This window comes from Pseudomonas sp. BIGb0164, assembly GCF_024810135.1.
In the GTDB taxonomy this organism is placed as follows: Bacteria; Pseudomonadota; Gammaproteobacteria; order Pseudomonadales; family Pseudomonadaceae; genus Aquipseudomonas.
On the sequence record NZ_JANUEA010000002.1, the window covers coordinates 401,175 to 516,517 of the forward strand.

Annotated in this window: 105 protein-coding genes and 1 pseudogene (2 of these 106 cut by a window edge); 47 read left to right on the forward strand and 59 right to left on the reverse strand. The window is 61.8% G+C overall.

All coding sequences use genetic code 11. From position 1 onward, the window contains the following. The 4 genes from M2394_RS05760 to M2394_RS05775 all read right to left on the reverse strand — a co-directional run. Positions 1-358, reverse strand: the 5' portion of a protein-coding gene (locus M2394_RS05760; RefSeq protein ID WP_259171872.1) for a fimbrial protein. It extends 125 nt beyond the left edge of the window; only the first 358 of its 483 coding nucleotides appear in the window; it begins with the start codon at positions 356-358; its stop codon lies off the left edge, out of view. A 29-nt stretch (positions 359-387) separates the two neighbouring features. Further along, positions 388-1,128: a molecular chaperone gene (locus M2394_RS05765; RefSeq protein ID WP_259171873.1), complete on the reverse strand. Its 741-nt coding sequence runs from the start codon at positions 1,126-1,128 to the stop codon at positions 388-390. 72 nt (positions 1,129-1,200) lie between these two features. Next, complete coding sequence (locus M2394_RS05770) at positions 1,201-3,723, reverse strand: CS1-pili formation C-terminal domain-containing protein (protein WP_259171874.1); 2,523 nt, start codon at positions 3,721-3,723, stop codon at positions 1,201-1,203. A 111-nt stretch (positions 3,724-3,834) separates the two neighbouring features. Further along, the gene (locus M2394_RS05775) at positions 3,835-4,332 is read right to left on the reverse strand and encodes a CS1 type fimbrial major subunit (protein WP_178921992.1); all 498 of its coding nucleotides are present in this window, start codon (positions 4,330-4,332) and stop codon (positions 3,835-3,837) included. A 477-nt stretch (positions 4,333-4,809) separates the two neighbouring features. Here M2394_RS05775 and M2394_RS05780 point away from each other — a divergent pair, with 477 nt between their 5' ends. Both M2394_RS05780 and M2394_RS05785 read left to right on the forward strand, forming a co-directional pair. Beyond that, complete coding sequence (locus tag M2394_RS05780; protein ID WP_178921990.1) at positions 4,810-5,331, forward strand: PadR family transcriptional regulator; 522 nt, start codon at positions 4,810-4,812, stop codon at positions 5,329-5,331. Then, a complete protein-coding gene (locus M2394_RS05785; RefSeq protein ID WP_259171875.1) occupies positions 5,328-6,077 on the forward strand; it encodes a siderophore-interacting protein in 750 nt (249 codons plus the stop codon). Before M2394_RS05780 ends, M2394_RS05785 begins: the two co-directional genes overlap by 4 nt. A 75-nt stretch (positions 6,078-6,152) precedes the next feature. On the opposite strand, the gene M2394_RS05790 is transcribed toward M2394_RS05785, so the two are convergent. Next, a complete protein-coding gene (locus tag M2394_RS05790) occupies positions 6,153-6,776 on the reverse strand; it encodes a Pr6Pr family membrane protein (protein WP_259171876.1) in 624 nt (207 codons plus the stop codon). Between the two features lie 4 nt (positions 6,777-6,780). After that, complete coding sequence (locus M2394_RS05795) at positions 6,781-7,014, reverse strand: VF530 family DNA-binding protein (protein ID WP_003188882.1); 234 nt, start codon at positions 7,012-7,014, stop codon at positions 6,781-6,783. Positions 7,015-7,237: 223 nt separating this feature from the next. Between M2394_RS05795 and M2394_RS05800 the strand changes: the two genes are divergently transcribed. Both M2394_RS05800 and M2394_RS05805 read left to right on the forward strand, forming a co-directional pair. Next, on the forward strand, positions 7,238-9,256 hold the full coding sequence (locus M2394_RS05800) for a TonB-dependent receptor (RefSeq protein ID WP_259171877.1): 2,019 nt from the start codon (positions 7,238-7,240) through the stop codon (positions 9,254-9,256). Between the two features lie 376 nt (positions 9,257-9,632). Next, positions 9,633-12,050: a glucose/quinate/shikimate family membrane-bound PQQ-dependent dehydrogenase gene (locus M2394_RS05805; protein WP_259171878.1), complete on the forward strand. Its 2,418-nt coding sequence runs from the start codon at positions 9,633-9,635 to the stop codon at positions 12,048-12,050. A gap of 209 nt (positions 12,051-12,259) precedes the next feature. Here the strand turns inward: M2394_RS05805 and M2394_RS05810 are convergent, their stop codons facing one another. The 10 genes from M2394_RS05810 to M2394_RS05855 form a co-directional block, all read right to left on the reverse strand. Beyond that, complete coding sequence (locus tag M2394_RS05810; RefSeq protein ID WP_178921980.1) at positions 12,260-13,483, reverse strand: hypothetical protein; 1,224 nt, start codon at positions 13,481-13,483, stop codon at positions 12,260-12,262. 408 nt (positions 13,484-13,891) lie between these two features. Then, positions 13,892-16,228, reverse strand: coding sequence for a bifunctional diguanylate cyclase/phosphodiesterase (locus tag M2394_RS05815; RefSeq protein WP_178921978.1), 2,337 nt, complete (start codon positions 16,226-16,228; stop codon positions 13,892-13,894). A 1,074-nt stretch (positions 16,229-17,302) separates the two neighbouring features. Next, positions 17,303-18,478 carry a PotD/PotF family extracellular solute-binding protein gene (locus tag M2394_RS05820; protein ID WP_178922963.1) on the reverse strand — a complete coding sequence of 392 codons (1,176 nt, stop codon included), beginning with the start codon at positions 18,476-18,478 and terminating at the stop codon, positions 17,303-17,305. Then, positions 18,475-19,449, reverse strand: a complete 975-nt coding sequence (locus tag M2394_RS05825) for a GTP-binding protein (protein ID WP_178922961.1) — start codon at positions 19,447-19,449, stop codon at positions 18,475-18,477. Before M2394_RS05825 ends, M2394_RS05820 begins: the two co-directional genes overlap by 4 nt. Before the next feature lie 117 nt (positions 19,450-19,566). Next, positions 19,567-19,860 carry a hypothetical protein gene (locus M2394_RS05830; RefSeq protein ID WP_178922959.1) on the reverse strand — a complete coding sequence of 98 codons (294 nt, stop codon included), beginning with the start codon at positions 19,858-19,860 and terminating at the stop codon, positions 19,567-19,569. A 13-nt stretch (positions 19,861-19,873) separates the two neighbouring features. Continuing rightward, entirely contained in the window at positions 19,874-20,623 is a 750-nt protein-coding gene (locus M2394_RS05835; RefSeq protein ID WP_259171879.1) for an SDR family NAD(P)-dependent oxidoreductase, read from the reverse strand. Between the two features lie 142 nt (positions 20,624-20,765). Continuing rightward, positions 20,766-21,527 carry an SDR family NAD(P)-dependent oxidoreductase gene (locus M2394_RS05840; protein WP_178922955.1) on the reverse strand — a complete coding sequence of 254 codons (762 nt, stop codon included), beginning with the start codon at positions 21,525-21,527 and terminating at the stop codon, positions 20,766-20,768. Between the two features lie 10 nt (positions 21,528-21,537). Continuing rightward, the gene (locus M2394_RS05845; RefSeq protein ID WP_178922953.1) at positions 21,538-22,878 is read right to left on the reverse strand and encodes an MFS transporter; all 1,341 of its coding nucleotides are present in this window, start codon (positions 22,876-22,878) and stop codon (positions 21,538-21,540) included. A gap of 31 nt (positions 22,879-22,909) precedes the next feature. Beyond that, positions 22,910-23,788: a polysaccharide deacetylase gene (locus M2394_RS05850; protein WP_010212857.1), complete on the reverse strand. Its 879-nt coding sequence runs from the start codon at positions 23,786-23,788 to the stop codon at positions 22,910-22,912. A gap of 11 nt (positions 23,789-23,799) precedes the next feature. Continuing rightward, positions 23,800-25,131, reverse strand: a complete 1,332-nt coding sequence (locus M2394_RS05855; protein WP_259171880.1) for an amidase — start codon at positions 25,129-25,131, stop codon at positions 23,800-23,802. 337 nt (positions 25,132-25,468) lie between these two features. Between M2394_RS05855 and M2394_RS05860 the strand changes: the two genes are divergently transcribed. The 6 genes from M2394_RS05860 to cmoB all read left to right on the forward strand — a co-directional run bounded on the left by M2394_RS05860 (position 25,469) and on the right by cmoB (position 31,972). Continuing rightward, a complete protein-coding gene (locus tag M2394_RS05860; protein WP_259171881.1) occupies positions 25,469-26,458 on the forward strand; it encodes a GntR family transcriptional regulator in 990 nt (329 codons plus the stop codon). Between the two features lie 112 nt (positions 26,459-26,570). Further along, the gene (lon, locus tag M2394_RS05865) at positions 26,571-28,991 is read left to right on the forward strand and encodes an endopeptidase La (RefSeq protein WP_259171882.1); all 2,421 of its coding nucleotides are present in this window, start codon (positions 26,571-26,573) and stop codon (positions 28,989-28,991) included. Between the two features lie 201 nt (positions 28,992-29,192). After that, entirely contained in the window at positions 29,193-29,582 is a 390-nt protein-coding gene (locus M2394_RS05870; RefSeq protein WP_178922945.1) for a protease inhibitor I42 family protein, read from the forward strand. A gap of 1 nt (position 29,583) precedes the next feature. Beyond that, positions 29,584-30,240 carry a lysoplasmalogenase gene (locus tag M2394_RS05875; RefSeq protein ID WP_178922943.1) on the forward strand — a complete coding sequence of 219 codons (657 nt, stop codon included), beginning with the start codon at positions 29,584-29,586 and terminating at the stop codon, positions 30,238-30,240. Between the two features lie 35 nt (positions 30,241-30,275). Then, entirely contained in the window at positions 30,276-31,019 is a 744-nt protein-coding gene (gene cmoA, locus M2394_RS05880) for a carboxy-S-adenosyl-L-methionine synthase CmoA (RefSeq protein WP_178922941.1), read from the forward strand. Beyond that, positions 31,016-31,972, forward strand: a complete 957-nt coding sequence (gene cmoB / locus M2394_RS05885; protein ID WP_178922939.1) for a tRNA 5-methoxyuridine(34)/uridine 5-oxyacetic acid(34) synthase CmoB — start codon at positions 31,016-31,018, stop codon at positions 31,970-31,972. Before cmoA ends, cmoB begins: the two co-directional genes overlap by 4 nt. Before the next feature lie 131 nt (positions 31,973-32,103). On the opposite strand, the gene tadA is transcribed toward cmoB, so the two are convergent. The 10 genes from tadA to lptF all read right to left on the reverse strand — a co-directional run bounded on the left by tadA (position 32,104) and on the right by lptF (position 42,650). Further along, complete coding sequence (gene tadA / locus M2394_RS05890; protein WP_178922937.1) at positions 32,104-32,604, reverse strand: tRNA adenosine(34) deaminase TadA; 501 nt, start codon at positions 32,602-32,604, stop codon at positions 32,104-32,106. Further along, positions 32,604-33,986, reverse strand: a complete 1,383-nt coding sequence (locus M2394_RS05895) for a multicopper oxidase family protein (RefSeq protein ID WP_178922934.1) — start codon at positions 33,984-33,986, stop codon at positions 32,604-32,606. The genes tadA and M2394_RS05895 overlap by 1 nt, the downstream gene beginning before the upstream one ends. A gap of 276 nt (positions 33,987-34,262) precedes the next feature. Continuing rightward, on the reverse strand, positions 34,263-35,006 hold the full coding sequence (gene pdxJ / locus M2394_RS05900) for a pyridoxine 5'-phosphate synthase (protein ID WP_178922932.1): 744 nt from the start codon (positions 35,004-35,006) through the stop codon (positions 34,263-34,265). A 51-nt stretch (positions 35,007-35,057) separates the two neighbouring features. Beyond that, a complete protein-coding gene (gene recO / locus M2394_RS05905) occupies positions 35,058-35,747 on the reverse strand; it encodes a DNA repair protein RecO (protein WP_176994929.1) in 690 nt (229 codons plus the stop codon). Positions 35,748-35,911: 164 nt separating this feature from the next. Continuing rightward, positions 35,912-36,814 (reverse strand): GTPase Era, encoded by a 903-nt coding sequence (era, locus tag M2394_RS05910; RefSeq protein ID WP_259171883.1) that lies wholly within the window; start codon positions 36,812-36,814, stop codon positions 35,912-35,914. Continuing rightward, entirely contained in the window at positions 36,807-37,496 is a 690-nt protein-coding gene (gene rnc, locus M2394_RS05915; RefSeq protein WP_033902449.1) for a ribonuclease III, read from the reverse strand. Before rnc ends, era begins: the two co-directional genes overlap by 8 nt. A 152-nt stretch (positions 37,497-37,648) precedes the next feature. Beyond that, positions 37,649-38,503, reverse strand: a complete 855-nt coding sequence (gene lepB / locus M2394_RS05920) for a signal peptidase I (RefSeq protein WP_176994930.1) — start codon at positions 38,501-38,503, stop codon at positions 37,649-37,651. A 5-nt stretch (positions 38,504-38,508) separates the two neighbouring features. Then, positions 38,509-40,308, reverse strand: a complete 1,800-nt coding sequence (lepA, locus tag M2394_RS05925) for a translation elongation factor 4 (protein ID WP_178922930.1) — start codon at positions 40,306-40,308, stop codon at positions 38,509-38,511. A gap of 151 nt (positions 40,309-40,459) precedes the next feature. After that, the gene (gene lptG, locus M2394_RS05930; RefSeq protein WP_259171884.1) at positions 40,460-41,539 is read right to left on the reverse strand and encodes an LPS export ABC transporter permease LptG; all 1,080 of its coding nucleotides are present in this window, start codon (positions 41,537-41,539) and stop codon (positions 40,460-40,462) included. Then, complete coding sequence (gene lptF, locus M2394_RS05935; RefSeq protein ID WP_178922926.1) at positions 41,532-42,650, reverse strand: LPS export ABC transporter permease LptF; 1,119 nt, start codon at positions 42,648-42,650, stop codon at positions 41,532-41,534. Before lptF ends, lptG begins: the two co-directional genes overlap by 8 nt. Before the next feature lie 282 nt (positions 42,651-42,932). On the opposite strand from lptF, the gene M2394_RS05940 reads away from it, so the two are divergent. From M2394_RS05940 to rlmF, 5 genes are all read left to right on the forward strand, one after another. After that, positions 42,933-44,423 (forward strand): leucyl aminopeptidase, encoded by a 1,491-nt coding sequence (locus M2394_RS05940; RefSeq protein ID WP_178922924.1) that lies wholly within the window; start codon positions 42,933-42,935, stop codon positions 44,421-44,423. A 166-nt stretch (positions 44,424-44,589) separates the two neighbouring features. Further along, a complete protein-coding gene (locus tag M2394_RS05945; RefSeq protein ID WP_060754987.1) occupies positions 44,590-45,018 on the forward strand; it encodes a DNA polymerase III subunit chi in 429 nt (142 codons plus the stop codon). Positions 45,019-45,025: 7 nt separating this feature from the next. After that, positions 45,026-45,415, forward strand: coding sequence for a DNA polymerase III subunit chi (locus tag M2394_RS05950; RefSeq protein ID WP_176994936.1), 390 nt, complete (start codon positions 45,026-45,028; stop codon positions 45,413-45,415). 209 nt (positions 45,416-45,624) lie between these two features. Continuing rightward, the gene (locus tag M2394_RS05955) at positions 45,625-48,471 is read left to right on the forward strand and encodes a valine--tRNA ligase (RefSeq protein ID WP_259171885.1); all 2,847 of its coding nucleotides are present in this window, start codon (positions 45,625-45,627) and stop codon (positions 48,469-48,471) included. A gap of 236 nt (positions 48,472-48,707) precedes the next feature. Continuing rightward, positions 48,708-49,724, forward strand: coding sequence for a 23S rRNA (adenine(1618)-N(6))-methyltransferase RlmF (gene rlmF, locus M2394_RS05960; RefSeq protein ID WP_259171886.1), 1,017 nt, complete (start codon positions 48,708-48,710; stop codon positions 49,722-49,724). A 66-nt stretch (positions 49,725-49,790) separates the two neighbouring features. On the opposite strand, the gene M2394_RS05965 is transcribed toward rlmF, so the two are convergent. Next, positions 49,791-50,072 carry an HU family DNA-binding protein gene (locus M2394_RS05965; protein ID WP_003188840.1) on the reverse strand — a complete coding sequence of 94 codons (282 nt, stop codon included), beginning with the start codon at positions 50,070-50,072 and terminating at the stop codon, positions 49,791-49,793. Positions 50,073-50,468: 396 nt separating this feature from the next. On the opposite strand from M2394_RS05965, the gene yejK reads away from it, so the two are divergent. Further along, positions 50,469-51,473, forward strand: a complete 1,005-nt coding sequence (gene yejK, locus M2394_RS05970; protein WP_259171887.1) for a nucleoid-associated protein YejK — start codon at positions 50,469-50,471, stop codon at positions 51,471-51,473. Then, positions 51,473-51,823 (forward strand): glutaredoxin family protein, encoded by a 351-nt coding sequence (locus M2394_RS05975; RefSeq protein ID WP_259171888.1) that lies wholly within the window; start codon positions 51,473-51,475, stop codon positions 51,821-51,823. The genes yejK and M2394_RS05975 overlap by 1 nt, the downstream gene beginning before the upstream one ends. Before the next feature lie 148 nt (positions 51,824-51,971). Here the strand turns inward: M2394_RS05975 and M2394_RS05980 are convergent, their stop codons facing one another. From M2394_RS05980 to M2394_RS06000, 5 genes are read right to left on the reverse strand one after another with little or no spacing between them, the layout of a single operon-like run. After that, on the reverse strand, positions 51,972-52,949 hold the full coding sequence (locus M2394_RS05980; protein ID WP_259171889.1) for a FecR family protein: 978 nt from the start codon (positions 52,947-52,949) through the stop codon (positions 51,972-51,974). Continuing rightward, positions 52,946-53,524 carry an RNA polymerase sigma factor gene (locus M2394_RS05985; protein ID WP_372339931.1) on the reverse strand — a complete coding sequence of 193 codons (579 nt, stop codon included), beginning with the start codon at positions 53,522-53,524 and terminating at the stop codon, positions 52,946-52,948. The genes M2394_RS05980 and M2394_RS05985 overlap by 4 nt, the downstream gene beginning before the upstream one ends. Positions 53,525-53,531: 7 nt before the next feature. Then, a complete protein-coding gene (locus M2394_RS05990) occupies positions 53,532-53,858 on the reverse strand; it encodes a DUF3325 domain-containing protein (RefSeq protein WP_259171890.1) in 327 nt (108 codons plus the stop codon). After that, positions 53,859-55,433, reverse strand: coding sequence for a PepSY domain-containing protein (locus M2394_RS05995; protein WP_178922912.1), 1,575 nt, complete (start codon positions 55,431-55,433; stop codon positions 53,859-53,861). Then, on the reverse strand, positions 55,430-55,732 hold the full coding sequence (locus M2394_RS06000) for a DUF3649 domain-containing protein (protein WP_178922910.1): 303 nt from the start codon (positions 55,730-55,732) through the stop codon (positions 55,430-55,432). Before M2394_RS06000 ends, M2394_RS05995 begins: the two co-directional genes overlap by 4 nt. Before the next feature lie 170 nt (positions 55,733-55,902). Between M2394_RS06000 and M2394_RS06005 the strand changes: the two genes are divergently transcribed. The 3 genes from M2394_RS06005 to fecA all read left to right on the forward strand — a co-directional run bounded on the left by M2394_RS06005 (position 55,903) and on the right by fecA (position 59,757). Beyond that, the gene (locus M2394_RS06005; RefSeq protein ID WP_259171891.1) at positions 55,903-56,391 is read left to right on the forward strand and encodes a sigma-70 family RNA polymerase sigma factor; all 489 of its coding nucleotides are present in this window, start codon (positions 55,903-55,905) and stop codon (positions 56,389-56,391) included. Continuing rightward, entirely contained in the window at positions 56,388-57,329 is a 942-nt protein-coding gene (locus M2394_RS06010; RefSeq protein ID WP_178922906.1) for a FecR domain-containing protein, read from the forward strand. The genes M2394_RS06005 and M2394_RS06010 overlap by 4 nt, the downstream gene beginning before the upstream one ends. Before the next feature lie 91 nt (positions 57,330-57,420). After that, positions 57,421-59,757 carry a TonB-dependent Fe(3+) dicitrate receptor FecA gene (fecA, locus tag M2394_RS06015; RefSeq protein WP_259171892.1) on the forward strand — a complete coding sequence of 779 codons (2,337 nt, stop codon included), beginning with the start codon at positions 57,421-57,423 and terminating at the stop codon, positions 59,755-59,757. 39 nt (positions 59,758-59,796) lie between these two features. Here the strand turns inward: fecA and M2394_RS06020 are convergent, their stop codons facing one another. After that, positions 59,797-60,669 (reverse strand): LysR family transcriptional regulator, encoded by an 873-nt coding sequence (locus M2394_RS06020; protein WP_178922904.1) that lies wholly within the window; start codon positions 60,667-60,669, stop codon positions 59,797-59,799. Positions 60,670-60,774: 105 nt separating this feature from the next. Between M2394_RS06020 and M2394_RS06025 the strand changes: the two genes are divergently transcribed. Then, on the forward strand, positions 60,775-62,295 hold the full coding sequence (locus M2394_RS06025) for an MFS transporter (protein WP_259171893.1): 1,521 nt from the start codon (positions 60,775-60,777) through the stop codon (positions 62,293-62,295). Positions 62,296-62,552: 257 nt separating this feature from the next. Here M2394_RS06025 and M2394_RS06030 read toward each other — a convergent pair whose 3' ends face one another. Both M2394_RS06030 and M2394_RS06035 read right to left on the reverse strand, forming a co-directional pair. Further along, on the reverse strand, positions 62,553-62,963 hold the full coding sequence (locus M2394_RS06030; protein WP_178922902.1) for an HPF/RaiA family ribosome-associated protein: 411 nt from the start codon (positions 62,961-62,963) through the stop codon (positions 62,553-62,555). 212 nt (positions 62,964-63,175) lie between these two features. Further along, positions 63,176-64,123 carry a LysR substrate-binding domain-containing protein gene (locus M2394_RS06035; RefSeq protein WP_176994952.1) on the reverse strand — a complete coding sequence of 316 codons (948 nt, stop codon included), beginning with the start codon at positions 64,121-64,123 and terminating at the stop codon, positions 63,176-63,178. Between the two features lie 137 nt (positions 64,124-64,260). Between M2394_RS06035 and M2394_RS06040 the strand changes: the two genes are divergently transcribed. From M2394_RS06040 to M2394_RS06050, 3 genes are all read left to right on the forward strand, one after another. Continuing rightward, positions 64,261-65,637, forward strand: a complete 1,377-nt coding sequence (locus M2394_RS06040) for an L-serine ammonia-lyase (protein ID WP_259171894.1) — start codon at positions 64,261-64,263, stop codon at positions 65,635-65,637. A gap of 60 nt (positions 65,638-65,697) precedes the next feature. Beyond that, positions 65,698-66,999 carry a serine/threonine transporter gene (locus M2394_RS06045; RefSeq protein WP_178922899.1) on the forward strand — a complete coding sequence of 434 codons (1,302 nt, stop codon included), beginning with the start codon at positions 65,698-65,700 and terminating at the stop codon, positions 66,997-66,999. A gap of 266 nt (positions 67,000-67,265) precedes the next feature. Then, the gene (locus M2394_RS06050; protein WP_176994955.1) at positions 67,266-67,580 is read left to right on the forward strand and encodes a DUF3509 domain-containing protein; all 315 of its coding nucleotides are present in this window, start codon (positions 67,266-67,268) and stop codon (positions 67,578-67,580) included. Here the strand turns inward: M2394_RS06050 and M2394_RS06055 are convergent. After that, positions 67,577-68,065: a phosphate-starvation-inducible protein PsiE gene (locus M2394_RS06055; protein ID WP_017254513.1), complete on the reverse strand. Its 489-nt coding sequence runs from the start codon at positions 68,063-68,065 to the stop codon at positions 67,577-67,579. The two genes, M2394_RS06050 and M2394_RS06055, sit on opposite strands and share 4 nt — an antisense overlap. 248 nt (positions 68,066-68,313) lie before the next feature. Here M2394_RS06055 and M2394_RS06060 point away from each other — a divergent pair, with 248 nt between their 5' ends. Further along, the gene (locus M2394_RS06060; RefSeq protein ID WP_012722374.1) at positions 68,314-68,574 is read left to right on the forward strand and encodes a YebG family protein; all 261 of its coding nucleotides are present in this window, start codon (positions 68,314-68,316) and stop codon (positions 68,572-68,574) included. A gap of 55 nt (positions 68,575-68,629) precedes the next feature. Here M2394_RS06060 and M2394_RS06065 read toward each other — a convergent pair whose 3' ends face one another. Then, positions 68,630-69,649, reverse strand: a complete 1,020-nt coding sequence (locus tag M2394_RS06065; protein WP_178922897.1) for a Glu/Leu/Phe/Val dehydrogenase — start codon at positions 69,647-69,649, stop codon at positions 68,630-68,632. Between the two features lie 188 nt (positions 69,650-69,837). Between M2394_RS06065 and M2394_RS06070 the strand changes: the two genes are divergently transcribed. Further along, on the forward strand, positions 69,838-70,641 hold the full coding sequence (locus tag M2394_RS06070) for a SirB1 family protein (protein WP_178922895.1): 804 nt from the start codon (positions 69,838-69,840) through the stop codon (positions 70,639-70,641). 205 nt (positions 70,642-70,846) lie between these two features. On the opposite strand, the gene M2394_RS06075 is transcribed toward M2394_RS06070, so the two are convergent. The 4 genes from M2394_RS06075 to hmgA form a co-directional block, all read right to left on the reverse strand. After that, positions 70,847-72,217 (reverse strand): aromatic acid/H+ symport family MFS transporter, encoded by a 1,371-nt coding sequence (locus M2394_RS06075; RefSeq protein WP_259171895.1) that lies wholly within the window; start codon positions 72,215-72,217, stop codon positions 70,847-70,849. Positions 72,218-72,334: 117 nt separating this feature from the next. Then, positions 72,335-72,970 carry a maleylacetoacetate isomerase gene (gene maiA / locus M2394_RS06080; protein WP_259171896.1) on the reverse strand — a complete coding sequence of 212 codons (636 nt, stop codon included), beginning with the start codon at positions 72,968-72,970 and terminating at the stop codon, positions 72,335-72,337. A 12-nt stretch (positions 72,971-72,982) separates the two neighbouring features. After that, positions 72,983-74,269 carry a fumarylacetoacetase gene (gene fahA / locus M2394_RS06085; protein ID WP_259171897.1) on the reverse strand — a complete coding sequence of 429 codons (1,287 nt, stop codon included), beginning with the start codon at positions 74,267-74,269 and terminating at the stop codon, positions 72,983-72,985. 3 nt (positions 74,270-74,272) lie between these two features. After that, positions 74,273-75,556 (reverse strand): homogentisate 1,2-dioxygenase, encoded by a 1,284-nt coding sequence (gene hmgA, locus M2394_RS06090; protein ID WP_178922886.1) that lies wholly within the window; start codon positions 75,554-75,556, stop codon positions 74,273-74,275. A gap of 120 nt (positions 75,557-75,676) precedes the next feature. Between hmgA and M2394_RS06095 the strand changes: the two genes are divergently transcribed. Further along, on the forward strand, positions 75,677-76,456 hold the full coding sequence (locus M2394_RS06095) for an IclR family transcriptional regulator (RefSeq protein WP_259171898.1): 780 nt from the start codon (positions 75,677-75,679) through the stop codon (positions 76,454-76,456). Between the two features lies 1 nt (position 76,457). On the opposite strand, the gene dacB is transcribed toward M2394_RS06095, so the two are convergent. The 7 genes from dacB to M2394_RS06130 form a co-directional block, all read right to left on the reverse strand. Next, positions 76,458-77,915: a D-alanyl-D-alanine carboxypeptidase/D-alanyl-D-alanine-endopeptidase gene (gene dacB, locus M2394_RS06100; protein WP_178922882.1), complete on the reverse strand. Its 1,458-nt coding sequence runs from the start codon at positions 77,913-77,915 to the stop codon at positions 76,458-76,460. A 131-nt stretch (positions 77,916-78,046) separates the two neighbouring features. Further along, the gene (locus tag M2394_RS06105; protein ID WP_259171899.1) at positions 78,047-80,467 is read right to left on the reverse strand and encodes a TonB-dependent receptor; all 2,421 of its coding nucleotides are present in this window, start codon (positions 80,465-80,467) and stop codon (positions 78,047-78,049) included. Positions 80,468-80,576: 109 nt separating this feature from the next. Then, the gene (locus tag M2394_RS06110; RefSeq protein ID WP_178922878.1) at positions 80,577-81,512 is read right to left on the reverse strand and encodes a glutathione S-transferase family protein; all 936 of its coding nucleotides are present in this window, start codon (positions 81,510-81,512) and stop codon (positions 80,577-80,579) included. A 75-nt stretch (positions 81,513-81,587) separates the two neighbouring features. Beyond that, the gene (locus tag M2394_RS06115; protein ID WP_178922876.1) at positions 81,588-81,863 is read right to left on the reverse strand and encodes a GIY-YIG nuclease family protein; all 276 of its coding nucleotides are present in this window, start codon (positions 81,861-81,863) and stop codon (positions 81,588-81,590) included. A 37-nt stretch (positions 81,864-81,900) separates the two neighbouring features. After that, a complete protein-coding gene (locus M2394_RS06120; RefSeq protein ID WP_178922874.1) occupies positions 81,901-82,371 on the reverse strand; it encodes a nuclear transport factor 2 family protein in 471 nt (156 codons plus the stop codon). 302 nt (positions 82,372-82,673) lie between these two features. Further along, positions 82,674-83,309 carry a response regulator transcription factor gene (locus M2394_RS06125; RefSeq protein ID WP_178922872.1) on the reverse strand — a complete coding sequence of 212 codons (636 nt, stop codon included), beginning with the start codon at positions 83,307-83,309 and terminating at the stop codon, positions 82,674-82,676. A 181-nt stretch (positions 83,310-83,490) separates the two neighbouring features. Then, a complete protein-coding gene (locus M2394_RS06130) occupies positions 83,491-84,285 on the reverse strand; it encodes a response regulator (protein ID WP_259171900.1) in 795 nt (264 codons plus the stop codon). Between the two features lie 369 nt (positions 84,286-84,654). Here M2394_RS06130 and M2394_RS06135 point away from each other — a divergent pair, with 369 nt between their 5' ends. From M2394_RS06135 to M2394_RS06180, 10 genes are all read left to right on the forward strand, one after another. Continuing rightward, positions 84,655-85,284: a DUF1120 domain-containing protein gene (locus M2394_RS06135; RefSeq protein WP_178922868.1), complete on the forward strand. Its 630-nt coding sequence runs from the start codon at positions 84,655-84,657 to the stop codon at positions 85,282-85,284. Continuing rightward, positions 85,281-85,922: a DUF1120 domain-containing protein gene (locus tag M2394_RS06140; protein ID WP_259171901.1), complete on the forward strand. Its 642-nt coding sequence runs from the start codon at positions 85,281-85,283 to the stop codon at positions 85,920-85,922. Before M2394_RS06135 ends, M2394_RS06140 begins: the two co-directional genes overlap by 4 nt. A 39-nt stretch (positions 85,923-85,961) precedes the next feature. Further along, complete coding sequence (locus M2394_RS06145) at positions 85,962-86,576, forward strand: DUF1120 domain-containing protein (protein ID WP_259171902.1); 615 nt, start codon at positions 85,962-85,964, stop codon at positions 86,574-86,576. A gap of 37 nt (positions 86,577-86,613) precedes the next feature. After that, positions 86,614-87,234: a DUF1120 domain-containing protein gene (locus M2394_RS06150; RefSeq protein WP_259171903.1), complete on the forward strand. Its 621-nt coding sequence runs from the start codon at positions 86,614-86,616 to the stop codon at positions 87,232-87,234. 80 nt (positions 87,235-87,314) lie between these two features. Further along, a complete protein-coding gene (locus M2394_RS06155; protein WP_178922859.1) occupies positions 87,315-87,941 on the forward strand; it encodes a DUF1120 domain-containing protein in 627 nt (208 codons plus the stop codon). Positions 87,942-87,982: 41 nt separating this feature from the next. Then, complete coding sequence (locus M2394_RS06160; protein WP_259171904.1) at positions 87,983-88,693, forward strand: fimbria/pilus chaperone family protein; 711 nt, start codon at positions 87,983-87,985, stop codon at positions 88,691-88,693. Positions 88,694-88,831: 138 nt separating this feature from the next. Then, positions 88,832-91,267: a fimbria/pilus outer membrane usher protein gene (locus M2394_RS06165; protein ID WP_259171905.1), complete on the forward strand. Its 2,436-nt coding sequence runs from the start codon at positions 88,832-88,834 to the stop codon at positions 91,265-91,267. An 11-nt stretch (positions 91,268-91,278) separates the two neighbouring features. Next, positions 91,279-92,406: a DUF1120 domain-containing protein gene (locus tag M2394_RS06170; RefSeq protein WP_259171906.1), complete on the forward strand. Its 1,128-nt coding sequence runs from the start codon at positions 91,279-91,281 to the stop codon at positions 92,404-92,406. Between the two features lie 10 nt (positions 92,407-92,416). Beyond that, positions 92,417-93,052: a DUF1120 domain-containing protein gene (locus tag M2394_RS06175; RefSeq protein WP_178922851.1), complete on the forward strand. Its 636-nt coding sequence runs from the start codon at positions 92,417-92,419 to the stop codon at positions 93,050-93,052. A 36-nt stretch (positions 93,053-93,088) separates the two neighbouring features. Next, the gene (locus tag M2394_RS06180) at positions 93,089-93,709 is read left to right on the forward strand and encodes a DUF1120 domain-containing protein (protein ID WP_259171908.1); all 621 of its coding nucleotides are present in this window, start codon (positions 93,089-93,091) and stop codon (positions 93,707-93,709) included. Here the strand turns inward: M2394_RS06180 and M2394_RS06185 are convergent. Together M2394_RS06185 and M2394_RS06190 are read right to left on the reverse strand one after the other, a co-directional pair. Continuing rightward, positions 93,706-94,959, reverse strand: a complete 1,254-nt coding sequence (locus M2394_RS06185; protein ID WP_178922847.1) for a CynX/NimT family MFS transporter — start codon at positions 94,957-94,959, stop codon at positions 93,706-93,708. The genes M2394_RS06180 and M2394_RS06185 overlap by 4 nt on opposite strands. Next, positions 94,949-95,608, reverse strand: coding sequence for a FadR/GntR family transcriptional regulator (locus M2394_RS06190; RefSeq protein WP_178922845.1), 660 nt, complete (start codon positions 95,606-95,608; stop codon positions 94,949-94,951). The genes M2394_RS06185 and M2394_RS06190 overlap by 11 nt, the downstream gene beginning before the upstream one ends. 101 nt (positions 95,609-95,709) lie before the next feature. On the opposite strand from M2394_RS06190, the pseudogene M2394_RS06195 reads away from it, so the two are divergent. After that, positions 95,710-95,910, forward strand: a pseudogene (locus M2394_RS06195) (type II toxin-antitoxin system MqsR family toxin); the annotation flags it as partial. Continuing rightward, the gene (locus M2394_RS06200; RefSeq protein WP_259171910.1) at positions 95,907-96,392 is read left to right on the forward strand and encodes a type II toxin-antitoxin system MqsA family antitoxin; all 486 of its coding nucleotides are present in this window, start codon (positions 95,907-95,909) and stop codon (positions 96,390-96,392) included. The pseudogene M2394_RS06195 and the gene M2394_RS06200, both read left to right, overlap by 4 nt. A 60-nt stretch (positions 96,393-96,452) precedes the next feature. Here M2394_RS06200 and M2394_RS06205 read toward each other — a convergent pair whose 3' ends face one another. From M2394_RS06205 to M2394_RS06220, 4 genes are all read right to left on the reverse strand, one after another. After that, positions 96,453-97,217 (reverse strand): amino acid ABC transporter ATP-binding protein, encoded by a 765-nt coding sequence (locus M2394_RS06205; protein ID WP_003221897.1) that lies wholly within the window; start codon positions 97,215-97,217, stop codon positions 96,453-96,455. A 10-nt stretch (positions 97,218-97,227) separates the two neighbouring features. Next, positions 97,228-98,325 (reverse strand): amino acid ABC transporter permease, encoded by a 1,098-nt coding sequence (locus M2394_RS06210; protein WP_178922838.1) that lies wholly within the window; start codon positions 98,323-98,325, stop codon positions 97,228-97,230. Between the two features lie 10 nt (positions 98,326-98,335). After that, positions 98,336-99,517, reverse strand: a complete 1,182-nt coding sequence (locus tag M2394_RS06215) for an amino acid ABC transporter permease (RefSeq protein WP_178922835.1) — start codon at positions 99,515-99,517, stop codon at positions 98,336-98,338. Positions 99,518-99,589: 72 nt separating this feature from the next. Next, positions 99,590-100,621 (reverse strand): amino acid ABC transporter substrate-binding protein, encoded by a 1,032-nt coding sequence (locus M2394_RS06220; RefSeq protein ID WP_178922834.1) that lies wholly within the window; start codon positions 100,619-100,621, stop codon positions 99,590-99,592. 346 nt (positions 100,622-100,967) lie between these two features. Here M2394_RS06220 and M2394_RS06225 point away from each other — a divergent pair, with 346 nt between their 5' ends. From M2394_RS06225 to M2394_RS06235, 3 genes are all read left to right on the forward strand, one after another. Then, on the forward strand, positions 100,968-101,624 hold the full coding sequence (locus M2394_RS06225; RefSeq protein WP_259171911.1) for an alpha/beta hydrolase: 657 nt from the start codon (positions 100,968-100,970) through the stop codon (positions 101,622-101,624). A gap of 96 nt (positions 101,625-101,720) precedes the next feature. Continuing rightward, positions 101,721-103,184 carry an ATP-dependent RNA helicase RhlB gene (rhlB, locus tag M2394_RS06230; RefSeq protein WP_259172024.1) on the forward strand — a complete coding sequence of 488 codons (1,464 nt, stop codon included), beginning with the start codon at positions 101,721-101,723 and terminating at the stop codon, positions 103,182-103,184. A 185-nt stretch (positions 103,185-103,369) separates the two neighbouring features. Then, positions 103,370-104,509 carry an FAD-binding oxidoreductase gene (locus tag M2394_RS06235; protein WP_259171912.1) on the forward strand — a complete coding sequence of 380 codons (1,140 nt, stop codon included), beginning with the start codon at positions 103,370-103,372 and terminating at the stop codon, positions 104,507-104,509. Positions 104,510-104,555: 46 nt separating this feature from the next. On the opposite strand, the gene moaE is transcribed toward M2394_RS06235, so the two are convergent. The 5 genes from moaE to M2394_RS06260 form a co-directional block, all read right to left on the reverse strand. Then, positions 104,556-105,005 carry a molybdopterin synthase catalytic subunit MoaE gene (gene moaE, locus M2394_RS06240; protein ID WP_259171913.1) on the reverse strand — a complete coding sequence of 150 codons (450 nt, stop codon included), beginning with the start codon at positions 105,003-105,005 and terminating at the stop codon, positions 104,556-104,558. Between the two features lie 2 nt (positions 105,006-105,007). Further along, positions 105,008-105,250: a molybdopterin converting factor subunit 1 gene (gene moaD, locus M2394_RS06245; protein ID WP_178922823.1), complete on the reverse strand. Its 243-nt coding sequence runs from the start codon at positions 105,248-105,250 to the stop codon at positions 105,008-105,010. Further along, the gene (gene moaC, locus M2394_RS06250; protein ID WP_178922821.1) at positions 105,247-105,720 is read right to left on the reverse strand and encodes a cyclic pyranopterin monophosphate synthase MoaC; all 474 of its coding nucleotides are present in this window, start codon (positions 105,718-105,720) and stop codon (positions 105,247-105,249) included. The genes moaD and moaC overlap by 4 nt, the downstream gene beginning before the upstream one ends. 142 nt (positions 105,721-105,862) lie before the next feature. Beyond that, complete coding sequence (locus M2394_RS06255) at positions 105,863-107,257, reverse strand: PhoH family protein (RefSeq protein ID WP_178922819.1); 1,395 nt, start codon at positions 107,255-107,257, stop codon at positions 105,863-105,865. Positions 107,258-107,605: 348 nt separating this feature from the next. After that, positions 107,606-108,730 (reverse strand): polysaccharide deacetylase family protein, encoded by a 1,125-nt coding sequence (locus M2394_RS06260; protein WP_178922818.1) that lies wholly within the window; start codon positions 108,728-108,730, stop codon positions 107,606-107,608. Between the two features lie 138 nt (positions 108,731-108,868). On the opposite strand from M2394_RS06260, the gene yaaA reads away from it, so the two are divergent. The 5 genes from yaaA to algK all read left to right on the forward strand — a co-directional run. Then, entirely contained in the window at positions 108,869-109,648 is a 780-nt protein-coding gene (gene yaaA, locus M2394_RS06265; RefSeq protein ID WP_259171914.1) for a peroxide stress protein YaaA, read from the forward strand. A gap of 874 nt (positions 109,649-110,522) precedes the next feature. Beyond that, complete coding sequence (locus tag M2394_RS06270; RefSeq protein WP_259171915.1) at positions 110,523-111,839, forward strand: nucleotide sugar dehydrogenase; 1,317 nt, start codon at positions 110,523-110,525, stop codon at positions 111,837-111,839. Between the two features lie 83 nt (positions 111,840-111,922). Then, the gene (gene alg8, locus M2394_RS06275) at positions 111,923-113,404 is read left to right on the forward strand and encodes a mannuronan synthase (RefSeq protein ID WP_162276396.1); all 1,482 of its coding nucleotides are present in this window, start codon (positions 111,923-111,925) and stop codon (positions 113,402-113,404) included. A gap of 36 nt (positions 113,405-113,440) precedes the next feature. After that, entirely contained in the window at positions 113,441-114,607 is a 1,167-nt protein-coding gene (locus M2394_RS06280; RefSeq protein ID WP_178922815.1) for an alginate biosynthesis protein Alg44, read from the forward strand. A 90-nt stretch (positions 114,608-114,697) separates the two neighbouring features. Beyond that, a protein-coding gene (algK, locus tag M2394_RS06285) for an alginate biosynthesis TPR repeat lipoprotein AlgK (RefSeq protein ID WP_405046553.1) crosses the window boundary here: on the forward strand, positions 114,698-115,343 show its 5' end (the start). The gene runs 779 nt beyond the window's last position; 646 of the gene's 1,425 nt are visible here — the first part of the coding sequence; it begins with the start codon at positions 114,698-114,700; its stop codon lies off the right edge, out of view.

Consider the following 115,343-nt stretch of genomic DNA (forward strand, 5'->3'; position numbering starts at 1 on the left):
TTGTCACCACTTCAGATTGGGCAAGGCCCAGTTCGACGTCATTGAAGGTCACACGCAAGTCCACTCGGTCAGTGCCGTTGAACAGGTACGCCTCCTGATCCAGTCGTGCCCCGATGGCACCCCCGACGTTTTTCACATCGAACGCCGCACGCAAGGTGGCCAGCTGCGAGCTGACCGGGTTGTAGGCCAGCACCTGCTCACGCTGCACCAGTTGCGGGTCCACTGGTAGCACGTAGAAGTCAGCGGTGGGGATGGTCACGGACACCTCGAAGGTCTCGCGCTCGACGGCCGCTTCCACCTCGGCAATCGAGAGCCCCAACAGGATGATCACCATCACCAGCACGATAAACTTGTACATAGGTTCACCTTTCGCGATAGGCCAGAGACTCACCCCTTGACCTCGACTTTCCTGGTTTCGCCGCCTTCGATCAGGCTGAAGCGGTATTCACGCCCCGGCTGCTTGTCGAACCCGTAGGAATGGCCGGCGCGGATGTGATGACGCAGCGTTGGTCGGCATTCCTGCGGCGAAGCGGCGGCGCAGTCCTTGAACTCGTCGATCACCACCACGCTGTTGCCGTTGTTGTTGAGGGTATAGCGCGTGCCGTCGTCCTTGATCGCGGTATCGAATCGGGTGTCTTTGGGCCGCACGAAAAATACCGTGCCGTAGCCGGCCAGCACGCGCACGCCGGCTGCCAGGCTGTCCTTGTAGTCGGCGCGTTCTTCGTCGGTAACGGCAAAGTCGTCCTCGGCCTGGGGCACCACCGGCACAAAACGCACGCGGAAGTAACGCTCCTTGTCACGGTTGCCCATGAACAGCAAACGCGTGCCCTGGGTGCCGTTGGCCGGCACGATCAGGCGCGCGGGGCTGGCCATCAAACCGTCGCGGGCGGCGGCACCCGCCTGGTTTTGCAGGGGCACCTCACGGTAGGTGCCATCTTCGTCGTAGATCATTTCGAGGATATTGACCTTGACGAAGGCCGTGGACGTGCCGCCGTTGAACACCCGTTTCATGTAGGTACTTTTGTCACCGACGAGGTAGTCATACACCACCCCCACATTAATCTGCGGGCCAGCCAGGGCTCCGAGGGGAAACAGCAACAGCGCGTACAGCATCAATAGACGTTTCATTGACTCAACCTCTGGTTCATGACGAGAAGACGACGGCCTCGCGTCGCTTCGCGGTTTTGCAAAAACGACAGTTCAACCCGCCGTCGCCAAAATGCTGGTGTTTTCTGCCAAGGTGTCCGGCGTACAACGCAGGTCACCGATCAACAGCACATCGCTTTCCCGTCGCGCCGTGTCCGGGTCAAGACGGAATCGACAGAGCAACTGGTTGGCATGGCGCACCTCCAGGGTCGGCGCGCCGGCGTTCATTTCCATCGAGAAAAAACCATCCACTTCACTCACCGCGCGGCTGGCGTGATTGACCACATGGTGGCCTTTGAGCGGTGCACCGGTTTCATCGATCAGGCGCCCGAGCACCGTCACGGTTTTCATCACGCTGATCTTGCGGTACGCCACCCCGCCCTTGTTCAGGTGGTAGTTGCTGCGCGCCGGCTGGATGCTGGCGGCCGGTGGGTGGTTACCGTCGAAGTCGAAGGCCAGGGTGCTGCTCTTGTAGGCGGTGATCGGCACGAAGTTGCGCCCCGGTCGCAGGCGTGAACTGCCGCCAGTGAGGTCGTCGGCACGCAGGCTGATGTCGTCGAGGTCGGTGTCCACATCGACGATCATCCCCGCCCCGCCGCCCTGGGGTTGGCTGCTGAGGACCGCGGCGCTGCCACCGACGGCCACGGTACTGGCCAGGTTCAACCCACCGGACAGGCGACCGTTGAACGAGGACCGTTGCACGTAAGTGTCGCCGTAGAGCGCGTCACTCTGGAAGCTCGCACGGCCCGACAGGCCCACGCCGTAGGTGTCGGCAATCGCGGTGCCCGAAACGCTTTGCAGCAGGTGGTCGTCGAGGGTCTTGGTGTAGGTGAGCGAGCCGTTGTGATCGCGGCTGCCGTCGCGTGCGGTACGGGTGCCGATGCTGGCGGCCCACTGCTCGCGCGGTGAGCCAAGGGCCACGCTGACGCTGAGGTCGATGCCACGGTTGCGGTTGTCGCCGGTGCTGGCAGTGGCGGGCCGATCGAACAACGACAGGCGCCAGTTGGCGTCGCTGCCCAACAAGGTGCCGCGCTCGGTCCACCCCACATCCAGGCCGAAACCTTGAAGGTTGCCCTGGCTGTAGGCCAGCCGCGAGTTGATCGAGCTCTTGTTGCTCAAGCGATGGTTGAACGATAGCGAAGTGTTGCTGGCCTGGCCGATGAACACGTTGCGCTGGCGGATGCGTGTACCGTCGGGCAGCAGCTCGTAGGTGCGCGTGGTGTCGAGCCAACTGCGGTTATGGCTGAACACCACACTGCCAACGCCATAGCTGTACAGGGTTTGCAGGTCCACGCCGGTGCCGTGGTCCTGGGTCTGGTAAAGGTTGGCATAGAGGCTGAGGCTGTTGCCCAGGGTCCAGTCGATGGAGGTGCCGTACTGCATTTGTTCGCGCACCTTGCGGGTCGAGACGCCAAGGATCACCCGGGGGTGCGCCAGGTAGTTGAGGCCGGCGCCATAGGTCATGAAGCCGCTGGACTGCTCGTCCCAGTTGCTCAGCAGCTTGGTCTCTTGCCCGATGAAGGTGTTGTAGCGCCAGCGCTCGTCGGCATTGCGCCAGTTGTTGGGTTTGTAGATGAGCTCCTGGGTGGTGGAGGTGGTGAGGCCGTCTTCGATCAGGCGCACTTCCACTTCGTAGATGCCACCGGGCAGGGGCCGGGTGTCAAGGGTTTGCAGGCCGGCGGCGACCGGTTGGGTATTGATCAGCAGGCCGGCACGGTAGATCTCCACCGAGGCCTGGCGGCTGGCAGTGACGTACACCGGGTACACGCTGGGCTTGGGATTGTTGATCAGCAGGCTGTCGGAGCTGCCGTACATGAGCCCCACCGCCGTGTCGGGGTTGGCGCCAAAGGTACGGATCTGCCGGGTAAGACCGTTGGCACCCGGAGTGAAATAACCCAGGCGTACGAAGTTGCCCTCCAGTTCGCGCTGGGTGTAGAGCTCGTGCATGGCGTGGTACAGCGTGGTGTCGGTGCCGCCCACGCGGGACAACTGCAGGTTCATCGCCTGGGTCCAGTTGCCAAGGCTGGAGCTGGCCTCAAGGCCGAAACGCCCGCCAACTTCCTCGTTCTGGCCACCGGTGAGGTTGAGTTGGTTATTGACGATCAGACCGAGGCTGCCGGACTCAGGCTGGTCATAAAACTGTTTGACGTGCGCGTTGCGCTCGACGTTTTCGGTGAGGATGGAAACCTGGGAATTTTCCAAGTTGTAGTGAATGGCCAACAGTTGCTGCGGACAACTTTGCTGGCAACTGCCCAATGGCATGCCAGATTGCAGAAGTTGCTCCCAGGTGGCACGCGTGCTGGCCGATACCGGGCTGTCGCCGATATCGTTGAACTCCAGCAGGGTAATGCGATCATCGCGACTCAATACAATCATGGCTTCGCCAAGAAACTGTTGGTCCAGTTCAACTCGTACGGCCAGTGGCACATCAAAAAAGTGCTGTTCAAAATCATCCGGCAGGCCTTGGGACTGGGACAACAGGTTGCCCGGCGAAGTATGGGGCGCCACCGGTGCGGCCAGGGCACTGGCGCACAGCAACAGCGCAAGCGCGCCCGCAATTGGCGTCATCGAAAACATGGACGGAATACTCGTCAGTACGGACTGAACCAGGCCGGCGTTCAGGGAGGAAAATGCCGGCCTGTCCTTTCAAGCCCCTTGGTCATGGCGACCAAGGGGATGACACCAGCGTTACGGGGTAACGCGCGGCACAGCGTCGAAGATCACTGTGTAGCTGGCGGTGTAGAGGCCGTTCTGAGTGTCGGCCGGGCGGGCCGGGGTGATCACCAGGTCGGCCTGGGTGCCTGGAGTGGATTGAGGGTCATCGACCACTTCCTGCGGGGTGGCAGTGAGGGTGACGCCATTGAAGGTGTTGGTCAGGGCAATGCTGTCCGAACCGTTATAGAGCGCAGCGGAAGTCGGGCCGCCTTCGATGTAGGCATGCACCGAACCGTCGGTGTTTTTCACATCGAAGGTTGCCCGCAGCGAACTGAGTTCACCGCTGACAGGGTTGTAGCTCATGGTTTCGTCTTTACCGAAGTTCGGGTCCCGAGGCTGTGTATGGAACTGCTTGGTCGGAATGTTGGCCCTGATGTTGATCGACGAACGCGCATCATCGGCAGCCATTGCCAGGGGGGAGCTCAGGGCGACCGCAACAAACGGGACCGCAGTGGCAAGTTTCTTGAACATGGTTGATACCTGTCATCTAAAAGGGGTTCTTAGAAGCGTTGAAAAACACCGTGTTTTTCCAACTATTTGCATTGCAAACCGGAGGCTTGTTCAACGCCAGGCAAGTATCGAGTTCAAAAAAATGAAAGTAAGCCAGTTGCTTCCATTTATGGCGTAGCCATAGATCATTACAACACTGAGGAAAAAGATAGCACTTTGCCAAAACTTAAAAAGTAGCCGTAAGACACACCCTACATGTTAATTAATGAGAATGTTTTAGTGCCGAATATATCCGTAAGAATAGGATTACACCCATTAAAAAACAATATTGTTTGCACGGCCAAAACAACTTGATAACTCACTTGAGTCGTTACTCTAGAACACAGGTTGCTGACCTTGTGGCGTCGTTCGCGGAGGTTGACCGCCTGTCGGAAGCGCTTGCATGCCTTTTAAGATATATCTTACGTTATATCTAGACACACACAGAGGCGCCTACCCATGCGAGACCATCCTCACCAGCGCGACGGCTTTGACCCGCGCGCCGGCCGCGGTCGCGGCCCCCGGGTATTTGCACCCGGCGATCTGAAACTGCTGCTGCCGGCGCTGATCGCCGAGCAGCCCTGCCACGGCTATGACCTGATCCGCCGCATCGAAAGCCTGTTCGACGGCGCCTACACCCCCAGCCCCGGCGTGATCTACCCCACGCTGACCTTCCTGGAAGAAAGCGACTTGATCCAGGGCGACGCCGAAGGCGGAAAAAAACGCTACACAATCACCGATGCCGGTCGTCTCTTCTTAAGCGAGCAACAGGTGGCCCTGGACGGCGTGCGCATGCGCATCGATGTGAGCAAACGCTCGTTGCGCGGCCATGACCGGCCGCCGGAAATCCACGAGGCGGTGCACAACCTGCGTCATGCCCTGCACTCGCACCACGGGCGCTGGAGCCCGGAAGAAATCGTTCGTGTCGCGGCGCTGCTCAATCGCACCGCTCAAGCCATTGCCGACGGGAAAGACCAATGAATACGCAAGTCATCCACCGCGTGACCCACGAAATCAAACGCCGCCGCCTCGAAGTCCTGCGGGTGGTCGACATCACCCCACGCATGCGCCGCATCACCCTGGGCGGGCCGGAACTGGCGGGGTTTGTCAGCCTGGGCAGCGACGATCACATCAAGCTGCTGTTCCCGCAGAACGCCGAGGAACAGGCCGCCCTGGAAAGCCCGACCTTCACCATCAAGGGCGACGGCCCACAACCGCCGATGCGCGACTACACGCCCCGGCGTTTCGACCTGAGCATCGGCGAGCTGGACATCGACTTCGTGCTGCACGGCGATGGCCCTGCGTCCACCTGGGCTGACCAGGTGCAGGTCGGCCAGCACCTGTACATCGGCGGGCCACGGGGTTCGATGATCGTGCCGGATATCTTCGACAGCTACCTGCTGATCGGCGATGAAACCGCCCTGCCCGCCATCGCCCGGCGCCTCGAAGAATTGCCCGCTGGGCGCACTGTATTGGCGGTGATTGAGATCGCCAATGCGGCGGAAAAACAGGCGCTGCGCAGCGCTGCCGATGTGGACGTGATCTGGGTGATTCGCGGTCAGGACGACCTGCTGGACACCGTGCAGAAGCTGACGCTGCCGGGGGGGTCGCTGTACAGCTTCGTGGCCACCGAAACCAAGGTTTCGCGCCAGGTCCGGCGTGTGTTGCTGGACACCCACAAGGTCAATGAGGACTACCTCAAGGCCGTGGGCTACTGGCAGGCCTGACCTCTGACCTGTAGGAGCCGGCTTGCCGGCGATGGCGGTATATCTGACACACCGCGATCGCCGGCAAGCCGGCTCCTACAGTGCAGGTTTTAGAGCTCGATCCAGCCCTACCACCGCCACCGCAATCACCACAAACCCCGCCAAAATCTGCCCGGCATTCACGAACACCTGTGGATAACCCAAGGTGTCCACGTCAATGAACGGGTACTGATACTGCCCGAGCAAATGCCCCCGCAGCAGCACATACGCGAAGTACACCAACGGGTAGAGCACCCAGGCGCCGATGTGCCTGAGCAGCAAGGTGCCCTTGGGCACGCAGCGCCACCAGTAGAGTAAAAACAGCACCGGCATCACGTCGTGGAGCAATTCGTCAGCGATGAACTGGAAGCCTTCGGGCTGCCACAAATGCCGCAGCAACAGGTTGTAGGCCAGGCTCACCACCACGATGCTCACGGCGATGCCACTGCTGGTTTTGGGGGCGAGAAAAAAGCGCTTCGCCGCTGAATCGCGATCCACCAGCGCATAGCTCAACACCACTACCACCAAGGTGTTGGTCAGTACCGTGAAGAAACTGAAAAAGTTGATCAGCCCGCCCAGCAGGCTGGCGCCGCTGGTCCAGCGCGAATAGAAGATCAGGTATTGCTGGATCGCCAACCCCACCCAACCGGCCAGCGCTGCAGCCGCCACGAACCGCTTCATGGGGTCAGTCCAGCGGGCGTTTGGTGCGCATCAGCTTGACGTACAACCCTTCGACCTTCTCCCGCGCCCAAGGGGTCTTGCGCAGGAAGGTCAGGCTCGACTTGATGCTCGGATCGCTCTTGAAGCAGCGAATATCAATGCGCTCGGCCAGCCCCGACCATTCGTAGTGTTCCACCAGGGTGGTGAGCACGTGCTGCAGGGTCACGCCGTGAAGAGGGTCGTTGCTTGTCGCGGTCATGCCGGGCCTTTTGCAATAAGAGGAAATACAGCCGCGCACCTTAGCCGACGGGGCGTACAGGGGGAAGCACCCCATTGAATATAGACCCTTGGGAAAAGTTCCCCTTTTCAGCGAAAAAAGAGATGTTATATTGTAACGATACTTATCAGATTGTTATGAAAAGTAACGCGCTCGAAACCGTTTTAAGCCTTCTCTTTTTGCCGTTTTGCCAAGGAATGTCCCGATGTCCCTCTCCTCCCTGTGGCGCTTGTCCCCGCTTGCCGCCGCCCTGTTGATCAGCTCTCACACCCAGGCCCTGGAACTGCAACCCCAAGTCATCACTGGCAACCCGCTGGGCAGCGAGCAACTCGCCTCGCCGACCACCGTGCTGGAAGGCGATGACCTGACCCTGCAACAAAAAGGCAGCCTCGGCGAAACCCTCAACAAGCAGCCTGGCGTGTCCTCTTCGTACTTCGGCCCGGGCGCCAGCCGCCCGATCATCCGTGGCCAGGACGGCGACCGCATCCGCCTGCTGCGTAACGGCGTGGGTGCGCTGGACGCTTCGTCGTTGTCCTACGACCACGCCGTGCCGCTGGACCCGGTCAACGTCGACCGCATCGAAATCGTGCGCGGCCCGGCGGCCTTGTTGTACGGCGGCAGTGCCATCGGCGGCGTGGTCAACACCTTCGACAACCGCATCCCCACCGAAGCCATCGAAGGCATCCACGGTGCCGGTGAGTTGCGTTACGGCGGCGCCGACACCATCCGCAGCAGCGCCGGCAAACTGGAAGCCGGCAACGGCACCTTCGCCTTGCACCTGGACGCCAACGCGCGGGAATTCAACGACCTGAAAATCCCCGGCTACGCCCGCAGCCGCCATGCGCCCGAGAGCGAAGACGGCCCCGGCAAAAACGGTCGCCTGGGCAACAGCGACGGTCGCCAGGACGGCGGCGCGGTGGGCGGTTCCTACACCTGGGACGACGGTTATGCCGGGCTGTCCTACAGCAACTACGACAGCAACTACGGCTCCCCCGCCGAGCAGGATGTGCGCATCCGCATGAAGCAGGATCACTACGCCTTTGCCTCGGAGATCCGCAACCTGCAAGGCCCGTTCACCGCAGTGAAACTCGACGCCGGCTACACCGACTACGAGCACCGTGAAATCGAAGGCGGCGAAACCGGCACGATCTTCAAGAACAAAGGCTATGAAGCCCGCGTGGAAGCCCGCCACCAACCTATCGGCCCGTTTGATGGCGTGGTCGGCGCCCAGGTGACCCGCAACGAGTTCTCGGCGCTGGGCGAAGAGGCCTTCGTGCCGCAGACCGACACCAATGCTGGTGCGCTGTTTATCCTTGAAGAAATGCAAGCCACCGAGCGCCTGAAGCTCAGCCTGGGCGGGCGCCTGGAACACACCACGGTCGACCCGGATGCCAAGGGCAACGCGCGCTTTGCCGGTGCCGACAAATCGAATGACTTCACCGCCGGCAGCCTGTCGTCGGGCGCGGTCTACACCCTCACGCCGGTCTGGTCCCTGGCCGCGACCCTGGGTTACACCGAGCGCGCGCCAACGTTCTACGAGCTGTACGCCAACGGCGCCCACGTTGCCACCGGCACCTACGAGTTGGGCGATGCCAACCTGTCGAAAGAGAAAGCCGTGTCCAGCGACCTGGCCCTGCGTTTTGACAATGGCACCCACAAGGGCAGCTTTGGCGTGTTCTACAGCCGCTTCTCCAACTACATCGGCTTGCTGGGCACCGGCCGCACGCTGAACGATGAAGGCGAAGAAGACGCCGCAGGCATTCCTGAATACAAATACTCAGGCGTGCGTGCCCGTTTCGCCGGCTTCGAAGCCCAGGATCACTGGAAGCTAGGTGAAAGCGCCTACGGCAAATTTGCCCTGGAGCTGTCGGGCGATTACACCCGCGCCACCAACCTGGACACCGGCGAAGCCTTGCCCCGCATCGCCCCCCTGCGCTTGAACAGCGGGTTGCTGTGGGAGCTGGACCGCTGGCAGGCGCGTATCGACGTGGAACATGCCGCAGGCCAAGGCCGTGTGCCGGATAACGAGAGTGGCACCGACGGCTACACCACGCTGGGGGCGAGCGCGGGGTATCGCTTCAACGTGGGGGGCAGCCAGTGGCTGGCGTTTGTGAACGGTGAAAACCTGACGAACCAGACCGTGCGGTATGCCAGTTCGATCCTGCGCGATATCGCGCCGGCGCCGGGCAGAAGCGTGCAATTTGGCATTCGAACAACCTTCTAACCAAACTGCGGTCCCCCTGTGGGAGCGGGCTTGCTCGCTCCCACATTGGTTTTGCAGCGACGTTCTGTCACTGTTACCAAATCTGAAATGATGCATCTTGCGATTAGCCCTTTCTCTGCGCGCCCTCTCCCTTTATCCTTGCCCGCAACAAACTGAAACGTTTCATCTCCCGGTCGACCCCATCTTGCCGATTATTCCTACTCGTAAAGACAGCGCTGTCTTACACCCCGCTGCGCCTGGGGATAAATCGCCCGCCTGTGGATAACCCCCGCTGTCCCCAGAAAAACCGAATTAACGCTGAACCAAGCCCGCGCCGAATCGTCATCTACAGTGAAGCACGGGGTTACATAATTCCAACGTCACGGAGAAACACACTATGAGCACTGATGGTGCCTCGAGCCCAAGTCGCCTGCTGCCCAGGCTGCTAGGCGTCTTGCTGCTGATCATGGGCCTGGCCTTGCTGGCGGGCGGCGTCAAGCTGAGCATGCTCGGCGGGTCGCTGTACTACCTGCTGGCCGGTCTCGGCATCGCCCTCACCGGCCTTTTGCTGCTGGCCAGCCACCGCGCTGCGCTGGGCGTGTACGCGCTTGTGCTGTTTGCCAGCACCGTGTGGGCACTGTGGGAAGTCGGCCTGGACTGGTGGCAGTTGGTGCCGCGCCTGGCACTGCTGTTCGCCCTAGGCATCGTCATGTTGCTGCCGTGGTTCCGCCGTCCGTTGCTGCGCCCCCAAGCTGCACCACTGGGCACCGGCGCGCTGAGCATCGCCGTGGTATTGGCCGGTGCGACCGCCCTGGCCAGCCAATTCACCAACCCGGGTGAAATGGTCAAGACCGGCCAACTGGACCGCGACGCCGTGCCGGGCATGGCCAGCGCCGCACCGACCCAGGCCGATGGCGACTGGAACGCCTACGGCCGTTCGGCCCATGGTGATCGTTACTCGCCGCTGGCGCAGATCACCCCGCAAAACGTCGGCAAACTGGTGCCAGCCTGGACCTACCGCACCGGCGACATCCCAGGCCCTAACGACCCGGGCGAGACCACGGCGGAAAACACCCCGTTGAAGGTCAACGGCATGCTCTACGTGTGCACCCCGCACAGCCAAGTGATTGCCCTGGACCCGGACACCGGCAAGGAAATCTGGCGTTTCGACCCGAAGATCACCACCCAAGGTGCGCAGAACTTCAAAGGCTGGGCGCACATGACCTGCCGTGGCGTGTCGTATCACGATGATGCAGCGTACGCCTCCGAGCAAAGCCCAACCGGCTCGGCAAGCGCCACGCCTGTCAGCGCCGTGTGCCCGAAACGCATCTTCGTGCCGACGGCCGACACCCGCTTGATCGCCCTGGACGCCGACACCGGCAAGATGTGCGAAGACTTCGGTGACAAAGGCCAGGTCGACCTGCGTGCCAACATTGGCAGCTTCGCCCCGGGCGGTTACTACTCCACCTCGCCACCGGCCGTGACCAAGAACCTGGTGGTGATCGGCGGCCACGTGACCGACAACGTCTCCACCGACGAGCCGAGCGGCGTGATCCGCGCGTTCGACGTGCACACCGGCAAGCTGGTGTGGAACTGGGACAGCGGCAACCCGGACGACACCACTCCGTTGGCCGAGGGCAAGACCTACACCCGCAACTCGCCGAACATGTGGTCCATGTTCGCCGTGGATGAAAAACTCGGCACGCTGTACCTGCCGATGGGCAACCAGATGCCCGACCAATACGGTGGCGACCGTACCCCGGACTCCGAGAAGTACAGCGCCGGCCTGACCGCCCTGGACATCGACACCGGCCATGTGAAATGGACCTTCCAGTTCACCCACCATGACCTGTGGGACATGGACGTGGGCGGCCAGCCAACCCTGATCGACATCAAGACCGCTGACGGCGTCAAGCAAGCGGTCATGGCCTCGACCAAGCAAGGCAGCATCTACGTGCTGGACCGTACCAACGGCCAACCGGTGGTGCCGATCAACGAAATTCCTGTACCGCAAGGCGCAGTGGCCGGCGATCACACCTCCCCGACCCAACCGAAGTCCGACCTGAACTTCATGCCGCCGCCGTTGAAAGAGCGCGACATGTGGGGCGTGACCCCGTTCGACCAACTGATCTGCCGGATCGACTTCAAGTCGATGCGCTATGACGGCCCGTTCACCCCGCCATCGCTGCAAGGCTCGATCGTTTACCCGGGTAACTTTGGTGTGTTCGACTGGGGCGGTATTTCCGTCGACCCGGTTCGCCAGATCGCGTTCGTGAACCCGAGCTACATGGCGTTCAAATCGAAACTGATCCCGGCGGCCGACATCGCCAAACAAGGGCCTCGCGTGAGCGAAACCGAAGGTGTGCAGCCGAACAAAGGCGCGCCGTACGGTGTGATCCTCGAAGCGCTGCTGTCGCCGATGGGCCTGCCGTGCCAGGCACCAGCCTGGGGTTATGTGGCAGCGGTCGACCTGACCACCCACCAGACCATCTGGATGCACAAGAACGGCACCGTGCGCGACAGCTCGCCGGTTCCGATCCCGCTGACCATGGGCGTGCCTAGCCTGGGTGGTACGTTCACCACCGCCGGTGGCGTGGCATTCCTCAGCGGCACCCTGGACCAGTACCTGCGTGCCTACGACGTGAAAAATGGCAAGCAACTGTGGGAAGGCCGCCTGCCTGCCGGCGCGCAAACCACCCCGATGACCTACACCGGCAAGGACGGCAAGCAATACGTGCTGGTCATGGCCGGCGGTCACGGCTCCCTCGGCACCAAGCAGGGTGACTACGTGATGGCGTTCAAACTGCCGGATTAAGCCTCGCTGGCGGTAATAAAAAGGCGGCTACCTGATGAAGGTAGCCGCCTTTTTTCATGCCCGATGCAGATCAAATGTAGGAGCTGGCTTGCCAGCGATGGCGGTGTATCAGGAACAAACGCAATCACTGACCTACCGCTATCGCCGGCAGGCCGGCTCCTACAAGGTGATGTGCAGGTCATGTTGCCTGGGTCAACGCTTCGATCCGGCTAGAAGTAGTAGCCGATGTTCACGTTGGTGCGGAAGTACCACTCATTGCTGCCCGACGAGGTGGTGGAGGTCCAACCGGTGCCGTTCTCCGCGCCGCCATAGGGGTTGGCGTTCTTGCCCCAGGTCAGGTCCAGCCAGGTGATGATCGGCCCCGCCATCAGCTTCACGCCCAGGGTGTCCATCTGCGAGCTGTTCCATTGCGCCTGGTCTTTGTGCAGCACGCTGTAGTCGTTGTAGAACTTGACGCTCTTGACCTTGCCCAACTGCGGCGTGTCCACGGTGTAGCCGATGTTCAGCAACCCGACATCACCCTTGGCCGCCACCAGGTAGGCCGGGCTTGCCGCGTTGGCGCCCATCAACACACTGGCGTCGCTCACGCCCTCAGGGTTCTGCAGGTTGTACTGGTAGCGAATGCCCATCAACTGGGCGCTCCAGGGCCCCTTGCTCAAGGTGGTGTGAGCGGCCGCAGCCCAGTAGGTGCCGTTGCGATCGGTGGTGCCGTTATAGACCTGGGAGCCGGCCAGCGACACGCCGGATTCATTCTTCCAACCATCGCTGCCCCACGACCGCGCCAGGCGCAGGTCGAGCTGGTTGCGCTTTTCATTGTCCTGGCCGTGCAGGCTGGCCAGTGCGTTGTCCTTGAGGTCGCTGTAGGTGCCGACTTCCGGTGTGTAGCGCCGGTCGGCGGGGATCATGCGCGGAAAGAACGCCGCCTGCAGGTTCCAGTCGCCCAACGGGTGGCTGTATTTCAGGCCCGGCGCCGCGCTGTCGGCATAGCCCAGGAAGTACGGGATATGAAACGTCCAGCCGTTTTCCGGGTAGGGGTAAATGCCAAACGGCTTGTAGACGATGCCCAGTTGCAGGTCATCGCCGTCCTGGAATTTGTAGCCCACCAGGGCGTGCTCGATCGAACGCCGGTTGCGGTCCTGGAAGGTGTAGCCGCCGTCCAGGTAAAACTGATCCCACTTGCCCTTGACCTCAAAACGGGCAATGTCGAACAGCAAGCGCGCCGGGTCATTGCTGCTGGTTTTCCAGTCTTCGTAGCGATGGTTGAGCCGAATCGAGCCGCCAAAATCCAGGGACTTGGCCCCGTCGTCACTGGCCCAACTCAGGTGCCCGAACGGTTTGGGCGACGGGGTATCGTCCGCCGCCAGTGACGCAGTGCAAAACACGGTGGCACTCACCAGCAACATCAGGCGCACAGGCCATTCAACTCGTGACATAGCGGTTTTCTCCGGACGATAGAGCGCCTTAAAGGTGGGCAGCAGAGCGCCTACCCTTGGCATGAAAGGGTTATGGATTAGGGGTGCACCGCCTGCGAGCGTCCTGCGTTCTTGCGGCACAACTATATGGCGTACACACTGCTTTAATGAGTGTGATCCGTCATCGGCGTGTTGTGCAAAGGGTGAGCCAAGTAGGATTAACTTTTATTTAATAGAAATAAATATATAAATATCAATTAGTTATTTAAATGATTAAAAATCAACCAAAGTATTTTAGTGCAACCGCAAGTAACACAATGAAGCGCTTACGCTCTATTTGCACCTCAAACAGGCCACTACAACGAAAAACGCCCGAAGCAGCGCATCGGGCGTTTTGAAGTGGCTGTTGGCGGAGGATGAAACAGTTTTCTAGATGGGCACCCGCTCGCGGCGCATCCACATCTCGAACGCCATGGCATTCAATGGCCGGCTGATCAGGTAGCCCTGGGCGGTGTCGCACTTCCACTGCTTGAGCAGCTTCAGGCTGGGTTCGAACTCGACGCCTTCGGCCACCACCTTGAGCCCCAGGTTGTGGCTCATTTCGATGGTGGAACGCACGATCACCCCGTCGCCGGTGGTGCTGTCGAGGTTGCGCACGAACGACTGGTCGATCTTCAACTCTTGCACCGGCAGGCGCTGCAATTGCGCGAGGGAGGAATAGCCGGTACCGAAGTCATCTACCGACAGGCTGATGCCACAGCCACGCAGCTGTTCCAACACACTGAGGGCCTGTTGCGGGTTGTGCATGATGGCGCTTTCGGTGATCTCGAAAATCAGTTGCTGGGCCATGACGCCGTATTGCATCAGCAGTGCAGTGACACGCACCGCCAGGTCATCGTCGGCCAGGTCATCCACCGAAATATTCACCGACAGCTGGATATGCATGCCCCGCTGCCCCCACTCGGCGATCTGCCGGATGGCTTCCTCGATCACCCACTGGGTCAGGCTGCGCATGCTGCCGGTGCGCTCAGCCAGCGGGATGAATTCGGCGGGCGACACCAGGCCCAGCGTGGGGTGTTGCCAGCGCAGCAGGGCTTCGGCCTGGCGCACATGGCCGTGCTTCAAATCGAGCTTGGGCTGGTAGCACAGGTAAAGCTCACCTTCGAGGGCGGCGCGGCGCAGGTCGCGAATCAAGGTGATCTGGCGCTGGTGCGCGAGGTCGCGGTCCTGTTGATAAATCTGCAAATAACCAGGCAAGGTCGCCGCATCATGCCGGGCGATGGCGGCGCGGCTGATCAGCTCTTCCACTTGCTGGCCATCGGCGGGGTAAGCGGCGATGCCGATGCTCACTTCATGGCGCAGCTCATCATTGCCGATGCGCTGGGGCTCGGTGAGCAAGCTGTAGAGGCGGTCAGCACGGGCCACGGCGCGATCGATCTCGGTGTTTTCCAGCAACAGCAAAAACTCGCTGCCGGCGATGCGCGCGGCGGTATCGCTGGCCAGCAGGCTCATGGACAGACAGCGGCTGGCCTCACGCAGCATTTCTTCCACACCCTGGGGGCCGAAGCCTTCGTTGATCACCCGGTAGTTTTCAATACCCAGGTACAGCAGCACCACCGGGCGGCCCGCGCTGATCGCACTGCCCAGGCGCTCCATGGCCAGGGCGCGGTTGGGCAACCCGGTCAACGGGTCATGCAGGGCGTTGTGCGCCAACTGCCGCTCGCGCACGGCGATACCACTTTGCATGGCATTGAAAGCCCGGGCTAGCAGGCCGAACTCATCATGGCTGCGCACCCGCACCGGCGTCCGATAGTCACCGGCGCCAATGCGCTCGGCCGCGTCCACCAAGGCATTGAGCGGGCGCGAGACCCGCCGCGCCAAAAACAATGCCCCCGCCAAGGACACCAACAACACCGCCAGCGCTATGCCCAGGAATTGCCGGTCCAGCGGCGCAAAGGATTCCAGCGCGTGGTCCAGCGGGCTTTGCAGCAGCACCCGCACTTCGTCGCCATCGCCGGTATTGGCCAGCGGCAACACCTGGCTGAGCACGCGCTGCCCGTAGAACAGATTGATCTGCGGCTCCGGGTTCAGGTGCGCATCGCGCAAGGTACTGATGATGGTGGCCTGGTAGGCGTCAGGCTGGGTGCTGAACAGCGGACCGGGACGACCGTCCTGCACACTGAGGAAGGACACTTCCAGGTTGCTCATGGAGCGCAATTCGCTGGCAAACAGCTTGTCCATGGGAAAGCCCATGATCACCCGGGCGATGGGCATCGGGTCGAGCACTTCGTCCTGCACCAGCAAGTACGGGCGGCCGTCCATGGCCACGATCAGCATCTGCAGGCCGCTGCGCCGCGCCTTGCGCAACGCGTCTTCATAGGGGAACGCATCGCCGCGTGTGAGCATCGGCAAGGTGCTGACCACCACTTTGCCGTCGAGGCCCAACACAAACACTTCGCTGGAACGGATACCGGTGCCATGCCGACGCAGCGCCGCGAGTATCGGCACGGTCTTGCCCTCGGCCACGGCTTGCTTGAAAGGCCCATCGACGGTGAGCCAATCGAGCCCGTATTGCAGGCGACGGCCACGCAGGTCCAGCAGGCGCTCGAACACCTGGCTGCCGGTTTTCAATTGGACTTGGGCCTGATTCTCCACGGCGCGGCCGGTGGCGGCCTTGACCGCGAAGTAGGTGGCAGCCACCACCACCAGCAGCAACAGCGCCAGCACCCCGGCAATGCGGGTTTGGAACGTGTGGCGCCACCTCATTGCAGTGCCCTCTGGTAGCGTGCGCTTGTCTCTGCCACTACGTCCCTTTGTCATAGGCCTCCCTGGCGACTGCTGACCTGGCGTCAAAAAAACATCCATTTTTATTGGATATTTGGTTTGAGCAGATTAGCTGGGACTTGGGCTAAGTGCACCCAATAAAACCGGGGAATGTTGTGGCGGTTTTTTGGCGACAATGGGTTGGCTGGGGGCTTGCTTTGGGTACATATCCGTTATTTGAGTAACGGCGGCTTACGGTTCCGCCCTTACGGCGGGTCACTTTTGGAAAGAGCCCAAAAGTAACCAAAAGGCTCTTGCCCCAACACTCGGCACCTCGCTTAGGCTCGGTGTACCCGTAATCCGACAGTGATTTGGGGGGCCGCCGCCACGCGCCATCCATGGCGCGGGGCGGCTAAGCCGGCGTACTGCCGGCTTACCCCCCAAATCCCTGCCGAATTCCGGCCAGCGTGTTTGACGGGGCGCCTAAGATCAAAATCAAGATCAAAAGCACAGCGACCTGACAGCCGGCTTGAGTGGTGTGGAGCAAAGGCAAAGGCAAACGCGGTCCACTGTAGGAGCCGGCTTGTCGAATCGTCGCACCGCGGCGATGGTCGTTAACGATGGCGCAAAAAATCAGGCAGAACGCGGAGCCCCACTGTGGGAGCTGGCTTGCCTGCGATGGCATCGATTGGGTGTGCCTGATATATCGAGGTGTTTGCATCGCAGGCAAGCCAGCTCCCACAGTTGACCCGGGCCGACAGTTAGATACCGGTCGGCTACCAGGCCGCCGCGTCTGCTTTTGATTTTGATCTTAGGCGCCCCGTTAAACACGCTGGCCGAACGCAGGCTTGAATCCGTGGGTAACCCGGCAGGACGCCGGGTTAGCCGCCCCGCGCCATGGATGGCGCGTGGCGGCGGCCCACGGATTTAAGCCTTCGTTCGGGCATGCCGAGCCTAGGCGAGGCACCGAGTGTTGGGGCGAAGGCCTTTTGCTTACTTTTGGGCCTTTCCAAAAGTGAGCCGCTGTAAGAGCGGAACCATAAGTAGCCGTTACCTAAATAACGGATATGTACTCAGTCAAACACAGCGCGCCCGCATAAAATCCCCCCACCGCCGCACCAAGTAGTTGTGCTCATCCATCACCGAATTCCACACCGCAATATGCCCCATGCGCTGCTCATAAGACCCCCCATCACGCACGTCGCCCATGTCGATCAACGGCAAACCATCGCTACCCAGCAGTTCCTCCCGTGCAGGCAATCCGGCATACCAGTAATCCCACTCGGCACTGCTAAGGTGATCACGGCTGCGCGCCGGGTTACCGATGTAATACCCCTGGCGCGCCATCACCGCTCCAGGCCAACCCGACAACCACCAATTGAGGTAGGCATACGCCGCATCCAGCACCGGCCCCTGCGCATGGCGTGACAACGACAACCCGCCGAACCACGCGCGATAACCTTCACGCGGCACCGCCAAGCGGTATTTCACGCCCGCGCGATGCAGGCGCATCAAGGTCGGCGACCACAGGCTCTGGATATCGATGGTCGGGCTGAGCATCAATTGCGCCGCCTCTTCATCATCCGACCAGAACGCCGCAAAGTGCCCTTCCCTCTGCTTGCGCACCAGAATGTCGGCGAGCACGTCGATCTCTTCGATGCTCATGTTGCCGATGTCCTTGAACTGCGCCAGCCCCGCGCCCTGCACCGCCAGCGCGGCGTCCAGGGCACCGATGGCGGCGTCGCTCTGCAGGGCGGTGCGGGCGCTCCAGGCCGGGTCCAGCAACCACCCCCAACTTTCGTTGCCGTGGCAGAACCCGTCGGGCAAGCGCTCGGGGCGGTAGGCAAAACTGTCGGCGTTGTGGGTCAGGGGCAGCATGCTGATGCGCTCGGTCACGGTGCTGCCGAGGCTGCCGTCATGCTGCACGAACAGGCGCTCGCTCGGTACGCTGCCACTGCCCAGGCGATCATCGGCCGACAGGCGCCCGCGCTTGGGCAGGTCGTTGATTTCATGCCACAGCGCGATACGCCGCGTGTCGATCGGCTGGATCGCCCGCGCCGGCCACACGAAGTCGACGTTGTGAAACCACTGGTCGTAGAGGTCGTAGCTGTCGGGCTGCATCACCGCGATGCGCTGGGCCTGCTCTACATCGTGCACCTGATACACCAGGCGAATGCCCAGGTCTTGCTCGGCCCGCACGCGCAGGCATTCGAGCAGGGTCACTGAGGTGCCGAGGACGCGTAAGGTGATCATGCTGCAAACCGCCGCGAGAACACGTCGAAGGAGCGGCGCAACAGCGCCGGGTCCAGGCCGCGCAGGATAAACACCAGGCGCGACTGGCGGTCGCTGCCCGGCCACGCAGGCAGGTGGACCGGGGCATGCAGACAGTGCTGCACGCCATGAATGACGATGGGGGCCGAGCTTGCGTTCACGTTGAGCAGTCCTTTGACGCGAAGGATTCGTTCGCCATGGCATCTTAACAGCATCGACAGCCACACCCCGAAGCCGACCCAGTCCAGTGGCTGATCGAAGCTCAGGCAGCACACTTGGGCAGCGCCGTGAGTCGCGACAGTGGGTTGATGCAGTTGCCAGCGGCCAACCTCGACGGCCGGCTCGGCGCTGCGCAACCCTTCACCGAGCAGCAGTTGATCGCCGCTGTGGATAGCGTGGGTATCGAGGATCGGCGTACCCGCGTTGAGCGCCTGCAAATGCGCACGCAGCGGCGCGCAATCGCCGGCCAAGTCGGTCTTGCTCAGCAACAGGCGGTCGGCGGCCGCAACCTGGGCCAGCCACTCCGGGTGCAGGCGCTCTTGCAAGGTCGCGTGGCTGGCGTCGACCAGGGTAATCACCAGGCCGATGTGGAAACGCCCGCGCAATTGCACGTCGTTGTTCAAGGTGGCAAGGATCGGCGCCGGGTCGGCCAGGCCGGTGGTCTCCAGGATCACCCGCTTGAACGCCGGGATTTCACCGCGCTCACGGCGCTGCAACAGACCGAGCAGTGCGTCTTTCAGCTCGCCACGGATCGAACAGCACACGCAGCCGCTGGGCAGCAGCACGGTGTCGGGCGCCACCTCTTCCACCAGCAGGTGGTCGATACCGACGTCGCCGAATTCGTTGATCAGCAGCGCGGTGTCGCCCAGGCTCTCGCCTTGCAGCAGGCGCTTGAGCAAGGTGGTCTTGCCGCTGCCGAGGAAACCGGTGATGACATTCAGAGCCATGCTCATCAATGTTTTCCTTTGTGGCGAGGGAGCTTGCTCCCGCTGGGCTGCGAAGCGGCCCCAAAAGCTTGGGAGCGCTGCGCACTCCAGCGGGAGCAAGCTCCCTCGCCACAGGGGTTGGGTTTAGTGTTCAAGATGGTTGAGCAACTTAGGGTCGAGCGGGTCCAACGGACGGCCGAGCATGTTTTCGGCGGCCTGCCACAGTGGGTCCAGGCCACTCGCCAGTTCTTGCTTACCGGTAGCGCCCAACAACAGGTAGGACGCGCCCTGGAAGTCTTCGACCTTGAGCCGGAACACCGCCAACACCTGGTTGATCGCCGCGATCCGGCGCAGGCGCTCGCGGCGCCTTGGCACTTCATCGCCCAGGGGGTCGCTCCAGTGCAGGTCTTCGCCAAGCAATCCGCAGAGTCCGCACATGGCTACACCTCGTTCATGGCATGACATCGCCGGAGTTCGGGCCCAGGGTCTGGCCGACGAACAAATTACCGCCCGGTTCGCTGGCGAGCAGCATGGCGGTGGGCGCCACTTCATCAGCCAGACCGAAGCGGCCCAGGGGCAGTTCCTTGGCCTTGGCGCGCTTCCAGTCGTCGCTGATCCCGCCCACCAGCGGCGTTTCAATCGGGCCAGGGGCGATGGCATTGACCAGCACGTTGTCCTTGGCCACTTCCAGGGCGAGGGATTTGGTGAAACCGATCACACCGGCCTTGGCCGCCGCGTAGTGGGTAAGCTCGGCACCGCCCTTGATACCCAGTTGCGACGCCACGTTGATGATGCGCCCCCAACGCTGCGCCAGCATGTGTGGCAAGGCGCGCTGGCTGGCGACGAACACGCTGGTGAGGTCGACGCGCAGCATGTCGTTCCACATCTCGATGGTCAGGTCGACACAGCGCGCCTGGGTGAGCATGCCGGCGTTGTTGACCAGAATGTCGATGCCACCGAAGTGTTCGACGCAACGGTCCACACCCGCCTGGGCGCCTTCGACGGTGCCGACGTCCGCCAGGCACTCGACCACCTCGGCGCCGAGGTTGCGGCAGGTGATCGCCGTTTCGGCGAGGCTCGCGGCGTTGCGGTCGGCCAGCAGCAGGCGCGCGCCTTCGGCGGCGTAGGCACGGGCGATGGCGGCACCGATGCCGCTGCCGGCGCCGGTGATGACGGCGCGGCGGTTAATCAGTTGGTTCATACAAAAAACTCCTCAGACAAAACACCGATCCATTGTGGGAGCTGGCTTGCCTGCGATAGCGGTGGGTCAGCAGCACATGTATTCACTGAACCACCGCCATCGCAGGCAAGCCAGCTCCCACATTTGGATCTATGTACATCCGTTAGTCCGGCCAGCGCACGGTAAGGCCGCCGTCGATGATGATGCTTTGGCCCGTGAGGTAGCTCGACGCTTCACTGGTCAAGAACTGCACCAGCGAGGCCACCTCATCCGCCCGCCCGACACGGCCCAGCGGAATGGCTCGCGCCGCCTTGGCCAAGCCTTCCGGTCCCAGTGAGTTCTTCGCATCCAGCGACTGCGGCGTCTCGATCAACCCGGGGATCACCGCATTGCAACGGATCCCCAGCGGCGCCAGTTCCACCGCCAGCGAACGACACAACCCCGGCACACCGGCTTTGGCCGCCGCGTAGTGGCTGTGCTCCTGCCAGCCATACACGCCACCGGCAATCGACGAGATCGCCACCAGCGCGCCGCCTTCACGCATATGCCGTGTCGCCGCGCGGAAGGTGCGCATCACCCCCGTCAGGTCGACATTGAGCATCTCGTCCCAAAGCGCATCGGTCATCTCCAGCAACGGTGCGCGGCGCAACAGGCCGGCGTTGGCCACCGCGTAATCCAGCCGGCCAAAGTGCTGCACGGCCTGCTCGGCCAGCGCATTCACCGAGGCGCTGTCGCCCACGTCCAGGGGCAGCATGAGGCACTCGCCGCCCGCCCCTTCCACCAAGCCCACGGTGGTGTGCGGGTCGTGAGGATCGGCCGGGTAATACCCGCCGACCACCGCCACGCCCTTTTGCGCATAGGCCACGGCGAGGGCTTGGCCGATGCCGCTGGCGGCGCCGGTAATCAAGGCAACTTTACGGCTCATCATTCACTCCTTACTGAACGGTTTCCGGACGCACATGGCGGGCGGCAAACATCAAGGCGCCGGACAAGAAGCACGGCAGTGCACCGAACCACAGCGCGGCGGTCTGCCAGTCGCTGCCGGCCGACAGCACCTGGGTGGCGCCAAAGCCTGCGACCACTGCGCCGATCGGGCCCATGGCATGGATGATCGCGCCCCCGGTGGCGCGGATGCTGGTGGGGAAACTTTCACTGATGAAGAACAACGCCGCCGAGTACGGGCCGATCAGGAAGAACAGGCCCAGGCTGTACAGCCCGACCACCATCGCCATGTTGCTCGGGCCGAACAGCATGCCGGCGAACGACAGCCCGCCGAGCATCCAGCCCAGGCCGATCACGTTGCGACGGCCGATCTTGTCGCCCATCCAGCCGTGGCTGAGGTAACCGCAGTACCCGACCAGGTTGGACAGCACAAGGATGATCAGCGAGTTCTCGAACGAGATGTGGTGCACGCTGACGATCACCGACGTGCCCAACACGCTGAACACCTGGATCGCTGCCCAGTTGAGCAGCAGCGCTGCGCCGATCACCAACGTGGCGCGACGGGCCGGGCCACGGAACGCCGCCTTGAGGCCGGCCTTGCTGTGTTCGTCGTAGTCGACGCCGTAGGTCACGGCGACGTTTTGCGCTTCTTTCACCGCGCCGCTTTTACGCAGCTCGCTGATGCGCTGGTGGATCTGGAACTGCGGGCTCTCCTTGAGCTTGCGCGCCATGATCGCAATCACGATGGCTGGGATCGCGGCGAAGATGAAGCAGCCTTGCCAACCGATGATCGGCAGCAACAGCGCAGTCAAGCCGGCAGCGATCAACGCGCCCACCGGCCAGCCGCCCTGCACCAGGCTGTAGATGAAGCCACGGCGCTTGGTCAGGCGCGGGTCTTCCGAGGCGCCGTACAGCTCACTCAGATACGTGGCGTTGACGGTTTCCTCGGCATAACCCAGGCCACCCAACGAACGGATCAGAATCAGCGGTGATTTGCCCCACGCGCCGCCGATTGCGGTCAACGCCGAGCACAGCGCAGAACCGGCCACGGTGAAGATGATGCCTTTGCGCCGACCCAGCTTGTCGACGACCGGGCCAATGGCAAAGGCGACCACCGCCGTGCCCACGGCGACCCAGGTTGCAATTTCAGCCTGCTCTACTTCACCCCAGCCAAAGTGCCGGCCGATCTCCGGCAGCAGGGTGCCAAACAGGATGAAGTCATACACCGCAAACACCCAGGCGAAGAACGCGATCCAGGTGGCGAAGCGCACTTCCTGGGACGTCAGTTGCCGGGGTTTCCAGCCGGTCAGGTCAAGCTTGTTGTAGATGGACATGGGTTGCGCCTCAGGGGTGGAAGCATGGGGGTCAGGTACGGGGTTGGCGGCGGATAAAGTCGTCGGCGATTTCGTCGAAGGTGACGAAGCGCACGCCGGCATGGCTCTGGATATGCTCGATCAGACGCTCAAGCATCAGCAGCACTTGCGGGCGGCCGGACACGTCCGGGTGAATGGTCATGGTGAACACCGCGTGTTCGTGTTCGCGGTAGACCCAGTCGAACTGGTCGCGCCACATTTCTTCGAGGTGGCGCGGGTTGACGAAGCCGTGGCTGTTGGGGGCTTTCTTGATGAACATCATCGGCGGCAGGTCGTCGAGGTACCAGTTGGCCGGGATCTCCACCAGGTCGGTTTCTTCGCCGCGCACCAGGGGTTTCATCCAGGTGTCGGGGTGTTGGCTGTAGTCGATCTTGGTCCAGCTGTCGCCCTTGCGCACGTAGTAGGGATGAAAGTCGTTGTGCATCAGGCTGTGGTCGTACTTGATGCCTTTTTTCAGCAGCAGCTCGTTGGTGACCTTGCTGAACTCCCACCATGGCGCGACGTAACCAGTGGGGCGTTTGCCAGTGACCTGGGTGATCAGCTCGATGGATTTATCCAGGACGATTTCTTCCTGCTCGGCCGTCATGGCGATGGGGTTTTCGTGGCTGTAGCCGTGCACGCCGATTTCGTGGCCGGCGTCGGCCACGGCTTTCATCTGCTCGGGGAAGGTTTCCATCGAGTGGCCAGGAATAAACCAGGTGGTGCGCAGGCCGTAGCGCTCGAACAATTTGAGCAGGCGCGGCGCGCCGACTTCACCGGCGAACAGGCCGCGGGAGATGTCGTCCGGCGAGTCTTCGCCGCCGTAGGAACCGAGCCAGCCGGCGACGGCGTCAACGTCGACGCCGAATGCACAGAGAATGTCTTTAGCCATGGTGTGTCTCCTTAAACGTTGAGTACGGATTCGACGGACAACGCGGCGCGCAACAGGCGAGCGTCCTCCCCCGTCGGGGCACTGAGCAGCAGCCCGGTGGGCAGGCCCCCGGCATCGCGGCCGCTGGGCAAGGTCACGCCGGGCATGTCGAGCAAACTGCCCGGCATGGTCAGGCGCAGGGTGGCGAGGTTGGTGGTGACGAAGAGGTCATCGTCGGCTTCCAGCGGTGCCAGCGGCGGCGCCACGTGGGCGACGGTCGGGGTGATGAGCACGGCGCCGTCGAGGTCATCGACCAGTTGTTGCTGCAGGCGCTGGCGTGCGTCCATCAGGTGCAGCAGTTGGCTGGCGGGCAACGCACGCGCGGCTTCGAGGCGACGGCGCACGCGAGGGTCGAGCTGTTCGGCGTCGGCGCTGTCGAGCAAGGCTTCATGCAGGGCGAAGGCTTCGAAGGAGCCGAGCCAACCCTGGCTTTTGATCAGCGCCAGGGTGGCCTGGAACGTGGCCGATGGGCGCACCTCTACCAGGGCGCCGTGGGCTCGCAATCGGTCAACCGCGCGCAGCAGGTTGTTGCGCACGGCCGGCTCGATGTCTTCCAGGGCGCCTTGTTCAAGCACAAAACGCTGGCCCTTGAGGCTGCGCGCGCTGTGGGTGTGGGCACGGCCGTGAAGCAGGTCATCGATGGCCAAGGCATCGCGCACGCTGCGGGTCAGCGGGCCGAGGCTGTCGAGGGTGTGGGCCAGGGGAAACACACCGTCGCGGCTGTAGCGTCGACTGCTGCTGCGGTACCCCACCAGGCCATTGAGCGCGGCGGGAATGCGGATTGAGCCTGCCGTGTCGGTGCCCATGGCGATGGGCACGATCCCGGCGGCCACGGCAACGGCCGACCCGGAGGAAGAGCCACCGGGAATACGCGGTTGGTCGCTCCCGTGGGGATTGTGCGGCGTGCCGAAATGCGGGTTCAGGCCCAGGCCGGAATACGCCAGTTCGCTGAGGTTGGTCTTGCCCACGCTGACCATCCCGGCGCGGCACAACAGGCCCACCGTGGGCGCATCCAGCAAAGCCTGGGGCGCATGGCGACGGTAGGCGGCGCCGGCCGTGGTGATGCTGCCGGCCATGTCGAACAAATCCTTCCAGGCCAGCGGCACACCGTCGAACACACTCAATGGTTGTCCGGCTCGCCAGCGGGCGGCGGCGGCTTCGGCTTCACGGCGGGCGCGCTCGGCGGTCAGGGAAATAAACACGCCTGGGCAGCGACTCGCTTGATCGAGCGCCTGTTCGAGGGCCTGCACCGGGTCGCTGCGACCGCTGGCAAAAGCCTCGGCCATGGAAGTGGCGTCTGACATCAAGATGACCCTCACAAAACGTACATATTAATAAAATGTACATTTTACAAAGGCAGCTTTCGTGCCAGTCTCTGCCAAACAGATTTTGCGCTGCTCAGGTTTTGGGCCTTGAGCTACGGGATAGATGGTTTCAAGCCAGGCAAAAAAATCTTGCCGGGGCATCGCAAAGCGACTTCAATGAAATAATGTATCTTTTATTAATAAGTACATTTTGGTGCAAAAAAGTAACATCCCCATCGGCAAGGCCCCAAATAAGTGCCACTGACGTGGCGCAGAGTGACAGGCACGACTTATGAGAGAATCCCCGGCCACCGTCCTACATGCCTCAGAGAAACCGATGAAAGCAGTGTCCACCTCGGCCTCCCGTTACGCGATGATTCACCAGGTTCTGCGTGATGCGATCGTCAATGGCACTGCCCGCCACGGCCTGGTGTTGCTCGAAGCGCCGCTGGCCGAGCTGTTCGGCACCAGCCGCGTGCCGGTGCGCAGGGCCCTGGATTTGCTGCATGACGAAGGCCTGATCTGCCGCTTCAATGGCCGGGGTTACCTGATCAACCCAGAAGGCTTGGCGATGGAGCCGCTGCGCCTGCCATTGAGCCATGCCCACCTGGGCCTGGATGGCGAGCAGGACTTGGTGGACACTCGGCCGCTGGGCGAGCGCATCGTCGAGGAGATCGGCGCGGCGCTGTCCACCTGCATCGCTTTCGGCCATTACCGCCTGGATGAACAAGCCGCCGCCGACCACTACGGGGTCAGCCGCGCGGTGGTGCGTGAGGCGTTGATGCGCTTGCGCGACCGTGGCCTGGTGGAAAAAGAGCCCTACTCCCAATGGCTGGCCGGGCCGTTGACCGCACGGGAAGTCACCGAAGACTACGAACTGCGCGCCTGCCTGGAACCCGAAGCGTTGCGCCAGAGCGCGCCCAACCTGGACCGCGAGTTGCTCGAAGCCATGTTGCAACGCGTGCGGGATGCCCAGGACAACCCCCACTGCAGCCTGGAAGCCATCGAGCAGATCGAAGAAGACCTGCACCAACGCTGCCTGGCCGGCTTGCAAAACCGCAAGATTGCCGCGCTGATCCGCCAGGGCCAGAGCCCGATGATCATCAGCCGGATTTTCTACCGTTTGCTGGGAATCGGTGCCGACCCGGCCATGTTGGCCGAACATCGCTTGATTCTGGAGTTGCTGCTGCATGGGGCGTTTGATGCGGCAGCGTTGAACCTGCGCGAGCATTTGCAGCGGGCCAGGCAGCGGATGTTGCAGCGGTTGAAGGTGTTGTCGGTATTGCCCGAACAGCCGCTGCCTAGCTACCTGCACAAAATCAGCTGACTCAACGCTCCTACAGTCAATATCATGCAATTTGTTGCTAACTGCTCAACGCCATTGAAACCACCGCTGCGCCGCCCCATCTAACCTCCATACTTCCTTATGCAGGTGCCCCATGAGCGACCAGCAAGCCTTACCTGATTACGACCTGAACGACTACGCCGACCCCGAAAACGCTGAAACCCCTTCGTCGAACACCGGCCTGGCGCTGCCTGGGCAGAACCTGCCCGACAAGGTCTACATCATCCCGATCCACAATCGCCCGTTCTTCCCGGCCCAAGTGCTGCCGGTGATCGTCAATGAAGAACCCTGGGCCGAAACCCTGGAGCTGGTGAGCAAGTCCGACCACCACTCCCTGGCCCTGTTCTTCATGGAGACGCCGCCAGAAGACCCGCGCCATTTCGACACCTCCGCCCTGCCGCTGTACGGCACGCTGGTGAAGGTGCATCACGCCAGCCGCGAGAACGGCAAGCTGCAATTCGTCGCCCAGGGCCTGACCCGGGTGCGCATCAAGACCTGGCTCAAGCACCACCGCCCGCCGTACCTGGTGGAAGTCGAATACCCGCACCAGCCCTCCGAGCCGACCGATGAGGTCAAGGCCTACGGCATGGCGCTGATCAATGCGATCAAGGAACTGCTGCCCCTCAACCCGCTGTACAGCGAAGAGTTGAAGAACTACCTCAACCGCTTCAGCCCCAACGACCCGTCGCCACTCACCGACTTCGCCGCCGCGCTGACCTCGGCCACCGGTAACGAGTTGCAGGAAGTGCTGGACTGCGTGCCCATGCTCAAGCGCATGGAAAAAGTGCTGCCGATGCTGCGCAAGGAAGTCGAGGTTGCGCGCCTGCAAAAGGAAATCTCCGCCGAGGTGAACCGCAAGATCGGCGAGCACCAGCGCGAGTTCTTCCTCAAGGAACAGCTCAAGGTGATCCAGCAGGAACTGGGCCTGACCAAGGACGACCGCAGCGCGGACGTCGAGCAGTTCGAGCAGCGCCTGGTGGGCAAAGTGCTGCCGACCCAGGCGCAAAAGCGCATCAGCGAAGAGATGAACAAGCTGTCGATCCTGGAAACGGGCTCGCCGGAATACGCCGTGACGCGCAACTACCTGGACTGGGCCACCTCGGTGCCGTGGGGCGTGTATGGCGAGGACAAGCTCGACCTGAAACACGCGCGCAAGGTGCTGGATAAACACCACGCGGGCCTGGACGACATCAAGAGCCGCATCCTCGAATTCCTGGCGGTGGGTGCCTACAAAGGTGAGGTCGCCGGTTCCATCGTGCTGCTGGTCGGCCCGCCCGGTGTGGGCAAGACCAGCGTCGGCAAATCCATCGCCGAGTCCCTGGGGCGGCCGTTCTATCGCTTCAGTGTCGGCGGCATGCGCGACGAGGCCGAGATCAAGGGCCATCGCCGCACCTACATCGGCGCCCTGCCGGGCAAGCTGGTGCAGGCGCTGAAAGATGTGGAGGTGATGAACCCGGTGATCATGCTCGACGAGATCGACAAGATGGGCCAGAGCTTCCAGGGCGACCCGGCGTCGGCGCTCCTGGAAACCCTGGACCCGGAGCAGAACGTCGAATTCCTCGACCACTACCTGGACCTGCGCCTGGACCTGTCCAAGGTGCTGTTCGTGTGCACCGCCAACACCCTGGACTCCATTCCCGGGCCGTTGCTGGACCGTATGGAAGTGATTCGCCTGTCGGGCTATATCACCGAAGAAAAAGTCGCCATCGCCAAGCGCCACCTGTGGCCAAAGCAGCTGGAAAAAGCCGGTGTGGCGAAAAACAGCCTGACCATCAGCGACGGCGCCCTGCGTGCATTGATCGACGGCTATGCGCGGGAAGCCGGGGTGCGACAGCTGGAGAAACAGCTGGGCAAGCTGGTGCGCAAGGCGGTGGTCAAACTGCTGGATGAGCCGGACTCGGTGATCAAGATCGGCAACAAGGACCTGGAAAGCTCACTGGGCATGCCGGTGTTCCGCAACGAGCAGGTCTTGTCTGGCACCGGCGTCATCACCGGGCTGGCCTGGACCAGCATGGGCGGCGCCACCCTGCCGATCGAGGCCACGCGCATTCACACGCTCAACCGGGGCTTCAAGCTCACCGGACAATTGGGTGAAGTGATGAAGGAGTCCGCCGAAATTGCCTACAGCTACATCAGCTCGAACCTGAAGTCGTTCGGCGGTGATCCGAAGTTCTTCGACGAAGCCTTTGTGCACCTGCACGTGCCGGAAGGTGCCACGCCTAAAGACGGCCCAAGCGCGGGCGTGACCATGGCCAGTGCGTTGCTGTCGCTGGCACGTAACCAGCCGCCGAAGAAAGGCGTGGCCATGACCGGTGAGCTGACGTTGACCGGGCATGTACTGCCGATTGGCGGGGTACGTGAGAAGGTGATTGCGGCGCGGCGCCAGAAGATTCATGAGCTGATCTTGCCGGAGCCGAACCGTGGCAGTTTTGAAGAGTTGCCGGAGTACTTGAAGGAAGGCATGACGGTGCATTTTGCCAAGCGCTTTGCGGATGTGGCGAAGGTGCTGTTCTGATAACGCTCTAGTGCCTGATCTGGCCTCTTCGCGAGCAAGCCCGCTCCCACAGTTGACCGCGTCCATCTTTGGAATACGGTCGAATGTGGGAGCGGGCTTGCTCGCGAAAGCGCCAGCCCATTCAACACAAATCTCCCTCTTGTCACACCTTGTCTCATCTTCGGTTATGCTCGCCGTTCGTCGTGAATGAACGGAGCCCCCATGACCGCTGCCCGCCTGCTTCTCCCCCTGAGCCTTGCCCTGCTGGCTGCGTGCGCCAGTGCGCCGAAACAGAACGTCACCGTGGAAGACCAGAGCGCCTGCCCGCTCCAGCTCAAAAACGGGCAAAACCTGATCCTCACCCTGCCCAGCAACCCCACCACCGGCTACCGCTGGGCCATCCAGGATTCCGCCGGGGGCGTACTGCGCGCCTTGAGCCCCGAGGTCTACAGCAGCTCGGAGTCCGGCGTCGTCGGCGGTGGCGGCCAGTCCACCTGGCGCTTCCAGGCGTTTGCGACCGGCCAGGGCCGTTTGCGCCTGACCTCCCAACAACCTTGGGAGCCGGAAGCCGAACCTGCCGAATCCTTCGACTGCGCCATCACGGTGAACTGATATGCCTTGGCTGATTCTTGCGTTGATGGGCGCCGGTACTTTTATCTACGGCCTGACCACCCATGCGACCTTGCTGTGCTTGCTGGTCAAACCGCTGCCAGTATTGGCGCTGCTCGGTTGGCTGCACGACGCACCGCCCACTGACTATCGACGCTGGATCAGCCTGGGGCTGATTTTTTCCCTGGTGGGCGATGTGTTACTCGCCTGGCCGGGCGACCTGTTTATCTTTGGCCTGGGCGCCTTTCTGTTCGCCCACTTGGCGTACCTCAAGGCTTATTTCAGTGACTGCCGCCGCCTGGCGCTGCTGCCGTTGGTGTTGGCCCTGGCCGTGGGTGCAGTGCTGTTGAGCATCCTGGTTTCCCACGGCCTGGGCGATTTGCTGATACCGGTGGTGGTTTACGCCACCGTGATCACCGCCATGCTCTGGCGTGCGCTGGCGCGCCTGGGCAGCGGCGTGCCAAAGCGCTCGGCGGCCTTGGCGGCAGCGGGCGCGGCGTCGTTTGTGTTTTCCGACACGCTGATTGGGATCAACCGGTTTGTGGTGGCATTCGAGGCTGCGCCCTATTTGCTGATCACCACCTATTGGCTGGGGCAGTGGGGTATCACTGCATCGGCGTTCCATCAGACAACCCGCGCACACGAGGGCCAAGTTGGCTAAAATGCCGGCCTTTCCCCATCAATGCCGGAACAACCGTGAGCAAAGAACCCGATCGCCTATTCGCCCAGCCCCTGACCCAGGTGCCGGACTTCGCCTTTAACGAGGACGTGGTGCGGGTGTTCCCGGACATGATCAAGCGCTCGGTGCCGGGTTATCCGACCATCGTCGAAAACCTCGGGGTGCTCGCCGCCCAATTCGCCCAACCCAACAGCGTGCTCTACGACCTGGGGTCGTCCCTGGGCGCGGTGACCCAAGCCTTGCGCCGCCATGTGCGCACCGACGGTTGCCGGGTGATCGCAGTGGATAACTCGGCGGCGATGGTCGAGCGTTGCCGCGAATACCTCAATGGCCAGGACTCGATGTTCCAGGAGCTGTTGCCGGTTGAGGTGATCGAGGGCGATATCCTTGCGCTGCAGTTCCAGCCGGCCTCGGTGGTGGCGCTGAACTTCACCCTGCAATTCATCGCGCCCGATGAGCGCCTGGCGTTGCTGTCGCGCATTCGTCAGTCATTGCTGCCGGGCGGTGCGCTCATCCTGTCGGAGAAGCTGCGCTTCAATGACCCCGAAGAGCACGCCTTGCTCACCGACCTGCATATCGCGTTCAAACGCGCCAACGGCTACAGCGAACTGGAAATCGCCCAGAAGCGCAGCGCCATCGAAAACGTCATGAAGCCCGACAGCCTCGAAGAACACCGCGAACGCCTGCTGGCGGCCGGGTTCTCGAAAGTCGTGCCGTGGTTCCAGTGTCTTAACTTTGCCTCGTTGATTGCCTTGCCATGATTGATCTGTCCCCCCTTGCCCGCCATTTGGTCGGCACTCCCCTGGCCGTCTGGGCCCAGGGCCTGCAAGCGCAACTCGATAGCAAGATGGAGAAAGGTCATGGCGACCTGGAACGCTGGCAGAGTGCGCTGGATGCGTTGCCGAAAATCCAGCCCAGTGACGTAGATTTGCTGGGTGGCCTGACCCTCGACACCGACTGCGACGACGACACCCGCGCACAAATGCGCACCGCGCTGATGGGCCTGAGCCCGTGGCGCAAGGGCCCGTTCAACCTGTTCGGCGTGCACGTGGACACCGAATGGCGCTCGGACTGGAAGTGGTCGCGGGTGGCACCGCACTTGAACCTCAAGGGCAAGCGCATCCTCGATGTGGGCTGCGGCAACGGCTACTACATGTGGCGCATGCTCGGCGCCGGTGCCGACAGCGTGATTGGCGTTGATCCGAACTGGTTGTTCTTCTGCCAGTTCCAGGCGGTTCAGCGTTACCTGTCAGAACCCAAGGCCTGGCATTTGCCGTTCCCGTTTGAGGACCTGCCGAGCAATCTGGAAGGCTTCGACACCGTGTTTTCCATGGGCGTGTTCTACCACCGCCGTTCGCCCATCGAACATCTACTCGCGCTGAAAGACACCTTGGTCAAGGGCGGCGAACTGGTGCTGGAAACCCTGGTGGTGGAAGGTGATCAGCAGCAGGTGCTGGTGCCGGAAGACCGTTATGCGCAGATGCGCAACGTGTGGTTCCTGCCGTCGGTGCCGGCGCTGATGCTGTGGCTGCGCCGTGCGGGCTTCAGTGATGTGCGTTGCGTGGATGTGAGCGTGACGACGGTCGAGGAACAGCGCGGGACGGAGTGGATGAAGTATCAGTCACTGAGTGACTTCCTGGACCCGCAAGATCACAGCAAGACGATCGAAGGGCTGCCGGCGCCGATGCGGGCGGTGATCATCGCCAAGAAATAACCCCACGCCATCTGAATAAATGGAGATCAACGGTGGGAGCTGGCTTGCCTGCGATGGCATCACCTGGGTTTGCCTGACCTACCGAGGTGTCTGCATCGCAGGCAAGCCAGCTCCCACAGGGGTATGCGGTGTCAGGTGGCTTGTGGTTTGGCGCGGCGGGCCTTGAAGAATTCGCTGAGTACGGTGCCGCACTCCTCGGCCAGTACGCCACCTTCAAACAGCACCTTATGGTTGAGAAAGCCCTGGGTAAAAAACTGCCCCTGGCTCTGCACGATCCCCGCCTTGGGCTCCAGTGCGCCGTACACCACCCGCGCAATCCGCGAATGCACGATCAGGCCGGCGCACATGCTGCATGGCTCCAGCGTCACATACAGCGTGCTGCCCACCAACCGGTAATTGCTGATGGCTTGCGCGGCGGCGCGGATGGCGACCATCTCGGCATGGGCGCTGGGGTCGTTGCCGCTGATGGGGCAATTGAAGCCCCGGCCGATGATTTCACCGTCCTGCACCAGCACCGCACCCACGGGCACTTCGCCCAGCGCGGCGCCTTGGGCGGCGAGGGCCAAGGCTTCGCGCATGAAGTCCTGGTCGCGGCTGCGGTCGATGATGGCGGCGGGGCGAAACTGGCGCATCACGCCACCTCGATGGCGGCCATCAGGCCGGTTTCCATGTGGTCGATCACGTGGCAGTGGAACATCCACACCCCCGGGTTATCCGCCACCAAGGCCACGCGGGCACGTTCGTTCTTGCCCAGCAGGTAGGTGTCGGTGAAATACGGGATCACCGTGTGGCGGTTTGAGGCGATCACCTTGAAGCTCATGCCGTGCAAGTGGATCGGGTGTTGGTACTGGGTCATGTTCTTCAATTCGAAAATGTAGCTCTTGCCCTTCTCCAGCTTGGCAATCGGGCGGTCGGCGCAGGTCTTGTCGGTGATGTCCCAGGCCTTGCCGTTGATTTGCCACAGGCTGGGCGGCTTGCCGTTGTCGGTATCGACCGACACCGAGCCCACCCATTCGAAATTGAAGTTGAGTTTCTCGGCATTGGCCAGGTCGGGCTCGGCAATCGGGTTGGCGGGCAACGCGGGTGGCCATTCGGTAGGCGCATCGGCATTGGCCACCGACCGGAAGGTGCCCAGGCGCACCGGGCCGTTGCGGATCGACAGTTCCTCGCCGGCCGCCGGCGCCTTGATCGCCAGGCAGATGCGCATGCCGGGGCCCAGCCAGTATTCCTTGCCCAGTGGGCGCGGCTCGATGGGGTTGCCGTCCAGCGCGTAGATCTGCGCTTCGACATCCGGAATGTTGATGCGATAGGTCAGGGTGTTGTCGAGGTTAAGCAGGCGTACGCGGGTGATCTGCCCGGCCGGCAAGTCGATGACCGCCTGGGACACACCATTGATGGTCGACAAGCGCCCGGCCGTGCCGCCGCGTGCTGCCTCACGGGGCACGCTGAACGCGACGAAGGCGCCCTCCTCGTCCACGTGCCAGCTTTTCAGGCTCAGGGTGCGTTCGTGCTTGAAACCGGTGGGTTCGCGTTCTTCGATGATCAGCGGGCCGACCAGGCCACGGCCGAGTTCTTCGCTGCTGTTCACGTGAGGGTGATACCAGTAGCTGCCCGCGTCGGGCACGCGGAACTTGTAGTCGAAGTATTCACCGGGCAATACCGGCAATTGGGAGACGTAGGGCACGCCGTCCATTTCCAGCGGCAGGCGGATGCCGTGCCAGTGGATGGTGGTGGCAACCGGCAGGTGGTTGATGAAACGCACCCGCAGCCATTCGCCCTGGCGCACACGCAACTCGGTGCCAGGCGCCGATGGGCCGAACGCCCAAGCCTGGGTCTTGTGCCCAGGCACCAGCTCCACATCCAGAGGCGCGGCGATCAGTTCGTAATCGTGGCCCGCCTCGGACTCGGCGACTTTCCCCAGCCAGTAGCGGTAGGCGCCACCGGCACCGACGCCCACGACGGCAAGGCCTGCAAGACCACCCAGGATTTGTCGACGGGAAAAGGATCGGGACACAACAACCTCACGTATCTGCCGCAGGCCAGGGCCTGCAAAGGGCAGATACGATACACCGGCATCGGCTAAACAGTAAGGCTTCGCATTGCCGCATGGCTGAATTCAAAGGGTTTTGCCGGGCGACCACAGCTTCGGCCCCCCCAAAGATCAACTGTGGGAGCTGGCTTGCCTGCGATAGCGGTGGGTCAGCAAATGCAGCATTGACTGGTTCACCGCAATCGCGGGCAAGCCCGCTCCCACATTTTTGATCTTCAGTGGTTTTTAGACTGTGTTGAGTCAGGCCTTGGCGGCAGCCAGGATCAGCGCCTTCATCTCGGCCACGGCGCCTTTGAAACCGACGAACAGCGCATGAGCCACCAGCGCATGGCCAATGTTCAGTTCGTTGATGCCGTTGATCGCCGCCACCGCTTCGACGTTGTGGTAATGCAGGCCATGGCCGGCGTTGACGATCAGGCCTTCCTTGAGACCGCAGCTCACACCATCAATGATGCGTTGCAGCTCGTCCGCCACTTCGGTGGGCGTGGTGGCATCGGCGTAACGGCCGGTGTGCAGTTCGATGGCCGGCGCGCCGACACGGCGGGAGGCTTCGATCTGGCGCTCGTCGGCGTCGATGAACAGCGAGACTTCGCTGCCCAGCTTCGACAGGCGCTCAACAGCCGCCTTGATCCGCGCCTCTTGGCCGGCCACGTCGAGGCCGCCTTCGGTGGTCAGTTCCTGGCGGGTTTCGGGCACCAGGCAGATGTGCGCTGGGCGGATGCGTTCGGCGAACTGCATCATCTCTTCGGTCACACCCATCTCGAAGTTCATGCGGGTTTGCAGCACATCCTTGAGCACCAGCACATCGCGCTCCTGGATGTGGCGGCGGTCTTCGCGCAGGTGCACGGTGATGCCGTCGGCGCCCGCTTCTTCGGCGTCCAGCGCGGCCTTGACCGGGTCGGGGTAACGGGTGCCCCGGGCCTGGCGCAGGGTGGCGACGTGGTCGATGTTGACGCCAAGAAGAATGCGATTGCTGGTGGTCACGGAAGCGCTCCTGAAAAGGGAAAGAAACGCCGCACAGCATACACGGGGTTGTCAGGGCTTTCGAAACAACTCGCGACTGACCAGCGGCCGTCCGCCCAAGTGCACGGCCAGGGCCTGGCGCATCAGGCGCTTGGCGGCGGACAAGGCACCGGGGGCGGTCCAGTCGGCTTCGCTCATGGCCAGCAACTCGGTGCCCTGGAACAGGCCGGGTTGTAGCAGGTACACCCGCTCCAAGCCCGCGTCGACTTGCAGGCGATACATGCCGTCGGCGGCGATGGGCTCGCCGTGCAGGTCGTTGGCCAGTTCAAAGCCGTAGCCCAGGTCGTCGAGCAAGCGCCATTCGAAAGCGCGCAGCAGCGGCTCCAAAGGGCGACCTTCGGCCAGGGCCAGCAGGGTGGCAGCGTAGTGATCGAACACGGCCGGGTGCGGGTCTTCGGCTGGCAGCAGGCGAATCAGCAGTTCGTTGAGGTACAAGCCGCTGAACAGCGCCTCGCCATTGAGCCAAGCGGAAGTGCCGACGCTCTCCATGCGGCCGACGTTTTTCAATTCGCCCTTGCCGCGAAACTCCACGTCCAGCGCCACGAAAGGCCGCGCCAATGTGCCCGCCTTGCCCCGTGCGCTGCGCAACACAGCGCGCAGGCGGCCTTGGGGCGTCAGGAAATCCACCAGGGCGCTGGTCTCGCGGTAGGCGCGGCTGTGCAGGACGTAGGCGGGTTGGCTGGGGGGTGGGGATTGGGACATTAGGTTCTCGCTGACAAGCACGGTCTTGAAAACTGCGACTATCCAATGTGGGAGCGGGCTTGCTCGCGAAAGCGGAGTGTCAGTCGATACATTCATCACTGATAAACCGTATTCGCGAGCAAGCCCGCTCCCACATTTTAACTTGCGGCGTTACCGAAGGGCGCTTACAGGTCGCCGTAGCCCAGGGATCGCAGTGCGCGCTCGTCGTCGGACCAGCCGCCTTTCACCTTCACCCACAGGTTGAGCATGATCTTGGAGTCGAACAGCAGCTCCATGTCCTTGCGCGCCTCGGTGCCGATGCGCTTGATGCGCTCGCCCTTGTCGCCAATGATGATTTTCTTCTGGCCATCGCGCTCGACGAGGATCAGCGCATGGATGTGCAAGGTCTTGCCCTGCTGCTTGAACTCTTCGATCTCGACGGTGATCTGGTACGGCAGCTCGGCACCCATCTGGCGCATGATTTTCTCGCGCACCAGTTCGGCGGCGAGGAAACGGCTGCTGCGGTCGGTGATCTGGTCTTCCGGGAAGAAGTGCTCGTTCTCCGGCAGGTGCTCGGCGATCACGCGCTCCAGGGCATCCAGGTTGTGGCCTTGCTGGGCCGAGATCGGGATGATCTGGGCGTTCGGCAGTTGTTCCTGCAGCCAGCTCAGGTGGGGCATCAGCTCGGCTTTGTCTTCGATACGGTCGGTCTTGTTCAGCGCGACGATCAGCGGGCCGGTGACGTACTGCACGCGCTCCAGGACCATCTGGTCTTCATCGGTCCACTTGGTGCGGTCGACCACGAAGATCACCACGTCGACGTCTTTCAACGCCGCCGAAGCGGTCTTGTTCATGTAGCGGTTGAGGGCTTTCTCGCCGCCTTTGTGCATGCCCGGGGTGTCGACGTAGACCGCTTGCACGTTGCCTTCGGTCTTGATGCCCAGCATGTTGTGGCGGGTGGTCTGGGGCTTGCGCGAAGTGATCGCGAGCTTCTGGCCGAGGATGTGGTTGAGCAACGTGGACTTGCCCACGTTCGGGCGGCCGACGATGGCAACATAGCCACAGCGTGTTGCGGTTGAATCAGTCATGGCCATTCTCCACGCCCAGGGCAATCAGTGCTGCTGCGGCCGCTACCTGTTCGGCAATACGACGGCTCACACCCTGACCTCGGCTTTTTTCGTTCAGTAAGGTGATTTCACATTCCACGAAGAACACGCGGCAATGGGGTTCACCCTGGATATCCACCACTTCATAGCGTGGCAGTTCGCAACCACGGGACTGCAGGAATTCCTGCAGGCGGGTCTTGGGGTCTTTGTTGGTGTCGACCAGCGTGAGGCTTTCGATCTCGGAGGTCAGCCAGGCGGTGACCCGCTCCTTGGCCGCTTCCATGCCTGCGTCCAGGTAGATCGCACCGATCAGCGCTTCGAGGGCGTCGGCCAGGATCGACTCGCGACGGAAACCGCCGCTCTTCAATTCGCCGGAGCCCAGGCGCAGGTACTCGCCCAGGCCGAAGCCACGGGCCAGCACAGCCAGGGTTTCGCCCTTCACCAGGCGCGCGCGCAGGCGCGACAGCTGGCCTTCACGGGCTTGGGGGAAACGCTCGAACAGCGCTTCACCGGCGACGAAATTGAGGATGGCATCACCGAGGAATTCCAGGCGCTCGTTATTACGCCCGGCAAAACTGCGGTGTGTGAGGGCAAGGACCATCAATTCCTGGTCCTTGAAGGTGTAGCCGAGCTGGCGCTCGAGACGACTTAGGGAAACGGTCACGGTTTATCCATATCTAGTTGGTGGCACCGGCGGCCATCGACGATTGACGCAGTGTTCAAATTCACATCCTGGTTGGTGCTGCTTGGGGCCGGCTACAAAATTGTCCCAGCCCCAGAAAAGCATTCGGCGCTGTGTTCACAGCGCCGCTTGTATTACTTGATCAGCCCGACCCGCGAGAAGTTCGGCAGGTGGCTGAGCTTGGGTTCCGGCCAGCTCATCCAGACCGCAAAGGCCTTGCCGACGATGTTCTCGTCGGGGACCATGCCCAGCAGGTCCTTGGGAATGTTGGGATCATCCCAGTACCGGCTGTCGTTGGAGTTGTCGCGGTTGTCGCCCATCATGAAGTAGTGCCCGGCTGGCACTTTCCACTCGCCATCCGGCATCGCGCGGTAGCGGCTCATTTCCTTGCGGATTTCGTGCTCCACCGCACCGAGTTTTTCCAGGTACAGCTCAGCGCTGCCCAGGGTGTTCGGCTCGGCGCCGATCAATTTCTCGGCAACCGACTCGCCATTGACGAACAAGCGCTTGTCGCTGGTGTAGCGGATCACGTCACCCGGCAGGCCCACCACACGCTTGATGTAGTTAACGTTCGGGTCGCTTGGGTAGCGGAACACCATCACATCGCCACGCTGCGGATCACCCACCTGGATGACCTTCTTGTCGATCACCGGCAAACGGATCCCGTAGGAGAACTTGTTCACCAGGATGAAGTCGCCCACGTCCAGGGTCGGCTTCATCGACCCCGAAGGGATCTGGAACGGTTCCACCAGGAACGAACGCAACACCAGCACGATGAACAGCACCGGGAAGAACGACTTGCCGTACTCAACCAGCAGCGGCTCTTTGTTCAGCTTCTCGATCACCACGGCATCGGGCTGGCCGACGCTGCCCTGATAGGACGCGATAGCCGCCCGCCGACGCGGGGCGAAGAACACCAGATCGAGCAACGCCAGGAGACCGCAAACGGCAACGGCGATGACCAGCAACAGCGGGAAATTTAGTGACATAGGACCTAACTATCCAACCTGAGCACCGCAAGGAAGGCTTCTTGTGGAACTTCCACGTTGCCTACTTGCTTCATGCGTTTTTTACCGGCCTTTTGCTTCTCAAGCAGCTTGCGCTTACGGCTTACGTCACCGCCGTAGCATTTGGCCAGTACGTTCTTTCTGAGAGCCTTGACGGAGGTCCGTGCAATGATCTGCCCGCCAATGGCGGCCTGGATCGCGACGTCGAACATCTGGCGCGGAATCAGTTCTTTCATCTTCTCGGTCAACTGGCGACCTTTGTAGTGCGCGTTGTCCTTGTGCACGATCAGCGCCAGGGCATCGACCTTGTCGCCATTGATCAGCACGTCCAGTTTCACCAGATTAGCCGATTGGTACCGGTCGAAATGGTAATCCAGCGAAGCATAGCCGCGACTGGTGGACTTGAGGCGGTCGAAGAAGTCCAGGACCACTTCGTTCATCGGCATGTCGTAGGTGACTTGCACCTGGGTACCGAGGAACAGCATGTCGCGTTGTACGCCACGCTTTTCGATGCACAGGGTGATGACGTTGCCCAGGTGCTCCTGCGGCACCAGGATATTGGCCCGCACGATAGGCTCGCGCATGTCGTCGATGGCCGAGAGATCCGGGAGCTTGGACGGGTTGTCGACGTAAATCGTTTCACCAGTTTTCAGCAACAGCTCGAAAATAACCGTTGGCGCGGTGGTGATCAGGTCCAGGTCGTATTCGCGCTCGAGGCGCTCCTGGATGATTTCCATGTGCAGCATGCCCAGGAAACCGCAGCGGAAGCCGAAGCCCAGGGCGTCGGAGCTTTCCGGGGTGTACTGCAACGACGAGTCGTTGAGGGTCAGCTTTTGCAGGGCTTCGCGGAAATCTTCGAAGTCATCGGAACTGACCGGGAACAGGCCGGCGTAGACCTGTGGCTGGATGCGCTTGAAACCTGGCAGCACGTCGACGTCGGGCGTGGAGCTCAAGGTCAGGGTATCACCCACCGGTGCACCGTGAATGTCCTTGATGCCGGCGATGATGAAGCCTACTTCACCGGCTTTCAGATCAACGGTAGCGGTGTGCTTGGGGTTGAACACACCGACGCTGTCCACCAGGTGGATCTTGCCGGTGGATTTGACCAGGATCTTGTCGCCCTTCTTCACACGGCCGTGGCGCACGCGTACCAGGGAGACAACGCCCAGGTAGTTGTCGAACCAGGAGTCGATGATCAACGCTTGCAGCGGATCGTCGTAGTTGCCGGTGGGCGCAGGAATGGTGTGCACCAGGCGTTCGAGCACTTCGTCGACACCCAGGCCGGTCTTGGCGCTGCAGGTGACGGCGTCGGTGGCGTCGATGCCGATGATCTTCTCGATCTCTTCCTTGACGCGCTCGGGCTCGGCCTGTGGCAGGTCGATCTTGTTCAGCACGGGCATGACTTCCAGGCCCTGCTCGATCGCGGTGTAGCAGTTGGCAACCGATTGCGCTTCAACGCCCTGGCCTGCGTCAACCACCAGCAAGGCACCTTCACAGGCCGCCAGGGAACGGCTGACTTCGTAGGTGAAGTCGACGTGGCCCGGGGTATCAATGAAGTTCAGCTGGTAGGTGATGCCGTCTTTGGCTTTGTAGTACAGCGTAACGCTGTGGGCCTTGATGGTGATCCCGCGCTCGCGTTCGAGGTCCATGGAATCCAGTACCTGGGCTTCCATTTCACGCTCGGCAAGGCCGCCGCACATCTGGATGAATCGATCGGCCAGCGTCGACTTGCCATGGTCAATGTGGGCGATGATGGAGAAATTGCGGATATGACTCAAATCACTCACGGATCAACACTCAAAAAGGCTGCAGGCAGATTGCCCGCTGAAAAATAGCCGGGAATTGTACCTGATGCTCTGGCCAGACGTCATCTTTGCTGACCAGAACAAAAATGCCCCGGTCTCTCGACTGGGGCATTTTTTGAACATAAGCGCGGTATCAACCGGCCCGGCGCAACAGCCAGAACCCGGCCAGGGCGCAAATAGTGGTGGGCACCAGCACCGCAAACAGCGGCGAGAAGCCAAACACCAGGCTCGAGGGGCCGAGCAGGTCCTGGGCAATGCGGAAGGTGAAACCTACCAGCACGCCGGTGAACACACGCTGCCCCAGGGTCACGGAGCGCAGCGGGCCGAAGATGAACGAGATGGCCATCAACACCAGCGCAGCGGTTACCACCGGCTGCAAGACTTTTACCCAGAATGCCAGCCAGTAGCGGCCGTTGTTCAGGCCCTGGTCCTTCAGGTAGTGGATGTACCCCCAAAGCCCGGAGATCGGCAGGCTTTCCGGGATCATCACTACCGTATTCAGAAGTTCCGGCTTAAGCGCGATATCCCACGCCTCGCTCGGCACGCTGATGACTTCGGTGCTGGCCTTGATGCCCTGGCCGATATTGCGGAAGTAAGTGGTGGTGACGTCGGTCAGCTGCCACTTTTGATCACTGTACTGCGCACGCTTGGCGAAGCTGGACGACAACATGTGACGCTCTTTGTCGAAGGTGTAGCGCGTCACACCAATCAACAGGCCGCCCGGTTGCACGGCGTTGATGTGGATGAACTCATCACCCTGGCGGTGCCACAGGCCGTGCTTGGAGCTTTGCGCATCGCCCGAACCCTGTGCCAGGGCTCGGTTGGCCTGGGCTGCAGCTTCGGAGGGCGGTGCCACGTACTCGCCGATCAGCACGCTGCAGGCCATCAGCAGCAGCATGGGTTTCATCACCGCCCAGACGATGCGGCCGATGGAAACACCGGCTGCGCGCATGATGGTCAGTTCGCTGCTGCTGGCCAGGCTGCCCAGGCCGATCAGGCAACCGATCAACGCGGCCATCGGCATCATGTCGTAGAGGCGACGCGGGGCGGTGAGCGCCACGAAGCCCAGTACATCCATGACCGTGTAGGTATTGGTGACGTTGCCAACTTCATCAATGAAGGCGAACAACGAAGCCAAGCCGAGGATGATGCCCAATACCGCCAGGATGGCGATCAGTACGCTGCTACCAATGTAGCGATCTAGCTTAGCCACGAGCCAGCTCCTTCAGGCCACGACGGCTCTTCATTTTCAAACGAATAGGCTCCCAGTAGAGCAACCCCAGGCCGATCGCCAGGAAAATCCCGTGCACCCACCACAGGCCCAGGACCGGCGACAGCTTGCCTTTCTCCAGGGAACCACGGGCGGAAATCAGGATGGTGAGGTAGGCCATGTACAGCAGGATCGCCGGCAGCAGCTTAAGGAAACGGCCCTGGCGCGGGTTGACGCGCGACAGCGGCACGGCCATCAGCGTGACAATGAACACCAGCAACGGCAGGGACAGACGCCACTGCAGTTCGGCAATGGAGCGCAGCTCCTGGCTGCCGAACAGCGACGAGGTCGGCAGCGCATCGCGGTCGGTCACTTCGTCACTGACATCGGGCTTGGCGAGCATCACGCCATAGGTGTCGTACTTGATTGCACGATAGTCCGCCAGGCCAGGGCTGCCATCGTAGCGGTAGCCATTTTCGAGGATCAGGTAACGGCTGCCGTCAGGGCGTACTTCCTGGCGGCCGGTGTCGGCCACCAGAATGGAAATGCCACGGTCTTTCTGGTTCTGCCCCAGGTTTTTCTGGGAGATGAACACGCCGCCCAGGTTGGCGCGGTCTTCTGTCATGGTTTCCGTGTAGGTCACTCGCGTGCCGTCATTGAGCGCTTGGAAACGCCCGGGTTCCAGGGTGTCGAACTCGGTCATGGCGTCCTGCTTGTTCAGCAGCAACTGGAACTGCATGGCCCCTTGTGGCGCCAGGCTCATGCTCAGCCAGGCCACCACCAGCGCAACACCGGCGGCCGGCACCATGGTCATGGCCAGCAAACGCTGCTGGCTCATGCCGGTGGCGGAAAGCACGGTCATCTCGCTTTCAAGGTACAACCGGCCATAAGCCAGCAAGATGCCGAGAAACAGGCCAAGGGGCAGGATAAGTTGCAGGAAGCCCGGCAGGCGGAAGCCCATGATCAGGAACAACGAGCCCGGATCCAGGGCGCCCGAGGCAGCCTGGGCAAGGAACTTGACGAAACGACCACTCATGGTGATGACCAGCAATACCGCACTCACGGCACTCAGGGTCAACAGGACTTCGCGGGACAGATAACGGAAGACGATCAAACCAGACACTCCAGGGTTGTCAGGCTAAGGCGGCCAAACAAGCAAGCATACCAGTCAGCCCGTTTACACGGGCCGGCTAAAAAGATGGCGCATTATCCTGTGATTGGCCGCGCCTGTCACTGCGCAACCTCATGCGCGTACACAAAGCTGCTGGCAAGGGTTGTCAGGCTCCGCTGGCGAGGTTCAAACTGCGGCCTTTGTCGCTGGCGGTTTACACAGCTGCCATGCTTTAAAGCCTGCGTACAAACGCCAGGCTCTCAGACCTTTATAAGGGACCCGAAAATGGAATTGGTTGTAAAAAGCGTTAGCCCCGAAACGTTGAAAACCGCCACCCTCGTGGTCGCTGTCGGCGAAGGCCGCAAACTCGGCGTCGCCGCCAAGCAACTGGATGAACTGAGCGGCGGCGCCATCAGCGCGGTCCTCAAGCGCGGCGACCTGGCCGGCAAAGTGGGCCAGAGCCTGCTGCTGCAAAGCCTGCCCAACCTCAAGGCCGACCGCGTGCTGCTGGTGGGCGTGGGCAAAGATGCCGAACTGGGCGACCGCCCTTTCCGCAAGATCGTCAGCGGCATCCTCACCACCCTCAAAGGCCTGGGCGGCACCGATGCGGCCCTGGCGCTGGATGAAGTGGTGGTCAAAGGCCGTGACAGCTATGGCAAGACCCGCCTGCTGGCTGAAAGCCTGGTGGATGGCGGCTATATCTTCGACCAATTCAAGAGCACCAAGGCCGAACCTCGCGCCCTGAAAAAAATCACCCTGCTGACCATCAAGGCTGCCCAGGCTGAAGTCGAGCGCGCCGTGACCCACGCTACCGCCATTGCCAAGGGCATGTCGTTTACCCGGGACCTGGGCAACCTGCCACCGAACATCTGCCACCCCACCTTCCTCGGCGAACAGGCCAAGGCGCTGGGCAAAGAGTTCAAGGGCCTGAAGGTCGAAGTGCTGGACGAGAAGAAGATCAAGGAACTGGGCATGGGCTCGTTCTACGCCGTGGGCCAGGGCAGCGACCAGCCGCCACGCCTGATCGTGATGCAATACAACGGCGGCAAGAAGTCCGAGAAGCCTTACGCCCTGGTCGGCAAAGGCATCACCTTCGACACCGGCGGCATCAGCCTCAAGCCGGGCCTGGGCATGGACGAAATGAAGTACGACATGGGCGGCGCCGCCAGCGTGTTCGGCACCCTGCGTGCCGTGCTGGAGCTCAAGCTGCCGATCAACCTGGTGTGCATCCTGGCCTGCGCTGAGAACATGCCGAGCGGCGGCGCGACCCGTCCGGGCGACATCGTCACCACCCTGAGCGGCCAGACCGTCGAAATCCTCAACACCGACGCCGAAGGCCGTTTGGTGCTCTGCGACGCCCTGACCTACGCCGAGCGCTTCAAGCCGCAGGCCGTGATCGACATCGCCACCCTGACCGGTGCCTGCATCGTGGCCCTGGGTTCCCACACCTCGGGCCTGCTGGGCAACAGCGACGAGCTGATCGAGCAACTGCTCAGCGCCGGTAAAGCAGCCGACGACCGCGCCTGGCAACTGCCGCTGTTCGATGAGTACCAGGAACAGCTGGACAGCCCGTTCGCCGACATCGCCAACATCGGCGGCCCGAAAGCCGGCACCATCACCGCAGCCTGCTTCCTGTCGCGCTTCGCCAAGAACTTCAACTGGGCGCACCTGGACATCGCCGGCACGGCCTGGACCAGCGGCGGCAAGGACAAGGGCGCCACTGGCCGTCCGGTTCCCCTGCTGACCCAGTACCTGCTGGATCGCGCCAAGGCCTAACCGCAACACCCTTGTAGGGCCCGGCTTGTTGTGGCGAGGGAGCTTGCTCCCGTTGGACTGCGAAGCAGTCCCCAGCTATTGGGGACGCTTCGCGCACGTTTTCAAAGACGCCATCGCCGGCAAGCCGGGCTCCTACGAGGGGGTATGCGTAAGCCCAGGAAATGTAATGACCCAAGTCGACTTCTATATATTGCCCAGCGCCGACCCGCTTGCGCGCCTGGACTTTGCCTGCAAACTCACCGAAAAAGCCTGGCGCATGGGCCACCGTATCTACCTGCACTGCAGCGATGCCGCCCAACGCGACGAACTGGACGCCCGCCTGTGGCGTTTCAAAGGCGAAAGTTTCGTGCCCCACGGCCCCGCCGAGTCCGAACCCGACGGCCTGGTTGTCCTCGGTTTAGGGGACAGTTGCGGCGATCACCATGACCTGCTGGTCAACCTGGACCTGAAAGTGCCGCCCTTTGCCAAGGCGTTTGCCCGGGTGGCCGAAGTAGTGGTGGAAGATCCGGCTATTCGTCAGGCCGCGCGGGAGAGTTTCCGTTTCTACCGTGAACAGGGCTATCCTCTCCAAGATCACCGGCTACAACGACTTTGAGTAAACGATGGACACTCCCAACCCTATAAAAAAAGACGACCACCTGCTGGACGACCTGGAGTCGATCCGTCAGTTGCTCGGTGATGATGACTTGCAACCGCCGCTGTTGACCGAATCGGTCGAAGGCGAGGTACAGATTCCGCTGCTGTTCGACATGGTCGGCGGCAAGCCCGTGACGCCCGAGCCAGTTGCTGAGGCTCCCGCTGCCGAACCTGCGCCTGCCGCCGCTGAAAAAGCGCCTGACGCCCTGCTGCTGCACCTGGACAACGAACTGCGCGCCGCCGCGCAACTGATCATGCAGGACGTGATCGACGACTTTGCCCCGCATATCGAGGCGGAGATCAAACGCCGGATGGATGCGCGGATGGAGCGATTGCTCAGCCAATACCAGTCCTGAGATGGACAGATCTCCTGTGGGAGCTGGCTTGCCTGCGATAGCGGTGTATCAGGCACTGATGAGTTGACTGACAGATAGCTATCGCAGGCAAGCCAGCTCCCACATTGGTTTGCATCGACCTTCAGGCCGTCTTCAACTCGCCCTCCACGCCCTGCCCCGTTATACTTGCCGGCTTTCCTGAATAAATGCCAACTAGGGTCCCGCCGCGCATGGATAAGACCTACCAGCCGCACGCCATCGAAACTTCCTGGTACAACACCTGGGAATCCGAGAATTATTTCGCCCCGCAAGGCGCGGGCGATTCCTACACCATCATGATTCCGCCACCGAACGTCACTGGCAGCCTGCACATGGGCCATGGCTTCAACAATGCGATCATGGATGCGTTGATCCGTTTCCGCCGCATGCAGGGCCGCAACACCCTGTGGCAGCCGGGCACCGACCACGCCGGTATCGCCACCCAGATGCTGGTGGAGCGCCAACTCGAAGCCACCGGCCAGAGCCGCCACGACCTGGGTCGCGAGAAATTCCTGGAAAAGATCTGGGAATGGAAAGACCAGTCCGGCGGCAACATCAGCCGTCAGATCCGTCGCCTGGGTTCGTCCGTCGACTGGAGCCGCGAGCGCTTCACCATGGACGACGGCCTGTCGGAAGCTGTTAAAGAAGCCTTCGTGCGCCTGCATGAAGACGGCCTGATCTACCGCGGCAAGCGTCTGGTGAACTGGGACACCAAGTTGCACACGGCAATTTCCGATCTCGAAGTGGAAAACCACGACGAGAAGGGTTTCCTGTGGAACCTCAAGTACCCGCTGGCCGACGGCGCCAAGACCGCTGAAGGCAATGATTACCTGATCGTCGCCACCACCCGTCCGGAAACCATGCTCGGCGACGCCGCCGTCGCGGTTAACCCGAACGACGAGCGCTACCAGGTGCTGATCGGCAAGTTCGTCGAGCTGCCCTTGGTTGGCCGCCGCATCCCGATCATCGCGGACGACTACTGCGACCCTGAATTCGGCACCGGCTGTGTGAAAATCACCCCGGCCCACGATTTCAACGACTACGAAGTCGGCAAGCGCCACAACCTGCCGCTGCTGAACATCTTCGATAAAAACGCCGCCGTATTGCCGGCCTGCCAGGTGTTCAACCTGGACGGCACGCTGAACGAGAGCATCGACGGCAAGATCCCGGCCGAATACGCCGGCCTCGACCGTTTCGAAGCACGCAAGCAGATCGTCGCGGCCTTTGACGCTGCCGGCCTGCTGGTGAGCGTGGACGACCACGGCCTGAAAGTGCCGAAGGGCGACCGTTCCGGTACCGTGATCGAGCCGTGGCTGACCGACCAGTGGTACGTGTCCACCAAGCCGTTGGCAGAACCTGCCATCGCCGCCGTGGAAGACGGCCGCATCCAGTTCGTGCCCAAGCAGTACGAAAACATGTATTTCTCGTGGATGCGTGACATCCAGGACTGGTGCATCAGCCGTCAACTGTGGTGGGGCCACCGCATTCCGGCCTGGTACGACGAGTCGGGCAAGGTCTATGTAGGCCGCGACGAAGCCGAAGTGCGCGCCAAGCACAACCTCGGTGCCGACGTTGCGCTGCAGCAGGACAACGACGTACTGGACACCTGGTTCAGCTCGGGCCTGTGGACGTTCTCCACCCTGGGTTGGCCGCAGCAGACCGAATTCCTCAAGAAATTCCACTCCACCGACGTACTGGTCACCGGCTTCGACATCATTTTCTTCTGGGTTGCCCGGATGATCATGCTGACCATGCACTTGGTGAAGAACGAAGATGGGACCCCGCAGGTTCCGTTCAAGACCGTGTACGTGCACGGCCTGGTGCGGGATGGCCAGGGCCAGAAGATGTCCAAGTCCAAGGGCAACGTACTGGACCCGCTGGACATCATCGACGGCATCGACCTGGAAACCCTGGTGCAAAAACGCACCTCGGGCCTGATGCAGCCGAAACTGGCGAAGAAGATCGAGAAGCAGACCCGCGACGAGTTCGCCGACGGCATCGCCAGCTACGGCACCGACGCCCTGCGCTTCACCTTCTGCTCGCTGGCGTCCACCGGTCGTGACATCAAGTTCGACATGGGCCGCGTCGAAGGCTATCGCAACTTCTGCAACAAGATCTGGAACGCGGCGCGCTATGTGCTGGACAAGGGCGAAGACTGCGGCCAGAACGGCGAAGCCGTCGAACTGAGCCTGGCGGATCGCTGGATCATCTCGCAGCTGCAACGCACCGAAGCCGAAGTGACCCGCCAGCTCGACCAGTTCCGTTTCGACCTGGCCGCACAGGCCCTGTACGAGTTCATCTGGAACCAGTATTGCGACTGGTACCTGGAACTGTCCAAGCCGGTGCTGTGGGACGAGAACGCGCCGATCGAACGCCAACGCGGCACTCGCCGCACCCTGGTGCGCGTATTGGAAGTGGCGCTGCGTTTGGCACACCCGTTCATGCCGTTCATCACCGAAGAAATCTGGCAGCGCCTCGCGCCGCTGGCCGGTATCGAAGGCAAGACCATCATGCTGCAGCCTTGGCCAGTGGCCAACGAAGCACGTATTGATGAGGCGGCCGAAAGCGATATCGAATGGCTCAAGACCCTGATGCTCGGCACGCGCAACATCCGCGCCGAGATGAACATCGGCCCGGGCAAGCCCCTGGCGGTGTTCGTGAAGAACGCCAGTGCTGAAGATCAGCGTCGTCTCACCGAGAACGATGCTCTGCTCAAGAAGTTGGCGAAGCTCGAATCCATCACAGTATTGGCCGCTGATGCCGAAGCGCCGTTGTCTGCTACCGCACTGGTTGGCGACATGGAAGTGCTGGTGCCGATGGCCGGCCTGATCGACAAGGGTGCGGAACTGGCCCGTCTCGACAAGGAAATCGCGCGCCTGCAAGGCGAAGTGCAACGGGTGGGCGGCAAGCTGTCCAACGCGGCATTTGTCGACAAGGCACCGGCAGAAGTGATCGAGAAAGAACGCGCCAAACTGGCCGAGGCTGAACAGGCCCTGGGCAAGCTGGCGGAGCAACATGCGCGGATTTCCAGCCTGTAAGCTGAAACCTGTGTAAAAAAGAGACCTTCGGGTCTCTTTTTTTATGCCTTGCCCCCCCCTCTCCATCTGAACACCCTCGATCAATGTGGGAGCTGGCTTGCCTGCGAAGGCATCGACGCGGTCAGGTTGATTAACCGAGTCGCCTGTATCGCAGGCAAGCCAGCTCCCACAGTTGACCGGGTTGGGTCCAAGATGTGTGACAATGCCCCCCACTTTGAGCCAACACCAGAATCATCATGACCGCCCCCAGCACGCCAAAACTTCCGCGCAAGAAGCCTAAAACCGCTGCCACGGCAAAGCCCGTCGCGCCACGCAAAGAGGCCACCCTGCACCCGCGCAACCGTCACACGGGCCGTTACGACTTCCCGGCGCTGATCAAGACCACGCCTGAACTGGCGAAATTCGTGATCATCAACCCGTACGGCAAGGAAAGCATCGACTTCGCCAGCCCCGATGCAGTGCGCGTGTTCAACCGGGCGCTGCTCAAGTCCTTCTACGGGATCCAGCACTGGGACATCCCGGCCGACTACCTGTGCCCACCGGTGCCGGGGCGTGCAGACTATGTGCATTTCCTCGCCGACCTGTTGGCCAGCAACAACGACGGCAAGATCCCGCGCGGCTCTATCGTCAAGGTCCTGGACATCGGCATGGGCGCCAACTGCGTCTACCCGCTGATTGGCTACATGGAGTACCGCTGGAACTTCCTGGGCTCGGAGGTCGACCCTATCGCGGTGGCCGCCGCCAAGGCCATCGTGCAGTCCAATGACTTGAGCAAGGTCATCCAGCTGCGCCAGCAGACCAACCCCAAGCAGATCCTGCTGGGCTTGCTGGAGACTGGCGAGTCATTTGACCTGACCATGTGCAACCCGCCCTTCCATGCGTCCATGGAAGAGGCTACCAAGGGCAGCGAACGCAAATGGCGTGCCCTGGGCAAGGCCGATCCGAAGCGTAAATTGCCGGTGCTGAACTTTGGCGGCCAATCGGCCGAGCTGTGGTGTGAAGGCGGTGAAGCGCGGTTTGTGACCCAGTTGATCGCCGAAAGCGCCAAGGTCGCCCATCGGGTGCTGTGGTTCAGCACACTGGTCTCGAAAGCCTCCAACCTGCCCGCCATTGAAACCGCGCTGAAAAAGGCCGGTGCACTGGAAAGCCAGGTGGTGGAAATGTCCCAGGGCCAGAAACAAAGCCGTTTCGTCGCCTGGACCTTCCAGACCAAGAACGAACAGTTGATCTGGCGCCAGCGCTGGGTGCGATAAACCAAATCGCAGGCAACAAAAAACCGTGCCCGGATCGCTCCGGAGCACGGTTTTTTTTGCTGCGTCTTACTTGTTAACAGCGTCGGTCAGGCCTTTGGCCACAACCAGCTTGATAACTTTCTTGGCAGCGATTTCGATGGCAGCGCCAGTCGAAGGGTTACGGCCAGTACGGGCAGGACGCTCGGTCACTTTCAGTTTGCCAACGCCTGGCAGAGTGATTTCGCCGCCGTTTTCCAGCTGATCAGCAACAACTTGGCTCAGTTGGTCCAGCAGAGCACGCACGGTGGTTTTCGGTGCGTCTACAGCTTCAGCCAGGTCAGCGATCAGTTGGTCTTTAGTAATAGCCATTGTGGTGTTCCTTCCCTATCAAATTCATATGGATTGCAGAGTGCAGTGTCAGCCGTCGAGCCCGACCGTCATGGCCTGGCACCCCCGGCTATAACCACGGAGATCGGGGTTATAGATGCTTGAAACGGGGATTGGTTCGACCTGACAGATGCTGAATGCACGCTTAACGCCGAGACTTGGCGTAAGACGGGGCAAAACTAGCACAGAGACGGGGAAATATCCGCTTCTACCTACCCATTTGGTCAGCTTTATCGCTCTAAACCGTGAAAAAAAGGAATATGCCCCGTCGGAGAGCGTCCAAAATGTCCTTCGAAGCGTGTCTTGACCAATGGGTGCGGTACACTGGGCGACTTTTCGGGGAGGCCAACCGCTCCCCTTCAACCAGCCGAGAAGCCCATGCCGATCCGTCATTGCATCGTCCACCTGATCGACAAAAAACCCGACGGCACACCTGCAGTTCTGCATGCCCGCGATTCAGAGCTGTCTGAATCTGCCGCCATCGAGAACATGCTTGCCGACCTCAACGAGAGCTACAACGCCAAACAAGGCAAGGCCTGGGGTTTCTTCCATGCCGAGTCCGGCGCGCACCCGTTCAGCGGCTGGTTGAAGGAATACTTTGACGGCGGGCAGGACTTCACCACCTTCAGCCGCACCGCGGTCGAGCACCTGCAAAAGCTGATGGAGGAGTCCAACCTCTCCACCGGCGGCCACGTGCTGTTTGCCCACTACCAGCAAGGCATGACCGACTACCTGGCCATCGCCCTGCTGCACCACAGCGAAGGCGTGGCGGTGACCGACGAGCTGGACGTGACCCCCTCGCGCCACCTGGACCTCGGTCAGCTGCACCTGGCGGCACGGATCAACGTGTCCGAGTGGCAGAACAACAAGCAGTCCAAGCAGTACATCTCGTTCATCAAGGGCAAGAACGGCAAGAAGGTCTCGGAGTACTTCCGTGACTTCATCGGCTGCCAGGAAGGCGTCGACGGCCCGGGCGAGACCCGTACCCTGCTCAAGGCCTTCAGCGACTTCGTTGAAAGCGAAGACCTGCCGGACGAGTCCGCCCGCGAAAAAACCAAGACCCTGGTCGATTACGCCAGCAGTCAGGCCAAGCTCGGCGAGCCCATGGGCCTGGAAGAATTGTCGGGCTTGATCGATGAAGATCGGCCTAAGGCGTTCTACGACCATATCCGTAACAAGGACTACGGCCTGTCGCCGGAAATCCCGGCGGATAAGCGCACCCTCAACCAGTTCCGCCGCTTCACCGGCCGCGCCGAAGGCCTGTCCATCAGTTTTGAAGCGCATTTGCTGGGCGACAAGATCGAGTACGACGAAGTCGCTGGCACCTTGATCATCAAGGGCCTGCCGACTCAGCTGACCGACCAGCTCAAGCGCCGCAACTGATGCTGGGCGGAGTCTTCAAGAAAGTCCTGCTGGTATTGCTCGTGGTGGTGGTGTTCGAAAACTGGGGCAAGATCGAGCGGGTGTTCAACCCCTCACAGGTGGTTTCAGAGCACGTGCGCGCTTCGGCACGCGTGACGCTCTATGCCACCGAGTGGTGTGGCTACTGCAAGCAGATCCGCCGCTTTCTGGACCAGAAAGGCATTCCGTACCAGGCCGTCGATATCGAGAAAGACGCCCAGGCGCGCAAAGCGTATGAGGCGCTGGGCGGCGGCGGGATTCCGTTTGTGAGTGTGAACGGCACGCTGATTCGCGCCTACAACCCTGACGCAATCATGGCAGCACTGAAATAACCCACACCTTATGGGAGCTGGCTTGTGTGAATGCTGGTTTGCCTGGAATCTGGCTTGTGTGGGAGCTGGCTTGCCTGCGATGCAGACACCTCGGTCTGTCAGGCACACCGCGGTGACACTATCGCCGGCAAGCCAGTTCCTACAGCCTCTAACGCAGTACGATCATCCGCCCCAGCACATGGTGCTGTTCAAACCCCAACACTGCCTGCAACGCGTTCAACACCGCCTGCGGGTCTTTGCTGGGGAAGCTGCCACTGACGCGCTTGGCGGCCATGTCGTCGTTCAGCAACAGGATGCGGCCCGGGTAATAACGGCCCAAGTCCTTGACCACGTCCGCCAGCGGCGCCTTGTAGTAGTTGAGCCAGCCGTCGCGCCAGGCCAGGCGTGATTCGCTGTCGACCGCGTGCAGGGGCTCGGCGATACCGTCGGCGTAGGCCACTTGCTGGCCGGCCGTGAGAACTTGCTGCTGGCCCGCCTTGGATGGCGTCACACCCACCCGTCCGGACAATACCGTCACCTCGGCGCCTGCCGGCTGCAGGCGCACTTCGAACTGTGTGCCCAGCACCCGCGCTTCGCCACTGCCTGCCCCCACCACAAACGATTGCCCCGTGTGTGTCACGCTGAAAAAGCCTGCGCCGCGACGCAGCTGGATATGCCGCTCGCCATGGCTGAAATCCACGGCAATGGCACTGTCGGCATCAAGCGTCACTTGGGATTGGTCGGCCAGCGTGACGGTTTTGACTTCACCTGGCGCCGTCACGTAGTCCGCGCCGAAGTCATCGACCCAGCGCGACGGCTGCCAGCCGGCGCCCATGGACACCATCAACAGCAGGCAGGCGGCCATCGCCAAAGCGCCGGACCAGCGCATCGCCCGCGAGCGCTTCGAGGTGTTCATCGCATTGAGGTAACCCTGCAACGCCAATGCCTCTTCGTCCGCCAGCCTGCGCGCCGGCACTTCACTCAACTCCCACAACACCTGCGCCTGGGAGTAGGCCTCGACATGCGCAGGGTCGGCGCGCAGCCAACGGCTGAACGTGGCCTGGTCACCACTGCTGGGCTGGTCATGCAACAGGCTCAGCCAAGCCAGTGCGGCTTGTTCCTGGGCGGGCGTGGGGGTGACGTTCACGGTGCTTTCCCTGGCGTGCGTGGGGGCGATGGTTCGCGAAGGCTGGCTTTGCAGGCTTCGAGGGCACGCATCATATGTTTTTCCACAGCGCTTTGGGACACCCCCATGGCCTTGGCGATTTCGGCGTATTTACGCCCGTGAATGCGGTTGAGCAGGAAGATCTGCCGGGTGCGCTCAGGCAAGCTGCGCAGGGCGGCCTCGACATGGCGCAAGTCATTGCCGGCTTCAAGTGCGGCCTGGGGCTCGGAGCCCTGGTTGTCCTGTTGTTCCGGAAGCCAACCTTCGCTGCTACGCACCCGGGCGCCTTCGCTGCGCAGGTGATCGATGGCGATGTTGCCCGCGCAACGCAACAGGTAGGTGCTGAGTTCTTCGACCTGCACCAGCGGTCGGCGCCAGAAGCGCAGGAACAGGTCCTGCACCAGGTCGGCCGCCGTGGCGCGGCACCCCACGCGTCGGCTGACCAGCGCTTCCATCTGCGAGCGCTGGGACAAGAACACCTGCAAAAAATGCGCACGTCCACCGGCCGCATCCGGGTGCTGGCTGTCTGGGGATTCCGGTGGCGTGCTGATCATCATGGAAGGCTCAGAGTATGGCGAAGGCCGCAACCGGGCTGGCCAGCAAGCCAACACCCGCCAGGATCAAGGCCAGCCTTGGCCGGTACGGCAACAGCAACACCAATAACAGTGCGCTGAGCATCAACACCGCGCACCACTCCACCAGGCCCTGGCTCCAGCCAGTGGCGGCGACGGCCGGCCAGATGGCCACGGCCAACAGCGACCACCCCGCCACACGCAACCCCAAGCGCCGGCCGGGCATGGGTTTGCTGTGCAACAGTTCGCCATGGTGGCGGTCAGTGGCCAGGCATAACGCGGTAAACCCGGCGTAGCACAGCAGGAAGGCGAGCAGCATTCAGTTCACCTCCTGCTCTAGTGTCAACGAGCCCGCGCGCACCGCCTTGGGCTGCGGTGCCGTGCGGTGCTGCATCTTCCAGGCGGCCCAGGTGAGGAACACGCCGCTGGCGAAACACGTCAGGTCGAACCCGGCCATGGCCCAGTCGCCCCTGGCCAGTGACACGCCCAGGTGTTGCGAGGTGGTCAGCGCGTTGAGCAGCGGTATCGACACGAACAACAGCGCACCGAGGCTCAACTGTTCAACCCAACCCTGGCGACCTCGCCGCAACACAGCGTGCAACAGGCTAAGGCCCCAAGCGATGAAAAAGGTCTGCACTTCCCAATCGGAGCGTGCGGAGAGGCCGATCGGCAACAAGCGGTTGGCCCAGAAAAACGCCGCGATGGCGATCATCAGCCCCGACATGCTGGCGATATTCAGGACCTCCACCAGCCGCAGCTCGAATGGCATCACACCACTTTTGACATGCTTGAGCTGGCGCTTGCCGAGCCAGATCACCAGCCCCGTGCCGATCATCGCCGTGCCCGCCAGGCCACAGATAAAGTACAACCAGCGCAGCACCGGGCCGGCGAAATGGCCCATGTGCAGGCCGTAGAAACTGCCGCTGATCGCAGCCGGCAGCGATTGTTCGCCACTGACCCGCAACAGCTCGCCGGTGGTGCCGTTGAACGACACCGTGCTGCCGAAATCATGCACCACGCGATCGGAACCGGCGCGGAACACATTGACCGAGGCGTTCACATCGCCCGGGTTGTTGATCGTCAAGCGGCCCACATGCCCGCCCGCCCACTGTGTCCGCGCCTGTTCGTACATCGGCCCCAAGGGCAGCAAGCGGCCCGGTTGGCCCAGCGCCGGCGCGTTGTTGGTGGCCGGAAATACGTCATTGAAGAACGCACGGGTGTCGTTGCCATAGGAGGCGGCGATGGGCGCCGGCATCACCAGGCTCATGAAAATCACCAGGCTGCTGTAGGTGATCATCAAATGAAAGGGCAGCACCAGCACGCCCACCGCGTTATGCCCGTCGAGCCAGGAGCGCTGGCCCTTGCGGGGGCGGAAGGTGAAGAAGTCCTTGAAAATTTTCTTGTGGGTGATGATGCCGGTGATCAATGCGACCAGCATCACCATCGCCGCAGTGGTCGACAGCCAGCGCCCCCAGGGGTGGGGCATCTGCAGTTGGAAGTGGAAACGGTAGAAGAATTCGCCACCCATGCTTTCCCGGGCCTGGACCGCTTGGCCCGTGACGGGGTCGAGGGTTTTCTGGATGAAGTTGCCGCGCTTGCCGGGGTCGATCTTGTCTTGCCACATCACCGACAGGCCGGGGTCACGGCTGTCTGGCAGGGTGATGAACCAGCGTGCGGCACTCGGTGCCTGTTGTTGCAGGTAGGCTTGGGCGGCGGCAAGGCTGCGCGCATCATCCAGCGGATGGGCCTGCACTTCGGGCTGCATCCAGTGGCTGATTTCATCGTTGAAGTACGACAGGGTGCCCGTCAGGAAAATCGCGAACAGCAACCAACCGAAGATCAAGCCGGCCCAGGTGTGCAGCCAGGCCATTGCCTGTCGAAAACCCTCTTTCATGTGCGTGCCATCCAGAAACCCACGCCAGCCAGGGTCGCGAACAACGCACTCGGCACCATCACCCCCGCCCATGCACGCCACGCCGTACGGCAGGCGAAACACCAGAGCACGGCCAGCAGGTAGAACACAAATGAACTCATCATCCCGGTGATCACCGCGTCGGCGCGGGACGTTGGCATCCAGAGCGCCAGGCAGATGCTGGCCAGGGATGCCATCAGGTAGCCGCCCACCACGGCGGCCAGCACGCGGGACGTTACGGCCAGACGGTAAACAACGGGCAATGAGGTTTTGCTTTTCATGCGGGAAGCGCCAGATTCATCAGCGCGCAATATTAATGATAAATATTCTCATAAGCAAAATAGAACGGATGAATCACCCGCCGCCACGGATTGCCGAACCGTATCGCGCGCCCTACAATGCGAACAATTCTTGTTCTCTAAAGCATGCCGATGCTTGTGGAGTGATTGCGTTGCAGCCGTCCAACACCGTCGAAGTCCTGTACCACGACCATCACCACTGGCTCACCGGCTGGTTGCGGCGCAAGCTCGGCTGCCCGGAAAGCGCGGCCGACCTGGCCCAGGACACCTTCATACGCGTGCTCACCGCACGGGAAACCCCGGCGCTGATCGAACCGCGTGCCTTCCTCACCACCGTCGCCAAACGCGTGCTGTTCAACTTCTACCGCCGCCAGGACCTGGAACGCGCCTACCTCGACGCCCTGACGCAGATGCCCGAGCAGGTCGCCCCTTCGGAAGAAGACCGCGCGATCATCCTGCAAACATTGCTGGAACTGGACCAACTGCTCGATGGCCTGCCCGTGCAGGTCAAACGCGCGTTCCTGCTGGCCCAGCTCGACGGCCTGACCTACGCACAAATCGGCGCGGAACTGGGCATCTCCATTGCCACGGTCAAGCGCCACCTGAATAAAGCGGCCATGCGCTGCTACTTTGCCCTATGAATTTCTCCACCCAAGTCGCCGAGCAAGCCGTGCACTGGCTGATGGAAATGCAGCAAGGCGCGCTCAACCCGCGCCAGCAGGCCGCCTGGCAACAATGGTTGGACGCCCACAGCGAACACCAGCGCGCCTGGGACCACATCCAACGCGTCAACCAACGCCTGCGCGGCATGCCCTCACCCCTGGCGCACGCCGCCTTGAACGCACCGAAGTCCAGCAGCCGACGCCAGGCCCTGAAGTTGCTGCTGATCCTCGGCGCCGGGTCGGCCGCGGCCTGGAGCCTGCGCCAGCAACATATCCTGCCGCCGCTCACCGCCGACTACCGCAGCCCCGTGGGCCAGCGGCGCAAAGTGCAGCTGGCCGATGGCAGTCAATTGCAACTCAACACCGGCAGCGCCGTGGATGTGCATTTCGATGGCCAGCAACGCTTGATCCGCCTGCTGGAAGGCGAAATCCTGCTGACCGCCAAGGCCGGCACTACGCCGCTGCAGGTGCTGTCCGGCCAGGGTTTGCTCAGCAGCCAAGCCGCACGCTGGAACGTGCGCCAGTTCAACGATCACACCCAACTGGCCGTGCTCGACGGCCACGTCGACGTGATGCCCAACCGCTACAGCGGCCTGCCGCTGACGGTCGAGGCGTCGCGTCAGGTCAATTTCACACGCAAGGGCTGGGACACCCCGCGCCCTATCGACGCCAACAGCGGCGCCTGGGCCGACGGCATGCTCGTGGCCGCGCACATGCGCCTGGAGGATTTCCTCGCCGAACTGGGCCGCTATCGCCGTGGCCAACTCAACTGTGACCCGCAGGTGGCCAACTTGCTGCTCTCCGGCAGCTACCCGCTGGACGACAGCGAGCGCATCCTCGACCTGCTGGAAGTCAGCCTGCCCGTCAACGTGCGGCGTTTCACCCGCTACTGGGTGACGGTGCAGGCACGGGTCTGAAATTAGTGTGCAACACCGTGAGCCGTTTTCCACACCTCGCGTGACAGAGAAGGAAAGCCACCTTGATCCTTCCTTCTCAGGACCGCTCTTCATGCCCCAGCAACCGACGCTTCTCACCCGTACCTTGCGCCAACTCCTACTGGGCGCCAGCCTCAGTCTTACGGTGATTCCTCATGTGATGGCGGCGGATGCCAAGCCCTATCACATTGCTCCGGCATCGTTGGAAGCGGCACTCAATCAATTCGGGCGTGAGGCTGGCGTATTGATTTCGTTCGGCTCCGAAGTGACGGCCGGCCTGCAAAGTCGCGGGCTGTCTGGCAACTACAGCGCCGCCGAAGGCCTGCAGAAACTGCTGGAAGGCACAGGCCTGCAAGCCCGCGCCGAGGGCAACAATGCCTACAGCCTGCAACCGGCCAGCGCCCCTTCCACGCTGGAACTGCAAACCTCCAACGTGGTGGGCGACTGGCTCGGCGACGCGCAGCAGACCAATGTATTCGAACACCCCGGTGCCCGTGACGTGATCCGCCGCGAAGCATTCGAACGCCAGGGCGCCACCCAGGCCCGCGATGTGCTCAACCGAATCCCCGGCGTCAACGCCCCGGAAAACAACGGCACCGGCAGCCACGACATGGCGCTGAACTTCGGCATTCGCGGCCTCAACCCGCGCCTGGCGTCGCGCTCTACGGTATTGATGGACGGTATTCCGGTGCCTTTCGCGCCGTACGGCCAGCCGCAGTTGTCGTTCGCGCCGATCAGCATGGGCAACATGGACGCCGTCGATGTCGTACGCGGCGGTGGCGCCGTGCGCTATGGCCCTCAGAACGTCGGGGGCATCGTCAACTTCGTGACCCGGGCGATCCCCGATGCACCGACCGTCAAAGGTGGTTTGCAGACCGAGACCAGCCCGTCGTCCAGCCACGACGGCTTCAAGACCACTGGCAACCTGCTCGCCGGCGGCACTGCCGACAACGGCCTCGGTGGTGCGATCCTTTACTCGGGCACCCGTGGCGGCGACTGGCGGGAAAACAGCAACACGCGCATCGACGACCTGATCCTCAAGGGCAAATACCAGCTCGACGACGCCAACAGTTTCAACGCCATGGCGCAGTACTACGAAGGCCAGGCCGATATGCCCGGCGGTTTGAACGTCAAGGACTACAAGGCCGATCCGTATCAGTCCACCCGCCCCTACGACAAATTCTGGGGCCGTCGCACCATGTTCAACGCCGGCTACCGCTACCAGGAAGACCGCCGCGAATTCACCGCCAACACCTTCTTCACCACCACACTGCGCAACGGCTACCTGGACCAGGGCACCTTCCTGTCGCTGTCGCCGCGCGAGTACTGGGTACGCGGCCTTGAAACCCGCTTTGCCCAGGGCTTCGACCTTGGCCCCACCAGCCATGAAGTGGGTGTGGGCTACCGCTACATCAACGAAGCCGGCCATGAATTGCGCTACCGCACGCCGATCAGCGCCAACCAGCAACTGCCCAACACCAACAGCCGCAACGACCGCGACACCCGTGGCGCCACCGAAGCCAACGCGTTTTTCGTCGATGACCGCATCGACATCGGCAAGTGGACCATCACCCCGGGCGTGCGCTACGAGATGATCGAGTCCCAGCAGACCAACAACCTGACAAACGTCAAATACAAGGGCGACTACAACACCGCGCTGCCGGCGTTGAACGTGCTCTACCACCTCACCGACGACTGGAACCTCTACGCCAACACCGAAGGCTCGTTCGGCAGCGTGCAGTACAGCCAGATGCCCAACCGTGTGACCAGCGGCGAAGTGAAGCCGGAAAAAGCCCGCACCTGGGAACTCGGCACGCGCTATGACAACGGCACCCTGCGTGCGGAAATCGGCGCGTTCCTGATCAACTTCGATAACCAGTACGACAGCAACCAGACCAACGACTCAGTGATTGCCCGTGGCGAAACCCGTCACCAGGGCATCGAGTCGAGCGTCAACTACGCCCTCGACGGGTTGAGCCCGGCGCTGGCGGGGTTTGATGTGTATGCCACCTATGCCTATGTCGATGCGACCATCCGCGAAGACGGCCCGAACAAAGGCAACCGCGTGCCCTTCTCGTCCAAGCACAAAGGCACCCTCGGCGTGGGCTACACCGAAGGCCGCTGGAAGCTCAACCTGGACAGCAGCTACCAGAGCAGCCAGTTCGCCGACAACGCCAACACCGTGGCCGAAAGTGCCGACGGCAGCACCGGACGCATCCCCGGCTACATGCTGTTCAGCAGCCGCGCGGCGTACGACTTCGGTCCGCAGCTGTCGGATTTGAACGTGGCGGTCGGCGTGAAAAACATCTTCAACAAGCAGTACTACACCCGCTCGTTCGACGATAACAACAAGGGCAAATATGTGGGCGAACCACGTACGGTGTACGTGCAAACCTCCATCGCGTTTTAAACACGCCCCCCTGTAGGAGCTGGCTTGTCGAAAAGGGAATTAACTGCCCGCCAGGCAGCTGGGCGTGCCCGCCACCAGCGCATCAATTGCGCAGCGCGTTTTGGCCGGCATGTGTGGGGCCGTCGGCCAGATCACATGGATCGGTGAAGGCTGCTCCCGGTAGCCCGGCAAAACCGGCTCCAACTGACCGCGCAAGACGTAATGCGCAATCAGCCAACTCGGCAACCAGGCCAGGCCAACGCCTGCAATCGCGGCGTCGGCCACGGCCTGGAGGTCGTCCAACACCAAGGGGGACGCCACACGCGAGCGGTACGCCGTATTGCTGCGGTAGGCGATACCTCGATGGCCTGCGAGGTCATCAATCCCTGCAATACGTCCCTTGCGCTGCAAGTACGCCGGCGAAGCCGCCAGGCCCACAACCTGTTCGCCCAGGCGGCGAGCGCTCAGTCGATCCGTATCAGGCAATGAGCCAATGCGCACGGCAATGTCGAAGCCCTCCTGCGCCAGGTCGATCATGCGGTCCGAGAAGCAAATCTCGACTTCCAGTTCCGGGTATCGATCCATCAACCCCCAGAGCGCCGGCGCCGCATAGTGATGACCGAAGGCCAGCGGCACACTCGCCCGCAAGCGCCCGCGTGGCTGCTGCCGACCACTCTCCAACACCGACTCGGCCGCCTCCAGCTCAGCCAGTGCCCGCAAACAATGTTCGTAGTACGCCTGCCCGTCCTCGGTCAGATACTGACGCCGTGTGGAGCGCTGCAGCAAGCAAGTGCCCAAGCGTGCCTCCAGCCGCGCCAGGCCCTTGCCTACCGCAGAGCGCGTGAGGTTCAGCCGTTCGGCGGCTTGCGTCAGGTTGCCGCTTTCCACGATCTGCAAAAAGAGTTCGACGCCATCGAAACGCGGAGTGGTCATGGTGCAATTGTCGCCTTTAGATCCCTTATCAGCAGAAAACTTATCACGAATAAAGAACCAGATTCCCCTGAAAATAACCGAATCCTCAACCTTCAGGAGAATCCCATGCCAACCGCCGCCACGTTATCGGCCGTCAGCACACCCCATGCGGCCAGGAACGCGCTCGCCCTCACCGCCGTTTGCCTAGTCGCCCTGATGTTCGGCCTGGAAATTTCCAGCGTGCCCGTCATCCTGCCCACTTTGGAACAGCAACTGGGCACGGGCTTCCAGGACGCCCAATGGATCATGAACGCCTACACGCTGGCCTGCACCAGCGTACTGATGACCGCCGGCACCCTGGCCGACCGCTTTGGCCGCCGGCGCATGCTGGTGCTGTGCTTGTGGGTCTTTGGCCTGGCCTCGCTGGCCTGCGGCCTGGCCGACAGCGCACCCACGTTGATCACTGCGCGTTTCGTGCAGGGGATAGGGGCAGGCGCGATGATGATCTGCCAATTCGCGATTCTGTCGCACCTGTTCCGCGAGCCCACGGCGCGAGCCCGGGCCTTCGCGATATGGGGCGTGATTGCAGGTATCGGCCTGGGTTTCGGGCCGATCGTAGGTGCGTTGATCCTGGCCATGGCTGACTGGCGCTGGGTGTTCCTGGTGCATGTGCCACTGACCTTGTTCACCCTGGTGCTGCTGCGCATCAGCGTGCAGGAATCCCGCGACCCGGCCGGCCATCGCCTGGATATCGCCGGCATGCTCACTTTGACGCTGTCGGTGTTCGCGCTGGTGTACTTCATCACCCAAGGCACCGAACACGGCTTTGCCACCCCGGCCATGCTCGGCTGGGCCGGTTTGTCGCTGGCCGGGCTGTTGCTGTTCATCTTCATTGAACGACGCAGTGCGCATCCGATGTTCGATTTTTCGGTGTTTCGTATCCAGCGTTTCAACGGCGCACTGATGGGTTCGATCGGCATGAACTTCAGTTTCTGGCCGTTCATGATCTACTTGCCGCTCTACTTCCAGGCGGGCCTGGGCTACGACACCGTGACCACCGGCGGCGCCCTGCTCGCCTACACCCTGCCGACCTTGCTGGTGCCGCCGCTGGCCGAACGCCTGGCCTTGCGCTATGGCGCCGAACGCATCATCCCGCTGGGCCTTGGCCTGATGGGCGCGGGGTTTATCGCCATGGCCGTGATCAACCGTGCAGAGCAGCCGAGTACCGCACTGGTGCTCTGCAGTTGCGTGCTCGCCGGTATCGGCTTGGCGCTGACCAACTCACCCACCACCAATACCACCACCGGCTCGGTTTCGGCTGACCGTGCGGGCATGGCGTCGGGCATCGACCTCAGTGCGCGGCTGATCACGCTGGCACTCAATATTGCGTTAATGGGCTTGGTGTTATTGCTAGGGATCAGCCATCAGCTGGCCAGTTTGCTGCCCGCAACCACGGCCATGGACTGGAGTGCCATCAGCCAGCACATTGCCGCTGGCAAGCTGGATGTACCCGGGCTGACGACCACAGATGCCCAGGCCGCCCTGCGCCACGGCGCCGGTTGGGCCATGCTCTTTGCGGGCATTGGCGCAGGCGTGCTGGCGTTGTTGAGTTGGCATTTTTTCCGCAGCCGCGCACAGCCTTTTTGAGATGTCGCCTGTGCCGCCGCCTTCGCAGCCTCGCTAAAGCTCGACAACTCCCACAGGGGATGTGTGCAGCGACGAAGATCCACTGTAGGCGCTGGCTTGTCGAATCGTCGCACCGCAGCGATCGCGGCGGCACAGTCGATTGATATGTCGCCTGTGCCGCCGCTCTCGCAGCCTCGCTAGGCTCGAAAGCGCCCACAACGAAAACGGGCCTGCAAATGCAGGCCCGTCTTTAGTGGCGATGAAGTAACTGTCAGTGATCAGCCGTTGAACACGGCACGTTCTTTTTCCAGGAACTCCTGTTCAAGCTCGTCTTCATTCACTTTGGTGGTCGGCTGGCTTTTGCCGGCAGCGCGCGGCTTGCCTTGCAGTTTGCCGAACAGATGTTCCAATGCATGCTCCAGCTTGATGGCAGCACCGTCGATGGCCTGTTCCAGCGTGTCGGCCTTGTCGCAGACCGAGACCGGTTGATGGCCCTTTGGCCGCGCTTCCAGTCGGCAACTCAAATCATGGGGGCCGGGCTTGTCGCCGTTCTCATCGCGCAGGTAAACCTCAACGCGGGTCAGATGTTCGTCATAACGTTCGAGCGTGCTCTCAATGGTAGTACGTACCCACTCCTCCAGTCGGATGCTGCTTTCAATATGGTTATCGCTATTGACTTGGATTTGCATAGTTCTTCCCTTATTTCAGCTAGCTCGCGGGAGGTCACAACTGCAACACCGGTGTGGTGTAACCATGACCTCTTGATGACACAATTGAGCAGTCAGAGAAGTAATTCAACCCCTTTGCAAAGATAAATCCCACATTACAAATTAAGTCTGACTACGAGCAAAAACGCTGTTAGGGTGGGGAGTTAGTTACATCTTCTTACGCCTGAATAACCTCACAATTGCCCCTCACCCAAGGGGTGCAATCCGCGAAAAATCCCCGCTTCTTCCACCAGCCAATCATGCACCGCCCTTACGCCCGGGTGGCTCAGCGCGCCTGGCGCATAGAGCAATACATAGCGTTTGTGATTGGGCACCGCCAGGCCGAACGGCACGATCAAGGTGCCACGCTCCAGCTCATCATTGAGCAAGGTGCGCCGCGCAATGGCCACGCCCATACCGGCGATGGCAGCCTCGATCGTCAGGTGGTTGCGGTTGAAGGTGTGCCCGCGCCGAACATCGGCCTCGTGATAGCCGATGGCATTCAGGTAAAACTCCCACTCCGCGTACTCATAACTCCCACGCCACGCAGTGATGTCGTGCAACAACGGGAAATGCACCAGGTCAGCCGGGCCATGCAACGGTGGGCGACCACGCAGCAGGCTGGGGGCGCACACCGGAAAAATCTGCTCGTCCAGCAGGGCTGTGGATAACAGGCCGGGGTAGCTGCCGTCGTTCAAATCGATCGCCAGGTCGAAGTCGCCTTCGTGCAGGGCGATGCTGCTGTCTTCCGCGACCATACGCAGCTGGATGTCCGGGAAACGCTGCTGCAGCCGTGGCAAGCGCGGCGTCAGCCACTTGCCGAGAAACGACGGGATCGAGCGCAAGCGCAAGGTGCCACTGATCATCCCCGCGTCCAGCCGCTGCAGCTCCGCATCGATGCTGCCGTAGGCCTCCCCCACCGTCGTCGCCAGCCGCTGCCCCTCGGCGCTGAGTTCCACGCCACGCGCCCGCCGATGAAACAGGCGAAACCCCAGGCGCTCCTCCAACTGGCGAATTTGTTGGCTCACCGCCCCCGGCGTGATGTGCAGTTCTTCGGCGCAACGGGTGAACGACAAATGCCGCGCCGCGCAGGAAAACACGTGCAACCAGACGTAGGTCTGGCCATGAAGGGGGCGAGTCATAGGGTTTAGTCCTGCTAAAGGGTGTCTTAGGATAATTCGTTGGTCAGTGCCGATCCAGAGGCTCAGTATCGCGCCAATTCCGCTCGTCCTACAAAACATGGCAGCGATTTCTACTCCATTGCTTGTAAGGCTTTAGCATGGCTATCAGTGTTTTCGATCTATTCAAGGTGGGCATCGGCCCGTCCAGCTCCCATACCGTCGGCCCGATGCGGGCGGCCGCGACCTTTGCCCAAGCCCTGAAAGACCAACATCTACTGAACGACACCCGGCGTGTCGAAGTGCGCCTGTACGGCTCGTTGTCAGCCACCGGTGTCGGCCACGCCACCGACCGCGCCTGCGTGATGGGGCTGATGGGTGAATGGCCAGATACGGTTGACCCAACCTCCATCAATGCGCGCATCCAGCAACTGCGCGAGTCCGGTCGCCTGCTGCTCGCCGGCACCCAGGACATTGCTTTCAACTGGCAACACGACCTCCTGCTGCTCGACGAAAGCCTGCCCTACCACCCCAACGCCATGTCCCTGCACGCCTACGGCGACAACGGCCTGTTGAGCGAACAAACCTACTACTCGGTGGGCGGTGGTTTCATCATCGAAGCCGCCGAGGCTGAGTCGGGTATTGCGCCGACCAGCGAAGTGGAATTGCCCTACGACTTCTCCAGCGCAGTCGAACTGCTGGCCTTGTGCAACACGCATGGCCTGCGGGTTTCCGAGCTGATGATGGCCAACGAACGTGCCTGGCGCAGCGACGAGGAAATCCGCAGTGGCCTGCTGCATATCTGGTCGGTGATGCGCGAATGCGTGGAACAGGGTTTGCGCGATGAAGGCATCTTGCCGGGCGGCCTGGATGTGCCCCGTCGCGCCGCGAAATTGCACCGCAACCTGTTGGAAATCGGCAAACCGAATGTCATCACGTCGACCTTGTCGGCGATGGAGTGGGTCAACCTGTTTGCCCTGGCCGTCAACGAAGAAAACGCGGCGGGCGGGCGCATGGTCACGGCACCGACCAACGGCGCGGCGGGCATCATCCCTGCCGTCCTGCACTACTACATGAAGTTCAACCCCGCAGCCTGCGACGACGACGTGGTCAATTTCTTCCTGGCCGCCGCCGCGGTCGGCATTCTCTGCAAGAAAAACGCCTCGATCTCCGGCGCCGAAGTCGGCTGCCAGGGTGAAGTCGGTTCGGCTTGCGCCATGGCCGCTGCCGGCTTGGCCGATGTGCTGGGTGCGACACCCGAGCAACTGGAAAACGCCGCCGAAATCGGCCTGGAACACAACCTCGGCCTGACCTGCGATCCAGTCGGTGGCCTGGTGCAAGTGCCGTGTATCGAGCGCAATGCCATCGCCGCCGTCAAAGCGATCAACGCCACGCAAATGGCCCTGCGCGGTGATGGCAAACACTTCATTTCCCTCGACCGGGTGATTCGCACCATGCGCGATACCGGCGCCGATATGCATGACAAATACAAAGAAACTTCACGGGGCGGCCTGGCCGTGAACTGGGTGGAATGCTGAGGAGCATTTCCTGACCGCCCCAACGTGAGCCCGCGCAAAAATAATAACGAGGCAATAACGATGACCGATGTACGTACACCTGCTGCCGATACACCTTCAAAAGCAAGTCCCGCTTTAGAAAACACCGTGACCACCGGCTGGACCAAACACGACACCACCTGGATGCTCGGCCTGTATGGCACCGCCATCGGCGCGGGCACCTTGTTCCTGCCGATCAATGCCGGCGTTGGTGGCTTCTGGCCGCTGATCGTGCTGGCACTGCTGGCCTTCCCGATGACCTTCTTCGCCCACCGTGGGCTGACGCGCTTTGTGTTGTCGGGCAAATCCGGCGACATCACCGAAGTGGTCGAGGAACATTTCGGCGTCGGCGCAGGCAAGTTGATCACCCTGCTGTATTTCTTCGCGATTTTCCCGATCCTGCTGGTGTACAGCGTCGCACTGACCAACACCCTCGGCAGCTTCATGGAACACCAACTGCACATGACCCCGCCGCCGCGGGCGGTCCTGTCACTGGTGCTGATCCTCGGCCTGATGGCCATCGTGCGTTGCGGCCAAGGCGTGATCGTCAAGGCCATGAGCGTGCTGGTGTATCCGTTCGTCGCCGCCCTGCTGTTGTTGGCGTTCAGCCTGATCCCTAACTGGAACGGCGCGTTCTTCGCCTCTGCCGGTGATGGCATGCCAATGCCGCTGTTCCTCAAGACCCTGTGGCTGGCGATCCCGGTGATGGTGTTTTCCTTCAACCACTCGCCAATCATCTCGGCCTTCGCCGTCGACCAGAAACGCGTGTACGGCGCCCAGGCCGAGCGCAAGAGCAGCGGCATCCTGGCCACGGCCCACGGCATGATGGTGCTGACGGTGATGTTCTTCTGCTTCAGCTGCGTGCTGGCGCTGTCGCCTGCCGACCTGGCAGCGGCCAAGGCCCAGAACATTTCGATCCTGTCGTACCTGGCCAACCACTTCCAGACCCCGGTAATCGCCTACGCCGCGCCGTTGATTGCGCTGGTGGCCATTACCAAATCCTTCCTCGGCCACTACATCGGCGCCAGCGAAGGCTTCCAGGGCTTGATCGTCAAATCCCTGCGCAGCCGTAATCGTTCGCTGTCGGCCAAATGGCTGGAACGCAGCACCGCCCTGTTCATGGTGTTGACCTGCTGGGCCGTGGCCACCTTCAACCCGAGCATCCTGGGCATGATCGAGACCATGGGCGGGCCGATCATCGCGTGCCTGCTGTTCCTGATGCCGATGTACGCGATCCGTCGCGTGCCATCTCTGCGCCAGTACTCGGGCCAGGTGTCGAATGTGTTTGTGGTGGTGATCGGCTTGATTGCGCTGTCTGCGATCGTTTTCTCGGTACTGCCCTGAAATAGCCCACAACACCGCGCCCCCTGTAGGCGCGGGCTTGCCAGCGATAGCGGTCCTTCAGCCAAGTATTCTTGAGCTGACACACCGCATTCGCGAGCAAGCCCGCTCCCACATTGGCACCTCACTGCCTATGAGTGCTCTACACGGCACGGCCCTTGCTGTACCGCTTATGAGGGAAACGGACTTTGGCCAGTGGTCAGGAAACGCGAACTAATCCCGACACCGGTCGTCAATGACTGCATGTTCTTATCAGGCGGTAACGCACCATGGACAATCCTTTTCAGATCATCACAGACACCTTCACCCCCAACTACCGTGTCAACCTGAGTATCCAACGGCTGGATGGCAGCATCATGCTCACCCTCTCGAACGAGTCGGGCGTGGTGGCCAAGCGCATGATCAGCGCCGAACAACGCAATGACCCGCAACGGCTCAAACGCCTGGTGCAAAGCATCCAGTTCGGCATCGCCATCGAGCAGGGCCACAGCGCCATGGAGATCCTGGCGGTGATGACCGATGGCGATCACCAGCGCTTGCAGCGACCGCCTACGAACACCCTGCCCTTCAGCGTCGGGCTTTAAAGCTCGCCCTTCTCGGTTTCCAGGCTCGCCTCGCCTTTGCGGCGCGGGCCTTCGACCTTCACCGACGGGAACGCCGACGAGGCGTAGCGCACCACCAGGATCGAGAACGCCAACAACAGAATCCCACCGCACAGGTAGATGATGCCTACATCAGGCGGGTTGTGGTGGGACACGTTGGAGATCAGCAGGCGTGTCAGCGCGGTGATCGCCACGTAGATCAGGAAGCGCACCGGCATGTGGTTGGTCTTGAAGTAAATCCCGACCATTGCGCCCAGCTCCAGGTAGATGAACAGCAGCAAGATGTCATCGATCTTGATGTGCCCGTTCTCTAGCATCCCCAAAAACTCCATCACCGCCGCCCAGGCCGTCACCGCACCAATGGCGAACAGTGCCAGGTAGTGGAACGACTCGACAAACAGGTTGCCCAGGGACTCAGCCAGTTCATGCACGTTCTGGCGCAGCTTTTCGGCCCAGTTGATTTTCACGATGATGCTTCCTTAGGTCGACTCGACCGGATAATGCGGGTTAGACGTGACGGTTGTTCTGCATGCAGAAAAAAGGCCAGAGGCCGATATAAGATGGTGGCGGGGTGACATGAGGCACGGCAAACCTGTATTTACGGGCTACATTAAAAAACTGCTACCCAAACCCCACGGTTTGGCTTACCCTTTTCACTGTATATGAATACAGTAGTCGCAAAAGACAACTATCGTGAAGGCATGTGAGGTGGTGAATGGCCGTCGAAGTGGTATACCGCAGCAGCCGAGATCTGGAGCGTTTGTTCATGGATAAAGCCGAAGCTGACCGTCATGACAAGATGCTTGAACTCGCTGAGTTGCTGGCAGAAGTGTTGCAAAAAGCCGTGCCGTCCCTGAGCGAGCAGCAGGTGGAAGAAGCCGGGATCTACATGGCGAAGAACCGCGATGTGTTTGCCAAGGCGTTCAAGAGCCAGCCGGATGCGTTGTCCGAGTTGCTGAACGCACCGGCAGAATAAAGCCCGAATTGAACAGGCCCTGAGTCACTGACTCAGGGCCTTTTTAATGCCTGGCTTATTTGTACAGCAGGCGCTCGGCCAATTCGTCCGCCACCCGTGCGGGGGAACGCTTTTCGGCTTGGGCGTGGGCGAAGATCTCGGTCAGGCGTGCGCCGATGTTCGACAGGTGTGCGGTGATGTCCGCCAGCTCTGCACCGCCGTGCTTGAGCGCGACGTAGATCAGCCCACCCGAGTTGATCACATAGTCGGGGGCGTAGAGGATGCCGCGCCCTTCCAGCTGGTCGGCAATGTCGAGGTTGGTCAACTGCGCGCTGGCGGAACCGGCCACGGCGGCGCAACGCAACTGGCCGACGCTGTGGCGATTGAACACCGCACCAACGCCGCAGGGCGCAAGGATGTCGCAGGGCGTGCTGAGCAAGGCGTCGTTGGCGATGGGGTGGGCGCCGAGTTGCTCCATGGCCAGTTGCACCTTGCCATGGTCGATGTCGCTGACCAGCAATTCAGCGCCGGCCGCATGCAGCTGTTCGGCCAGGGCAAACCCGACATTGCCCAGGCCCTGGACCGCCACACGCAAGCCTTCCAGGTTGTCGCTGCCCAGGCGGGCCATCGCAGTGGTGCGTATGCCGGTGAACACGCCCATGGCGGCATGGGGCGACGGGTCGCCAGCGGCGGTGGTGCTGGTGACGAAACGGGTGTGCTGGGCGATGCAGTCCATGTCAGCCACTGAGGTGCCGCTGTCGATGGCGGTGATGAAGCGGCCGTCGAGTTTTTCGATGCAACGCCCAAAGGCTTCGAATAAGGCCGCGCGGCTTTCCACATGCACGGGGCGGATGATCACTGCCGTACCACCGCCCACCGGCAAACCGGCCAGGGCGGCTTTGTAGCTCATGCCCTGGGCCAGGCGCGCAGCATCTTCCACGGCACTTTGATCGTCGGGGTAAGCGAGGTAGCGGCAGCCGCCCAAGGCTGGGCCCAGACGGCTGTTGTGGATGGCTATGATCGCCTTCAGCCCGGTGGCCGGGTCGACGCTCAGGTGCAGCGATTCAAGGCGGGTGCTGTGCATGAGCGCAAACATCAATGAGCTCCCGAATCACTTCTGGTAGAGGCCCAAGTATAGGCTTACGGTAAAAAACTGCCGAAGTGCGCTGGAATAAGCCGCCCGGTTTTGCAGGCCTTGCGACATAAGACCGTGGGATATTTCCCCAATGTGCTGGACGAAAATTCTCAGCAAGGCTAAAACGGGGGCATCTGCCGGAGAACGCAATGAATCCCCGCACAGCCTTTTTTGCCTGCCTGGAACGTTCGCCCCCTGCGCTGTTCGAAGCCGCGCTGTGGATTGCGGCCGAGCACGATCCGGTCGTGCAACCGCAGGTGATCCTGCAAGACTTCACCTTGTTGCAACAACAGGTCAGCGTCGGCATGCCCATGCTGCCCGCCGACGAACTGGGCCAGCCCCTGCTGCGGCGCATGAATGACCTGGGATTTGCCCAGGACGACTTTACCCCCCTGCGCCCCGCCGCCGCCTTGCTGGACAAGGTGCTGCAGCGCAAACGCGGGCAGCCGCTGGCCATGGGGTTGATCGCGATGGAATTGGCGCGACGCCTGAACATTCCGATGGTCGGGGTGAATTTTCCCGGCCACTTCCTGCTGCGGGTGCCGGGCGCCGATCACTTGCTGGACCCCTGTGGCGGTCGGCGTCTGTACCCCAACGATTGCCGCGAACTGCTGCACCGCCAGTACGGGCCGAACCTCAAGTTGCAGTCCGAGCACCTGCTCACCGCAGAACCTCGTTCGATCCTGCAACGGCTGTCACGCAACTTGCGCCAGTTGCACCTTTCCAACGATGCGCCGCTGGATGCCCTGATCGACGCCGAACGCGTGCTGGAACTGGGCAACGCCAGCGCCGCCGACTACCTGGCACGCGCCAGTCTATACCAGCGCCTGGATTGCCCGAGTGCCGAGCGCTTTGACCTGGAGCATGCGCTGCTGCTCAGCGAAGACCCGATCCAACGCCTGCGCCTGACCGAACGCCTGGGCCATTTGCCACCCAACACCATCGTGCACTGAACCCGACTGTAGTGAGCGGGCTTGCCCCGCGCCACGGCATACCTGACACACCACAGTGCCTGACACACCGCTGTGCCTGACACACCGCTGTGCCTGACACACCACTGTGCCTGACACGCCGCTGTGCCTGACACACCGCGGCGCGGGGCAAGCCCGCTCATTACAAGTCACCGGCAAGCAAGCGCCTTCCGTTGGGCGGGGTGAATCAGTGATTGCCGGGGGCCTTGAGAATATCGCCGGGCAATGGGCTTTTCGGCACATCCATGCCAGGCGAACGCACCTGGATGATCAACAGCGCCGCAATCACTGCCGGAATCGCGCAGAAGAAGAAAATCTGCTCCACCGGAATGTGCATCGCCAACAACAAGCTGCCAAACAGCGGCCCGAGAATCGAACCAAATCGCCCAACGCCGAGCGCCCACCCAGTGCCCGTCGCCCGAACATGTGCGGGGTAGAAGTTACTGGCGAAAGCATTCAGGGTCAGTTGCCCACCGATGATGCAGAACCCGGCGGCGAACACGCAGGCCACCAGGTAGCGTGGGTTGTCATGGTTCAGCCCCAGCAGAACGGTACACACCGCCGCCGCTGCCAAAACGCCAGACAGCAGGCGTACCTTGCGTTTCAAGCGATCGGCGAACCAAGCCATGCCGATGGCGCCCAAGGTGCCGGCAAACAGGAACATCGACGTCACCAGGTTGGCTTCCTTCAACGCCAGGCCGCTTTCCAGCAACAGCGACGGCAGCCAACTGATCATGAAATACAGCAGGATCAGGCTGACAAAAAACGTCGCCCAGATCAGTACGGTCGGGCGCGCATAACCGTGGCGGAACAGCTCGACCACCGTCAGCTTGCTGCCTTGTTCTTGCAGGTTATCTGCAGCACTCGCCAACGGCGGCTGCCAGCCCGGAAGCATGCGCGCCGTGACCTTTTGCAGGCGCGCATAAGGCGGCGCGTCACGCAACAAACGTGGCAAGGATTCGGGCAACAGCCACATCAGGAAAGGGAACAGCAACAACGGCGTCACGCCACCCGCCAGGAACACCGCTTGCCAGCCGTAGCCTTCGATAAACCCGGCCGCCACGAACCCACCCGCCGCGCCACCAAACGAAAAGCCGCACGCCGCCAACGTCACCATCAGGGTGCGCAGGCGCGGTGGGGAATACTCCGACATCAAGGCCATGGCGCTGGGCATCGCGCCGCCCATGCCGATGCCGCAGATAAACCGCGCAACCATCAAGGTGGTCAGTGAGTTGGCAAACACCATCAACACCGTGAGGGTGGCGTAGATCAGCACGCAGCCCAGCAGGATGCGCCGCACGCCAAACCGATCGGCCAGGGGCGTCACCAGCAACGAGCCCAAGGTGAGCCCCAGCAGGTTGGCGCTGAACACTGGGCCGAACGCAGCCTTTTCCAGACCCCAATCTTTGGCCAGGGCCGGCACCACGTAACCCAGCACCTGAGCATCGTAGCCATCGGTCACCAGCAGCATGGCCAGCAACAAGAGAATCAACCACTGGTAGCGCGACACCGGACGGGCGTCGAGTGCCGCGCGAAAGCTGGCAATCTGAGAGTGCATCGCAAGGTACCTATTATTTTATTTTTATGGCCACGCGCAACCTTGTAGGAGCCGGCTTGCCGGCGATAGCGGTCTACCTGACACACCGCCATCGCCAGCCAACCGGGCCCCACAGGGTCAGGGGGTGTCGGGCTGGTTGGCGGGGTGAGCCTGGATAAAGGCCGGATGCTGCGCCGCCAACGCCGCCACACGACCGATACGTGGGTACGCCGTCAACGGCACCTTGAAGCGCTCGGCCGCGTACAGCTGGGGAATCAGAAACGCGTCAGCCATGCCCGGCTGTTCACCAAAGCAAAAGCCTCGGTCGCCAATCAATTGCTCCACCGCGCCCAGCCCCTGGCTGATCCAATGGCCGATCCACTCCAGCAATTGCGCCTCATCATGCCCCCACTGGCGCAGCAGGTTCTGGGTGCTGGAGTTGTGCAGCGGGTGGATATCACAGCCGATGATCGACGCCACCGCACGCTCATGGGCGCGGGTCGCCAGATCCTTAGAGAGCAGGGGTGCCTGTGGATAACGCTCGTCCAGGTATTCGATGATCGCGGGCGATTGAATCAACAACTCGCCCTCATCGGTGCGCAAAGCCGGCACGCGGCCTTGGGGGTTGATCGCCAGGTATTCCGGCTGGCGGTTGGCGCCGCCCGGTGGCACCAGCAAGTTGACCGGGATCGCGCTGAAATCCAGACCCTTGAGGGCCAGCGCGATGCGCACCCGGTACGACGAGGTGGAACGGTAGTAGGTGTAGAGTTCCATCGCCCTGCCCTCTTAGCGCGCTGCGGTTACGGTGCCCCGGCATTCGCCGAAGCCGATGGAGGCAAACCCTTCGCGGCGGCAACGGGCGCGCAGGATGATTTCGTCACCGTCCTCAAGGAACTTGCGCACCTCACCGGACGGCAGCTCGACGGCTTTCTTGCCGCCTTCGGTCATCTCCAACAGGCTGCCGAACTGGCCCGCTTCCGGCCCGGACAAGGTGCCCGAACCGAACAGGTCGCCGGCCTGCAACTGGCAACCATTGACGCTGTGGTGGGCCACCAACTGCGCGACAGTCCAGTACATATGCAGGCTGTTGCTGAGCGCCAAGCGATGCGCCGGCAGGTTCTGCTCACGCATGGCGGCGGTGGTCAGCAGCACTTCGAGTTCGATGTCCAGTGCACCCGCGGCCTGGTCACGTTTATCCAGCAAGTACGACAGTGGTTGTGGGTCGCCTTCAGGGCGCGCCGGTTGCGCTTTGCGGAACGGTTCCAGGGCTTCGGCGGTGACGACCCATGGGGAAATAGTGGTGATGAAGCTCTTCGACAGGAACGGCCCCAGCGGCTGGTATTCCCAGGCCTGGATGTCCCGCGCCGACCAGTCGTTGAGCAGGCAGAAACCGGCGATGTGCTCGGCAGCGTCGCCAATGGCAATCGAGTCGCCCATGTCGTTGCCCTGGCCGATCCAGATGCCCAGTTCCAATTCGTAGTCCAGGCGTGCGCACGGGCCAAAGGTCGGCTCGGCCTGACCGGCCGGCAAGGTCTGGCCCTTGGGGCGGCGCACGTCGGTGCCCGAGGGGCGAATGGTCGAGGCACGGCCGTGGTAGCCGATGGGCACGTACTTGTAGTTAGGCAGCAGCGGGTTGTCGGGACGGAACAATTTGCCGACGTTCTGCGCGTGTTCGATGCCAACGTAGAAATCGGTGTAATCGCTGATCTTCGCCGGCAGATGCATCTGGCAGTCGGTGGCGCGGTGCAGCACCTGCGCCTCGCGAGTTTGCAGCGTGCTGCCTTCGGCCAGTAGTTCCAGCAAGCGTTCACGCAACGCCACACGCGGGCCACGACCCAGTTCGAAAAACGCATTCAATTGGCCACTGGTCATTGCCTCGACGGCACGACGGGCATCACCCTCGAATTCGCCGATGGCCGCCTGCAGGTCCAGGATCGAATCGCCAATCGCCACGCCCGCGCGCGGCGCCGAGCCGTTGATGCTGAACACGCCCAGCGGCAGGTTTTGCAGGGGGAAGTCCGTGTGACCGTTGGCGGAGGCTACCCAGCTGCGGGTAAGGGTGGGCTGAGTCATGGGTTATCTCCGGTTCGGGTTGAAGGTGGCGGGCAGCGAAGCCCAGCACGCGTCATAGGTGTTTTGCAGTTGCGGGCATTCCAGGGCGAACTGTGTAGGGCGCAGCACTTGGCTGGTCTCGAACATGAAGGCCATGGTGTTATCGATCTTGTGCGGTGCCAACTCGACGTTGATGGCCTTGGTGCAGGTCTCTCCGTCCGGGCCGTGGGCGCTCATGCAGCTGTGCAACGACGCACCGCCCGGCAGGAAACCTTCGGCCTTGGCGTCGTAGGCGCCCTGGATCAGGCCCATGTATTCGTTCATCAGGTTGCGGTGGAACCACGGCGGACGGAAGGTGTTCTCGGCCACCATCCAGCGTGGCGGGAAGATCACGAAGTCGAGGTTGGCCAGGCCGTGCACGCTGGTGGGCGAGGTCAACACGGTGAAGATCGACGGGTCCGGGTGATCGAAGCTCACCGTGCCAATCGTGTTGAAGCGGCGCAGGTCGTATTTGTACGGCACGTTATTGCCGTGCCAGGCCACCACGTTCAGCGGCGAATGATCCAGCTCGCAGGCCCACAGCTCACCGAGGAATTTCTGCACCAGGGTGGTCGGTTGCTTGAGGTCTTCGTAGTGGGCCACCGGCGTGAGGAAGTCACGCGGGTTGGCCAGGCCGTTGCTGCCGATAGGCCCAAGGTCTGGCAGGCGCAGCGGTGCGCCATGGTTCTCGGCGACATAGCCGCGCGCCTGGGCGTCCAGCAGCTCGATGCGAAATTTAAGGCCACGCGGCAGCACGACGATTTCCAGCGGTTCCACTTCCAACACGCCCAGTTCAGTGGCGATGCGCAAGCGGCCCTGCTCGGGCACGATCAACAGTTCGCCATCGGCGTTGAAGAACACGCGGTCCATGGAGCGGTTGGCGCGGTAGTGATAAATGCTGATGCCAGAGGGTTTTTCCGACCCGGTATTGGCGACCATGCCGACGAGGCCATCGATGAAGTCCGTCGGCTCACCAGGCATATCCAGCGGGTTCCAACGCAAGCGATTAGGCGTCACCGCGCCGAGCGGGCCACCAGCCAATTGCCGCTCAAGTTTGACGAAGGCAGGGTGATTGGCCGACGGCTGGATGCGGTACAGCCAGGTGCGACGGGCTTCGCTGCGCGCCATGGTGAACGCGGTGCCGGAGAACAGTTCGGTGTACAGCCCGTAGGGCGCTTTTTGCGGGGAGTTCTGGCCGACGGGCAGCGCGCCGGGCAGGGCTTCGCTGGCGAATTCATTGCCGAAGCCCGACAGGTATTCGAGGGTCATGGATCATCCTCTGAGCGGAAGTTGTTTTTATCGTAATCCAGTTACGCATAACGTAATTTGATCACCATCGACCGTCAAGCTATAAAGACGCCCATTCATCTCTCGGATTCCCGCTGCCCCATGGAAAAGCCCCGCGACACCGGTAAACAGAAAGTCCGCTCGGCCGAAGTGGGCACCGACATCCTCAAGGCCCTGGCCGAACTGTCCCCCGCCACGTCGCTGTCGCGCCTGGCCGAACACGTGCAGATGCCGGCCAGCAAGGTGCATCGCTACCTGCAAGCGCTGATCGCCTCGGGCTTTGCCGAACAGAACACCGCCACCAACCATTACGGCCTGGGCCGCGAAGCATTGCGCGTGGGCCTGGCCGCGCTGGGCAGCATGGACGTGCTGAAAGTCGGCGCGATGCCCCTGGCGGAGCTGCGCGATGAATTGAACGAAACCTGCTTTTTGGCGGTATGGGGCAACCAGGGCGCCACCGTGGTGCAGATCGAACCCGCCGTGCGTGCGGTGACGGTGGTGACGCAGCTGGGTTCGGTACTGCCTCTGCTCAGTTCCTCCACCGGGCTGGTATTCAGCGCCTATTTGCCGTCACGGGAGACCGTGGAATTGCGCGAGCGCGAAATCCAGGCGGGCACTGCCCATACCCTGGCGGACGACCAGACCTACGCCAGCGCCTGCGAACAGATCCGCAGCCGAGGCCTGCACTTTGTGCATGGCTTGCTGATGCCCGGGGTGGATGCGCTCTCGGCGCCGGTGTTCAACGCGGTCGGGCACGTGGCGGCGGTGATGACCGTGGTCGGCCCCACCTCCCTGTTCCATGCCGATGAAGATGGCCCGGCGGCCCAGCATTTGCTGGCGGCAACCCGGGCCGTGAGCTGGCGCATGGGCTACCAGCCCTGAATCAGTTGTCCCAACCGGCGAGGGCCACGGCCACGCGGTTTTCCAGGGCCTTGACCTGCGCGCCCGCCACCACGTAGTTGTTGGTGACCATGGAAAACACCAACCGGTGCCCGCGCGCATCATTGATGTAACCACTGAGCGACGACACACCGCCCATGGAGCCGGTCTTGGCGTGCAGGTTGTTCTGCGCCGGCGTGCCAACCAGGCGATAACGCAGGCTGCCGCCCGTCATGCGGTCGGCGTTGCCGGCAATCGGCAGCGCGTTGTACCAGGCGTTGAACCAGGGTTGTTTGCTGGCCGCCAGCAACAGGTCGGTGAGGGTTTGCGATGACACCAGGTTGCGCCGCGACAAACCGGAGCCATCCACCTGGTTCAGCGCCGCCGTCTCCAGGCCCTGGCGCTTGAGAAACCCGGCCACCGCCACCACACCCGCCGCCGCCGTACCGCTATTGGCAGTCTGGCGCCCCATGGCCTTGAGCAAGGCTTCGGACATGTTGTTGTTCGACAGCTTGAGCAGCGGCGTGATCAGCTCCTGCAACGGCGCCGATTGGTGTTCGGCCAGTACGGTGATCGCAACCGGGGAGCCCCCGCCGATGATCCGCCGTCCGGACACGACGATGCCTTGCTGCGCCAGGGCCTGCTCGAACAGGTTGGCCACCAGTTGCGTCGGCTCCCACACACTCACCAGTTGCTGGCTCTGCTTGCCCGGCGCCACCGCACCACTGAGTTGCAACAGGTTGGTGCCGTGGCGGCGGTTGATCCCATAGGTATTGCCCGGGCCGCTGACGGCGCGGTTGCTCAACTGCAGGTAGTCGGTGGGCGGGAAGATCTCCACCCCCACCGGCTGGCCGACCCGCGACGGCGCCTTGGCGGTCACCAGCACGGAGCCTGCATCAAAGTCGCTGTTGGGTGACACGGTCAGCGCCGAAATCTGCGCGCCGTAGTAGGTGCTTTCATCGTCATGGGACCAATCGACACCCAGCCGTTCGGCGTCAAACCAGGTGTCGTCGAACACCAGGTCGCCCTGCACCTGACGGATGCCCTGGCTGGCGAGTTGCGCCGCCAGTGCCTGATAGTCGGCAAACTGCAGGGTCGGGTCGCCCAGGCCGCGCAGGTAGAGGTTGCCAGTCAGGCGATCACCCTGGCGAATGCCGTTGCTCAGCAATTGCGTGGCAAAACGGTATTGCGGCCCCAGCACATCCATGGCCGCCGCCGTGGTCAACAACTTGAGATTGGAGGCCGGCACCAGTCGCGTGCGCGGGTTGTGCTGGTAGAGCGTGGCGCCGCTGCGGGCATCACGCACCATGAGGGAAACCGTGGCGCCGTGCAGCGCCGGGTCGGCCAGCAGTTGGTCCAGCTGGGCTGAACCCGACGTCTGCGAAACACTGGCGCAACCGCCCAGCACAACACTCAAGGCAACCAGCATTGCGCTGGTGTGTATCCATTTCTGCAACCGCATCAGTAGCGTTTTCCCGCAAGGCTTCAATGGCGGCAACGCTAACAGCTCCGTTCCTTTGTGGCGAGTGGGCTTGTCTCCGGTTCAGGCTGCTGCGCAGCCCAGCGGGAGCAAGCGCCCTCGCCACAGGGCCGTCAGAACGTCAACGTGCTGGAGACCGACACCTGGCGCGCATCGCCCAAGGACACAAACACCCGGCTCGCCGCCGAGGCGTAGTAGACGCGGTCGAACATGTTCTTCACGTTGAGCTGGAACTTGACCTTCTGCCCTTCGATCTTGGTGTCGTAGGTCGCAAACGCGTCCGCCACGGTGTAGCCCGGCAGGGTGAAGTCGTTGGCCGCATCGCCGGCGCGCTCGCCCACATAGCGAGCGCCGGCGCCCACGCGCAGTTGGTCGCCACCAAAAACATTGCCGAAGTCATACACCGCCGAGAGCGAAGCGGTGTTCTTCGCAACGTTCTGCAGGCGGTTGCCTTCCAGGGTCGGGTCCTTGTCCTTGGTGTCCAGGGCATCGGTGTAGGCGTAGCTGCCGATCAGGCTCCATTGGTCGGTCAACTGGCCGGTGGCGTCCAGTTCCAGGCCACGGGAACGCACCTGGCCAGCGATGCTGTAGATGGTGTTTGCGCCAGAGCCGACTGAGACCAGCACGTTGCGTTTTTCAATGTTGAACAGCGCCGCGCTCGCGGTGATGCGCCCCGGCATATCGAGCTTGGCGCCCAGTTCCCAGGACTTGGATTTCTCCGGCGTCAGGTCGCCCGTCAACTTGCTGCCATCGGCCAGGGCCGCAATGGTGGAGTTGGGTTTGAACGATTCGGTGTAGCTGCCGTAGAACGACAGCTCGTCGGTGTAGCGATACACCAGGCCGGCACGCGGCACCCAGGCCTGGCCGTTACCGTTGGTGTTGGCGGTGAACGGCACGCCTTTGCCCGCGTATTGATCGTACATCTGGTAGCGCGCGCCGCCCACCAGAATCCATTTGTCGGTCAGGTGGATCGCGTCCTGGAAGAACAGCGAATCGCTGCGCAGCAAGTCGGTCTGGGCACTGTCCTTGGCGCTGACGGTGGTGCCTTCCACATCGCGGCCATACACCGGGTTGAGGTAGCTGAACGCACTGCGTTGTGCCTGGCGAATCAGGTCCGCGCGATAGATCTTGCGGTACTCGTCATCCAGGCCAAACACCAGGTCATGCTGCATGCCGGCCACGTTGACCTTGCCTTCCAGGCTGAACGTGGAGAAACGGTCAGTGGTCAACGCGCCCCCGGTGCCGTCCATGCTGCGCGTCAAGGTGCCGTTGGGGTTCACGGTCACGATGCGCACTTGGCTGGCGTCGTAGGTCTCGCGGTTCCAGCTGTAGCCGAAGTGGGCTTTCCAGTCGTCGTTCAGGTCATGATCGACTTCCAGGCGGTACAGGTCGGAGCGGCCCTCCATGTTGTTGAACGGCTCATCCAGGCGACGGGTCGCAGGGATATCCAGCGGGTGGTTGGTCTTGGGGTCGATGGCGGTGCCACGGTCGAACGGCGAGAGGAATTCGCGGTGCTCGTAGGCAAACACCACTTTGGTGGTGTCGCCGTACCAGGCCAGGGACGGCGCCACCAGCGTCTCGCGGTGGGTGCCGAAGTTGCGCCAGTAATCTTCGTCTTCATGGTCGACGATCAGGCGATAGGCCAAGCCGCTGTCCCCAATCGGGCCGGTGGTGTCGAGGTTGCCGCCGCTGCCGTTCTTGCCATCACCAAAGGTCGAGCCGCGTGCGGTCAACGAGGTGGACTGCACCAGTTCAGGCTTCTTGCTGACGATATTGACCACGCCGCCCGGGTCCTGGATGCCGTACAACAATGACGCCGGGCCCTTGAGCACTTCGACGCGTTCGGCCGTGGAGTTCAGAGCACGTCCCTGCACGATGGGCATGCCGTCCTGCATGATCGAACCGTTACGGTTGTCGCCAAAGCCGCGCAGCATCACCGCGTCCTGGGTACTGGCCAGGGTATTGGCCTGGGTAATGCCGCTGATATTGCCTAGGGCATCGTCCAGGTTGCGCGGGGTCTGGTCACGCAGGACCTGGGCCGGCACCACGTTGACGGTTTGCGGAGTTTCCAGCAGCAGGCCGTGGGAGCGCATCACCGAACTGGTGGGCGGCGGCTGATAGCTGGTGCTGTCTTGGACCTGGCTGGCCCCGCTGATGGTGGTGGCGCCGAGGTTGAGGGCGCCGTCGGTGGGCACCGGCTCCAGGGCCAGGGTACGGGCATCGATCTGACGGAAGGTAAAGCCGGACTTGCCCAGCAGGCGTTGCAGGGCCTGGGTCGCACTCATCTGGCCGCTGACGGCGGGGGCGCTGAGGCCGTAGGGCGCCTCATCGGTGTAGATCACGCTGATGCCAGTGACCCGGCTGAAGTCGCTCAAGGCCTGGGGCAGCGGTTTGGCTGCCAGGGCAAAGTTGAACTGGGTGCTTTGCTGCTCCTGCGCCTGTGCAATGCCCAAGGGCAGCAACGCCAACCCCGAAACCGCCAATACCGAGGCTCCCAGCCACTGTTTAACCAAACCGCCCGCCATCGACTTCATGCTGTGAGAACCCGTGTAGAAAACGCTGTTAATGCGAATAGATCGCAGTTTCAAGCACTACACGGATGGGCTGGCGATTTACCTCACTGCTCTTTGCAAAAAAATTTGTTTATTGCGCCTGAATGCAAAAACCCATGCGGGGGAAATGCACATGCACGGTGCCGGCACGCTCATCGATACGGCGCAGGATCAGCTCTTCACGCCCGGCAAACAGCAGCTCGCCCGCCACCGGGTCGGTGCCGTAGTCGGTCGCCGAAATGGTCACCTGCTGCCCGACCTTGAAGCCGTTCAAGTCGTCGAAAACCTCATCCGGCAGCACGGCCGGGCTCGCATTGCGCGCGACGTCCAGGGCTTGCTCGGCGCTCATCGGGGTGGACGTGCCATGGCCAAAGCCCAACACGCGATCCAGCCAGGCTGCTACGGCGGGATAGGCATCCACCAACGGCGCGGTCACCGAAGAGCCCTTGAGGAACCACAACGGGTGGGCCAGGGAGAAGTCGGCAATCGAAGGTTCGCCGAACAGAAAATCCCCCGCCTGATGCTGCAATTGCTGATTGATGCGGCTGATGATCGCCGGCCACTGATGCAGGGCTTGTTCCAGTTGCACCCGCGCCGCCGTGCCACCGCTGAACAGCTTTTTGCGGTCGGCGACCAGCACCTGGATCATTTCCGGCGGCACCTTGGCAAATTTGACCGCCAGGGACTCGGGCTGGAACACCAGCGCAACGGCATGGGAAAACACCAGCGAATCCGCCCAGGCGGCAAAGCCTTGGGTGGTCAATTCCTGGCCTTGGGGAAACAGGGTCGGGGCGGCTTTTTCCTGTTCCAGACGCCGGGCGATCAAGGCCGTGTCGCAGTAGATATCGGCGCCCACTTGCAGCACCGGGGTCTTGCGGTAGCCACCGGTCAGGGGCATCAGGTCCGGCTTGGGCATCACCGGCGCGATATGCACCGAGCGCCAGGACAAGCCTTTGAAGCCCAGCAACAGGCGGGCTTTTTCAGCAAAAGGGGACTGGGGGTAGTGGTGAAGAATCAACTCAGACATACCAGGCTCCGCTCGATAAGTGAGCCGCTAGCTTAGCCTGCAACACACCGATTGGGGACGATGGGAACCCATCAGTCAAATCAATGGGCTGCTCGCCGCCAGGCACTCCTTGGCGCTCTTCTTCAACTTCTTGATCAACCGTTCCTGGCGCAACGCCTCGCCCTTGCTCGCGCACTGCTCGGTGTACACCAGCGCCACGGCGGGGCTGGACAGGAAGAACCGCGCGCCCTTGCCACGCTGGTGCATGGCAAAACGGCGCACCGGGTCATTGCTGATGCCGCAGTACAACGAGCCGTTGGCGGCGCGTACCAGGTAGACAAACCAGGGTTTGGGTTCAGAAGTTTCAGTCACAGGTCGAGCCGGCAAAACCAGAAGAGCGCCCAGCTTATCAACGACTGGCCTGGAACGCCTTCAAACCACGCAGGGCCTGGCTACGCACGGCGTTTTTCACCAGCGGCGTCCAGCCCAGCAACAAACCTTTGGTGCCCAGCGCCTGACGCGACCAGCGCCACAGGTCAAAGCTGTCGTGGTGTTCACAGATCTTGCCGTCGCGAAACACAAAGCGCGCCTGGATATCGTTGACCACCGTGTTACCGGTGGCGCTGAACAGGTACGTGGCGACCCAATGTGCACCGCCGCTGCGCTCATCGCTGCGCACGTTGTCGAAGGTCAGGGAGAAGTCCTTGGCGCGCGTGGTGAGCATGCGCCACATGTCGCCAGCATCACGCCCATGCAATGGGCCGAAGGCGGGGTCGCTGAACACCACATCGTCGGTGTAGCAGGCGGCCATGGCCTCGGCGTCAAGGCGCTGGAAGGCCTGGTAGAAACGGTTGATCAGGGCGGTGTGGGCATCACTCATGGGCAGGCTCCGGGCGCTATTGTTATCCGGGTTGCACGATAGTCTGCCCATGGGCGCAATGCCATGTACATTTGCTACGTCAATGAAAGGGGTGAGGTCCGAGTTACACCCCTTCGACAGGCATCAATCAGCTAACCGCTCAGGTACCTTTGAAAGTCCCCCTGCCTTATCGACCCCGCCACGCCAACTTTGAGCAACTACAGGCTCGATAAATAGCTGGGCCATACCGTCGCCCTGAAGTTATTCAGGCTCAACAGAGTAAAAGTGCTGTCATCACGCCAAACTTATTTACCAAGCCCCAACTAAGGCACCATCCCGGCATCTCGCGCATAGGTAAACAAATCTACATCGGTTGATATACATAACCGGTGCATTGCCGTGCTCTTCTGTTTGCTGATAGTTGAAATACTGCGATTGACCCGCGCGGCAATCTGGCTGACTGTCATCCCGCTGGCGAGCATGCGCACGACCTCTTGCTCCTTGCCCGACAACTTGGGTGCCTGGGTCGGCTGGGCCAGGCATGCCTGGTCCAACTGCACACGCAGGCACTCACTGACAAACTCACGCCCTTGCACCACAGCGGTCAAGGCCTGGGGCAATTCCCGGGCAGACGCACTCTTGGCGATAATCCCCCGAGCGCCGTGGCTGAAGGCTGCACGCAGGGTCGCGATATTGGCAAACATGGTCACCAGGATCACCGGTACATCGGGGTATTGGCGGTTCAACAGTCCCAGCAAGCCATACCCATCCGCTTGCTGATTACCGGGCATGGCAAAATCAGTCACGATCACGTCGCAGGGTATTCGGCCGACCAACTCCAGGAGTTGGTCAGGCCCGTCGGCCTCCCCCACGACCTTGCACTTGCCACTCGCCTCGATCACCACTTTCTGGCCCACGCGAACAATAGGGTGATCGTCAGCAATAATGATGCGAATCATCGGTTTTTCCATGATGGCAATTTGAGACCGCCAAAATACCGCGATCATGTTTCTGCAACAACCAGAAATAAAACGCTCTTAGTGCGTCAAACCCCACACTTAATAAGGCCCTCACTACTTCCTACATAAATAAGAGAAATTACATAAGGAAAAGTACTACATAGTTAGAGGATATATTCCTTCAAAGTTGAGCCAAGTAGTTCAAATACCATTCCACTTCATGGCGAAACTCATCCAACACCGGCCGGTTCAGTGCCATGCCCGTCAATTGCACACGCTCGATCAGATCCGCAGCGCCGGCCTCCAGGCCGGTTTCCCCCAGGAATGCCACGCTGCCTACCAAGCGATGCAAGCACTGTGCGGCCAGCCTGGCATCCAGGTCGGCCTGGGCATGAACCAGCACCGCCAGGTCTGCATGCGCTTCCTGGATAAGACTGAACAGCATCGGCTCCACCACATCCCAGGAACCGAAGGCATCGATCAGGCTGGCACGATTGGGAAAGCTGCGACGACCGGTTCGGACAGTGCCCACCTCCCTCTCGACGATGCCCGCAGGCTCTGGCGGCAGCCAGCAGCGCAGCACCTCACGCAATTGCGCAAAGCCGATGGGTTTGATCAACCAGCCGTCCATGCCGCAAGCCACGCACTGGCGAATTTCTTCCGGCCCCAGGCTGCCGCTCAAGCCCAGCACGATGGCAGGGGGGCGGCCCGCCGCCTGTTCGCGGCGGCGCAGTTCACGGGTGAGGGTATAGCCATCCATCACCGGCATGCGGCAGTCGCTGATCACCAGGTCGAAATGTTCGGTCGCCAAGGCGTGCAGGGCTTGCTGCCCATCACAACAGCACTGGTAGGCCACCGCGAGTTTTTCAAGCAGTGAGCCAAGCAACAGGCGGTAAGTGCAGTGGTCATCCACCACCAGCACCCGGGCTTCAGGCGCTATTGTCGGCGAACGTCGGTTTGAAAAGTGGCCAGGCATGCTGCCCTCAATGAGAGCGATCAACTCACCCTGACTTTGCGTAATTAAGGACGATCACCTGAACCCGTGCGGGTTGGGTACAAGCAATCAAGACGGGCGCAAAATATCCGAATGCATGCAGGGCGACGATACAAAAACTACGATAAATCAGCCGATCGCCTTCGAAAATCAGGCTTTCTGCTTAAACAACCCCCTTTTGTCATTGCCACCCTGTCATTCGTAATAGTTGCATTTCCGCCTCTCCCGCCCGGCGATAAATTCCTCCCCGCTTTCCCTTAAAGCGACGCGTGCCCACCACAACCATAAAACCCATGGGCAACTTCACCGCGCCGCTCTGCCCCTGATCCGTGCATAGGAATACCGACTGTGATGAAAGACTCTCTCGCCGCCCTGGCCGGAGCCCTGCTGATCGCCCACGCCAGTACGGCGCTGGCCGCTAGCTCCGTGGACCTTTCGGTCAAAGGTGCCATTACCCCGAGCGCTTGTAGGCCTAGCCTGAGCAACGGCGGGCTGGTGGACTACGGCAAGATCTCGACCCAGGACCTGGACCCGACCGAGGTCACCGAACTGCCCAGGACCCTCTTCAAGTTGGCGGTCAATTGCGAAGGTTCGAGCTTGTTCGCGTTGAACGCCCAGGACAATCGATCCTCCATGGCGGGCCCCGCCGCCTCCTTCGTACTGGGGCGGATCAGCCCGACAAACTGGATCGCCACGTATTTCCTGACCATGGAAAACGTGGTCACCGACGACCCCAGCGCCTACCCGATCTACTCCCTGGATAACGGCTCGACCTGGATCTACAACTCCGAACGGCAGGTACCGGCTAATACACTCAGTGCTTTCGGCAATCAGACTTCCGGCACACGCGCCCCCGTCTCCCTGACAGATGTAGCGCTGGACCTGATTGTCCAGCCCTACATTTTTCCAAAAAGCCAGATCCCGGCAGGCGAAACCATTCCCCTGGACGGGTCCGCCACGTTCGAGTTGCGCTACCTATGAAGGCCTCAACGCTGTGCCGTTGCAGCACGTTCGGCCTCGTGCTCAACCTGGCCCCCGCAGCGTTCGCCGCCAGCAACGTCGACCTGGCAGTACGCGGCAACATCACCCCCAGCGCGTGCAAACCGAGCCTGGCCCAAGAGGGTCTAGTCGACTACGGCAAGATCGCCGCCCGCGATCTGAACCGCGAGTCCTTCACCCCGTTGCCGCTCACCCAGCTGCCTGCGGCCGTCAACTGCCAGGCCCCGACCCTGTTTGCCCTGAGGCTCACCGATAACCGTGCCGGCTCCAGCGCGGCCGAGCCCTACGGTTTCGGGCTCGGCCTGATCAACGCCAGCGAGCGGCTCGGTGTGTTCCACACCACCTTGCATACCCCCTTGGCAGAGAACGCGCCCATCACTCAATTGCAGTCATCAGACAACGGCCAAAGCTGGAGCGTGGTTGAAGACAACGTCGCCTTGCCGCCGCTACGACTGGCCGCGTTCGGGGACGCTTCTTCCGGCGTCTGGAGCCCGCTGCCGATCCAAGCGCTGCGTGTGCAAATACGTGTCAGCACGCTGATCGCACCGGCCCAGGGCCTGACCCTGGATCGCGAGGTGCCACTGGACGGCTCAGCCACGCTGGACCTGATTTACCTGTAGTGCCTCACCCTCAACCCTACCTTACAAGGACTTGTGCCCATGGATAGACCCACCCTCGCCTTCCTGCTAGCCGCCCTTGCGCCTGGCGCGTTCGCTGCCAGCAGTACGGACCTGAGCGTCTCCGGGACCATCACCCCCAGAGCCTGCACGTCCGTACTGTCAAACGGTGGCGTGATCGACCACGGCAAGATGACCTCCAAGGACCTGCAACCCAGCTCCCCCACGTTGCTCGATGCGGCCGAGATGCGCTTTGAAGTGCAGTGCGAGGGAGAGACCTTTTTCACCTTGACCACCGTGGATAACCGCGCGGGCACCTCTGCCATCAACCCGAGGCACCACGGCCTGGGCATGACCGCCGAAAAAGAAAAACTGGGCAGCGTGGCGTTCTCGCTGTTCGACCCGGTGGCCGATGACAAACCGGTCAAGGTCATCACCTCAAGCAACGGCGGCGCCAACTGGTCCGCTTCGATCTACCTGGGGCATGAAGCACTGACCTCGTTTGCCGCCCTCGACGGCCCCAACACGCCCATCGCCCTGAAAACCCTGAATGCCCGGCTGCGCGCATTCACCATCATCGTGCCCGCTACCGACCTGACCCTTCTTGATGAGGTGCCACTGGACGGCCAGGCCACGCTGCAACTCAAGTACTTGTGACCCTTTTCCCTCTGCTTGCCTTGAAAGGAGCAACACCATGAAAGCCCTGAATGCCCTGATCGCCACCCTGCTGCTCACCGGGACCGGCACTGCCCTGGCCGCCTCCAGCGTGGACCTGACCGTGCGTGGAATAATCACCCCAAAAGCCTGCGAGCCGGAGCTGTCCGGCGGCGGCAATGTGGAGATCGGCAAGATTTCGGCCAAGGACCTCAATGCCGACAGCCCCACCCGCTTGCCCGACCAGACCGTGCGAATGACCGTCACCTGCGACGCGGCAACACTGGTAGCAATCGAACCCAAGGACAATCGTGCCGGGTCGGCTTCGTTACCCGATGATAGGAACTTTGGCCTGGGACTGGTCAATGGCAGCGAAAAACTCGGTGCCTTCCAGATGTACCTGCAATCGCCGGTCGGAGATGGCACGGAACTGGGGCCCATTTCCTCCAGTGACGGCGGCCTGACCTGGACCCGCTACATGTACCTGACCAACAACGGCATAACCTCCGTGGCCAATACCACCGCCATCGCCCCGGTGCCGGTGCAGTCGCTGGTCACCGATGTGGTCATCATCCCCTACATCGCCCCGGCCAACAGCCTGACCCTGACCGAGGAAGTGCCGATCAACGGTTCGACGACCCTGACCGTCAAATACCTGTAATGGAAAACGGGCGCAGCCTTCCCGGGTTGCGCCCAGCGCCGCACTCACGGATGTCCCTCAACACGGTTCCAACATCGACCATGAACACGCTCTCACGCCGCTTGATGACGCTCGGTCTCTGCCTGACCGCCACCTCCGCCCTGTGTGCCTCGAAGGTCGACGTGACATTGACCGGCAGCGTCACCCCGAGTGCCTGCACGCTGGTCCTGTCGCCCAGCGGCATCGTCGACCATGGGCGGGTGCCGGCCCGCTCGCTCAATCAGTACGAGTTCACCGAACTGCCCCTGCGCACACTGGACATGAACGTCACCTGCAACCAGCCCGTGCTGTTCGTGCTGGTCGGTGTGGATAACCGTGCCGACTCCTCCGTGGGCCCTGGCTTCTATTACGGCTTGGGCAACAACGTCCATGCCCCGGCTGAACGCCTGGGCTCGGTGGCCCTGGCCATTCGCGAAGCGGTGGGCGATGGCCAACGCGCCATTGTGCTGGCCTCCAGCAATCGAGGCCTGACCTGGTTTCCCGAAACCAACGCCTACCCGGACAACTACATGGGCTTTGCGCACCCCGGCACGCTGGTGCCGGACCCGCACAGCGTGCTCACCGCCAAGCTGGAAATCAAAACGTCGATCAACGCCGCCGCCTACCTGACCCTCGACCAAGAGGTGCCGTTGGACGGCTCCATCGTGCTAGACCTGAGGTATCTGTAGTCATGCTCCCCTTCCCTTGCGTTGCCAAAATAATTACACGGGTGTTCAACCTGGTTCGCTATGCCGGCCTCTACCTCGCCGCGCTGGCGCTGACGTTGTGGGGCCCCACCCTTGTGCTCGCCGATGGCATGGTCCCGGACACGTCGGTGGTGATCGTCAACGAGGCCGATGGTGAAGCCTCGGTGTCGGTGACCAACACCGACACCAAGCTCGCCTTGCTGCACGTCACCCTCGAAGACATTCCTGAAGACACGGCGCCGCTGCTGTTTGTCACGCCGCCGCTGACACGGGTCGAGCCGTCCAAGAGCCAGTTGATCCGTTTCATCCTGCAATCGGCCACCCCCCTGACCACCCAGCGCTTGAAACGGGTGATCTTCGAAGGCATGCCCCAAGGCCGCACAGAAGGCCAGGCCGGGCATGCGCGAGTCGGGGTCACCGTGCGCCAGAACCTGCCGGTGATCCTGCATCCCAAGGGGCTCGCACCGAATCGCACGCCCTGGACCGGCTTGGTCTGGAGCCTGAAGAACCAGCAACTGAGTGTGAATAACCCGACGCCCTACGTGGTCCGCCTGGCTCAGGAATTGACCTTGCTGCCCGGCAAAGGCTCGGCCTTGCTGCCGCGCACCTATGTGCTGCCCGGCGAGACCTTGAGCGTGGCCGCCAGCCAAGCCCAGGCCAGCACCGTGCAGATGCAACCGGCCACCGTCTACGGGTTTGCGGTGGCGCCTTACGAAGCACCGATCACCCTTTGATCGCAGCGCCGGCGGGCCCAATGCCGGCGCCCTGATAACGAAGTGGCCTCCCATTGAAGGCCACCAGGAGCTCTCCCGTCGCGAAGGATTGACGCGGGCCTGCCTCCACTTATTCGAGTACGACTTGTGAGCACAGTTATGACTGATCGCGACGGCGAAGCCGTGCCTGGTGTTTCATCACCCCGGGCGCGCAAATGGCTGGCGGGCGTTGCGCTGAGCCTGGGCACCGTGCTGCCAACGGCTGCCGCCCTTGCCGATGAAGGCGCCGGCTCGTTCGACCCGCAAACCTTGGCCCAACGCGGGATTGACCCGCAATTGGCCAACCTGTTGCTGGAAGCCCCGCGCTTCACGGCCGGGCGCCATGCCCTGAACCTCAACGTGAACGGCCAGCGACGTGGGCGGGTCGATGTGGTGTTCAACGGGCAGGGCGTGCTGTGCTTCAACCAGGCCCTGCTGGATGCGGGCCACTTGCGCGTGCCGGCCGACGATGGCGAATGCCATGCTTTTCTCGAGGCCTACCCACAGACCGTGATCGAGCAGGACCCGGCCACCCTCAGCCTGTCGCTGGTCGTGCCCACCGAGGCGCTGCGCCCGACCGTGCGCGATGTGTCCGGCTACCAGACTGGCGGGTTCGCCGGGCTGCTCAACTATGACCTGAGCGGCCTGTACAACGAGTTCGGCGACGACACCAGCCGTTTCGGCTCGGCCAACACCGAGGTCGGTTTCAACGCCGGCGACTGGATCGTGCGCAGTCGCCAGGTACGCACCTGGCAAGACAAGGTGTCGCGCACCACCCACCTGGACGCCTACGCCCAGCGCACCTTTGCCGAACAGCAAGCGGTGTTCCAGGCCGGGCAGATCAACCTCTACAACCCGGTATTGGCCGGCGCACAGATCACCGGGGCCCAGGTGCTCACCGAGACGGCCCTGCAGGACCAGAACCAGGGCGCCACCATCACCGGCATCGCCAACAGCCCGGCCCAGGTGGAGATCCGTCAGAACGGCACGTTGATTCACTCCACCGTGGTGCCAGCGGGGCCGTTCTCCCTCACCGATGTGCGGCGCTTGAACAGCCGCTCCGATGTGGAAGTCACGGTCAAGGAAAGCAGCGGCGAAGAACGTCGCTTCACCGTGCCCGCCGCCATGCTTGGCCTGGGCCTGCCAGCGCCGGGTTACTCGGTGGCGGCGGGGCGCGTGCGCAAGCTCGGTGCCGGTGAAGGGGCCGAGCCCTGGGTGGTCAGCGGCGGCTGGAGCGGTGCATTGCACCCACAGGTCAGCGTGGGCGCCGGTGTGCTGGGCGCCGAGGATTACCGCGCGGCGGGTGCCAGCCTGGCCTGGCTGCCGTGGCAGGACAGTCAGTTCCAGGCCTCATCCCAAGTGGCCCAGGCCACCCGCAACGGTAACGAGCAGGGCGTGCAAACCGATCTGTCGTGGTCCCAACGCCTGAGCGAACGTTGGGCCATCACCACGGCCGGCTCCTGGCGCAGCCTTGGCTACCGCGACCTCGAGGACTCCACCTACACCACCGAAACCCGTGAGCAACGCCGCTCCCGCTATCGCGATCAGCAAAGCGCCACAGCGTCCTGGTCACACCCGATGCTCGGCGCGTTCAGCGCCGGGATTTCACGCTCGTCCTCGTTTACCGGTGAGAGCAGCAGCCGCGCGCTGGCGTCGTGGGGCACCAGCTTTGGGCGTGTATCGGTGTCCGCCAGCGCCGAGTGGCAAGTGGGCGGCCGCCAGCAGAGCGATGACAGTGTGTACCTGAACATCAGCGTGCCCCTGGGCGAGAGCCGCCGCGGTCGTGCCTGGGCGCGCAATGCCGGAGGCGATCACCGCATCGGGGCCGGGGTCAGCGAACAAATCAACGACCAGTTGAGCTACCAGGTAGGCGTTGAACGTGACAGCCGCGACCGTGAGGTGGAGTCATCCATCGGTGTCTCGACGTTGCCGTATTACAGCCAGTTGGACTTCAACTACACCCGCAACAATCAGGAACGCTCCAGCTATCAAGGTGGCGCACGCGGTGGGATGGTGTTGCACAGCGATGGGCTGACGTTTTCGCCCTACCCGGTGCGCGAGACCTTTGCGCTGATGTCGGTAGGCGACATGGCCGGCATCAAGGTCAGCACCCCCAGTGGCCCGGTGTGGACCGACTGGCAAGGCCAGGCCGTGGTGTCGCAGCTCAGCCCTTACGGCCGCAGCCCGGTGGAAGTGCACACCCGCTCGCTGCCGCGCAACGCCGACATCAGCAACGGCCTGGCCGTGCTGTCGGCCGGACGTGGCGCCGTAGACAACGTCAAGTTCGGCGTGGCCCTCACACGCCGCGCGCTGCTGAACGTGACCGACGCCAATGGACAACCCCTGCCTCGTGGCGCCGCCATCAGCACCGCCGACGGCGAGTTCGTGACCCTGGTTCAGGAAGGCAGCCAAGTGTTCCTGCCGGACGTGCTGGACCGTCGCGAACTGTGGGTCAGCGCCCCCGGCCGGCCCCGTTGCCGCCTGGACTTCGACTTGCCCGAACGAGGCGATCCCGAGGTGTATTACGAAACCGCACCGGCGCGGTGCCAACCATGAGGAACTTAACCATGGGCCTGAAACCTGCCTTGTTGTCCGCCAGCCTGTTGCTGGGCGCAAATGCCTGGGGCATGGATGAGTGCCAGTTGAACCTGAGCGAAACCGCCGTGGATTTCGGCCTGGTGAACCGGGCGGTGTCGCCGATAGCCGCAGCCGAGCACCTGTTGGGCGAGCGGCGCCTGAGCCTGACACTGAACTGCCCCACGCCCACTGACTTGAGCCTGTTCTATCGCGGGTTGGCAGCCGGCACCGAGCGCTTCCAATTCACCGGCCGTGGCAGCTACAGCCTGCGGGCCAGCGACGCACTGCTCGACGGCCAACCGGTGGAGTTGGGCCTGGTTCCCGGCAGCGGCCAGCCGCCAGTGAGCAGCGCAACAACCCTGCGCTGGCGTCCTGAACACGGCATCGTGCCGATGCGTGCCGGCGTACCGGTCATCGGGCGCAGCTTGTCGTTGCAACTGGAGGTCAGCGCCTGGGCCCGGCAAGACGCCCTGCGCGTCAGCGATACCGTTACCTGGGACACCAGCGGCGTGGTCGATGCCGTCCACACGGGACGCTCGCGGGAGTTGCGCCTGCAAGCCCGCTTCGCCCCTGCGGCCTGCACCCCTAGCCTGTCCAACGGCGGCACAGTGGCGTTCGGCAAGTTGTCGGTAATGGACCTGAACGCCGACAAAGAGACGGCCCTGTCCCCGCGACCACTGGTGGTCAGCGTGGCCTGCGACGCACCGACCGCGTTCAGCCTGCGCCTGCAGGATAACCGCCAAGGCTCGGCCACCGGTCCGGGAGACGACACGACCTACGGCCTGGGACTCGACGCGCAGCAACAAAAAATCGGCCGCTACCGATTGGTCTTCGACCCTGCGCGCACCACCGCCGACAGTTTCCCAGGGCTTTATCGAACCGACTCCCCCACCGGCACCGCCCCCTGGAGCAGCGCGAGCGCCAACCCGTTGGCGATTGGCGCCAGCCGTTTCCTGGGTTTCAGCACCAGCGCCGGCAACACCAGCGGCCCCGTGCCGATTCAACAACTCAGCACCACCACGAGCCTGGAAGCGGTGATTGCACCACTGGGCACGCTGGACCTGGGCAGCGAAGTGCGCCTCGACGGCGCCGCCACCCTCGAACTCAACTACCTCTAGGAGCCCTCCCATGAAGCACCTTCTGATTGCCTTGGCATTGTCGTCGGGCACCGCTCACGCCGTGTCCACTGTCGACCTGGCTGTCACCGGCCTGATCACGCCCATGGCCTGCACGCCACTGCTGTCCGGCGGCGGGCTGGTCGACTTCGGCAAGATCTCGCGCAATGACCTCAACCTCACCAATGGCACGCGCCTGCCCCACAAGTACCTGACCCTCACCGTCAACTGCAACGCGCCCGGCCGCTTCGCCCTGCGCATGCGCGACAACCGCGACGGCACGGCCCACGTCAACAGCGAGATTTTCTACGGCCTGGGCCTGGACACCAGCGGCAACAAAATCGGCGTTTATTCAGTGAGCTTCGACCCCAGGCAAACCGTGGTCGATGACCTGGCCGTGGTGTACGGCACCGAATCCACCACCGGCGGACTGGCCTGGCGCATGGCCAACCTCAATCCCATCGATGTCGGCTCGCGCAGCCTGCTCGGTTTCACCGACGTGGTCGGCAGCACCGCCGGCCCGTCGGCCATCCAGACGCTGACCAGCACCCTGAAGCTGGAAGCCACGATCAACGCCCGGCAGAACCTGGACCTCAGCGTGGAAACGCCGATGGACGGGTCAGCCACGTTGGAAGTTGTGTACCTGTAATTCGCGTTTTTTCCCCAACCCTGTAGGAGCAACACCATGAGCATCACTCGTAACCTGTTGGTCGCCGCGCTGCTGGCGAGCACCGGCCAGGCTCTCGCGGCCTCCAGTGTCGACCTGAGCGTCCAGGGCAGCATTACGCCCAGCGCCTGCGCGCCGGCACTGAACAATGGCGGCGTGGTCGATTTCGGCAAGCTGTCGGCCAAGGACCTGCGCCCCGACCAGCCGACCTACCTGCCCAGGCAGAACCTGCAAATGACCGTGACCTGCGATGCCTCCACGCTGTTTGCCGTCGCGCTCAAGGACAACCGAGCCGGCTCGGAATCGAACCAGGACTACTACAACTTCGGTCTTGGCTTGATCAATGACACTGAGAAACTGGGCTACTTCACGGTCGCGATGTCGGGGCCTGTTGCGGATGACGTCAACGTCCGCGGCATTGCCTCTTTCGACGGCGGTGTCACCTGGGAGCGCGAAAGTGCTCTGGTGGATGACGGCCTGACCAGCTTCGCCGACATGAACACACTGGCCCCGGTGCCGGTACAACGCCTGGTCACCGACCTGCAAGTGGCCGGTGCCATCGCTCCCTCCCAAGGCCTGACCCTGACCAACGAAGTGCCGCTGGATGGCTCGGTCACCCTGACCGTGCGCTATCTCTAAACCCTCTCGCTGGTCACCCCCACATACAGGGCACGACCGGCCCCCAACCCGGCGATGATCGCGCCCAGCCCGATCACGCCGAACACCCAGCCGGTGGCACCCCAGCCACCGGTCCAGTCATGCAGCACACCCACCGCCAACGGGCCCATGGACGCCAGCGTGTAGCCAATGCCCTGCGCCATGCCTGACAGGTTGGCGGCCACGTGGGAATCCCGCGAGCGCAGCACGATCAGGGTCAGCGCCAGGCTGAACGTACCGCCCTGGCCCAAGCCCAGCAGAATGGCCCAGCCCCACAACCCGTCCAATGGCGCAAACAGGCAGCCAAACAACCCGCCAAGGGTGAGCAGCATCACCACGACGATGGCCAGCCGCTGGTCCTTGCCCCGGGTCGCCAGCCACGGCGCGGTCAGGGCGCTGAGCAGTTGCACGATGATCGAACCGGACAGCAGCAAGCCGGCTTCGGTGGCGCTCAGGCCACGGCTGATCAGGATCGACGGCACCCAGCCGAACACGATGTAGGCCAGGGACGATTGCAGGCCCATGTACAAGGTCACTTGCCAGGCCAGCGGATCGCGCAGCAGCCCTTTGACCTTGTACGCCACTTGATGGGCACCCTGTTTCTGCCCCACCTGTGGCAACCAGAACAACGCCGCGATCAGCGCGGGCACGATCCAGAACCCCAGGCCGATATTCCAGCTGTTACCGAACGCGTGGCTCAACGGCACCGTGGCCCCCGCCGCCAGCGCCGCGCCCAGGCACAGCGCCATGGTGTACACGCCGGTCATGGTGCCCGCCTGTTTGGCGAAATCACGCTTGACGATGCCCGGCAGCAGCACGCCGATGATGCCGATGCTGGCGCCGGCGATCAGGCTGCCGGTGAACAGCCCGGCCTCGCCGAACGAACTGCGCAGGATGATACCGCCGGCCAGCGTCAGCAAAATCCCCAGCACCACCCGCTCGGCGCCAAAACGCCGAGCCAGGATCGGCGCCAGTGGTGCGAACAAACCCAGGCACATCACCGGCAAGGTGGTCAGCAGGCCGGCCTTGGCCGCCGACAAGCCCAGGCTGGCCGATACGTCATTGAGCAACGGTGACAGGCTCGACAACGCCGGGCGCAGGTTCATTGCCACCAGGACCAGCCCCAGGATCAGCAACCATGGGCGGCTCATGGCGGGTGGGGTGTGTTGCACCACTTCGTCGTCGGCTTCGGCGTCGATCAACAGTTCTTCGAGTTTGGTTTCAGGGTTCATTGATCAACTGCCGGCAGAGGGATTTGGCGCGTTCCGGGTCTTGTTTTTCGACGGCTTCGAGCAAGGCGATATGCAGGTCGAACACTGCCTGGCGGCGCGGAGTGATGTTCAAGGTCTGGCGCAACTGGGCGCCGACGATGGCGGAAAAGTACTGGTACAACTCGCTCAGCGCCGGGTTGTGCGCGGCGTCCACCAAGTGTTTGTGGAAGATCAGGTCGGCGCTGATATAGGCCTCCAGATCGCCGTGGTACAGCGCGGCGCTGGCGTCGAGGGCCTCGCGCAACCTTTTGAGGTCTTCGTCGGTGCGGCGCAACGCGGCCAGGCTGATCGCCTCCACTTCCAGAATCTGCCGGGTCTCTTGCGCCTGCTCCAGGGTGCAGTGAGACAACGCGCGCATCGTGCCCAGCGGGTCGGTCATCGAGCGCAGGTAACTGCCGTCACCCTGGCGGATCTCAATCAACCCGGAAAACGCCAGCACACGCATGGCCTCACGCACGGTATTGCGGCTGATGCCCAACTCGGCAGACAGCTCGGGCTCGGTGGGCAGGCGCTCACCAATGGCCCACACGCCTTGGCTGATGCGCAGGCGCAGCTGCTCCAGGGCCTGGTCGACCAGGGAGCGTTTGATCAAGGGGGCGATGTCTGTCATGGGCTTTAAGCTTTCGTCCAATCATAGGATGAATTTTCCTACAGCCTATTCGGAGTTGCCTACAAAGGCAACGCACTGCGGTTCTTAAGCAGGAAAAGGAGCTGAGCCCCGACCATATGCAACAGGTGGTCTGCGCCCTTGAGCGCCGAATGTTGCACAAATCGATGACGACCTATGCAGACCATCGGGTATGGCAGGACGTCTACCTGATCAAGATTTACGGCACGGCGATTTACATCAAGGTCATTGACCGCCCAGGCGGTGGTCCTCCCGTAATCTCCTTCAAGGAGAAAACCCTATGAGACCCCAGCAATGCATGAGCTGCGGAACCCATGACGCAATGCAGCATTTCGAAGGTCGCACCTTCACGATCAACACGCGGGGAATGGTTCGAGATATCCCCGACATTGCAGGCTGGGAATGCGAGGTCTGCCATGAAGTTGAATTCGATCACGACGACAGTGCAGAGTGTTATTGCAAGGCCTCTGATCTGCTGTTGATCGACGCGCGCAAAATCATCGCCGCCGAAATAAAGCGAATCCGCCGCAAACTGCACCTCACACAAAAAGATGCGGTGAGGCTCTTCACCGTCCGCGGGCACCATGCATTTTCACGCTACGAACGGGCTGAAATTTTTCCGTCGGAACCGTTGCTCACGTTAATGCGCCTTCTGGATAAACACCCACACCTGCTGGCTGAAATCGAGGTCCTCAACACGGGGAAAGACTTGAACCAACTGCTCATCGCCAAGGATGCGCAGCTGCTGGCGGCTCAAGCCTCCTGACAAAAACCGCAGGCAAAAATAAACCCGGCACGAGGCCGGGTTTATTTATTCACCCATCGATCAATGCAGAATCTGGCTCAAGAACAACTTGGTCCGGTCATTCTGCGGGTTGTCGAAGAAGTCATTCGGCGCCGCCTGCTCCACGATCTCGCCCTTGTCCATGAAGATCACACGGTTGGCCACGGTGCGGGCAAAGCCCATTTCGTGGGTTACACACAGCATGGTCATGCCGTCTTCGGCCAAGCCGATCATGGTGTCGAGTACTTCCTTCACCATCTCCGGGTCGAGTGCCGAGGTCGGCTCATCGAACAGCATGATTTTCGGTTTCATGCACAGTGCGCGGGCAATCGCCACACGCTGTTGCTGGCCGCCGGACAGCTGCCCTGGAAACTTGTGGGCCTGCTCCGGGATACGCACGCGCTCCAGGTAGTGCATGGCGATTTCCTCGGCCTTGCGCTTGGGCATCTTGCGTACCCACATCGGCGCCAGCGTGCAGTTCTGCAGGATGGTCAGGTGCGGGAACAGGTTGAAGTGCTGGAACACCATGCCGACTTCACGGCGGATCGCTTCGATCTGCTTGAGGTCGTTGGTCAGCTCCACGCCATCGACCACGATGCGGCCTTGCTGGTGCTCTTCCAGACGGTTGAGGCAGCGGATGGTGGTGGACTTGCCCGAACCCGACGGGCCGCACAGCACGATACGCTCGCCCTGCTTGACGTTGAGGTTGATGTCTTTCAACACGTGGAACTGGCCGTACCACTTGTTGACGCCCTGCATCTGGATAATGCCTTCAGGGCCCACAGGCTTTTTGATTGCTTCGCTCATAAAAGAACTCCTAACGCTTGTGGCCTGTGTCGAGCTTGCGTTCCAGATGCATGGAATAGCGCGACATACCAAAACAGAAAATCCAGAACACCAGGGCGGCGAACACATAGCCTTCGGTGGCCATGCCCAGCCATTTCGGGTCGGCAGCGGCTTGCTTGACGCTGTTGAGCAGGTCGAACAAACCGATGATGATCACCAGACTCGTGTCCTTGAACAGCGCAATGAACGTGTTGACGATGCCCGGGATCACCAGCTTCAGGGCTTGCGGCAGAATCACCAGGCCCATGCTGCGCCAGTAACCCAGGCCCATCGCGGCGGCGGCTTCGTACTGCCCCTTGGGAATGGCCTGCAGACCGCCGCGCACCACTTCGGCCACGTAGGCCGACTGGAACAGGATCACGCCGATCAGGGCCCGCAGCAGCTTGTCGAAGTTCATGCCTTCGGGCAGGAACAAGGGCAGCATCACCGAAGACATGAACAGCACCGTGATCAACGGCACGCCGCGCCAGAACTCGATGAAGGTCACGCAGACCACTCGAATCGCCGGCATGTTCGAACGCCGCCCCAGCGCCAGCACGATGCCCAACGGCAAGGCACCGGCGATACCGACGGTGGCGATCACCAGGGTCAGCATCAGGCCGCCCCATTGGCTGGTCGCCACGTTGGTCAGGCCGAACACACCGCCGTGCAACAGGAAGTAGGCAATGATCGGGTACAGCACCAGGAAGCTCAGGCCGTAGATCGCCTTGCGCTGGAAGCGCGAGATGAACAACGGCGCCACGCCGACGATGGCCAGCCACACGGTCAGGTCTACGCGCCAGCGCAAGTCGCCCGGGTAGTAGCCGTACATGAACTGCCCGAAGCGCTGTTGGATAAACACCCAGCAGGCGCCTTCCTTGGTGCAGTCGGCGCGGGTGGTGCCCACCCAGTTGGCGTCGATGATGGCCCAATGCAGGATCGGCGGCACCACCAGGTACACCAGGTAAATCGCCAGTAAGGTCAGCAGGGTGTTGAGCCAGCTGGAGAACAGGTTGGCGCGCATCCATGCCACCGGGCCGAAGACTTTGCTCGGCGGCGGCATATCAGGTTTGAAAGTATGCGTACTCATGGGTGTTTCCTCACCGCTCGATCAGCGCAATGCGCTTGTTGTACCAGTTCATCAGCAGGGAAATGCTGATGCTGATCGCCAGGTACACGCTCATGGTGATGGCAATGACTTCAATGGCCTGGCCGGTCTGGTTGAGTACCGTGCCGGCAAACAGCGAAACCATTTCCGGGTAACCGATACCGGCGGCCAGCGACGAGTTCTTCGCCAGGTTCAGGTATTGGCTGGTCAGCGGCGGAATGATCACCCGCAGGGCCTGCGGGATGATGACCTTGCGCAGCGTCGGCCCAGGGCGCAGGCCCAGGGAGCGCGCGGCTTCGGTCTGGCCGTGGCTGACGGACTTGATGCCCGAACGCACGATCTCGGCGATGAACGCGGCCGTGTAGACGGTCAGCGCCAGGGTCAGTGCCAACAGCTCGGGGATCAGTACCCAGCCGCCGACAAAGTTGAAGCCTTGCAGCTTCGGCATTTCCCAGTGCAGGGGGGCACCGAAGATCAAGGCGCACAACGCCGGGATCACGATGAACAGCGCCAGGCCCGCCCAGAACTTATGGAACGGCACGCCGGTGGCTTCAAAGCGCTTGTTGGCCCAGCGGGCCATGAACACGATGGCCACGATGGCGACCACGATGCTCGCCACGAATGGCCAGAAACCATCAGCGGCCAGTGCTGCCGGCATATTCAGGCCACGGCTGCTGACAAAGAAGGTATCGCCAAAGTTGTGGCTGTTACGCGGCCCTGGCATGGTCAGGAACACCGCGAAATACCAGAACAGGATTTGCAGCAACGGCGGGATGTTGCGGAACACTTCCACATACACCGTCGCCAGCTTGTTGATCATCCAGTTGGGCGACAGGCGTGCCACGCCGACGATGAACCCGAGGATCGTAGCCAGCACCACACCGATCACGGTCACCAGCAAGGTGTTGAGCAAACCGATCACGAACACACGGGCGTAGCTGTCCGACTCGGTGTAGTCGATCAGGTGCTGCGCGATGCCGAAACCGGCACTGCGCTCAAGAAAGTCGAAACCCGAGGTAATGCCCCGGTGTTGCAGGTTGGTCTGGGTGTTGTTGAAGAGGTACCAGCCCAGCGAGACCACCGCCACAATCGTGATGATCTGGAAGAGCCACGCACGCACTTTGGGATCGCTGAAGCTGAGCTTCTGCTTTGGTGCGCCGATTTGATTTTGCATGAAGTGCCCCGGAAAGAATGGAACAGAACATCACCCGGCGGTTGGCCCACCGGGTGACAGAACCATCAGCGATCAGCGCACAGGTGGTGCGTATTGAATGCCGCCGTTGTTCCACAGCGCGTTCAGGCCACGGTCGATTTCCAGCGGGGTGCTCTTGCCGAGGTTTTTCTCGAAGACTTCGCCGTAGTTACCGACTTGCTTGACGATCTGTACAACCCAATCCTTTTTCAGTTTCAGGTCTTTGCCGTATTCGCCGTCAGCACCGAGCAGACGCGCAACGTCCGGGTTCTTGGTGGACTTGGCTTCAGCTTCAACGTTTTTCGAGGTGATGCCGGCTTCTTCAGCGTTGAGCATGGCGTAGCCAACCCAGCGCACGATGGCCAGCCACTCGTCGTCGCCGTTACGTACGACTGGGCCCAGTGGTTCTTTGGAAATGGTTTCCGGCAGAACCGAGTAGTCCTTCGGCGAAGCCAGCTTGCTGCGCTGTGCGAACAGCTGCGACTTGTCGGAGGTCAGCACGTCGCAACGACCGGATTCCAGCGACTTGGCGCTTTCATCGGAGGTGTCGAAGGTGATCGGGGTGTATTTGAGGTTGTTGGCGCGGAAGTAGTCGGAAACGTTCAGCTCCGTGGTGGTACCGGCCTGGATGCAGATGGTTGCACCGTCCAGTTCCTTGGCACTTTTCACGCCCAGCTTGTTGTTCACCAGGAAGCCAACACCGTCGTAGTAGGTGATGAAGCCTGGGAATTTCAGGCCCATGCCCGCATCGCGGGAGCTGGTCATGGTGGTGTTACGCGACAGGATGTCGACTTCGCCTGACTGAAGCGCGGTGAAACGCTCCTTGGCATTCAACTGGCTGAATTTGACCTTGGTAGCGTCGCCGAAAACGGCAGCGGCTACAGCGCGGCATACGTCAGCGTCGATCCCCAGGATCTTGCCGCTGGCATCCGGTACCGAGAAACCCGGCAGGCCGTCACTCACGCCACATTGCACAAAGCCTTTCTTCTGCACGGCGTCCAGGGTGGCGCCGGCTTGGGCGAAACCACTAACACCCAGCACGGCCGCCGCACACACGATGGCCAGGGTGGATTTCAATACCTTCATTCAAACCTCCAGTTTTGCTCTTGTTGTGTCGGAGCTAGAACCCCAGCGCACCCTTATGAGGCGATATCGACCCGTGTTGGCTTTTTTTAGGTCGAGCGGCGTGAGGTTTTCGCAATAATTCCAGTTGCTATCCCACAAGCGGCAGTCACTGATAGTGTTACCGTCCTGGGTTAGTTCTGACATCGACCTACACATAGCAAGGCCCGTACCAGAGTGCCGGCTGAGTCGTTTCAGCCCATGGTCAATAGAAAAAGATTCAACCTTGCGACATTCTCTTAACAGATCAACCCGTCGCGCACCGTTCCGACGCACTCAATCGGCGCGCACGCACATATATGGAGCAGACATGACCGAACCCTTGATTCTTCAGCCCGCCAAGCCCGCAGACGCCTGCGTTATCTGGTTGCATGGCCTGGGTGCCGATCGCTACGACTTCCTGCCGGTGGCCGAAGCCCTGCAGGAAACATTGCTGACTACCCGCTTCGTTTTGCCCCAGGCGCCGACCCGTCCTGTCACCATCAACGGCGGTTACGAGATGCCCAGCTGGTACGACATCAAGGCCATGAGCCCGGCCCGCTCCATCAGCCTGGAAGAGCTGGAGGTGTCGGCGAAGACGGTCACGGATCTGATCGAAGCGCAGAAGAGGACCGGAATAGACGCTTCGCGAATTTTCCTCGCCGGTTTTTCCCAAGGTGGCGCCGTGGTCTACCACACCGCATTCCTGAATTGGGAAGGCCCGTTGGGTGGCGTGATCGCCCTCTCCACCTACGCCCCCACCTTCGGTGACGAGCTGGAGTTGTCCGCCAGCCAGCAACGCATTCCCACCCTGTGCCTCCACGGCCAATATGACGAGGTGGTCCAGAACGCCATGGGGCGCAGCGCCTACGAGCATTTGAAGAGCCGTGGTGTCACCGTGACATGGCAGGAATACCCAATGGGCCACGAAGTGTTACCCGAAGAGATACGCGACATAGGTGCCTGGTTGACCGCTCGCCTGGGCTGAAAACCACACATTATGTAGCCACATGACAGACACACTACGCCGCGCCCGATTCTTGCATTACACTGGCCGGCGTACATTCCTTAACCAATTAATGAGATCACCGTGCTCGAAGCACTCAAGAAGATGTTCGGCAAAAGCGAGGCCGAGCCGCTCGCGCCTGTTCCCACTGCCCCTGCCCCGACTGCTGGCAGCCGCAATGACGGTAAACAGCCCGATCGGACTGCACCTGTCGCTCAGCCTGAAACGCCTACGGTGACACCGCCTGAGCAGGCAAAACCGGCTGAAGCCGCGCCGCCAGCGCCTAAGCCACGCCGTGAACGTGCGCCCAAACCACCGGTCAAGCCGTGGAAACTCGAAGACTTTGTCGTCGAACCCCAGGAAGGCAAGACCCGCTTCCATGATTTCAAACTCGCCCCGGAACTGATGCACGCCATCCAGGACCTGGGCTTCCCGTACTGCACGCCGATCCAGGCGCAGGTGCTGGGCTTCACCCTCGCCGGCAAAGACGCCATCGGCCGCGCCCAGACCGGCACCGGCAAGACCGCCGCGTTCCTGATCTCGATCATCACCCAGCTGCTGCAGACGCCGCCGCCGAAAGAGCGCTACATGGGTGAGCCCCGCGCGCTGATCATCGCCCCGACCCGGGAGCTGGTGGTGCAGATCGCCAAGGACGCCGCCGACCTGACCAAGTACACCGGCCTCAACGTCATGACGTTCGTGGGCGGCATGGACTTCGACAAGCAGCTCAAGCACCTCGAAGCGCGCCATTGCGACATCCTGGTCGCCACCCCCGGCCGCCTGCTCGACTTCAACCAGCGCGGCGACGTGCACCTGGACATGGTCGAAGTGATGGTGCTGGACGAAGCTGACCGCATGCTCGACATGGGCTTCATCCCACAAGTGCGTCAGATCATTCGCCAAACCCCGCCAAAATCCGAGCGCCAGACCCTGCTGTTCTCCGCCACCTTCACCGATGACGTGATGAACCTGGCCAAGCAGTGGACCACTGACCCGTCCATCGTCGAGATCGAAGCGGAAAACGTGGCCAGCGAAAACGTCGAGCAACACATCTACGCCGTGGCCGGCGCCGACAAATACAAGCTGCTCTACAACCTGGTCAACGACAACGGTTGGGAGCGCGTGATGGTATTCGCCAACCGCAAGGACGAAGTGCGCCGCATCGAAGAGCGCCTGGTGCGCGACGGCGTCAACGCAGCGCAACTGTCTGGCGACGTGCCGCAGCACAAGCGCATCAAGACCCTGGAAGGCTTCCGCGAAGGCAAGATCCGCGTGCTGGTGGCCACCGATGTGGCGGGCCGCGGGATTCACATCGACGGCATCAGCCACGTGATCAACTTCACCCTGCCGGAAGTGCCGGATGATTACGTGCACCGCATTGGCCGTACCGGTCGTGCGGGCGCTGCGGGTGTGTCGATCAGTTTTGCCGGGGAAGATGACTCGTACCAGTTGCCATCGATCGAGGCGCTGTTGGGCCGCAAGATCAGCTGCGAAACGCCGCCGACGCATCTGTTGCGTCCTGTCGAGCGCAAACGCCCATAAGCTGGAAAGCGGTAAACCTGTAGGAGCTGGCTTGCCTGCGATGAGGGCCCTAAGATCGCCGCTGGCCTTGAGGTAGCTATCGCCGGCAAGCCGGCGCCTACAGTGGATCGGGTTCCTGCTTTGGAATGCAGCCAGCTTCCAGAGTTGTTTGGCGGTGCTTTCAAGTGAGGATTCCAGGAGGAGCCATGAACCACGCCGACTACCTCATCATCGGCGGCGGCATTGCCGGTGCCTCAACCGGCTACTGGCTGTCGCAACACGCCCGCGTCATCGTGCTGGAACGCGAGTCGATGCCGGGCTACCACTCCACCGGCCGCTCCGCCGCGCTCTACATTGCCGCCTACGGCACACCGCAGGTACGCGCCCTGACCCTGGGCAGCCGCGCCTTCTTCGACCATCCACCTGCCGGGTTCACCGAGCATCCCTTGCTGACACCGCGTGGCGAAATCATCGTCGACCTGGTCGGTGATGCCGAGGAACTGCAGCGCCAGTACCAGAGCGCCAAGGCACTGGTGCCCGCCACCCGCCTGCTGGACGCCGATGACGCGTTGGAGATGATGCCGATCCTGCGCCCGGAAAAAGTACAGGGCGCGATCTACGACCCGACCGTCTGCGATATCGACACCGACGCGCTGTACCAAGGCTACCTGCGCGGTATTCGGCGCAATGGCGGGGAGATCCACACCAACAGCGAAGTACAGCAGCTGCACCGCGACACCCAGGGTTGCTGGCAGGTACACACCGCTCATCAAGTATTCACCGCGCCGGTGGTGATCAACGCCGCCGGCGCGTGGGCCGACCAGATCGGCGCCTTGGCCGGTGCACGCCCGATTGGCCTGCAACCCAAGCGCCGCAGCGCGTTTACCTTCGCCCCGCCTGGCGATGTGGATATCCATGCCTGGCCCGAACTGGCGGCGTTGGACGGTTCGTTCTACATGAAGCCGGATGCCGGCATGTTTCTGGGCTCACCCGCCAACGCCGACCCGGTAGAACCCCACGACGTGCAGCCCGAAGAACTGGACATTGCCATGGGCATCTACTACATCGAAGAAGCCACCACCTTGACCATCCGCCGCCCGACCCGCACGTGGGCGGGGCTGCGCAGTTTTGTCAGTGACGGCGACCTGGTGTGCGGGTTTGATCCGCAGCGGGAGGGGTTCTTCTGGGTGGCCGCCCAAGGCGGTTACGGCATCCAGACCTCGCCAGCCATGGGCCAGGCCAGCGCGGCGCTGGCGCGAGGGGAGCCGTTGCCCGAAGCGCTTATCGGCATGGGACTGACTGAGGCGATGCTTTCCCCCGGCAGATTGACTCGCCACGCTCTCTAAAACGCGGCAGATCCAAATGTGGGAGCTCACCGGCGTGACTAGGTGATTATTTCCAGCGATCTGCCGCCGCGTGATCGCTGCTGCGCCCTTCTACCCAGCGCGGGCCTGCGCTGGTGTTTTCTTTTTTCCAGAACGGCGCCCGGGTTTTCAAGTAGTCCATCACAAATGCACAGGCATCAAACGCCGCCTGGCGATGGGCGCTGGCGGCGGCGACGAAGACGATAGGCTCGCCCGGCTCCAGGGCACCGATGCGGTGCAGCACTTCCAGCTTGAGCAACGGCCAGCGCTGCTCGGCCTCCACGGCGATCTTGGCCAGGGCTTTCTCGGTCATGCCGGGGTAATGTTCCAGGAACATCCCCGCCACATCGAGGCCGTCGTTGAAATCGCGCACATAGCCCACAAAGCTCACCACCGCGCCCACGCCGACATTGGCTGCGTGCATCGCGTTGACTTCGGCACCCGGATCGAACGCCTGGGGCTGCACACGAATGGCCATGGTCAGCCCCCGGTCACGGGCGGGAAGAACGCCACTTCATCACCGGCTTGCACCGGCTCATCGAGGCTGCACAATTCTTCGTTGCGCGCGCACATCAGGCTGGTTTCGTTGAGCACCGCAAACTCAGGGTCGCTCGCCAGGGCCTGCCGCACCGCATCGACGGTGGCGAAATCGCCTTCCATTTCCAGTGAGTCAAAGCCCACTGCTTCGGCGTAACGTGCGAAAAACAATACGTTGATGCTCATGCCTGGTCCGCCTTGAAGTGTCCGCTCTTGCCGCCGAGCTTTTCCAGCAGGCGAATGTTTTCAATGGTCATGCCGCGGTCCACCGCCTTGCACATGTCATAGAGGGTCAGGGCGGCGACGCTGGCAGCCGTGAGGGCCTCCATCTCCACGCCGGTCTGACCGGAGAGCTTGCAGCGCGCCAGGATGTGCACTGCATCGACGCCATCGGCACTGAGTTCCACCTTGACGCCCGTCAGCATCAGCGGGTGGCACAGGGGGATCAGGTCGCTGGTTTTTTTCGCTGCCTGGATCCCGGCAATGCGGGCCACGGCGAACACGTCGCCCTTGGGGTGGGCGCCGTCGACAATCATTTTCAGGGTCTCGGGCAACATGCGCACCCGCGCTTCGGCCACCGCTTCACGGAACGTCACGGCTTTGTCGGTGACGTCGACCATGTGGGCGCGACCTTGGGAATCGAGATGAGTCAGCACAGGGATACTCCTGATCAGGAGCAGCGATTGTAAACCCGTGGGTCAGTTTTGCGCAGCGCTGATTGTGTAGGAGCCGGCTTGCCGGCGATGGCGTCCTCAAGGGCCCCATCGCCGGCAAGCCGGCTCCTACAGTGGGTAGTGGTTACAGGTGAGATTCGGCGTATTCAGCCAGAATCGAACGAGGAACCCCTTGCAGCGCAATGTGTACGCCGTTCGGGAAGTCTTTGAAGCGTTCCGTCAGGTAGGTCAGCCCGGAGCTGGTCGCGGACAGGTAAGGGGTGTCGATCTGTGCCAGGTTGCCCAGGCACACCACTTTGGAACCGGCGCCGGCACGGGTAATGATGGTTTTCATCTGGTGCGGCGTAAGGTTCTGGCATTCATCGATCAAAATCAGGCTTTGCTGGAAGCTACGACCTCGGATGTAGTTGAGGGATTTGAACTGCAACGGCACTTTGCTGAGGATGTAGTCGACGCTGCCATGGGTGTTTTCGTCATCCATGTGCAAGGCTTCGAGGTTGTCGGTGATCGCCCCCAGCCACGGCTCCATTTTTTCCGCCTCGGTGCCGGGCAGGAAGCCGATTTCCTGGTCCAGGCCCTGAACGCTGCGGGTGGCGATGATGCGGCGATAGCGCTTGGTCACCATGGTCTGCTCGATGGCGGCAGCCAGGGCAAGAATGGTTTTACCGGAACCGGCCGCACCGGTCAGGTTGACCAGGTGGATGTCCGGATCGAGCAGCGCATACAGCGCCAGGCTCTGGTAGATATCACGCGGTTTCAGGCCCCAGGCTTCCTGGTGCAACAGGGGTTCCTGATGCAGGTCGAGAATGAGCAGCTTGTCGACCTGGATCTCTTTGATCCAGCCCACGAAGCCCTGTTCGTCGACGATGAATTCATTGATATGCACGGCCGGCAGGTTGTCGATCAGTTGCACCTGGTGCCAGGTGCGGCCATGGCCCTGGCGGGTTTCGACCTTGCTGACGCGGTCCCAGAACGAGCCGGTCATCATGTGATAACCCCGGGAAAGCATCGACACGTCGTCGACCAGTTGGTCGGTGCTGTAGTCCTCGGCAGCGATCCCACACGCTCGTGCCTTGAGGCGCATATTGATGTCTTTGGTCACCAGCACCACGCGCAGGTCCTTGTCGCGAGCGTGCAGGTCGATCAATTGGTTGATGATTTTGTTGTCGTTCAGGTTTTCCGGCAGCAGGCTGTTGGGCTCGCTGCGCTTGCTCATCAGAATCGACAGCAAGCCCTTGGGCCCGCCTTTGCCACGCTGGATCGGCACACCGACTTCAACGTCTTCGGGTGAGGCTTCACCCAAGGTTTTATCGATCAGGCGAATGGCCTGGCGGCATTCGGCGGCCACGCTGTGGTGTCCGCTTTTGAGTTTGTCGAGCTCCTCAAGCACGATCATCGGGATGGCGACGTGGTGTTCTTCGAAGTTAAGCAGCGCGTTTGGATCGTGGATCAGTACGTTGGTATCAAGCACATAAAGGATTGGCTGGTCGGAAGAAGGGTTACGTCCATGATCATCCATACTCGGTCACCTTTGTGGGAGCCATTCGACGCAATACCTGGGCGGTGCTGCGCCTCGATTCGACCACCGACTGCACCTTAAGTGACGTCAAGTGCAGTGCCCACATGAGGAGTCTTGGAAGACGCCACCTGTGTTGCAGGTTTCGGCGATCTGACTTCGTAATACCGCAAAAGCCATGACAGGAAAAAGCACTTTGACGCTTTTTTGAAGTTTATTTTTCAGGATGACGAATAGCACTAGCCGAGTGCCAGCGACCCCGTTAAAGTCGGAAGTCCGCCTGCATCGAAACACCCTCGAAAATCACCCCAAAAATGCCTCATCCCCAACAGGGCCGGGCACTTCGTGATTTCAGCGAAACGCCTCCCGACAGTCCTGCCAACCCAGCCCGCTTTGCGCCGTTGCCTGCATCAATAAAGGCAATGCCACCCGCGCCTTGTCCTGGGTGTCGTGGAACACAATCACCCCCTTGCGCCACAGCAGCATCAACGTCAGCACCCGTTGCGCCGACTCGTCGGGCTTGAGCTTGCCCGGGTCATCCTGGGAGTCGATGTCCCACAACGCCACCTGCAAACCCTGGGACTGGAAGAACCCCTGGCTGTCCGCTCGACGCTGACCATAGGGCGGGCGAAACAGCGGCACGTAGTTCTCCGGCATCAGGTTCTGTACCAGCGAGGCCGTGCGGGTAATGGAACTCTGCCAGTCGACCCAGTGGCTGTGGGAACGGTACTGCCAACCCTGGATGCCCACGCACTGCCCTTGGTACAACGCCTGCACATCAGCGGCAGAGCTGCGTTCCACGCGGGTCTGCAGGCTGCTGCCGAGGGCAAAGAAGGTCGCGTTCATTTTCTGTTTGCGCAGGTAATCGGTGAGCCAGTCGGTGTTGCCGCTGACCGGCGCCGGGCCGCCGTCGAAGGTCAGCAGGAACAGGCGGTCGTTGAGTTCGTCGCCATTGCGTTCGTGGTCACCAAAACGCGCGACTTCGCTGCTGATCTGCGGAAACAGCGCGGCCTTGCGCAGCAGTTCGTCGAGGTAGCGTTCGTGAAAGTGATGACTGGGCCCGGCCCAGCCTATATAGAAGGAGTTTTCGCTGACTTCGAACTTGCCCGCCTGCTCGCGCAGGTCGTCCATGTTTTCCACCAGGTAACAGAACGAGGCGTCCTCCTCGCAGCTCTGCTGGGCGAAGGTGTAGTTCTCCAGCAAGCGTTGCCACAGCTGGCGGCGCAGGTCGTCGATGGCCGCCAGGTTGATGATCTTTAACCCCAGGCGTTGCTTGAGGGCAGTCTCGTCCTGGCTTTCGCTGGCCAGCAGGCTGTGGGCGAACATCAGGATTTCGGCGCGTGAGGCCACATCGAACAGCGCGGGGCTGCTGAGCTTTTCAGGCCAGGTGCCACGGTCCAGGCTGGCCACGTCCACGGGTGCTGCCTGGGCGCCCAGGCAAAACAGGCAGGCGGACAATAAAAGCGCAATTCGCACAAAGGGTCTCCCTTTCCAGAGTCGTCGGCCACTATAGCCGATCCACCACGCCCAGCGATTGCGCGTCTATTGGCGTGATAGGTGGAGTCGAACGCCTCAACCCCCTAGAATCCCCCCACGATTTAAGGAGACGACTTCATGCTGACGGTGATTTCCCCCGCCAAGACCCTCGATTTCGAGACTGCGCCTGCGACCGAGCGCTTTACCCAGCCGCAATTCCAGGACCACTCCCAGGAACTGATCGAGCAGCTGCGCACGCTCAGCCCGGCGCAGATCAGCGAATTGATGCACGTGTCCGACAAGATCGGCGGCCTCAATGCTGCCCGTTTCGGCAGCTGGACCCCGGCTTTCACCCCCGCCAACGCCAAGCAGGCATTGCTGGCGTTCAAGGGCGACGTGTACACCGGCTTGAATGCCGAAACCTTCAGCGATGCCGACTTCACCTACGCCCAGGACCACCTGCGTATGCTCTCGGGCCTGTACGGCCTGCTGCGCCCCCTGGACCTGATGATGCCGTACCGCCTGGAGATGGGCACCAAGCTGCCCAATGCGCGCGGCAAAGACCTGTATGCGTTCTGGGGCACGCGTATCAGCGAGTGGCTGAATGAAGCCCTGGCCGAGCAAGGTGACGACGTGCTGCTGAACCTGGCATCCAATGAGTACTTCTCGGCGGTCAAGCGCACGGCCCTGAACGCGCGGGTCATCAACACCGAGTTCAAGGACCTGAAGAACGGCCAGTACAAGATCATCAGCTTCTACGCCAAGAAGGCCCGGGGCATGATGAGCCGCTTCGTGATCGAAGAACGCATCAACGATCCGGCCAAGCTGAAGGAATTCGACGTGCAGGGCTATCGCTTCAATGCCGAGCAGTCCAAGCCCGACAACCTGGTGTTCTTGCGCGATCACGCACCGGAATAAAGCCCTCGAAAGCACAGATGTTCAAATGTGGGAGCTGGCTTGCCTGCGATAGCGTCGGTGAATTCAACACCGCCATCGCAGGCAAGCCAGCTCCCACATTTTTTAATCGTATTTCGCCCTCCGAATCGCCATTATTTTGGCGTCAAAAAATATCTTGACGCATTCCTAACGAATCTTTCACTCGACAATTTTCATTTTTTTTCGTAGTGGCACCACTTTTTTTAAACAGTAGTGGCACAAAACTATCCCCCCGCACCAACTCCCCACAACTACTGGCCCAAATAGCAAGTGCTATCAATATAGTACCAGTGCCATCTTTCCTAATATTTCAAGAAATTTCCGGAAACAGGATGAGCGGCCTGGAACTTCGTCAAAACGCACGGCTCATACCACCGGTAACGAAATTCTCTGTTTCTGTAGGAGATGACTTACATAGCGACCCAAGGAAGTAGCAAAGTTGCCCCATCAACTTTGACTCACGGGTCATATCATCAACTGAATTGAGTTGAGGGCGGCGATAAGGACTGGTTGCTATCCCCTATAGGCCAAGGCAGCGCTTACCTAAATGTGTCGGTGGTGACACCCAGGTGATTGATAGTTAAAGGCTTTCAGCCTCTATCCAACCCCTGCGGCACCGGCGTCGGGCCCTTCTCCAAGGTAGTCCGGCTGCATTTCAGGGCAAGCCCCAATAACAAGGCCAAGTTGCGCACAACTTGAGTGCAATAGTTAGTCACTCGCTATTTAACATGCCTGTACGCGGTAAGTCGGCGTCTATTCGTCTAACTTTCGCGGCAACAGTGACGCTTGCAAACATGAACTCCGGCCATCTAATTGGCATGATTAAAATCGTCTTCAATGACAAGAGGTAAATGCGATGCGCATCAGCATATTTGGTTTGGGTTACGTTGGCGCAGTGTGTGCCGGTTGCCTGTCTGCCCGTGGCCACGAAGTGGTTGGCGTAGACATCTCCAAGGAAAAGATCGACCTGATCAATGCGGGCAAATCGCCAATCGTTGAACCGGGTCTGGGTGAACTGCTGAGCCAAGGGATCGAAACCGGTCGACTGCGCGGCACCACCAACTTCGCCGACGCCATCCGTGACACTGACCTGTCGATGATTTGCGTCGGTACACCGAGCAAGAAAAACGGCGACTTGGAACTGGACTACATCGAAGCCGTGTGCCGCGAGATCGGTTTTGTCCTGCGTGACAAAGCCACCCGTCACACCGTCGTCGTGCGCAGCACCGTGCTGCCAGGCACCGTGGCCAACGTGGTGATCCCGATCCTGGAAGACTGCTCGGGCAAAAAAGCCGGTATCGACTTCGGCGTCGCGGTCAACCCGGAGTTCCTGCGTGAGTCCACCGCCATCGCCGACTACGACCTGCCACCGATGACCGTCATCGGCGAGTTCGACAAAGCTTCCGGCGATGTCCTGCAGTCGCTGTACGAAGAACTCGACGCACCGATCATCCGCAAGGACATCGCCGTTGCCGAAATGATCAAGTACACCTGCAACGTGTGGCACGCCACCAAGGTGACCTTCGCCAACGAGATCGGCAACATTGCCAAGGCCGTCGGCGTCGATGGCCGTGAAGTGATGGAAGTGGTGTGCCAGGACAAGACCCTCAACCTTTCCCAGTACTACATGCGCCCAGGCTTCGCTTTCGGCGGTTCGTGCCTGCCCAAAGACGTGCGCGCCCTCACCTACCGTGCCGGCTCCCTGGACGTGGAAGCGCCGCTGCTCAACTCGCTGATGCGCAGCAACGAGTCCCAAGTACAGAACGCCTTCGACATCGTTTCCAGCCACGACAAACGCAAAGTCGCCCTGCTGGGCCTGAGCTTCAAGGCCGGTACCGACGACCTGCGCGAAAGCCCACTGGTTGACCTGGCCGAAATGCTGATCGGCAAGGGCTACGACCTGAGCATCTACGACAGCAACGTCGAATACGCTCGTGTCCACGGCGCGAACAAGGACTATATCGAGGGCAAGATCCCCCACGTGTCGTCCCTGCTTAACTCGGACTTCGATGATGTGATCAACAACTCCGACGTGATCATCCTCGGCAACCGCGACGAGAAATTCCGCGCCCTGGCGCAGAACGCTCCACACGGCAAGCAAGTGATCGACCTGGTGGGCTTCATGTCCAAGGCCACCTGTGCGACCGGTCGTACCGAAGGCATTTGCTGGTAACAGCAACGGCAAGTTTCAAGCGGCAGGCGTTTCCATCCCCAGCGCCTGCCGCCTGGAACCTCCTTCACCTTCGGATGACGCTTATGTCCAAGTTAAAACATGTACTGCTGCAATCCGCCGGCTGGCTGTTCTTCCTCAGCCTGCTGATGGGACTCGCCCTGCTGCTGCCGGCGAGTACGTTCGACTCGGAGTCGAAGAATTTTATTTTCCTGATTGGCGCCGTGGGTATCTGGCGCTACTCGATGGGTGCTACGCATTTCTTTCGCGGCATGCTGTTCCTGTACGTGGTCTACCCGCACCTGCGCCGCAAAGTGCGCAAACTGGGCAAGGCCGCCGACCCGTCTCATGTGTTTTTGATGGTCACCAGTTTTCGTATCGACGCGCTGACCACCGCGCAGGTCTACAGCTCGGTGATCCGCGAAGCCATCGAATGTGGCTTCCCCACCACCGTGGTGTGCTCGCTGGTGGAAATGTCCGATGAACTGCTGGTGAAAAGCCTGTGGGAACGCATGAACCCGCCGGAACACGTGAAGCTCGACTTCGTGCGCATCGCCGGTACCGGCAAGCGTGACGGCCTGGCCTTCGGTTTCCGCGCCATCTCCCGCCACCTGCCGGATGACCGCGCCGTGGTCGCCGTGATCGATGGCGATACCGTGCTCGCCGAAGGCGTGGTGCGCAAGACCGTGCCGTGGTTCCAGCTGTTCGGCAACGTCGGTGGCCTCACCACCAACGAATTCTGCGAAGTGCGTGGCGGCTACATCATGAGCGAATGGCACAAGCTGCGCTTCGCCCAACGTCACATCAACATGTGTTCCATGGCCCTGTCCAAGCGCGTGCTGACCATGACCGGTCGCATGTCGGTATTCCGTGCCAGCGTAGTGACCGACCCCGGCTTTATCGCCGACGTGGAAAGCGACTCGCTGCAACACTGGCGCCTGGGCCGCTTCAAGTTCCTCACCGGTGACGACAAGTCCAGCTGGTTCAGCCTGATGCGCCTGGGCTACGACACCTTCTACGTGCCGGACGCCGCGATCAACACCGTGGAACACCCACCAGAAAAAAGCTTTATCAAGGCCAGCCGCAAGCTGATGTTCCGCTGGTACGGCAACAACCTGCGCCAGAACTCCCGTGCCCTGGGCCTGGGTGTTCGCCGCCTCGGCCTGTTCACCAGCATCGTGCTGTTCGACCAGCGTGTGTCGATGTGGACCTCCCTGCTCGGCCTGACGGTGGCGATCATCGCCACCTTCAAGTACGGCGGCGCGTTCATCCTCGCCTACCTGCTGTGGATCGGCATCACCCGCCTGATTCTCACCCTGCTGCTGTCGTGCTCCGGCCACAAGATCGGCCCGGCCTACCCGGTGATTCTCTATTACAACCAGATCATGGGCGCGCTGGTGAAGATCTACGTGTTCTTCCGCCTTGATCAACAGTCCTGGACCCGCCAGGACACCAAACTGACCCGCGATTTGGCCAGCTTTCAACGTTGGTTCAACACCTGGTCGTCTCGGACCATGACCTTCTCCGCCGGCAGCATTTTCGTCGCCGTGTTGCTGATGATGGTCTGACCCTGCCAAGCCTGAATTAACCTAGGAATTACACCGATGAATAGCCAAGCAAACGTCAACGTTGTCCACGAATCCGAAGCCCAGCGCCAGCATGCCCGCGTAAAAATCCCGGCCAAGCTGCGCTTCTTCAACACTGACCGCACACCGACCGAAGCACGGGTGATCGACCTGTCTGCCGGCGGCCTGGCCTTCACCTCCACCCAGCCGTTGACCGTCGGCGAAGTGCACAAGGGCCGCCTGCAATTCGTGATCGATAACTTGGGCCTGGCCATGGACGTGGAGCTGCAGATCCGCTCCTACGACCGCCAGACCGGCCGCACCGGTTGCCAGTTCCAAAACCTGGAACCGCAGGATATTTCTACCCTGCGCCACCTGATCACCTCGCACTTGTCCGGCGACATCGTGACCATGGGCGACGTGCTGGCGACCCTGCAACGCGACAACTTCACCAAGGCGCGCAAGGTCAAGGACAGTGGCAGCGGCATGACCGCTTTCGGTCGCCTGCGTGCGGTGACCTTCAGCGCTGGCATCTTCATCGTCGGCCTGGCCGCGTTCGGTTTCGTGTTCAAGTCGGTGTACGGCATGTACTTCGTCAGCCATGCCCAGGCGGGCCTGGTCAGCGTGCCCGGCATGAACGTGACCATGCCCCGCGACGGCACCGTGCAGAGCCTGCTCAAAGGTGACGCGGTGGCCGCCAAGGGCGCGCCGCTCGCCACGTTCAGCACCAGCATGCTCGATGTACTCAAGGGCCATCTGGACGAAGACCAACTGCAACCGGCCAAGGTTGAAGAGCTGTTCGGCAAACAAATGACCGGCACCCTGACGTCGCCCTGCGATTGCGTAGTGGCCCAGCAGTTGGTGGCCGACGGCCAATACGCCAGCAAAGGCGACGTGATCTTCCAACTGGTACCGCGCGGCAGCCTGGCCAACGTGGAAGCGCGCTTCACCTATCGCCAGTTCGCCGACGTGCGCCCAGGTACGCCGGTGAGCTTCCAGGTGGCCGACGAAGAGCAGGTCCGCACCGGCACCATCGTCAGCAGCACCAGCCTGAACAGCGCCGACCTGTCCTCCGACATCCGCGTGCAGATCAAGCCTGACGCACCGCTGGACAGCACCTACGCCGGCCGCCCGGTGGAAGTGACCAGCGACCGTGGCCCTTCGCTGAACTGGCTGATCGACAAAGCCATGGCTCACGGTCTGTAAGCAGAGGACATGCCTGTGATGACTCCTATGAAAACACCGCGGTCCCTGTGGGAGCGGGCTTGCTCGCGAAAGCAGTGTGTCAGCCAACACATGCATCAACTGACACTCCCTCTTCGCGAGCAAGCCCGCTCCCACATTGGATCTCTGTGCACATTGGCATTAGCGGTCTCTCTGGCCGGTTGCGCCGGCCTGCCCGACCAGCGCCTGGCCAATGAAGCGCTCAAGCGCGGCGACACCGTCACCGCCCAGCAGAATTACCAGCAACTGGCCGACCTGGGTTACAGCGAGGCCCAAGTGGGCCTGGCCGATATCCAGGTGACCACCCGTGACCCCGAGCAGATCCGCCAGGCCGAAGCCACCTACCGCGCCGCCGCTGACACGTCGCCGCGCGCCCAGGCTCGCCTCGGTCGCCTGCTGGTGGCCAAGCCCGGCGCGACCGAAGCCGAGCAGCACGAAGCCGAAGGCCTGCTGAAAAAAGCCTTCGCCAATGGCGAAGGCAACACCCTGATCCCGCTGGCGATGCTGTACCTGCAATACCCTCATAGTTTCCCGAACGTGAACGCCCAGCAGCAGATCAGCAAGTGGCAAGCGGCGGGTTATCCGGAAGCCGGTCTGGCCCAGGTGCTGCTGTATCGCACCCAGGGCACCTACGACCAGCACCTGGATGATGTGGAGCGCATCTGCAAGGCCGCGTTGAACAGCACCGATATCTGCTACGTCGAGCTGGCCACGGTCT

Excerpts from the sequence above, each read along its gene's own strand:
- hmgA (WP_178922886.1), bottom strand. The coding sequence starts at position 75,556 with ATGACCCTCGAATACCTGTCGGGCTTCGGCAATGAATTCGCCAGCGAA.
- moaE (WP_259171913.1), bottom strand. The coding sequence starts at position 105,005 with ATGGCCATTCGTGTGCAGCCCCAGGCGTTCGATCCGGGTGCCGAAGTC.
- M2394_RS05940 (WP_178922924.1), top strand. The coding sequence starts at position 42,933 with ATGGAATTGGTTGTAAAAAGCGTTAGCCCCGAAACGTTGAAAACCGCC.
- M2394_RS06000 (WP_178922910.1), bottom strand. The coding sequence starts at position 55,732 with ATGAAAAGCAAAACCTCATTGCCCGTTGTTTACCGTCTGGCCGTAACG.
- M2394_RS06185 (WP_178922847.1), bottom strand. The coding sequence starts at position 94,959 with ATGAACCCTGAAACCAAACTCGAAGAACTGTTGATCGACGCCGAAGCC.
- maiA (WP_259171896.1), bottom strand. The coding sequence starts at position 72,970 with ATGGAACTCTACACCTACTACCGTTCCACCTCGTCGTACCGGGTGCGC.
- era (WP_259171883.1), bottom strand. The coding sequence starts at position 36,814 with ATGACTGATTCAACCGCAACACGCTGTGGCTATGTTGCCATCGTCGGC.
- M2394_RS06200 (WP_259171910.1), top strand. The coding sequence starts at position 95,907 with ATGAGACCCCAGCAATGCATGAGCTGCGGAACCCATGACGCAATGCAG.
- M2394_RS06130 (WP_259171900.1), bottom strand. The coding sequence starts at position 84,285 with ATGCCTGGCCACTTTTCAAACCGACGTTCGCCGACAATAGCGCCTGAA.
- M2394_RS05845 (WP_178922953.1), bottom strand. The coding sequence starts at position 22,878 with ATGTCCATCTACAACAAGCTTGACCTGACCGGCTGGAAACCCCGGCAA.
- M2394_RS05985 (WP_372339931.1), bottom strand. The coding sequence starts at position 53,524 with ATGATGATCAGCACGCCACCGGAATCCCCAGACAGCCAGCACCCGGAT.
- moaD (WP_178922823.1), bottom strand. The coding sequence starts at position 105,250 with ATGAGCATCAACGTATTGTTTTTCGCACGTTACGCCGAAGCAGTGGGC.
- M2394_RS06140 (WP_259171901.1), top strand. The coding sequence starts at position 85,281 with ATGAAGGCCTCAACGCTGTGCCGTTGCAGCACGTTCGGCCTCGTGCTC.
- M2394_RS06040 (WP_259171894.1), top strand. The coding sequence starts at position 64,261 with ATGGCTATCAGTGTTTTCGATCTATTCAAGGTGGGCATCGGCCCGTCC.
- M2394_RS06270 (WP_259171915.1), top strand. The coding sequence starts at position 110,523 with ATGCGCATCAGCATATTTGGTTTGGGTTACGTTGGCGCAGTGTGTGCC.
- M2394_RS05800 (WP_259171877.1), top strand. The coding sequence starts at position 7,238 with ATGTCCCTCTCCTCCCTGTGGCGCTTGTCCCCGCTTGCCGCCGCCCTG.
- lon (WP_259171882.1), top strand. The coding sequence starts at position 26,571 with ATGAGCGACCAGCAAGCCTTACCTGATTACGACCTGAACGACTACGCC.
- M2394_RS05815 (WP_178921978.1), bottom strand. The coding sequence starts at position 16,228 with ATGAGGTGGCGCCACACGTTCCAAACCCGCATTGCCGGGGTGCTGGCG.
- M2394_RS05775 (WP_178921992.1), bottom strand. The coding sequence starts at position 4,332 with ATGTTCAAGAAACTTGCCACTGCGGTCCCGTTTGTTGCGGTCGCCCTG.
- M2394_RS05860 (WP_259171881.1), top strand. The coding sequence starts at position 25,469 with ATGAAAGCAGTGTCCACCTCGGCCTCCCGTTACGCGATGATTCACCAG.
- M2394_RS06215 (WP_178922835.1), bottom strand. The coding sequence starts at position 99,517 with ATGCAAAATCAAATCGGCGCACCAAAGCAGAAGCTCAGCTTCAGCGAT.
- tadA (WP_178922937.1), bottom strand. The coding sequence starts at position 32,604 with ATGCGCCAGTTTCGCCCCGCCGCCATCATCGACCGCAGCCGCGACCAG.
- M2394_RS06145 (WP_259171902.1), top strand. The coding sequence starts at position 85,962 with ATGGATAGACCCACCCTCGCCTTCCTGCTAGCCGCCCTTGCGCCTGGC.
- M2394_RS05955 (WP_259171885.1), top strand. The coding sequence starts at position 45,625 with ATGGATAAGACCTACCAGCCGCACGCCATCGAAACTTCCTGGTACAAC.
- fecA (WP_259171892.1), top strand. The coding sequence starts at position 57,421 with ATGCCCCAGCAACCGACGCTTCTCACCCGTACCTTGCGCCAACTCCTA.
- yejK (WP_259171887.1), top strand. The coding sequence starts at position 50,469 with ATGCCGATCCGTCATTGCATCGTCCACCTGATCGACAAAAAACCCGAC.
- M2394_RS05950 (WP_176994936.1), top strand. The coding sequence starts at position 45,026 with ATGGACACTCCCAACCCTATAAAAAAAGACGACCACCTGCTGGACGAC.
- M2394_RS06175 (WP_178922851.1), top strand. The coding sequence starts at position 92,417 with ATGAAGCACCTTCTGATTGCCTTGGCATTGTCGTCGGGCACCGCTCAC.
- M2394_RS06210 (WP_178922838.1), bottom strand. The coding sequence starts at position 98,325 with ATGAGTACGCATACTTTCAAACCTGATATGCCGCCGCCGAGCAAAGTC.
- M2394_RS06155 (WP_178922859.1), top strand. The coding sequence starts at position 87,315 with ATGAACACGCTCTCACGCCGCTTGATGACGCTCGGTCTCTGCCTGACC.
- M2394_RS06190 (WP_178922845.1), bottom strand. The coding sequence starts at position 95,608 with ATGACAGACATCGCCCCCTTGATCAAACGCTCCCTGGTCGACCAGGCC.
- M2394_RS05840 (WP_178922955.1), bottom strand. The coding sequence starts at position 21,527 with ATGAGCCGTAAAGTTGCCTTGATTACCGGCGCCGCCAGCGGCATCGGC.
- M2394_RS06280 (WP_178922815.1), top strand. The coding sequence starts at position 113,441 with ATGAATAGCCAAGCAAACGTCAACGTTGTCCACGAATCCGAAGCCCAG.
- M2394_RS05785 (WP_259171875.1), top strand. The coding sequence starts at position 5,328 with ATGAATACGCAAGTCATCCACCGCGTGACCCACGAAATCAAACGCCGC.
- M2394_RS06110 (WP_178922878.1), bottom strand. The coding sequence starts at position 81,512 with ATGTCTGAGTTGATTCTTCACCACTACCCCCAGTCCCCTTTTGCTGAA.
- M2394_RS06170 (WP_259171906.1), top strand. The coding sequence starts at position 91,279 with ATGGGCCTGAAACCTGCCTTGTTGTCCGCCAGCCTGTTGCTGGGCGCA.
- rlmF (WP_259171886.1), top strand. The coding sequence starts at position 48,708 with ATGACCGCCCCCAGCACGCCAAAACTTCCGCGCAAGAAGCCTAAAACC.
- M2394_RS06125 (WP_178922872.1), bottom strand. The coding sequence starts at position 83,309 with ATGATTCGCATCATTATTGCTGACGATCACCCTATTGTTCGCGTGGGC.
- M2394_RS05765 (WP_259171873.1), bottom strand. The coding sequence starts at position 1,128 with ATGAAACGTCTATTGATGCTGTACGCGCTGTTGCTGTTTCCCCTCGGA.
- M2394_RS05945 (WP_060754987.1), top strand. The coding sequence starts at position 44,590 with ATGACCCAAGTCGACTTCTATATATTGCCCAGCGCCGACCCGCTTGCG.
- M2394_RS05875 (WP_178922943.1), top strand. The coding sequence starts at position 29,584 with ATGCCTTGGCTGATTCTTGCGTTGATGGGCGCCGGTACTTTTATCTAC.
- M2394_RS05965 (WP_003188840.1), bottom strand. The coding sequence starts at position 50,072 with ATGGCTATTACTAAAGACCAACTGATCGCTGACCTGGCTGAAGCTGTA.
- M2394_RS05805 (WP_259171878.1), top strand. The coding sequence starts at position 9,633 with ATGAGCACTGATGGTGCCTCGAGCCCAAGTCGCCTGCTGCCCAGGCTG.
- M2394_RS06180 (WP_259171908.1), top strand. The coding sequence starts at position 93,089 with ATGAGCATCACTCGTAACCTGTTGGTCGCCGCGCTGCTGGCGAGCACC.
- M2394_RS06135 (WP_178922868.1), top strand. The coding sequence starts at position 84,655 with ATGAAAGACTCTCTCGCCGCCCTGGCCGGAGCCCTGCTGATCGCCCAC.
- M2394_RS05820 (WP_178922963.1), bottom strand. The coding sequence starts at position 18,478 with ATGATCACCTTACGCGTCCTCGGCACCTCAGTGACCCTGCTCGAATGC.
- alg8 (WP_162276396.1), top strand. The coding sequence starts at position 111,923 with ATGTCCAAGTTAAAACATGTACTGCTGCAATCCGCCGGCTGGCTGTTC.
- M2394_RS06065 (WP_178922897.1), bottom strand. The coding sequence starts at position 69,649 with ATGTTTGCGCTCATGCACAGCACCCGCCTTGAATCGCTGCACCTGAGC.
- M2394_RS05825 (WP_178922961.1), bottom strand. The coding sequence starts at position 19,449 with ATGAGCATGGCTCTGAATGTCATCACCGGTTTCCTCGGCAGCGGCAAG.
- lepB (WP_176994930.1), bottom strand. The coding sequence starts at position 38,503 with ATGTCACTAAATTTCCCGCTGTTGCTGGTCATCGCCGTTGCCGTTTGC.
- M2394_RS06165 (WP_259171905.1), top strand. The coding sequence starts at position 88,832 with ATGACTGATCGCGACGGCGAAGCCGTGCCTGGTGTTTCATCACCCCGG.
- M2394_RS06220 (WP_178922834.1), bottom strand. The coding sequence starts at position 100,621 with ATGAAGGTATTGAAATCCACCCTGGCCATCGTGTGTGCGGCGGCCGTG.
- M2394_RS06010 (WP_178922906.1), top strand. The coding sequence starts at position 56,388 with ATGAATTTCTCCACCCAAGTCGCCGAGCAAGCCGTGCACTGGCTGATG.
- M2394_RS06060 (WP_012722374.1), top strand. The coding sequence starts at position 68,314 with ATGGCCGTCGAAGTGGTATACCGCAGCAGCCGAGATCTGGAGCGTTTG.
- M2394_RS05810 (WP_178921980.1), bottom strand. The coding sequence starts at position 13,483 with ATGTCACGAGTTGAATGGCCTGTGCGCCTGATGTTGCTGGTGAGTGCC.
- M2394_RS06070 (WP_178922895.1), top strand. The coding sequence starts at position 69,838 with ATGAATCCCCGCACAGCCTTTTTTGCCTGCCTGGAACGTTCGCCCCCT.
- M2394_RS06075 (WP_259171895.1), bottom strand. The coding sequence starts at position 72,217 with ATGCACTCTCAGATTGCCAGCTTTCGCGCGGCACTCGACGCCCGTCCG.
- cmoB (WP_178922939.1), top strand. The coding sequence starts at position 31,016 with ATGATTGATCTGTCCCCCCTTGCCCGCCATTTGGTCGGCACTCCCCTG.
- M2394_RS06225 (WP_259171911.1), top strand. The coding sequence starts at position 100,968 with ATGACCGAACCCTTGATTCTTCAGCCCGCCAAGCCCGCAGACGCCTGC.
- M2394_RS06120 (WP_178922874.1), bottom strand. The coding sequence starts at position 82,371 with ATGAGTGATGCCCACACCGCCCTGATCAACCGTTTCTACCAGGCCTTC.
- M2394_RS05835 (WP_259171879.1), bottom strand. The coding sequence starts at position 20,623 with ATGAACCAACTGATTAACCGCCGCGCCGTCATCACCGGCGCCGGCAGC.
- M2394_RS05790 (WP_259171876.1), bottom strand. The coding sequence starts at position 6,776 with ATGAAGCGGTTCGTGGCGGCTGCAGCGCTGGCCGGTTGGGTGGGGTTG.
- M2394_RS05990 (WP_259171890.1), bottom strand. The coding sequence starts at position 53,858 with ATGCTGCTCGCCTTCCTGCTGTGCTACGCCGGGTTTACCGCGTTATGC.
- M2394_RS05770 (WP_259171874.1), bottom strand. The coding sequence starts at position 3,723 with ATGTTTTCGATGACGCCAATTGCGGGCGCGCTTGCGCTGTTGCTGTGC.
- M2394_RS05870 (WP_178922945.1), top strand. The coding sequence starts at position 29,193 with ATGACCGCTGCCCGCCTGCTTCTCCCCCTGAGCCTTGCCCTGCTGGCT.
- M2394_RS06050 (WP_176994955.1), top strand. The coding sequence starts at position 67,266 with ATGGACAATCCTTTTCAGATCATCACAGACACCTTCACCCCCAACTAC.
- M2394_RS05795 (WP_003188882.1), bottom strand. The coding sequence starts at position 7,014 with ATGACCGCGACAAGCAACGACCCTCTTCACGGCGTGACCCTGCAGCAC.
- M2394_RS06020 (WP_178922904.1), bottom strand. The coding sequence starts at position 60,669 with ATGACCACTCCGCGTTTCGATGGCGTCGAACTCTTTTTGCAGATCGTG.
- M2394_RS05995 (WP_178922912.1), bottom strand. The coding sequence starts at position 55,433 with ATGAAAGAGGGTTTTCGACAGGCAATGGCCTGGCTGCACACCTGGGCC.
- M2394_RS06035 (WP_176994952.1), bottom strand. The coding sequence starts at position 64,123 with ATGACTCGCCCCCTTCATGGCCAGACCTACGTCTGGTTGCACGTGTTT.
- M2394_RS06045 (WP_178922899.1), top strand. The coding sequence starts at position 65,698 with ATGACCGATGTACGTACACCTGCTGCCGATACACCTTCAAAAGCAAGT.
- M2394_RS06095 (WP_259171898.1), top strand. The coding sequence starts at position 75,677 with ATGGAAAAGCCCCGCGACACCGGTAAACAGAAAGTCCGCTCGGCCGAA.
- M2394_RS06255 (WP_178922819.1), bottom strand. The coding sequence starts at position 107,257 with ATGGATGATCATGGACGTAACCCTTCTTCCGACCAGCCAATCCTTTAT.
- M2394_RS06205 (WP_003221897.1), bottom strand. The coding sequence starts at position 97,217 with ATGAGCGAAGCAATCAAAAAGCCTGTGGGCCCTGAAGGCATTATCCAG.
- yaaA (WP_259171914.1), top strand. The coding sequence starts at position 108,869 with ATGCTGACGGTGATTTCCCCCGCCAAGACCCTCGATTTCGAGACTGCG.
- M2394_RS06030 (WP_178922902.1), bottom strand. The coding sequence starts at position 62,963 with ATGCAAATCCAAGTCAATAGCGATAACCATATTGAAAGCAGCATCCGA.
- M2394_RS06150 (WP_259171903.1), top strand. The coding sequence starts at position 86,614 with ATGAAAGCCCTGAATGCCCTGATCGCCACCCTGCTGCTCACCGGGACC.
- M2394_RS06025 (WP_259171893.1), top strand. The coding sequence starts at position 60,775 with ATGCCAACCGCCGCCACGTTATCGGCCGTCAGCACACCCCATGCGGCC.
- fahA (WP_259171897.1), bottom strand. The coding sequence starts at position 74,269 with ATGACTCAGCCCACCCTTACCCGCAGCTGGGTAGCCTCCGCCAACGGT.
- M2394_RS05850 (WP_010212857.1), bottom strand. The coding sequence starts at position 23,788 with ATGGCTAAAGACATTCTCTGTGCATTCGGCGTCGACGTTGACGCCGTC.
- M2394_RS05780 (WP_178921990.1), top strand. The coding sequence starts at position 4,810 with ATGCGAGACCATCCTCACCAGCGCGACGGCTTTGACCCGCGCGCCGGC.
- M2394_RS06105 (WP_259171899.1), bottom strand. The coding sequence starts at position 80,467 with ATGAAGTCGATGGCGGGCGGTTTGGTTAAACAGTGGCTGGGAGCCTCG.
- M2394_RS06235 (WP_259171912.1), top strand. The coding sequence starts at position 103,370 with ATGAACCACGCCGACTACCTCATCATCGGCGGCGGCATTGCCGGTGCC.
- recO (WP_176994929.1), bottom strand. The coding sequence starts at position 35,747 with ATGTCCCAATCCCCACCCCCCAGCCAACCCGCCTACGTCCTGCACAGC.
- dacB (WP_178922882.1), bottom strand. The coding sequence starts at position 77,915 with ATGCGGTTGCAGAAATGGATACACACCAGCGCAATGCTGGTTGCCTTG.
- M2394_RS05855 (WP_259171880.1), bottom strand. The coding sequence starts at position 25,131 with ATGTCAGACGCCACTTCCATGGCCGAGGCTTTTGCCAGCGGTCGCAGC.
- M2394_RS05830 (WP_178922959.1), bottom strand. The coding sequence starts at position 19,860 with ATGTGCGGACTCTGCGGATTGCTTGGCGAAGACCTGCACTGGAGCGAC.
- M2394_RS05975 (WP_259171888.1), top strand. The coding sequence starts at position 51,473 with ATGCTGGGCGGAGTCTTCAAGAAAGTCCTGCTGGTATTGCTCGTGGTG.